Source organism: Phenylobacterium glaciei, from assembly GCF_016772415.1.
GTDB classification, from domain to species: Bacteria; Pseudomonadota; Alphaproteobacteria; order Caulobacterales; family Caulobacteraceae; genus Phenylobacterium; species Phenylobacterium glaciei.
The window spans coordinates 1057529-1172172 of the sequence record NZ_JAGSGD010000001.1 but is presented as its reverse complement, the minus strand read 5'-3'; the positions used below and the strand labels follow the sequence as shown (position 1 = coordinate 1172172).

Annotated in this window: 101 protein-coding genes, 1 tRNA gene and 1 pseudogene (1 of these 103 cut by a window edge); 64 read left to right on the top strand and 39 right to left on the bottom strand. The window is 66.6% G+C overall.

The window, feature by feature from the left end; genetic code table 11:
- The 5 genes from JKL49_RS05600 to JKL49_RS05580 form a co-directional block, all read left to right on the top strand.
- Positions 1–322 carry the 3' portion of a 2-hydroxychromene-2-carboxylate isomerase gene (locus tag JKL49_RS05600; protein WP_215338849.1) on the top strand. It extends 290 nt beyond the left edge of the window, so the window shows 322 of its 612 coding nt (coding positions 291–612); the start codon falls outside the window, past its left edge; its stop codon occupies positions 320–322.
- Positions 322–1560, top strand: coding sequence for a serine hydrolase domain-containing protein (locus JKL49_RS05595; RefSeq protein ID WP_215338847.1), 1239 nt, complete (start codon positions 322–324; stop codon positions 1558–1560). Before JKL49_RS05600 ends, JKL49_RS05595 begins: the two co-directional genes overlap by 1 nt.
- A complete protein-coding gene (locus JKL49_RS05590) occupies positions 1557–2597 on the top strand; it encodes an amidohydrolase family protein (RefSeq protein ID WP_215338846.1) in 1041 nt (346 codons plus the stop codon). The genes JKL49_RS05595 and JKL49_RS05590 overlap by 4 nt, the downstream gene beginning before the upstream one ends.
- Positions 2594–5767, top strand: coding sequence for a glycoside hydrolase family 2 TIM barrel-domain containing protein (locus JKL49_RS05585; protein WP_215338845.1), 3174 nt, complete (start codon positions 2594–2596; stop codon positions 5765–5767). The genes JKL49_RS05590 and JKL49_RS05585 overlap by 4 nt, the downstream gene beginning before the upstream one ends.
- 308 nt (positions 5768–6075) lie before the next feature.
- Positions 6076–7545, top strand: coding sequence for a DEAD/DEAH box helicase (locus JKL49_RS05580; protein WP_215338844.1), 1470 nt, complete (start codon positions 6076–6078; stop codon positions 7543–7545).
- A 70-nt stretch (positions 7546–7615) separates the two neighbouring features.
- Here JKL49_RS05580 and JKL49_RS05575 read toward each other — a convergent pair whose 3' ends face one another.
- Positions 7616–9166 carry a ShlB/FhaC/HecB family hemolysin secretion/activation protein gene (locus tag JKL49_RS05575; RefSeq protein ID WP_215338843.1) on the bottom strand — a complete coding sequence of 517 codons (1551 nt, stop codon included), beginning with the start codon at positions 9164–9166 and terminating at the stop codon, positions 7616–7618.
- 218 nt (positions 9167–9384) lie between these two features.
- On the opposite strand from JKL49_RS05575, the gene JKL49_RS05570 reads away from it, so the two are divergent.
- Both JKL49_RS05570 and JKL49_RS05565 read left to right on the top strand, forming a co-directional pair.
- Positions 9385–10896, top strand: a complete 1512-nt coding sequence (locus JKL49_RS05570; RefSeq protein ID WP_215338841.1) for a FecR domain-containing protein — start codon at positions 9385–9387, stop codon at positions 10894–10896.
- Positions 10893–13283: a putative bifunctional diguanylate cyclase/phosphodiesterase gene (locus JKL49_RS05565; RefSeq protein ID WP_215338839.1), complete on the top strand. Its 2391-nt coding sequence runs from the start codon at positions 10893–10895 to the stop codon at positions 13281–13283. The genes JKL49_RS05570 and JKL49_RS05565 overlap by 4 nt, the downstream gene beginning before the upstream one ends.
- Here JKL49_RS05565 and argJ read toward each other — a convergent pair.
- A complete protein-coding gene (gene argJ / locus JKL49_RS05560; RefSeq protein ID WP_215338837.1) occupies positions 13280–14758 on the bottom strand; it encodes a bifunctional glutamate N-acetyltransferase/amino-acid acetyltransferase ArgJ in 1479 nt (492 codons plus the stop codon). The two genes, JKL49_RS05565 and argJ, sit on opposite strands and share 4 nt — an antisense overlap.
- Positions 14755–15804 carry a peptidylprolyl isomerase gene (locus JKL49_RS05555; RefSeq protein WP_215338835.1) on the bottom strand — a complete coding sequence of 350 codons (1050 nt, stop codon included), beginning with the start codon at positions 15802–15804 and terminating at the stop codon, positions 14755–14757. The genes argJ and JKL49_RS05555 overlap by 4 nt, the downstream gene beginning before the upstream one ends.
- A 149-nt stretch (positions 15805–15953) precedes the next feature.
- Here JKL49_RS05555 and JKL49_RS05550 point away from each other — a divergent pair, with 149 nt between their 5' ends.
- The 3 genes from JKL49_RS05550 to JKL49_RS05540 all read left to right on the top strand — a co-directional run bounded on the left by JKL49_RS05550 (position 15954) and on the right by JKL49_RS05540 (position 20912).
- Positions 15954–17129, top strand: a complete 1176-nt coding sequence (locus JKL49_RS05550) for an acetyl-CoA C-acyltransferase (RefSeq protein WP_215338833.1) — start codon at positions 15954–15956, stop codon at positions 17127–17129.
- Between the two features lie 222 nt (positions 17130–17351).
- Positions 17352–20114, top strand: a complete 2763-nt coding sequence (gene secA, locus JKL49_RS05545; protein ID WP_215338831.1) for a preprotein translocase subunit SecA — start codon at positions 17352–17354, stop codon at positions 20112–20114.
- Complete coding sequence (locus JKL49_RS05540; RefSeq protein WP_215338829.1) at positions 20115–20912, top strand: class I SAM-dependent methyltransferase; 798 nt, start codon at positions 20115–20117, stop codon at positions 20910–20912.
- 337 nt (positions 20913–21249) lie between these two features.
- Here JKL49_RS05540 and JKL49_RS05535 read toward each other — a convergent pair whose 3' ends face one another.
- From JKL49_RS05535 to JKL49_RS05515, 5 genes are read right to left on the bottom strand one after another with little or no spacing between them, the layout of a single operon-like run.
- Entirely contained in the window at positions 21250–21639 is a 390-nt protein-coding gene (locus JKL49_RS05535; RefSeq protein WP_215338827.1) for a nuclear transport factor 2 family protein, read from the bottom strand.
- Positions 21636–22616 (bottom strand): NADPH:quinone reductase, encoded by a 981-nt coding sequence (locus tag JKL49_RS05530; protein ID WP_215338826.1) that lies wholly within the window; start codon positions 22614–22616, stop codon positions 21636–21638. Before JKL49_RS05530 ends, JKL49_RS05535 begins: the two co-directional genes overlap by 4 nt.
- The gene (locus JKL49_RS05525) at positions 22613–23047 is read right to left on the bottom strand and encodes a DoxX family protein (RefSeq protein WP_215338824.1); all 435 of its coding nucleotides are present in this window, start codon (positions 23045–23047) and stop codon (positions 22613–22615) included. The genes JKL49_RS05530 and JKL49_RS05525 overlap by 4 nt, the downstream gene beginning before the upstream one ends.
- A 53-nt stretch (positions 23048–23100) precedes the next feature.
- A complete protein-coding gene (locus JKL49_RS05520; protein ID WP_215338822.1) occupies positions 23101–24489 on the bottom strand; it encodes a carotenoid oxygenase family protein in 1389 nt (462 codons plus the stop codon).
- Positions 24490–24514: 25 nt separating this feature from the next.
- The gene (locus JKL49_RS05515; protein WP_249778032.1) at positions 24515–25570 is read right to left on the bottom strand and encodes a DUF2855 family protein; all 1056 of its coding nucleotides are present in this window, start codon (positions 25568–25570) and stop codon (positions 24515–24517) included.
- 79 nt (positions 25571–25649) lie between these two features.
- On the opposite strand from JKL49_RS05515, the gene JKL49_RS05510 reads away from it, so the two are divergent.
- The 4 genes from JKL49_RS05510 (at position 25650) to JKL49_RS05495 (ending at position 31873) form a co-directional block, all read left to right on the top strand.
- Positions 25650–26243 carry a TetR/AcrR family transcriptional regulator gene (locus tag JKL49_RS05510; protein WP_215338821.1) on the top strand — a complete coding sequence of 198 codons (594 nt, stop codon included), beginning with the start codon at positions 25650–25652 and terminating at the stop codon, positions 26241–26243.
- A gap of 203 nt (positions 26244–26446) precedes the next feature.
- Positions 26447–27595, top strand: coding sequence for an epoxide hydrolase family protein (locus JKL49_RS05505; protein ID WP_347340357.1), 1149 nt, complete (start codon positions 26447–26449; stop codon positions 27593–27595).
- A 37-nt stretch (positions 27596–27632) separates the two neighbouring features.
- The gene (locus tag JKL49_RS05500; RefSeq protein WP_215338820.1) at positions 27633–28640 is read left to right on the top strand and encodes a threonine aldolase family protein; all 1008 of its coding nucleotides are present in this window, start codon (positions 27633–27635) and stop codon (positions 28638–28640) included.
- 290 nt (positions 28641–28930) lie between these two features.
- Entirely contained in the window at positions 28931–31873 is a 2943-nt protein-coding gene (locus JKL49_RS05495; protein ID WP_215338819.1) for a TonB-dependent receptor plug domain-containing protein, read from the top strand.
- Positions 31874–31950: 77 nt separating this feature from the next.
- On the opposite strand, the gene JKL49_RS05490 is transcribed toward JKL49_RS05495, so the two are convergent.
- The 4 genes from JKL49_RS05490 to JKL49_RS05475 form a co-directional block, all read right to left on the bottom strand.
- Complete coding sequence (locus JKL49_RS05490; RefSeq protein WP_215338818.1) at positions 31951–33645, bottom strand: bifunctional helix-turn-helix transcriptional regulator/alpha/beta hydrolase; 1695 nt, start codon at positions 33643–33645, stop codon at positions 31951–31953.
- A 74-nt stretch (positions 33646–33719) separates the two neighbouring features.
- The gene (locus tag JKL49_RS05485) at positions 33720–34748 is read right to left on the bottom strand and encodes an NAD(P)H-dependent flavin oxidoreductase (RefSeq protein WP_283816663.1); all 1029 of its coding nucleotides are present in this window, start codon (positions 34746–34748) and stop codon (positions 33720–33722) included.
- A gap of 40 nt (positions 34749–34788) precedes the next feature.
- Complete coding sequence (locus JKL49_RS05480; protein WP_215338816.1) at positions 34789–35178, bottom strand: lysozyme inhibitor LprI family protein; 390 nt, start codon at positions 35176–35178, stop codon at positions 34789–34791.
- Entirely contained in the window at positions 35175–36137 is a 963-nt protein-coding gene (locus JKL49_RS05475; protein WP_215338814.1) for an acetyl-CoA carboxylase carboxyltransferase subunit alpha, read from the bottom strand. The genes JKL49_RS05480 and JKL49_RS05475 overlap by 4 nt, the downstream gene beginning before the upstream one ends.
- 139 nt (positions 36138–36276) lie before the next feature.
- Here JKL49_RS05475 and JKL49_RS05470 point away from each other — a divergent pair, with 139 nt between their 5' ends.
- The 4 genes from JKL49_RS05470 (at position 36277) to JKL49_RS05455 (ending at position 39677) form a co-directional block, all read left to right on the top strand.
- On the top strand, positions 36277–36831 hold the full coding sequence (locus tag JKL49_RS05470) for an SRPBCC family protein (protein ID WP_215338812.1): 555 nt from the start codon (positions 36277–36279) through the stop codon (positions 36829–36831).
- Complete coding sequence (locus tag JKL49_RS05465) at positions 36828–37763, top strand: methyltransferase (protein ID WP_215338810.1); 936 nt, start codon at positions 36828–36830, stop codon at positions 37761–37763. Before JKL49_RS05470 ends, JKL49_RS05465 begins: the two co-directional genes overlap by 4 nt.
- Before the next feature lie 62 nt (positions 37764–37825).
- Positions 37826–38803 (top strand): ATP-grasp domain-containing protein, encoded by a 978-nt coding sequence (locus JKL49_RS05460; RefSeq protein WP_249778031.1) that lies wholly within the window; start codon positions 37826–37828, stop codon positions 38801–38803.
- Between the two features lie 133 nt (positions 38804–38936).
- The gene (locus JKL49_RS05455; RefSeq protein ID WP_215338802.1) at positions 38937–39677 is read left to right on the top strand and encodes a glycine zipper 2TM domain-containing protein; all 741 of its coding nucleotides are present in this window, start codon (positions 38937–38939) and stop codon (positions 39675–39677) included.
- A gap of 65 nt (positions 39678–39742) precedes the next feature.
- Here JKL49_RS05455 and JKL49_RS05450 read toward each other — a convergent pair whose 3' ends face one another.
- Both JKL49_RS05450 and JKL49_RS05445 read right to left on the bottom strand, forming a co-directional pair.
- The gene (locus JKL49_RS05450; protein WP_215338800.1) at positions 39743–40657 is read right to left on the bottom strand and encodes a site-specific tyrosine recombinase XerD; all 915 of its coding nucleotides are present in this window, start codon (positions 40655–40657) and stop codon (positions 39743–39745) included.
- On the bottom strand, positions 40654–41964 hold the full coding sequence (locus tag JKL49_RS05445; RefSeq protein WP_215906451.1) for a hypothetical protein: 1311 nt from the start codon (positions 41962–41964) through the stop codon (positions 40654–40656). The genes JKL49_RS05450 and JKL49_RS05445 overlap by 4 nt, the downstream gene beginning before the upstream one ends.
- 68 nt (positions 41965–42032) lie before the next feature.
- On the opposite strand from JKL49_RS05445, the gene JKL49_RS05440 reads away from it, so the two are divergent.
- From JKL49_RS05440 to JKL49_RS05420, 5 genes are all read left to right on the top strand, one after another.
- Positions 42033–42587 (top strand): shikimate kinase, encoded by a 555-nt coding sequence (locus JKL49_RS05440; RefSeq protein WP_215338798.1) that lies wholly within the window; start codon positions 42033–42035, stop codon positions 42585–42587.
- Entirely contained in the window at positions 42584–43699 is a 1116-nt protein-coding gene (gene aroB, locus JKL49_RS05435) for a 3-dehydroquinate synthase (RefSeq protein WP_215338796.1), read from the top strand. The genes JKL49_RS05440 and aroB overlap by 4 nt, the downstream gene beginning before the upstream one ends.
- Positions 43696–44997 carry an HlyC/CorC family transporter gene (locus JKL49_RS05430; RefSeq protein WP_347340356.1) on the top strand — a complete coding sequence of 434 codons (1302 nt, stop codon included), beginning with the start codon at positions 43696–43698 and terminating at the stop codon, positions 44995–44997. Before aroB ends, JKL49_RS05430 begins: the two co-directional genes overlap by 4 nt.
- Positions 44998–45167: 170 nt before the next feature.
- Positions 45168–45542, top strand: a complete 375-nt coding sequence (locus tag JKL49_RS05425; protein ID WP_215338795.1) for a response regulator — start codon at positions 45168–45170, stop codon at positions 45540–45542.
- Positions 45543–45546: 4 nt separating this feature from the next.
- Positions 45547–45696, top strand: a complete 150-nt coding sequence (locus JKL49_RS05420) for a hypothetical protein (RefSeq protein ID WP_215338793.1) — start codon at positions 45547–45549, stop codon at positions 45694–45696.
- A 272-nt stretch (positions 45697–45968) separates the two neighbouring features.
- Here the strand turns inward: JKL49_RS05420 and JKL49_RS05415 are convergent, their stop codons facing one another.
- The 4 genes from JKL49_RS05415 to JKL49_RS05400 are packed head-to-tail and all read right to left on the bottom strand — an operon-like array spanning position 45969 to position 50015.
- Entirely contained in the window at positions 45969–48233 is a 2265-nt protein-coding gene (locus JKL49_RS05415; protein ID WP_215338791.1) for a xanthine dehydrogenase family protein molybdopterin-binding subunit, read from the bottom strand.
- Positions 48230–49183: an FAD binding domain-containing protein gene (locus JKL49_RS05410; RefSeq protein WP_215338789.1), complete on the bottom strand. Its 954-nt coding sequence runs from the start codon at positions 49181–49183 to the stop codon at positions 48230–48232. Before JKL49_RS05410 ends, JKL49_RS05415 begins: the two co-directional genes overlap by 4 nt.
- On the bottom strand, positions 49180–49686 hold the full coding sequence (locus tag JKL49_RS05405) for a 2Fe-2S iron-sulfur cluster-binding protein (RefSeq protein ID WP_215338787.1): 507 nt from the start codon (positions 49684–49686) through the stop codon (positions 49180–49182). Before JKL49_RS05405 ends, JKL49_RS05410 begins: the two co-directional genes overlap by 4 nt.
- 56 nt (positions 49687–49742) lie before the next feature.
- Positions 49743–50015: a BolA family protein gene (locus JKL49_RS05400; RefSeq protein WP_215338785.1), complete on the bottom strand. Its 273-nt coding sequence runs from the start codon at positions 50013–50015 to the stop codon at positions 49743–49745.
- Between the two features lie 52 nt (positions 50016–50067).
- On the opposite strand from JKL49_RS05400, the gene JKL49_RS05395 reads away from it, so the two are divergent.
- Positions 50068–50727 carry a J domain-containing protein gene (locus tag JKL49_RS05395; RefSeq protein WP_215338783.1) on the top strand — a complete coding sequence of 220 codons (660 nt, stop codon included), beginning with the start codon at positions 50068–50070 and terminating at the stop codon, positions 50725–50727.
- Between the two features lie 10 nt (positions 50728–50737).
- On the opposite strand, the gene JKL49_RS05390 is transcribed toward JKL49_RS05395, so the two are convergent.
- Positions 50738–51610 (bottom strand): TauD/TfdA dioxygenase family protein, encoded by an 873-nt coding sequence (locus JKL49_RS05390; protein WP_215338781.1) that lies wholly within the window; start codon positions 51608–51610, stop codon positions 50738–50740.
- 100 nt (positions 51611–51710) lie between these two features.
- Between JKL49_RS05390 and cobS the strand changes: the two genes are divergently transcribed.
- The 3 genes from cobS to JKL49_RS05375 all read left to right on the top strand — a co-directional run bounded on the left by cobS (position 51711) and on the right by JKL49_RS05375 (position 55655).
- The gene (cobS, locus tag JKL49_RS05385) at positions 51711–52715 is read left to right on the top strand and encodes a cobaltochelatase subunit CobS (protein ID WP_215338779.1); all 1005 of its coding nucleotides are present in this window, start codon (positions 51711–51713) and stop codon (positions 52713–52715) included.
- A 285-nt stretch (positions 52716–53000) separates the two neighbouring features.
- Complete coding sequence (locus JKL49_RS05380; protein WP_215338777.1) at positions 53001–55034, top strand: ATP-binding protein; 2034 nt, start codon at positions 53001–53003, stop codon at positions 55032–55034.
- A gap of 42 nt (positions 55035–55076) precedes the next feature.
- The gene (locus JKL49_RS05375) at positions 55077–55655 is read left to right on the top strand and encodes a methyltransferase family protein (RefSeq protein ID WP_215338775.1); all 579 of its coding nucleotides are present in this window, start codon (positions 55077–55079) and stop codon (positions 55653–55655) included.
- Positions 55656–55720: 65 nt separating this feature from the next.
- Here the strand turns inward: JKL49_RS05375 and JKL49_RS05370 are convergent, their stop codons facing one another.
- Positions 55721–55900, bottom strand: coding sequence for a DUF1328 domain-containing protein (locus JKL49_RS05370; protein ID WP_215338773.1), 180 nt, complete (start codon positions 55898–55900; stop codon positions 55721–55723).
- 159 nt (positions 55901–56059) lie between these two features.
- Here JKL49_RS05370 and cobT point away from each other — a divergent pair, with 159 nt between their 5' ends.
- The 3 genes from cobT to JKL49_RS05355 are packed head-to-tail and all read left to right on the top strand — an operon-like array spanning position 56060 to position 59730.
- Positions 56060–58012, top strand: a complete 1953-nt coding sequence (gene cobT / locus JKL49_RS05365) for a cobaltochelatase subunit CobT (RefSeq protein ID WP_215338771.1) — start codon at positions 56060–56062, stop codon at positions 58010–58012.
- On the top strand, positions 58009–58971 hold the full coding sequence (locus tag JKL49_RS05360; protein WP_347340355.1) for an esterase-like activity of phytase family protein: 963 nt from the start codon (positions 58009–58011) through the stop codon (positions 58969–58971). Before cobT ends, JKL49_RS05360 begins: the two co-directional genes overlap by 4 nt.
- Before the next feature lie 12 nt (positions 58972–58983).
- Positions 58984–59730, top strand: a complete 747-nt coding sequence (locus JKL49_RS05355; protein WP_215338769.1) for a dienelactone hydrolase family protein — start codon at positions 58984–58986, stop codon at positions 59728–59730.
- 62 nt (positions 59731–59792) lie between these two features.
- Here JKL49_RS05355 and rpmB read toward each other — a convergent pair whose 3' ends face one another.
- Entirely contained in the window at positions 59793–60101 is a 309-nt protein-coding gene (rpmB, locus tag JKL49_RS05350) for a 50S ribosomal protein L28 (protein ID WP_215338761.1), read from the bottom strand.
- Between the two features lie 386 nt (positions 60102–60487).
- On the opposite strand from rpmB, the gene JKL49_RS05345 reads away from it, so the two are divergent.
- Positions 60488–63442, top strand: coding sequence for a TonB-dependent receptor plug domain-containing protein (locus JKL49_RS05345; RefSeq protein ID WP_249778030.1), 2955 nt, complete (start codon positions 60488–60490; stop codon positions 63440–63442).
- Here the strand turns inward: JKL49_RS05345 and JKL49_RS05340 are convergent.
- Positions 63426–65252, bottom strand: a complete 1827-nt coding sequence (locus JKL49_RS05340) for a DUF4153 domain-containing protein (protein ID WP_215338759.1) — start codon at positions 65250–65252, stop codon at positions 63426–63428. The two genes, JKL49_RS05345 and JKL49_RS05340, sit on opposite strands and share 17 nt — an antisense overlap.
- A 60-nt stretch (positions 65253–65312) precedes the next feature.
- Positions 65313–65531, bottom strand: a complete 219-nt coding sequence (locus JKL49_RS05335; protein ID WP_215338757.1) for a hypothetical protein — start codon at positions 65529–65531, stop codon at positions 65313–65315.
- A 54-nt stretch (positions 65532–65585) separates the two neighbouring features.
- Between JKL49_RS05335 and JKL49_RS05330 the strand changes: the two genes are divergently transcribed.
- The 6 genes from JKL49_RS05330 (at position 65586) to JKL49_RS05305 (ending at position 72222) form a co-directional block, all read left to right on the top strand.
- Positions 65586–66212 carry a TetR/AcrR family transcriptional regulator gene (locus tag JKL49_RS05330; protein ID WP_215338756.1) on the top strand — a complete coding sequence of 209 codons (627 nt, stop codon included), beginning with the start codon at positions 65586–65588 and terminating at the stop codon, positions 66210–66212.
- Positions 66209–67180, top strand: a complete 972-nt coding sequence (locus JKL49_RS05325; protein ID WP_215338754.1) for an HlyD family secretion protein — start codon at positions 66209–66211, stop codon at positions 67178–67180. The genes JKL49_RS05330 and JKL49_RS05325 overlap by 4 nt, the downstream gene beginning before the upstream one ends.
- On the top strand, positions 67177–68094 hold the full coding sequence (locus JKL49_RS05320; protein WP_215338752.1) for an ABC transporter ATP-binding protein: 918 nt from the start codon (positions 67177–67179) through the stop codon (positions 68092–68094). The genes JKL49_RS05325 and JKL49_RS05320 overlap by 4 nt, the downstream gene beginning before the upstream one ends.
- Positions 68091–69224: an ABC transporter permease gene (locus JKL49_RS05315; protein WP_215338750.1), complete on the top strand. Its 1134-nt coding sequence runs from the start codon at positions 68091–68093 to the stop codon at positions 69222–69224. Before JKL49_RS05320 ends, JKL49_RS05315 begins: the two co-directional genes overlap by 4 nt.
- Before the next feature lie 200 nt (positions 69225–69424).
- On the top strand, positions 69425–71950 hold the full coding sequence (locus JKL49_RS05310; protein ID WP_215338748.1) for a helicase-related protein: 2526 nt from the start codon (positions 69425–69427) through the stop codon (positions 71948–71950).
- Entirely contained in the window at positions 71947–72222 is a 276-nt protein-coding gene (locus JKL49_RS05305) for a S4 domain-containing protein (protein ID WP_215338746.1), read from the top strand. Before JKL49_RS05310 ends, JKL49_RS05305 begins: the two co-directional genes overlap by 4 nt.
- Here JKL49_RS05305 and JKL49_RS05300 read toward each other — a convergent pair.
- On the bottom strand, positions 72219–72905 hold the full coding sequence (locus JKL49_RS05300; protein WP_215338744.1) for a hypothetical protein: 687 nt from the start codon (positions 72903–72905) through the stop codon (positions 72219–72221). The genes JKL49_RS05305 and JKL49_RS05300 overlap by 4 nt on opposite strands.
- 99 nt (positions 72906–73004) lie before the next feature.
- On the opposite strand from JKL49_RS05300, the gene JKL49_RS05295 reads away from it, so the two are divergent.
- The 5 genes from JKL49_RS05295 to JKL49_RS05275 all read left to right on the top strand — a co-directional run bounded on the left by JKL49_RS05295 (position 73005) and on the right by JKL49_RS05275 (position 77336).
- Complete coding sequence (locus JKL49_RS05295; RefSeq protein WP_215338742.1) at positions 73005–75365, top strand: penicillin acylase family protein; 2361 nt, start codon at positions 73005–73007, stop codon at positions 75363–75365.
- A 103-nt stretch (positions 75366–75468) separates the two neighbouring features.
- Positions 75469–75810 (top strand): ferredoxin FdxA, encoded by a 342-nt coding sequence (fdxA, locus tag JKL49_RS05290; protein WP_215338740.1) that lies wholly within the window; start codon positions 75469–75471, stop codon positions 75808–75810.
- 279 nt (positions 75811–76089) lie between these two features.
- Positions 76090–76599: a CarD family transcriptional regulator gene (locus JKL49_RS05285; protein WP_215338738.1), complete on the top strand. Its 510-nt coding sequence runs from the start codon at positions 76090–76092 to the stop codon at positions 76597–76599.
- 101 nt (positions 76600–76700) lie between these two features.
- Entirely contained in the window at positions 76701–76952 is a 252-nt protein-coding gene (locus tag JKL49_RS05280; protein WP_283816620.1) for a type II toxin-antitoxin system RelE family toxin, read from the top strand.
- Positions 76953–76961: 9 nt separating this feature from the next.
- On the top strand, positions 76962–77336 hold the full coding sequence (locus JKL49_RS05275; RefSeq protein ID WP_215338734.1) for a helix-turn-helix domain-containing protein: 375 nt from the start codon (positions 76962–76964) through the stop codon (positions 77334–77336).
- Here the strand turns inward: JKL49_RS05275 and JKL49_RS05270 are convergent.
- Positions 77333–78160: an enoyl-CoA hydratase-related protein gene (locus JKL49_RS05270; protein WP_215338732.1), complete on the bottom strand. Its 828-nt coding sequence runs from the start codon at positions 78158–78160 to the stop codon at positions 77333–77335. The genes JKL49_RS05275 and JKL49_RS05270 overlap by 4 nt on opposite strands.
- Positions 78161–78231: 71 nt before the next feature.
- Here JKL49_RS05270 and JKL49_RS05265 point away from each other — a divergent pair, with 71 nt between their 5' ends.
- Positions 78232–79101: an alpha/beta hydrolase family protein gene (locus JKL49_RS05265; RefSeq protein WP_215338730.1), complete on the top strand. Its 870-nt coding sequence runs from the start codon at positions 78232–78234 to the stop codon at positions 79099–79101.
- 73 nt (positions 79102–79174) lie between these two features.
- Positions 79175–79789 (top strand): glutathione S-transferase family protein, encoded by a 615-nt coding sequence (locus JKL49_RS05260; RefSeq protein WP_215338728.1) that lies wholly within the window; start codon positions 79175–79177, stop codon positions 79787–79789.
- Positions 79790–79793: 4 nt separating this feature from the next.
- Here JKL49_RS05260 and JKL49_RS05255 read toward each other — a convergent pair whose 3' ends face one another.
- On the bottom strand, positions 79794–81290 hold the full coding sequence (locus JKL49_RS05255) for a methyl-accepting chemotaxis protein (RefSeq protein WP_215338727.1): 1497 nt from the start codon (positions 81288–81290) through the stop codon (positions 79794–79796).
- 372 nt (positions 81291–81662) lie between these two features.
- A complete protein-coding gene (gene dctA, locus JKL49_RS05250) occupies positions 81663–82964 on the bottom strand; it encodes a C4-dicarboxylate transporter DctA (RefSeq protein ID WP_215338726.1) in 1302 nt (433 codons plus the stop codon).
- A gap of 53 nt (positions 82965–83017) precedes the next feature.
- Between dctA and JKL49_RS05245 the strand changes: the two genes are divergently transcribed.
- A tRNA-Arg gene (locus JKL49_RS05245) sits at positions 83018–83094 on the top strand.
- Positions 83095–83486: 392 nt separating this feature from the next.
- Here the strand turns inward: JKL49_RS05245 and JKL49_RS05240 are convergent.
- The 3 genes from JKL49_RS05240 to JKL49_RS05230 are packed head-to-tail and all read right to left on the bottom strand — an operon-like array spanning position 83487 to position 85995.
- Positions 83487–85118, bottom strand: coding sequence for a recombinase family protein (locus tag JKL49_RS05240; protein WP_215338725.1), 1632 nt, complete (start codon positions 85116–85118; stop codon positions 83487–83489).
- Positions 85118–85534 (bottom strand): DUF2924 domain-containing protein, encoded by a 417-nt coding sequence (locus JKL49_RS05235; RefSeq protein ID WP_215338724.1) that lies wholly within the window; start codon positions 85532–85534, stop codon positions 85118–85120. Before JKL49_RS05235 ends, JKL49_RS05240 begins: the two co-directional genes overlap by 1 nt.
- On the bottom strand, positions 85531–85995 hold the full coding sequence (locus tag JKL49_RS05230) for a DUF3489 domain-containing protein (RefSeq protein WP_215338722.1): 465 nt from the start codon (positions 85993–85995) through the stop codon (positions 85531–85533). The genes JKL49_RS05235 and JKL49_RS05230 overlap by 4 nt, the downstream gene beginning before the upstream one ends.
- Before the next feature lie 400 nt (positions 85996–86395).
- Between JKL49_RS05230 and JKL49_RS05225 the strand changes: the two genes are divergently transcribed.
- Positions 86396–87745: a site-specific DNA-methyltransferase gene (locus JKL49_RS05225; protein ID WP_215338720.1), complete on the top strand. Its 1350-nt coding sequence runs from the start codon at positions 86396–86398 to the stop codon at positions 87743–87745.
- Entirely contained in the window at positions 87729–88199 is a 471-nt protein-coding gene (locus JKL49_RS05220) for a DUF5681 domain-containing protein (protein WP_215338719.1), read from the top strand. Before JKL49_RS05225 ends, JKL49_RS05220 begins: the two co-directional genes overlap by 17 nt.
- A 270-nt stretch (positions 88200–88469) precedes the next feature.
- On the opposite strand, the gene JKL49_RS05215 is transcribed toward JKL49_RS05220, so the two are convergent.
- The gene (locus JKL49_RS05215; protein ID WP_249778173.1) at positions 88470–88715 is read right to left on the bottom strand and encodes a helix-turn-helix transcriptional regulator; all 246 of its coding nucleotides are present in this window, start codon (positions 88713–88715) and stop codon (positions 88470–88472) included.
- Positions 88716–88894: 179 nt separating this feature from the next.
- On the opposite strand from JKL49_RS05215, the gene JKL49_RS05210 reads away from it, so the two are divergent.
- Entirely contained in the window at positions 88895–89662 is a 768-nt protein-coding gene (locus tag JKL49_RS05210; RefSeq protein ID WP_215338717.1) for a GIY-YIG nuclease family protein, read from the top strand.
- A 338-nt stretch (positions 89663–90000) separates the two neighbouring features.
- Here JKL49_RS05210 and JKL49_RS05205 read toward each other — a convergent pair whose 3' ends face one another.
- Genes JKL49_RS05205 through JKL49_RS05190 form a run of 4 tightly spaced genes read right to left on the bottom strand, consistent with a single transcriptional unit; the run spans position 90001 to position 95685 of the window.
- Complete coding sequence (locus tag JKL49_RS05205) at positions 90001–90867, bottom strand: DUF6671 family protein (RefSeq protein WP_215338715.1); 867 nt, start codon at positions 90865–90867, stop codon at positions 90001–90003.
- Positions 90868–90869: 2 nt separating this feature from the next.
- On the bottom strand, positions 90870–91775 hold the full coding sequence (gene cysD / locus JKL49_RS05200; protein WP_215338713.1) for a sulfate adenylyltransferase subunit CysD: 906 nt from the start codon (positions 91773–91775) through the stop codon (positions 90870–90872).
- Between the two features lie 3 nt (positions 91776–91778).
- Positions 91779–94196, bottom strand: a complete 2418-nt coding sequence (locus tag JKL49_RS05195; RefSeq protein WP_215338711.1) for a YbcC family protein — start codon at positions 94194–94196, stop codon at positions 91779–91781.
- A gap of 19 nt (positions 94197–94215) precedes the next feature.
- Complete coding sequence (locus JKL49_RS05190) at positions 94216–95685, bottom strand: proton-conducting transporter transmembrane domain-containing protein (RefSeq protein ID WP_215338709.1); 1470 nt, start codon at positions 95683–95685, stop codon at positions 94216–94218.
- A gap of 197 nt (positions 95686–95882) precedes the next feature.
- Here JKL49_RS05190 and JKL49_RS05185 point away from each other — a divergent pair, with 197 nt between their 5' ends.
- The 7 genes from JKL49_RS05185 to JKL49_RS05155 all read left to right on the top strand — a co-directional run bounded on the left by JKL49_RS05185 (position 95883) and on the right by JKL49_RS05155 (position 103152).
- Positions 95883–96788: a LysR family transcriptional regulator gene (locus JKL49_RS05185; RefSeq protein WP_215338707.1), complete on the top strand. Its 906-nt coding sequence runs from the start codon at positions 95883–95885 to the stop codon at positions 96786–96788.
- 171 nt (positions 96789–96959) lie between these two features.
- Positions 96960–97169 carry a helix-turn-helix domain-containing protein gene (locus tag JKL49_RS05180; protein WP_215338706.1) on the top strand — a complete coding sequence of 70 codons (210 nt, stop codon included), beginning with the start codon at positions 96960–96962 and terminating at the stop codon, positions 97167–97169.
- A complete protein-coding gene (ilvD, locus tag JKL49_RS05175) occupies positions 97166–98929 on the top strand; it encodes a dihydroxy-acid dehydratase (RefSeq protein WP_215338705.1) in 1764 nt (587 codons plus the stop codon). Before JKL49_RS05180 ends, ilvD begins: the two co-directional genes overlap by 4 nt.
- Positions 98916–100010: a dihydroorotase gene (gene pyrC / locus JKL49_RS05170; protein ID WP_215338704.1), complete on the top strand. Its 1095-nt coding sequence runs from the start codon at positions 98916–98918 to the stop codon at positions 100008–100010. The genes ilvD and pyrC overlap by 14 nt, the downstream gene beginning before the upstream one ends.
- 169 nt (positions 100011–100179) lie before the next feature.
- The gene (locus tag JKL49_RS05165) at positions 100180–100806 is read left to right on the top strand and encodes a tyrosine-type recombinase/integrase (protein WP_215338703.1); all 627 of its coding nucleotides are present in this window, start codon (positions 100180–100182) and stop codon (positions 100804–100806) included.
- A 647-nt stretch (positions 100807–101453) separates the two neighbouring features.
- Positions 101454–102185, top strand: coding sequence for an alpha/beta fold hydrolase (locus JKL49_RS05160; RefSeq protein WP_249778029.1), 732 nt, complete (start codon positions 101454–101456; stop codon positions 102183–102185).
- 313 nt (positions 102186–102498) lie between these two features.
- The gene (locus JKL49_RS05155; RefSeq protein ID WP_215338701.1) at positions 102499–103152 is read left to right on the top strand and encodes a sigma-70 family RNA polymerase sigma factor; all 654 of its coding nucleotides are present in this window, start codon (positions 102499–102501) and stop codon (positions 103150–103152) included.
- 253 nt (positions 103153–103405) lie between these two features.
- Here the strand turns inward: JKL49_RS05155 and copC are convergent, their stop codons facing one another.
- Complete coding sequence (gene copC, locus JKL49_RS05150; RefSeq protein ID WP_215338699.1) at positions 103406–103777, bottom strand: copper homeostasis periplasmic binding protein CopC; 372 nt, start codon at positions 103775–103777, stop codon at positions 103406–103408.
- 193 nt (positions 103778–103970) lie between these two features.
- On the opposite strand from copC, the gene JKL49_RS05145 reads away from it, so the two are divergent.
- The gene (locus JKL49_RS05145; RefSeq protein ID WP_215338697.1) at positions 103971–104405 is read left to right on the top strand and encodes a hypothetical protein; all 435 of its coding nucleotides are present in this window, start codon (positions 103971–103973) and stop codon (positions 104403–104405) included.
- Between the two features lie 287 nt (positions 104406–104692).
- On the opposite strand, the gene JKL49_RS05140 is transcribed toward JKL49_RS05145, so the two are convergent.
- From JKL49_RS05140 to JKL49_RS21380, 3 genes and pseudogenes are all read right to left on the bottom strand, one after another.
- On the bottom strand, positions 104693–104845 hold the full coding sequence (locus tag JKL49_RS05140) for a hypothetical protein (RefSeq protein WP_215338696.1): 153 nt from the start codon (positions 104843–104845) through the stop codon (positions 104693–104695).
- A gap of 304 nt (positions 104846–105149) precedes the next feature.
- Complete coding sequence (locus tag JKL49_RS05135; RefSeq protein WP_215338694.1) at positions 105150–105563, bottom strand: BLUF domain-containing protein; 414 nt, start codon at positions 105561–105563, stop codon at positions 105150–105152.
- Positions 105564–106090: 527 nt separating this feature from the next.
- A pseudogene (locus JKL49_RS21380) lies at positions 106091–106210 on the bottom strand (hypothetical protein); the annotation flags it as partial.
- A 37-nt stretch (positions 106211–106247) separates the two neighbouring features.
- Between JKL49_RS21380 and JKL49_RS05130 the strand changes: the two are divergent.
- From JKL49_RS05130 to JKL49_RS05095, 8 genes are all read left to right on the top strand, one after another.
- Positions 106248–106661: a BLUF domain-containing protein gene (locus JKL49_RS05130; protein WP_215338692.1), complete on the top strand. Its 414-nt coding sequence runs from the start codon at positions 106248–106250 to the stop codon at positions 106659–106661.
- 267 nt (positions 106662–106928) lie between these two features.
- The gene (locus tag JKL49_RS05125) at positions 106929–107372 is read left to right on the top strand and encodes a GNAT family N-acetyltransferase (RefSeq protein ID WP_215338690.1); all 444 of its coding nucleotides are present in this window, start codon (positions 106929–106931) and stop codon (positions 107370–107372) included.
- 66 nt (positions 107373–107438) lie between these two features.
- Positions 107439–107972, top strand: a complete 534-nt coding sequence (locus JKL49_RS21375) for a GNAT family N-acetyltransferase (protein WP_430700666.1) — start codon at positions 107439–107441, stop codon at positions 107970–107972.
- A gap of 368 nt (positions 107973–108340) precedes the next feature.
- Positions 108341–110101, top strand: a complete 1761-nt coding sequence (locus JKL49_RS05115; RefSeq protein ID WP_215338686.1) for a KAP family P-loop NTPase fold protein — start codon at positions 108341–108343, stop codon at positions 110099–110101.
- Between the two features lie 194 nt (positions 110102–110295).
- A complete protein-coding gene (locus JKL49_RS05110) occupies positions 110296–110925 on the top strand; it encodes a hypothetical protein (protein WP_215338685.1) in 630 nt (209 codons plus the stop codon).
- Positions 110916–112175 (top strand): Qat anti-phage system QueC-like protein QatC, encoded by a 1260-nt coding sequence (gene qatC / locus JKL49_RS05105; protein WP_215338683.1) that lies wholly within the window; start codon positions 110916–110918, stop codon positions 112173–112175. The genes JKL49_RS05110 and qatC overlap by 10 nt, the downstream gene beginning before the upstream one ends.
- Positions 112166–112924 carry a Qat anti-phage system TatD family nuclease QatD gene (gene qatD, locus JKL49_RS05100; RefSeq protein ID WP_215338681.1) on the top strand — a complete coding sequence of 253 codons (759 nt, stop codon included), beginning with the start codon at positions 112166–112168 and terminating at the stop codon, positions 112922–112924. Before qatC ends, qatD begins: the two co-directional genes overlap by 10 nt.
- A 468-nt stretch (positions 112925–113392) precedes the next feature.
- Positions 113393–114412 (top strand): SIR2 family protein, encoded by a 1020-nt coding sequence (locus JKL49_RS05095; protein WP_215338679.1) that lies wholly within the window; start codon positions 113393–113395, stop codon positions 114410–114412.
- Positions 114413–114644: the final 232 nt, after the last annotated feature.

The window sequence follows — 114644 nt, the reverse complement described above, 5'->3', positions numbered from 1 at the left end:
TATCTGGCTGGCGCCGCAGGGCAAACTCCTCGCCTTCGCCGACGCGGTGTTCAGGGCCTATTGGACCGACAACCTGGACATCTCCCAGGACGCGGTGCTGGCGGCGGTGTGCGAGAGCGTCGGGGTCGACCCGGCCGCCCTGCTGGCCGGGATCGCCGAGCCGGCGGTGAAGGACCAGTTGCGCCTTAACACCGAGGAGGTGGTCGCCCGCGGCGGCTTCGGCTCGCCGACCATCTTCGTGAACCGCACTGACATGTACTTCGGCAACGACCGCCTGCCCCTGATCCGCGATGCGGTCCTGGCCGCCCAGGAGACCGCCTGATGCCCAACCGCGACCTGACCCCATCGACCCCCGCAGAGGCCAGCCTCTCCAGCGCTGGCCTCGCGGCCATCGACGCCTATCTGCAGGGGCTGGTGGATAAGGGGGTGGCCGCCGGCTACGTCACCCTGACCGCGCGGCACGGCAAGCTGGCGCATCGCAGCAGCATAGGAATGAAGGACATCGCCAGGGGCGAGCCGATGGCGGCCGACACGATGTTCCGCATCTTCTCCATGACCAAGCCGGTGACAGCGGTCGCCATGATGATCCTTCATGACCAGGGCCTGTGGTCGCCGGATGACCCCATCGAGAAACACCTGCCGGCCTTCTCGGGCGCCAAGGTGTTCGGCGGCCTGGACGAGGACGGAAAGCCGATCCTGATCCCCGCCGATCACCCCCCGACCCTGCGCGAACTGCTGACCCATACGGCGGGCCTGACCTACGGCCGCGAACCGATGGGCGGGCTGGAGAAACTGTACGAGGCCGCCGACGTCTGGCGCTCGGCCGACCTGGCCGAGATGGGCGCCAAGCTGGGCAAGCTGCCCCTGGCATATCAGCCCGGAACCAAGTGGGTCTATTCCCTGGCCATGGACGTCCAGGGGGCGATCATCGAGACGCTGTCGGGCCAGACCCTGCCGGCCTTCATGCAGGAAAAGATCTTCGGCCCGCTGGGCATGGTGGACACCGCCTTCCACACCCCGCCGGAGAAGAAGGGGCGCCTGGCCACCCTCTACCGCACCAGCAAGAGCCGGGGCCTGGTGGCCCTGGAGGGCAACCCGCTGCTGCGCGACTACGACGCGCCGCCGGCCCTCGCGTCCGGCGGCGGCGGCCTGGTGTCAACGGCCGGCGACTATGCCCGCTTCGCCCAGATGCTGGCCAATGGCGGCGAGTTCGCGGGCAAGCGGATCGTCAGCCAGGCGGCAGTGAAGCAGATGATGACCAACCAGCTCTCCGACGAGATGCTGGAGGCGCGCTACGGCATCGGCCTGCAGCAGATCCGGCCGGGCTTCGGCTTCGGCTACAACGGTGTGGTGTTCACCGATCCGGAGAAGGCCGGGGTGCCTGCGGGGCTAGGCACCTATCACTGGGACGGGGCGGCGGGGACCTGGTTCTGGGTTGATCCTACCAACGACCTGATCTTCGTGGGCATGGTGCAACTTTTCTCTGAGACCGCGCCGGCCTGCCAGGCCAAGACCCAGACCCTGATGGCCGACGCCATCCTGCAGGAGGTGCATTCGTGAGCCGCGAGACCATCCTCGAGCCCGACCTGCCGATCGTCGATCCGCACCATCACCTGTGGGACCGGCCGGCCGCCCTGATAGCCGCCCTGCCACCGCCCAAGCACGGGTTCGAGCATGTGACGCGGCGCGTGCCGCGCTATCTGCTGGACGAGCTAATGGCGGACATGAAGCGCGGCCATAACGTGATCGCCACCGTCTACATGGAGTGCGGCTCCATGTACCGGCGCAGCGCCTCACCGGCCATGCGGCCGGTCGGTGAGACCGAGTTCGTCAATGGCGTGGCGGCCATGTCGGCCAGCGGCCTCTATGGCGATGTCCTGGCCTGCGCCGGGATCGTCGGCCACGCCGACTGCAATCTGGGCGCGGGCGTCCGCGAGGTGCTGGAGGCCCATATTGCCGCCGGCGGCGGGCGCTTCCGCGGCATCCGCCAGAGCGCGTCGTCCGATCCCGACAAGGACGTCCTGGGGCCGCTGGCCCGGCAGGAGGGGGGCCTCTACATGTCGGCCAAGTTCCGCGAGGGGTTCGCACAGTTGGCGCCGCTCGGCCTCTCCTTCGACGCCTGGATGCTGGAGCCGCAACTGCCCGACCTGATCGACCTGGCCAAGGCCTTCCCCGACACCCAGATCGTGCTGGATCACGTCGGCACGCCCCTGGGGATCGCCAGCTACGCCGGCAAGCGGGAGGAACGCTTCCCGATCTGGAAGGCGAACATCCTGAAGCTGGCCGAACTGCCCAATGTGGCGGTGAAGCTGGGGGGCCTGGCCATGGTGTTCCCCGGCTTTGACTCCTTCATGTCCGATCCGCCGACCTCGTCGGAGGCGCTGGCGGCGGAGTGGAAGCCCTATATCGAGACCTGCATCGAGGCCTTCGGGCCGGAGCGCGGCATGTTCGAGAGCAACTTCCCCGTCGATATCGGCAGCTGCGACTACGACGTGCTGTGGAACGCCTTCAAGGTGCTGACCAAGGGCGCCTCGGCGGCGGAGAAGACCGCGCTGTATTCCGGCACGGCCACCAAGATCTATCGCCTCGACCTATGAGAGAGCTTCTGTTCCAGGGGACCACTCGGACCTGGGTGCATCCCGAGACCGTGTCCGTCGGCCGCCTGCCCGCGCGCGCCAGTTTCATGCCCTATGGCGATGGGCGGAGCGCCCTGGCGCGGGGCCCCTCCCCCTTCGTCCGCTCGCTGAACGGCGACTGGAGGTTCACGCTGGTGGACCGGCCCGAGGCCATCCCTCGAGACTTTGCCCGCGCAGAGTTCGATGACGGCGATTGGGGCCGGCTGCCCGTGCCGTCCAACTGGACGATGCATGGCCACGACAAGCCGCACTACACCAACGTCCAGATGCCCTTCCCCCTGGCCGCGCCCAATGTGCCCGACGAGAACCCGACGGGTCTGTACCGCACAGCCTTCGAGGTTCCCGCCGACTGGGACGGGCGGCGCATCGTGCTGCGGATTGGGGCGGCCGAGAGCGTGCTCTATGTCTGGGTGAACGGCCTTGCAGTGGGGATGGGCAAGGACAGCCGGCTGCCGCAGGACTTCGACGTCACCAGCTTCGTCACGCCGGGCGGGAAAAACCTGCTGGCCTGCGCCGTCGTGAAGTGGTCGGACGCCTCCTATATCGAGGACCAGGACCAGTGGTGGATGGGGGGCATCCACCGCGACGTCGAGCTGATCGCGTCGGCCCCCACCCACATCGCCGACGTCTTCGCCCGCGCCGGGTTGGAGGACGATTTCGTCTCCGGGACCCTGGGCGTCACCGTGAAGCTGGGCTTCCCGGGCGACCCCGACAACGGCTGGGAGGTGGAGGCGCAGCTCTATGACGGGGAAGTGCCCGTTCTGGACGCGCCGCTCCGCAAGAAGGTCTGGTCGGCGGTGAAAGGACACAGTCCCTACCGCCCGGCTCTCGGCCAAGTGACGCTGGAAGCCGCCGTGCCCGCGCCGCGCCGGTGGTCGTCGGAGACGCCGAACCTCTACACCCTGGTGGTCACCCTGCATCGCGGCGACGGGCCGGCGGTGGAGGCCACGAGCGTCCGCGTCGGCTTCCGCCGCGTGGAGCTGGGCGACCGCGAGCTGCTGATCAACGGCAAGCCCGTGCTGATCGCCGGCATGAACCGCCACGAGCACCATCCCACGCGGGGTAAGGCCATCACCCGCGAGGACATGCTGGCCGACGTGTTGTTGATGAAGTCGTTCAACGTCAACGCGGTGCGCACCAGCCACTATCCGAACCATCCCGCCTGGTACGAGCTCTGCGACGAATACGGCCTCTACCTGGTGGACGAGGCCGACATCGAGAGCCACGACTTCCTGCACGGTCTCTGCCGCGATCCCCGCTACGCCAGCCAGTTCCTGGAGCGCGGCCTGCGCATGGTGGAGCGCGACAAGAACCATCCCAGCATCATCCTCTGGTCGCTGGGCAACGAGAGCGGCTATGGCCCCAACCACGACGCCATGGCCGGCTGGATCCGCCAGTACGACCCCTCGCGGCCCCTGCACTATGAGGGCGCCATCTGGGGCTGGGACCCGAGCGCGGCCCTGCAGCACATTGCGGCGGTGGGCGGGCTGAAGGCGGGCGGCGCGCCGGGGGCCGTGGCCAGCGACATCGTCTGTCCCATGTATCCTCCCATCGAGAACATTGTGGCCTGGGCCAAGGCCGACGACCCGGCCGACCGGCGGCCGATGATCCTGTGTGAATATTCCCACGCCATGGGCAATTCGAACGGCAGCCTGTCGGACTATTGGGAGGCCTTCGAAAACCACCGCGGCCTGCAGGGCGGCTTCATCTGGGAGTGGGTCGATCACGGCATCGCCCAGGTGACGCCCGACGGCCAGCCGTTCATGGCCTATGGCGGCGACTTCGGGGATGCGCCCAACGACCTCAACTTCTGCTGCGACGGCATCGTCGGCGCCGACCGGGCGCCACACCCGGCGCTGTGGGAGTTCAAGACACTGGCCCAGCCTGTGGGTGTAGCCTGGGACGGCGAGCGGCTGGCGGTCACCAACAAGCGGGACTTCACGACGCTCGAGGATTTGACTGGAGCGTGGACGCTGGAGGTCGATGGGCGAGTGGTGGCGGAGGGTTCGCTGCTCCGGCTGCCGACCGCACCCGGGGCGACAGAGAGCGTGGCGCTCGATCTGCCGAGGCCAGAGATTGAGGCGGGGCAGGAAGCCTTCCTGATGGTCCGCTTCGCCCTGGCGCAGGCGACCGCCTGGGCTCAGGCCGGTCACGAATTGGCCTGGGCGCTACTGCCGGTCAGCTTGCCGGTAAAGGCCAGCCCGCCGCCGGAACGCCTGACCGGAACCCTGGTGCTGGCGGAGACCGACGAGACGGTGCGGGTCAGCGGCGATGGGTTCGAGGTGGTGTTCTCCAAGGCCACTGGAACTCTGGAGCGCTACCTCTGGCGCAACCATCCGCTGGTGCTGGAGGGACCGCGCTTGCAGGTCTGGCGCGGGGCCACCGACAACGACGGCATCAAGGGCTGGAGCAACCAGGACACCAAGCCGCTCGGCCGCTGGCTGGCGGCGGGGCTGGACGCCCTTGTGCCCGGCGCGGCGAAGATCGAGGTCGCCGAGGCGGCGGGCAGCGTCGTGGTCACCGTTCAGCAGACCTGGGCCAGCGCTCACCTCGCCGAGGCCATCACCCATCGCCAGGACTACAGGGTCACCCCCGATGGCCGGGTGGCCGTGACCAACCGCTTCGAGGTGGCCCCCGAACTGACCGACCTGCCGCGCCTGGGCGTCACCCTCGCCCTGCCCGAGGGCTTCGAGCAGTTGGCCTGGTTCGGACGCGGCCCGGGCGACACCTATGTCGACCGCAAGGCCGCCGGTTGGATCGGACGGTTCGAGGGGACGGTGAGCGGCCAGTACGTGCCCTATGTCCTGCCGCAGGAACACGGCAACCGGACGGACGTGCGCTGGCTGGCGGTGGAAGGACCGGAGGCGGGGCTGGTGTTCGTGGCTGCGTGCGAAGGCTCGGCCAGCCACTTCACCCCGGCCGACCTGTTCGCCGCCAAGCACACCACAGACCTGACGCCGCGCGCCGAGACCTGGATCAATCTCGACATCCGCCAACGCGGCCTGGGCACCGCGAGCTGCGGCCCCGACACGCTGGATCGCTACAAGATCGGCGGCGGCGTCCACGTCCTGAACTACGAGATCCGGCCTTATGCGGCGGGTGACGATCCGGGCGTGGTGGCGCGGAGCTGATCCCTCCTCTCCCACTTTTGGGAGGGGAGAGAGCGCTCCCGGCGCCGCACCTGCGAAGGAGCTGAGCCGTATTCGGTTGACTTCCGAGCCTTCGCGGCCCATATAAGCCCCGCGCTGCAGCAATTCGCGGCGCTATGGCGCTCCAGCCGCGTGATGGGATCGACGAAGGTCCCAGCCTGTCGAGCGCCGAAAGAGATCGCATAGATCGCCCCGCCACGCGGGGGCTTTCCACAAATCACCCGCGTCTTCGCGACCCTCGCCCCCGGCGAGCGGCCGCATTCGGCGCATATGTGAAAGATACACACGTTTTGACCAAGTTCACCGACTTCGGCCTCGCTCAACCCTTGCTGAAGGCCCTGGCCGACGAAGGCTACGTCACCCCCACCCCCATCCAGACCCAGGCCATTCCCGGCGTCATGACCGGCAAGGACCTGCTGGGCATCGCCCAGACCGGCACCGGCAAGACCGCCGCCTTCGCCCTGCCGATCCTGCATCGCCTGGCCGCCGACCGTAAGCCGGCGCCGCGCCGCGGCTGCCGCGTCCTGGTGCTCTCCCCCACCCGCGAACTCGCCACCCAGATCGGCGAGAGCTTCAAGACCTACGGCAAGCACCTGGGCGTCTCCGTCGCCGTCGTGTTCGGCGGCGTGAAGTACGGCGGCCAGATGCGTGCGCTCGCCGGCGGCGTCGACGTGCTGGTGGCCACCCCCGGCCGCCTGATCGACCACTTGGGCGAAAAGACCATCACCCTGGGCGGCGTCGAGATCTTCGTTCTCGATGAAGCCGACCAGATGCTGGACATGGGCTTCATCCTGCCCATCCGCCGCATCGTGAAGTACCTGCCCAAGGAACGGCAGAACCTGTTCTTCTCCGCCACCATGCCCACCGAGATCGGCAAGCTGGCCGGCGAACTGCTCAACCCCAACCCCCTGAAGGTCTCGGTCACCCCGCAGGCCACCACCGTGGAACGGGTCGACCAGAAGGTGATCTTCGTAGAGACGGCCCGCAAGCGCGCCCTGCTCTGCGAACTGTTCGCCGAAAAGAACTTCAAGCGCGTCATCGTCTTCACCCGCACCAAGCGCGGCGCCGACCGGGTGGCCAAGTCCCTGGAAGCCGCTGGCGTCGAAGCCGCGGCCATCCACGGCGACAAGAGCCAGGGCCAGCGGGAACGCGCGCTCGCCGCCTTCAAGGCCGGTGACGTCCGCGCCCTGGTGGCCACCGACATCGCCGCCCGCGGCATCGACGTCGACGCCGTGACCCACGTCGTGCAGTACGAACTGCCCAACGTGCCGGAGAGCTACGTCCACCGGATCGGCCGTACGGCCCGCGCCGGGGCCGGCGGTTCGGCCGTGGCCTTCTGCGCCGACGACGAACGCAACCTGCTGCGCGACATCCAGAAGGTGACGCGCCAGAACATCCCCACCGAGGAACGCCGCGGCGATCGCGCCCTGATGGTCATGACGCAAGCCATGCCGGAAGTGGCCGCCGAGCGGGCCGAGGCCGGCCGCAAGAACCACGGCGGCGACCGCAACGGCGCCGGCGGCACCCGCAAGCCGCAGAACCGCAGCGACCTGCCGGGCGGCCTGCGCGCCCAGCGCAACCGTCCCGCCAAGGGTCACGGCGGCGGCAATGGCGGCGGCGGCGGCGATCGCCACCCCCACGGCGCCCGCACCGGCGGCGAGCGGGCCTCCACCACCCCCATCAGCCAGGCGGCCTTCAAAGGCCCCAAGCGCGAAGCTGGCGCCGCGGCCCCGGCCAAGCGCTGGAGCCCCATCGACTAGGGGGCGGGCTGACCTGATCTGAGATTACGAAACGCCCCGTGGCTTCGCCGCGGGGCGTTTTGCTGCCTGCCTAGAACCGCGTCGAAAGCGAGAAGAACGGACGCCAGGTCTTCTTGCGGCGGTCATAGGGGGTGCGGGTCAGGGGGCGGGCGGCCTCGACCGTGAAGGTGGCGCGATCGCCCACCCGGGCGCGGACACCGGCGCCGGTGGAGGCGAGGTCCGCGTCACCGCCCGAACGCTTCAGATTCCACACCTTGCCCACATCGAAGAAGCCGTAGCCCTGCAGGAAGCTGAAGGGGCCGCGCTTGGGGCTGAAGCCGGCGCGCAGCTCAGCCGACCCGGCCACCCCCTGGTCGCCGCCGATCTCGGCATAGTTATAGCCCCGTCCGTACGGCGCGCCGCCGACCACGAACTCCTCCGACGACAGCAGGCGGTTCGGAGACCACTGGCCGTCGGCGCTCAGGAACAGGCCTGCCCAGGGGCCGAGGTCGCGATAGTGCGCGCCGTGGACATTGAGCTTCACGAACTGGCGCGACGCGTCGGCGCGCGAGAGCCCCTCCCCGGGCTGGCTGCCGGGCTTGCCGCGCTGGCCGGCCGAGACCTGGGCGAAGACGTTGCTGGAGCGCCCCGGCGCGCTGACGTCGGCGTTGAGCGCGCCGCGCAGCACCACGACGTTGTCGGCATAGCCGCCGGTGTCGGTCCAGTCCTGCTCGATGTGCCGCGCCTGCAGGGTGGCCTGGGTCCAGGCGTTGACCCGGCGGTCGCGCTTCAAGGGCTTCAGGTAGCTGACGCTGGCGGCGAGGCTGTCGCTGCCCACATCGTTGGATATCGGGTTTGCCCCGTCCCGGGCCTTGGCGACGCCGATGGAGCCGCGCAGGCGCGACCCGCCGCCGAGCGGGGTAGAATAGCTCACCTCGCCATAGGTGTAAGCGCGCGGATCGTTGGGCACGCTGAGAACCGCCAGGGCGAGTTGGTCGCCGGGACGGATCACGGAGTTCTTCGCCGCGCGGCCATAGGCCTGCCAAGGCCCGCTAGTCTTGGGGCCGCGGTTGTCGACATAGGCGGAGACGGCGAGGGGTTTGAGACTGGCCACCGCCACCAGCCGGTGGCGGGCGGGATCGTCCAGCACCGGCTCCAGCGAGGTCTTGATCTGAACGCCAGGCTCGTCGCCGGCCAGGCTCAGCCGGCGCTCAAGCTCCGCCAGCCGCAGGGGGCGGAGTTCGGCAAGCCCCTTGAGATAGGGCGACGCGGCCGGGGCGCCGATGCCCGTCAGGTCCACGGCGCTGATATAGCCCTCATAGATCCGGATCCGCGCGACCCCGGTCCCAGGCGCCTGAGACGGAACCACGGCGCGGGACAGGAAATAGCCATCCGCGCGGTACTTGTCGGTGATAGCGGTCGCTATGGTCACCAGGTCGGCGGTGCTGACCTCGCGGGTGAGATAGGCCTGGTACAGCGGGGCGAGATCGCCGGGTTTGTAGACGGTGAGGCCTTCGAGGCTGACGGCATTGAGCTGGAAGCAGCCACTGTCGGGCTTTCCGCAGGCCGCCTCCGGAGTCGCTTCGTCCTGGGGCCAGGCGAAGACTGGAAGCGACAGGAACATGCCCGCGGCGATGAGCATGGCGATACGGACAGGCCAGTCCGCCGAGCGCCACGCTGCTGCACCTGACCACCCCAACGCCTTGCCACTCCCCGAAACACCAACCTCGTTCGTGACGGAACATGGTGAACGAGACCCTAATGGTCGGAATTTTTCTCCCGCCTTAGCAAAGACTTAGCCACAGCCGCGCCATTTGTGACGGGAAGGCCAATTTTTCGCTCCACAAATTGGGGGTACCCATGCGTTGCACATCCCTGCTCCTCGCCTGTTCGGTCTTCGCGTTTTCCGCGGCTTCCGCCCAGGCCGCAGAGTGGCGACTGGTGGAGCTCAACGGCACGGTCCGCATCGCCGTCCCCGGGGCCGAGGTCGCGCCGGCGAGGCTGAACCAGGCGGTTCCCACGGGCTCCAGCATCACCACCACGCTCGGCGCGCGCGCGGCCCTCGACAACGGACTGCAGCATATCGTCGTGGGGCCTAACAGCCGCATGACCGTGGCGCCGGATTCCGGGGGGTTCACCCGGGTGATGCAGGATCTCGGCGCCGTGATGTTCAAGGTCGACAAGCAGAAGGCGCCCCACTTCCGCGTGGACACCCCCCTGCTGGCCGCCATCGTCAAGGGCACCACCTTCACCGTGGTGGTGAGCCCGCAGGCAGACTCGGTCAACGTGGCCGAAGGGTTGGTGGAAGTTCGCTCCAACGCCACCGACATGGCCGGCGATGTGCCGGCCGGCTCCACGGGCGCGGTGTCGCGCGACGCGCCCCAATCGGTGCAGGTAAGCGGCACGATGACCCCCACCAGCGGAGAAGCGCCGGCCGTAAAGATTGAGCCGCTGGACTACAAAATCGTATCTGGCGGGTTGGTGGACTCCGGCGCCCCCGCGATGCCTTCGAGCGCAACCCTCGCCGTGGCCTCAGGCAATGCCTCAGCCGCAGCCTCACCAGCCGCGGAGACCGGATCGCCCGCCACGCCCGCGCTCGACGTCGCCCAGAACGACCGCACCCCTCAGGCGGCGTTCATTGGTGCGGTCAATGTGGGGAGCACTCCGGAATCCGCCGGAGGTAGCGCGAACTCCAGCGGGAGCGAACACACCGGCGGCAATGGGAACAACGGAAACGGCAACAGCGGCGGCTCGACCGAGACCGGGACCACCACGGCCAACGGCAATGGGAACAACGGCAACGGGAACGGAAGCGGCGGCGGCTCCACCGAGACCGGGACCACCACGGCCAACGGCAACGGCAATGGGAACAGTGGCAACGGGAACGGCAACGGCGGCGGCTCCACCGAGACCGGGACCATCACGGCCAACGGCAACGGCAATGGGAACAACGGCAACGGGAACGGCAACGGCGGCGGCTCCACCGAGCCCGGGACCACCACGGCCAACGGCAACGGCAATGGGAACAACGGCAACGGGAACGGAAACGGCGGCGGCTCCACCGAGACCGGGACCACCACGGCCAACGGCAACGGCAATGGGAACAACGGCAACGGGAACGGAAACGGCGGCGGCTCCACCGAGACCGGGACCACCACGGCCAACGGCAACGGCAATGGGAACAATGGCAACGGGAACGGAAACGGCGGCGGCTCCACCGAGACCGGGACCATCACGGCCAACGGCAACGGCAGTGGGAACAACGGCAACGGGAACGGCAACGGCAACGGTGGATCGAACAGTGTCATCACGACCGTCGACGGCCTGACCGAGGCACTTTCGGGCAACGGCAAGGGGCGCGGCCCGAAGTGACTCTATGGGGTGATCTGATCGGTCGGCTGCGACCACAAGTCGGCCTGGCGGCCGTCGCCGCCGGCGTCGCGCTCGCCATGCTGAGTGGAATGCTGACGCCTGTCGACGACGGCCTGGCCACTCTGCGGTTTCAGGCTCTGCAGCGGGCGCCAAGCCATCAGATCACGGTCGTCGAGATTGACGTTCCCAGCCTGCGGGCCGCGGGGCACTGGCCCTGGGGGCGAGATCGCTTCGCCACCGCCATCGGCAACCTGCAGGCGGCGGGCGCCAAGGTGGTGGCCTTCGATGTCGACTTCAGCGCCACCTCCACCTCGGCCAGGGACGCGGCTCTGGCCGACGCTATCGCGGCTCGGCCGGGCTCCGTCATCCTGCCGACCTTCGTCCAGCCGGTGCGCGGGACCGATGGCGGCTCCAGCCTGGTCGAAACCTCGCCGCTGCGTGGCCTCTCGACTGAGGCCCTGCTGGCCAGCGTGAACATCCCTGTGGACGCCGATGGCCGCGTGCGCCGCTACACCTATGGCTTTGGCGCAGAGGACACCTATCGCCCCTCCATGGGCGCCTCGTTGGCCCAGACACCTCTGCAGCGGCGGGACAGCTTCCTGATCGACTATGGCGCAAGGGTGCGCGAGATCGATCACCTGAGCTTTGACGACGTTTACAGCAACCGTTTCGATCCGAAGCTGGTGCGGGGACGGTCCATCCTCATCGGAGCCACGGCCCTCGAACTGGGCGACGAGTTCGCGACACCACAGGCTGGCACGGTGAACGGGGTCTATATCCACGCCCTGGCCTTCGAGAACCTGACCAGCGGTCGAGCCCTCATGGCGCCGCCGGCCTGGATGACCTTCGCCCTCGCCTGCCTGCTGATCCTGCTCCTGCGCGCCGACCGTGAGCTATCCCTCGGAGCCCTGACGCGTCGGCACATCGCGGCCGGCGTCGGGCTGCTGACCCTGCCGGTCTTTTTACAGAACCTGGCCCCGGTCAGCCCCTCGGTGGCGCCGCTCGTGGCCGCCCAGCTCCTTTGCCTTCTATGGGCGACGCGCGCCGAGCTCGCCCGGCGGGCCCGGTCGATTGTCGCCGAGCGCGAAGCGGGCCTTTTGCATCAGGCCCTGCACGAACCAGAAACCGGACTACCAAATCGCAGAGCTCTGCTGACCGAGATCGGGATGCGGATGCAGCAGGGGGACGGCGGCGCCCTGGCCGTGGTCGCCATCGGCATCGACCGCTACCCCACCATGCGGGGCGCCGTCGGCTACAGCCTTTCCAACCTGATCGTACGCGGGGTGGCTGCCCGGCTGGAAGCGGTCTGTGGCGACAGCCAGGTCGCCCACCTCTCCACGTCGGTTCTGGGACTGGTCCTGCAACGCGCCGACGTCGCCACGCTGCTGACCGACCTGAGACGGCTCGAAGACCTGGATCCCGGGCACGAGGTGGCGGGCCACCCGGTGGACGCCTTCATCAAGCTGGGCGTCTCCCGCCAGCTCAGCCCCCAGGACGACGCCGAAAGGCTGCTGGAGAACGCCGCGCTGGCCCTCGACGAGGCTCGACGCCAGAACAGCCGTGTCGTCACCTACCAAGCCGACGCCTATGCCGATCCGTCTCTTAACCTGGCCCTGATGAGCGAGATGCGCCGAGGCCTGCACGCCGGTGATCTGAGCCTCCACTACCAATCGAAGGTGAGCACGGCCGACGGCGAGGTGCATGGCGTCGAGGCCTTGATCCGCTGGAAGCACCCTTCAAGAGGGAACATCCCACCCGACAGTTTCATCGGCATCGCCGAGGAAACCGGCAATATCCGCGAGCTGACCGAGTGGACCCTGGCGCGCGCCCTTGAAGACCGGGCGACCCTAAGCGCGGCGGGCCACGATGTGATCGTCTCGGTGAACATCTCTGGGCGACTGCTGGCTGATCGCAGCTTCTGCGACCACGTCCAGGCGATGGTGGCGAGCCGAGACCATGGCCTCTGCCTGGAGATCACTGAAACCGCGGTGATCGAGAACCCGACGGCGGCGACGGCCTCCATCGCGGCGTTCCGCGCCGCCGGCCTGAAGGTGTCCATCGACGACTACGGCGTGGGCCTGTCGTCGCTGTCCTATCTGAAGATGCTGCACGCCGACGAACTGAAGATCGATAAGTCCCTGGTGGTGGCGGTGGCCGAAAGCCAGCGCGACCGGCTGATCCTGAAATCCACCATCGACCTGGCCCACAGCCTGGGCATGAGCGTCGTCGCAGAGGGGGTCGAGACCGCCGAGGTCCAGGCCGCACTCGCCCTGCTGGGCTGCGACGCCATCCAGGGCTACCTGATCTCCCGTCCGGTCCCGCTGACCGATCTCACCGATTTCCTGACGGGCTGGGGACAGAATCCCCGGCGCGCCGCGGTCGGCTAGCTCCGGTAGTCGCCATTGATGGCGACGTATTGCTTGGTGAGGTCGCAGGTCCAGACGCTGGCGGCGCCCTTGCCGACGCCGACGTCGACGCTGACCTCCAGCTCCTGGTTCTTCATGTAGGCGCTCATCTTGTCCTCGTCGTAGGTGGGTGAGACGAGGCCGTCCTGGGCGGCGATCAGCGGGCCGAACTGGATCTTCACGCGGTCGCGGTCGATGGGCTCGTCGGCGCGGCCGATGGCCATGGCGATGCGGCCCCAGTTGGCGTCCTCGCCGGCGAAGGCGGTCTTCACCAGCGGGCTCTCGGCGATGGTGCGGGCGATCTTGCGGGCCGAGGCCGGGCTCTCGGCGCCGGTGACGTTAATCTTGACGAACTTGCTGGCGCCCTCGCCGTCGCGGACCAACTGAAGGGCCAGGTCCAGCAGCACGGCCTCCAGCTTCACCCGGAAGTCGGCCAGACGTTTGTCGCCGGCGCGGCTGATGAGCGGGGCTGAGGACTGGCCGGTGGCGAACAGCAGCAGGGTGTCGTTGGTGGAGCGGTCGCCGTCCACGGTCACGCAGTTGAAGGTGGTCCGCGTGTAGAGGCTGGCGAGGGTCTGCAGAGCGGCCGGCGAGATGGCCGCATCGGTAGCCACGAAGGCCAGCATGGTGGCCATGTCGGGGGCGATCATCCCCGAGCCCTTGCAGATGCCGGCGATCTTGACCTTCTCGCCATCGATCATCGCCTCGGCGTAAGCGCCCTTGGCGAAGGTGTCGGTGGTCATGATGGCCCGCGCGGCGCCGGCCCAGTTGTCGTCGGTGAGCCTGGCCTCGATGTCGGGCAGGCGCTGAGTGATCTTGGCATCGTCCAGCAGCACGCCGATGACGCCGGTGGAGGCCACCATCACGTCGCGCTGGCGGCAGTCGAAGCGCTTGGCCACGGCCGAGGCCACCCGGCGCACGGCGTCGGCGCCGGGCTTGCCGGTGAAGGAGTTGGCGCAGCCGGCGTTGACCACCAGGGCCTGGGCGTCGGCGCCCTTGGACATCTCCAGATGCTTCTTGCACCAGTCGACCGGCGCCGAGCCGATGCCGTGGCGGGTGAAGACACCCGCCGCCGAGGTGCCCTTGGCGAAACGCATCACCAGCAGGTCGTCGCGCTCATGCTTGTAGAAGCCGGCGCGGCTGGTGGCGATCTGCACCCCGGCGATGGGCGGGATCTTCGGGAACGGCACGGCCAGGGGCGAGACCGGCAGGGCGCCCTTGGCGGGCGCCGGGGTCGCAGGCGCGGCAGGCTCGGCCTGCTTGTCGGCGCGCTTCTGGGTCGCGCGCTTCAGGGCGGTGTTCAGCGGTTCCAGGGCGCGTTCGATGGTGTGGCCCACCGCCTCCACCGGCTTGGAGGCGACCTCCAGGGCGATGGCGGCCGGGGTCTTTCCAGCGGCTTTGGGCTTGGCGGCGGCGGCCTTCTTCTCAGGCGTCGTCTTGACGGGCGGACGGGTCATGGCTTGGCCGCCTTGGTCGCGGGTTGGGCGGGGGCCTTGGCGACGGGTGCGGCGGGCTTGGCCGCGGCAGGCTTGGCGACCGGGGCCGCGGCCTCCGGCGGGGTTGCGGGGACCGTGGCGGCGCCAGGCTTCACGGGCGGGGCGCTGGCTGGCTCCTTGGGCTGGCCGGGGACGTCCTGCGGCGCGCGGATCAGGGTCTGGATCTTGGAGCGGGCCCGGAGCTTTTCCAGCAGGTCGCGGACCTGGTCATAGGTCAGGAAGCGCACGATCTGCGGCCGGGCGGCCTCCAGGGTGATGGGCTGCTCCAGGCGCCGGTCCTCGACCTTCACCAGAGCCCAGCCGCCGTCCACCTCGAAGGGCCCGACGATCTGGCCGGCCTTGGCGATCTTGAGGTTGGCGTCATAGGCCTCGGGCATGACATCGGTGGTGAAGTAGCCGAGGTCGCCGCCGTTGAAGCGGGTGGCGGCGTCGGTGGAGCGCTCCATGGCGAGCGCCTCGAAGGAGGCGCCGGTGGCCAGCAGCTTCTTGACCGCGTCGGCCTCGGCCAGGCTGGCCAGCACGATCTGGCGGGCCTTCAATTCCTCGGACTGTTTCGCGAGCTTGAGCTGCTCCTGGTAGAGGCCCCGGATGGCGTTCTCGTTGACGGCGTCAGAGACGGTGCTCTCCACCAGCATGTCGCCCAGGATGCGTTCGCGGGCGGCGGCAAGGCGGCGCTGAGCGGCGGGGTCCTTGTCCAGCTTGCGCTTCAGCGCCTCGCTGGCCAGCAGTTTCTGGTCCACCACCTCGTCCATCACCCGGCGGAACAGGTCCGATGAGACGTCGAGGGGCTCACCCTCGCCGATCAACCCTTGGGCCACGGCCTCGCGTTTGACGTCGGAGGACCAGACGGTGCGGCCGTCGACCTTGGCTACGGCGGTGTCGCCCGGCTCGGGAGGATGTTCCGCGCCAGTCCCCTTCCCGCAGGAGGCCAGCATCAGGGTCGCGGCCAGCACGACAATCATCGTGCGGACCGGGCGCGAAATGCGGGTGAAACTTCCCTGCGACATCGCCCATACCTCTAAGTCTAAAATGGCGCCAACCCGGCGTCCGTCCCTAGCCATTTACGCCACGGGATGCAAAGGTTGCCGCCGATCAAAACCTGCGCGGCCCCAACATTCCGGCTGACGTGGTCCATTTTCCGGGAGGATATATTTTCATGACGCGCGAAGCCGTAATCGTTTCCTATGCCCGCACGGGCCTGGCCAAGTCGGGTCGCGGGGGCTTCAACATGACCCCGACGATGACCATGGGCGCCCACGCCGTGAAGCACGCCGTGGCCAAGTCGGGTCTCGACGCCTCGGCCATCGAAGACTGCATCATCGGCAACGTGGCGCACGGCGCCGGCAACCTGGGCCGCCAGGTGGCCCTGCTGGCCGGCATGCCCATCACCACCTCGGGCGTGACCGTCAACCGCTTCTGCTCCTCCGGACTGAACACCATCGCGACGGCCGCCAACTACGTGCGCAACGACGGCGCCGACGCGGTTGTGGCCGGTGGCGTGGAGAGCCTCTCCTTCCCCGGCGGCGGCGGTTCGCGTGAGAACAACGACCCGGCCCTGTTCCAACAGTATCCCGGCGTCTTCATGCCGATGATCGACACCGCCGACATCGTGGCCGAGCGCTACAAGGTCAGCCGCGAAGCCCAGGACGAGTACAGCCTGGAATCGCAGCGCCGCATGGCCGCGGCCCAGCAAGCCAATAAGTTCAAGGACGAGATCGTCCCGCTGAAGACCAAGATGAAGGTCGTCAACAAGGAGACCAAGGAAGAGTCGATCGTCGACTTCGTGGTCGACAAGGACGAGTGCAACCGTCCCGACACCACCCTGGAAGGCCTGGCCAAGCTGAAGCCGGTCCGTGAAGGCGACAACAAGTTCATCACCGCCGGCAACGCCAGCCAGCTGTCGGACGGCGCCGCCGCCGTGGTGATCATGGATAGCAAGGCCGCCGAAAAGGCCGGCCTGTCGCCCATGGGCGCCTTCAAGGGCTGGGCCGTCGCCGGCTGCGAGCCTGACGAAATGGGCATCGGCCCGGTCTTCGCGATCCCGCGCCTGCTGGAACGCCACGGCCTGAAGATCGACGACATCGACCTTTGGGAACTGAACGAGGCCTTCGCCTCTCAGTGCCTCTATTCCCGCGACAAGCTCGGCATTGATCCCGAGAAGTACAACGTCAACGGCGGCTCCATCGCCATCGGCCACCCCTATGGCATGACCGGCGCCCGTCTGGCCGGCCACGTCCTGCAGGAAGGCAAGCGCCGGAACGCCAAGTGGGCCGTCGTGTCCATGTGCATCGGCGGCGGTATGGGCGCCGCCGGCCTGTTCGAAGTCTACTGACTTCGAATCAAACGATAAGATCGGCCCTCCCCTCACCGGGAGGGCCTTTTCTTTGGGCGAATCCGGAGCTTGAGCGTTAAGCTCACTCACCCTAGCCGCGTTGACACTTGGTGGGGCGCTGCTTAAGTCTCGCGCGCCCTGAAAAGAGCGGAATTTCCGGGCAGGCGAAGGGTCCCCAAGCGGCCCCGCCGCCGCCCCGCATCATCCGGACGTCCCCCTCGCATGCTCTTCCAACGGTTCTTCGGCTCTTCCAACGACCGCAAGGTCAAGGCCATGACGGCCCGCGTCGCGAAGATCAACGCGCTCGAACCCCAGATCCAGGCCCTGTCCGACGAGGCGCTGCGCGCCAAGACGACCGAGTTCAAGGAACGCCTGGCCAAGGGCGAAACCCTGGACCAACTCCTGGAGGAAGCCTTCGCCGTGGTGCGCGAGGCCGCGCGCCGGGTGCTGGGCCAACGCCACTTCGACGTCCAGCTGGTGGGGGGCATGGTCCTGCACCAGGGCGGCATCGCCGAGATGCGCACGGGTGAAGGCAAGACCCTCGTCGCCACCGCGCCGGTCTATTTGAACGCGCTGGCCGGCAAGGGCGTCCACGTCATCACCGTCAACGACTACCTCGCCCAACTGCACGGCGACTGGATGGGTCAGGTCTATTCCTTCCTGGGTCTGACCAGCGGCAACATCGTGCACGGCCTGTCCCAGGGCCAGCGCCAGGCGGCTTACAACGCCGACATCACCTACGGCACCAACAACGAATTCGGCTTCGACTACCTGCGCGACAACCTGGTCTATGACGCGGGCGAGATGGTGCAGCGTGGCCACCACTTCGTGATCGTCGACGAGGTGGACTCCATCCTGATCGACGAGGCGCGCACGCCTCTGATCATTTCGGGTCCCACCGACGACCGTAGCGAGCTCTACAAGACCATCGACCTGCTGGTGAAGGATCTGATCACCGACCCCACCACCTTCGACCACGACGAGAAGCAGAAGCAGGTCATCCTGACCGAATGGGGCGCGGAGAAGATCGAGGACATCCTGATGTCCGGTGGTCACCTGGCTGAGGATTCGGCCGGCCTCTATGACGCGGCCAACGTCTCCATCGTCCACCACGTGAACCAGGCCCTGCGGGCCAACGTCCTCTACACCCGCGAGAAGGACTACATCGTCCGCTCGGGCGAGGTGATCCTGATCGACGAGTTCACCGGCCGCATGATGCAGGGCCGCCGCCTGTCCGAGGGCCTGCACCAGGCCATCGAGGCCAAGGAAGGCGCCCACGTCCAGCCCGAGAACCAGACCCTGGCCTCGGTCACCATCCAGAACTACTTCCGCCTCTATTCGAAGCTGTCGGGCATGACCGGCACGGCCACCACCGAGGCCCAGGAATTCGGCGACATCTACAAGATGGACGTCATGGAGATCCCGACGAACCGCCCGGTGGCGCGGATCGACGACGACGACGAGGTCTACCGCACCGAGGCCGAGAAGAACCTGGCCATCCTCAAGCAGATCGAAGACTGCCACCTGCGCGGCCAGCCGATCCTGGTGGGCACCGTCTCCATCGAGAAGTCGGAGACCCTGTCGGAGCTGCTGAAAGAGCACAAGTTCACCGACGCCAAGGGCAAGACCGTCAAGGGTGTGCCGCACAACGTGCTGAACGCCCGCTACCACGAACAGGAAGCCCTGATCGTGGCCGACGCCGGCATCCCCGGCGCGGTGACCATTGCCACCAACATGGCCGGCCGCGGCACCGACATCCAGCTGGGCGGCAACGTCGACATGCGGGTGCTGAAGTGGCGTGACGAGCAGCTGGGTCTGGGCATCGAGGTCACGCCCGAGATGGCCATCAAGCGCAAGGCCGAGATCGAGACCGAGATCGCCGACCTGAAGGTCCAGGCCCTGGCCGCCGGCGGCCTGTTCGTGCTGGGCACCGAGCGCCACGAGAGCCGCCGGATCGACAATCAGCTGCGCGGCCGTACCGGCCGTCAGGGTGACCCCGGCCACTCGAAGTTCTTCCTGTCCTGCGAGGACGACCTGCTGCGCATCTTCGCCGGTGAGCGTCTCGACGGGATCATGCGCACCTTCGGCGTTCAGGAAGGCGAGGCCATCACCCACAAGTGGCTGAACGGCGCCATCGCCACGGCCCAGAAGCGCGTCGAGCAGCGCAACTACGAAATCCGCAAGAACCTGCTGAAATACGACGACGTCGTGAACGACCAGCGCAAGGCGGTGTTCGAGCAGCGCGCCGAGTTCATGGACGCCACAGACCTGTCCGACGTCATCACCGAGATGCGCCAGGACACCATCGAGGACCTGGTCACCCGCCACCTGCCGCCCAAGGCCTATGCTGAGCAGTGGGACGTCGAGGGCCTGCATGAGCACGTGGTGGCCATGCTGGGCATGGACCTGCCGATCGCCCAGTGGGCCGGCGAAGAAGGTATCGCCAACGAAGAAATCCAGGACCGAATCCAGAAGGCCTCCGATGCGCGGGCCATCGAGCGCGAGGCCGCCGTCGGCCCCGAGCAGATGCGCAATATCGAGAAGAGCTTCCTGCTGCAGATGGTCGATCTGCAGTGGCGCGAGCACCTGATGCACCTGGACCACCTGCGCAACGTCATCGGCCTGCGCGGCTACGCCCAGCGCGATCCGCTGAACGAGTACAAGACCGAGGCCTTCTCCCTGTTCGAGAAGCTACTGGTGGACCTGCGCCAGAACGTGACCCGCTGGCTGATGACGGTGGAGTTCAGCTACGCCGAGCCGGAAGAGCCCGCGCCTCTGAGCAACTACACCGAGGTCCACATGGACCCCCTGACCGGCGAGAACGCCGTGCAGATGGGCGCCCTGCCTGACGGGCTGTCGGTGGAGCAGCGCCAAGCCCTGCCGCTGTCAGCTCTGCCGGACGGCTGGCAGCAGACCGGCCGCAACTCGGCCTGCCCCTGCGGCTCGGGCAAGAAGTTCAAGCACTGCCACGGGACGCTGATCTAGGTGAGCGACTACCTGCTCGAAGTCCAAGGCGTCTGCCCGGTCTGTGAGCAGGCGGTGACCTTCACCGCCAAGGACGAATGGTTGCGCGACCACTTCCTGTGCGGCGCCTGCGGCAGCCAGCCGCGCGAGCGGGCGCTGATGAAGATCCTGGCCGACCTGCGCCCTGACTGGCGCGGCCTGGATATCCATGAGAGCTCGCCCGGCACCGCGGCCAGCCGCCGGATCGCCGCCGAGGCGCCGGGCTACCGCTCAAGCCACTATGGCCCCGACGTGCCGCTCGGGACCGCCCACCCGCAATGGGGCTGGCGCTGCGAGGACCTTGAGAACCAGACCTTCGCCGACGCCAGCTTCGACATCGTGGTGACCCAGGATGTGTTCGAGCACCTGTTCGCACCCAACCGCGCCATCGCCGAGGTGGCCAGAACGCTTAAGCCCGGCGGCTTCCACATCTGCACGGTGCCCATCGTCAACAAGGCCCGCGCTTCCGTGCGCCGCGCCCGGCGCAACCGCCTGGGCCAGGTCGAGCACCTGATGGAGCCGATGTACCACGCCAACCCCATCGACCCGCAGGGGTCGCTGGTGACCGTGGACTGGGGCTACGACATCGCCGACTACCTGGACGCCGCCAGCGGGCTGTCCACCACCATCTGGACCATCGACGACATGAGCCGCGGCATCCGGGCGGAGTACATCGAGGTGCTGGTCTCCCGCAAAGGTCCCAAGTCGGAGGTCAGCCCCGACGGCCTGGCGCCGCCCTGGAAGGGCATTCGCGAGACGATCCGCCGTCTGCTGACCTAGGCCTGCAGACGTGCGCGCCCGAGCGCCGCGAGGCGCTGGAGGCGACCGCCGGGGAATAGGGGAAAGAATATCGCCGGCTTCGACCGCGAGGCGCTTAACAGCCGCGCCTCGCTGGTCCCGGCAGGGGTTAGGGTCTAGCTGAAGGCGTGACCTGACCAGGTCGTCATCGCCATGCTGATCGTCACGCCCAGCGTGAGCAGCGGCCACAGGATTTTCACGGTCGTCTCCAAGGGTGGAATGCGTCGCCGGGGGAGCGGCGACAGCCCGTATATGGGGCGAGCTTGGCCATTGCGGGAGGGGTCAATGTCGCAGACCCGCTCTGCAGGACTGCATGGGGTCAGGCAGGCGTTTCAGTCAGGGTGACGTAGAGCTCGCTCTCGATCACCCACTGGCCGGTGACCTTCTTCCAGGCCGCCAAGTAGGTCCCCGTCAGGGTCGGCGATCCGCGCCAGGTGGCGACCCAGGTCCCGGTCTCGGCGGCGCGCGCCTCGTCCTGGTCGGGGCGGACGCTCTCGGTGGTTCGCAGGTAGGTGACGAAGCTCGGATCGCGGAACTGGCTGTCGAAGGCGCCTAGCACCGACTCGACCCCCACCATCAGGCTGCCGTCCCCGGCGATCAGGTTGATGTCAGGGGCGAGGAAGGGCCGCAGGCGCGCGGCCTCGTGGGACGCGATCAGCTTGTTGGTCAGCTTGCGCCGGGCGCGGATGGCGGTCTCGGCCGGCGTCACGGTTCGACGACCACCGTGCCCACCTTGGAGCCCGCCTCCACCAGCTCGTGGGCCCCGGCGCAGTCGGCCAGCGGGAAACGGCCGGCGACGGAGAGGATCCGCTCCCCGGTCCCGATCCAGCGGGTGATGTCCTGTTGCGCCCGCTTGCGGGCCTCGGGCGGCGTGATCGGCAGGTAGACGCCGTGGACGCCCAGGTTCAGGCCCATCAGGGCGCCGGCCGGGAGCACCGGCTCGCGGGCCCCCTTGGTGGCGTAGAAGGCCACCGAGCCGTTGACCCGGACCACCTGCAGTGTGGTGGCGATATTGCCGCCGAAGTCGACGTCGACCACGTGGTGTACGCCCTCGCCGTTCGTCAGCTCGCGGACCCGCTTGGCGACCTTCTCCTGGCGGTAGTCGATGACGTGGTCGGCGCCGCCGGCCTGGGCGCGGTCGGCCTTCTCGTCGGAGCTGACCGTGGCGATCACCGTGGCCCCCGCCCACTTGGCCAGCTGTACGGCGTAGTGGCCCACGGCGCCCGCCCCGCCGGTCACCAGCACCGTGCGACCCTGGACGGGTCCCGCCACGAACAGGCTGCGGTGGGCGGTCATGCAGGGGATGCCCAGGGTTGCGCCCTGCGCGAAGGAGACGCTGTCGGGCAGTTCCATCAAGAGGTCGGTGTCGAGCTCGATATATTCCGCGGCGGACCCGAAGGCGCGGCCGTTGCGCTGGCCGTTGTAGAACCAGACCCGCTTGCCCACCCAGGTGGCCGCGACGCCCGGGCCGACCGCCTCGACGATCCCGGCGCCATCGCTGTTGGGGGTGATGCGGGGATAGGCCATGGCCGCCGGGCCGGCGCGCATGCCGGCGTCCGAGGGGTTCACGCCGGACGCCTTCACCCGGATCAGGGCCTGGCCGTGGCCGGGCTCCGGGGTCGGGCGGTCGCCATGTTGCAGCACCTCGCGGGCGGGGCCGGTGGCGTCGTACCAGATGGCTTTCATGCGGGGACCTTTCGGAACGGCCAGTTGATCACGCCGCCGGCGAACAGGGCCCACCAGACGAACACCGGCTGAAAGGCCAGCCTGGGCCCGTGATACCACCAGCTGGACGGCAGGCTGCTGACCGTCACGTGGCCAAAGGCGTGATGCAGGTTGGCCGGATAGACGCAGACCGCATAGAGCGCCAGCATGACGCCGGAGATCCACCTCAGGCGCGGGATCAGCAGGCCGGCGCTGCCCAGGATCTCGCAGACCCCGGTGAACAGCACCACCTCCAGCGGATACGGGACCCAGGGCGGCATGATGGCCAGGAAGCCGTGGGCGCCGCGCAGGTGGACGATCCCGAAGGCGATGTAGATCGCCGCCAGCAGCCAGCGCAGGGCGGCGCGCAGGCGGGGACGCGGCAGGGACGGATCAGGGATCGCGAAGGTCATGGCGAGACCATCGCGGCGAGCCGGCCGAGGGGCAAGCCCTCGGCCGCTCTAAGTCAGTCGGCCACCCAGTTGCCGTGGAAGCCGAAGGGCACGCGGCGGGGCATGTGGGCCATGCCGATAGGACCCTTGGCGACGTCGAGGGCGTCGAAGACCACGAAGTCGCTGCGGTCCTCGGCGGCACGGTAGACCACCGCCGTCAGCCAGCCGTCGCCCTCCGGCGCATCGGCCGAGCGCGGGGTGAACACCGGTTCCGAGGTCATGTCGCCGCCGGTGAAGGCGTGGACCTGGCGCTTGCCGGTGGCGAGGTCCAGGTGGGCGATGGCGTTCAGCTTCACCGACTTCGCATTGGTGGTGTCGCCGGCATAGAAGCCGTGGCGATAGGCGCCGCCCGCCAGCCGCTCGTCGAAGCGCGGGAACTCGCAGTCGAGATCGTCGATCGCCTCTTCCTTGATGGCGTCGCTGTTGGCGCCCAGATCGAAGGTCCAGCGGGTCAGGCGCGCGGCGGTGCGCAGGCCCGGCGATCCGTCGGCCATGGGGAACAGCGGGGCGGCGTCATAGCGGGCCACCTCGGCGACGATCTTGCCGTCCACCTCATGGGCGTTCATCGGGTGGAAGACGTAGCAGGCCGGCACGTTGAACCAGCGGATGGTGGAGACATCGGCGTCGCGGCGCATGACGCCCACATGGCCGCCCTTTTCGGGCTCCCAGGCATAGGCCGGCAGGCCCTTCATGGCGCGTTCGAGGCTGCCGGTCAGCGGGAGGACCGGGAACAGCACGTAGTTCTCCGTCACCAGGAAGTCGTGGATCATCGCCGAATAGGGCGCCTGGAAATCCGAGCGGCGGGTAACCACGCCCTTGGCGTCGGTGACCCCGTAGCTCATGCCCGCCGACAGCGGCATGTCGCCGACGCCGTAACCGAACCAGACCATCTCGCCGGTCTTGGGATCGATCTTCGGGTGGGCGGTGACCTTACCCTTGTACTGCTCGGCGTAGCCCTTGGGAGCCATGGTCCCGGCGGCGACCTCGAAGGGCATGTGGCCCTCTTCCAAGGCCAGCAGGCGCCCGGCGTGCCAGAGGATATTGGTGTTGGCCACGCCGCCGTCCTTGCCGGCGGTCAGCGGGTCGCTCAGCATCGGGTTGAAGCCCGCGAACAGCGAGCGGCCGTGCTCGTGCTCCAGCTCCCATTTCGGCGTGCGGACATAGCGGTTGCGGTAGCTCACCTTGCCGTCCGCCACGCGGAAGCCGTGCAGCATGCCGTCACCGGTGAACCAGTGATAGTTCGGGTCGATGGGCTGGAACTGCGGGTTGGGCCCGGTGCGGTAGAGGGTGCCGCGCAGGCCCGCCGGGATCTCCCCGGTGACCGGCAGATCGAAGTCGTCCTCCGACCGCACGGGGGCGAAGTTGCCCGACAGGTAGGGATTGATGCGAACCTCGCCGTCCATGACGTGTCTCCCTTGATTGACCGGTTCAAGCCGGCCGGATGATGTGGCCGTCCTGGGGCCGCACGCGACCTTCCAGGACCATGTGATAGGCGTCGGTCAGGCCCTGCTGACCCTGGTGCTGGATCAGGTTCAGCCAGGGGCTGTCGGCGACGAAGGCGCGCAGGCCCTTGTCGAAGCGGGTCTCGACCTCGCCCGGTCCCCAGTCGCCCATGCGCTTGCGGATCTGGTCGGGGGCGAAGAACAGGGTCGGCGTCGGGCCGGGAATGGCGCGGTCCTCGCGTCCGGCCTCCCAGTGGGTGGCGCCGACAATGATGCTGCGGGTCAGGGCCTCGCCCAGGGCCACATGGATCTTGGCGGTGGTGGCGCGGTCGCCGGCGAAATCGACGAAGGCGGTGGGGCCCTTGGTCTTCAGCGAGGCGACCTCGTCGTAGGTCAGGACCTTGTCGTACAGGTCGAGGCCTTCGATCGACTTGGCATTGGCGGGCGAGGTCAGGCCGATGACTTCGCGGCCGCGGGCCTTGGCGAACCAGGCCAGACCCAGGGCGGTCTTGCTGGAGGCGCTGGAGAGCACAAGCGAGGTTAGAGCCGCGTCCTCGCCCAGGAAGTCGTCCAGCAGGAAACTGGTCATCAGCAGGGGCCGCAGCAGGGCCCGATGGTCGTCCAGGGGGTCGGCGGGCGCCTGCGCATAGGCGTTGTAGGTGGGGGGCAGTTCGGCGCGGTGCGGCGCGCGATCAACAAAGCCGGTGCGGCCCTTTTCCAGCTGCATGACGAAACTGGTGGACATCGGCAGGTAGCCGAACAGGCGCAGGCCGACGGGGGCATCGGCCGCCTTCGACTCCGTCACCGTGGCGAAACCCCAGACCGGAATGCGGCCCAGGCCTTCCGGGGCCGGGAAGAATTTCCAGTAGCCGAAGGCGTCGCCCATCAGGCCGTAGGTGACGTTGTTGGCGGTGAAGGAGAAGCGCTCGACCGAGAGGCGGACTTCGCCATCGGCCAGGGGCGGCGCCTCGGAGGGGACAATCTGCGCCTTGCGCAGGTCCTTGCGGTCCACCAGCAGGTCCCAGGCCGCCATCGTTTCCATCCCTTTTGTTTCTTACGTTGTAAATTTATTGCGTAAGAGGTAACGCCTTGCAAGCAGTTTGTTTGCTAGAGTTCCCGGTATGCCCCGCGTCCTGTCTGAAACCGATGTCGCCGACTTCCGCGAACGCCTGTGCGAGGCGGCCGAGAAGCTGTTCGCCGAGCGCGGCCCTGAGGCGGTGACCATGCGCCAGCTGGCCTCCGAGCTCGGGGTCAGCCCCATGACCCCCTACCGCTACTTCGCCGACAAGGAGGACATCCTGGCGGCGGTGCGCACCAACGGCTTCAACCGCTTCGCCCAGGCCCTGGAAGACGCTTACGCCAGCGCCCAGGGCGCGCGGGCCAAGGGGGCGGCGGTGGGCGAGGCCTATCTGAACTTCGCCTTCGAACACCCGCAGACCTACAAGCTGATGTTCGACCTGGATCAGCCCCACGCCGAAAACTATCCCGACCTGGTGACTGCGGGGCGCCGCGCCCATCAGACTCAGACTCAGTACGTGAAGACCCTGGTGGCCGAGGGCGTGCTGCAGGGCGACCCCGAAGAAATCGGCAAGATGTTCTGGGCCGCCGCCCACGGGGCGGTGGGCCTGGAACTGGCCGGCAAGCTGCCGCCCGGCGCGGCCCGCGACCTGCACCGCCACCTGAACGGCGCCCTGGCGCGGGGCCTGCGTCCTTAGAAGTGATCGTCATCCCCGGGCTTGTCCCGGGGACCCATGATCACCGCCGGTCCGCAGGTCGCGCGGCCGGCGCCACGCCCGTTTGCTGAACCTCGGAGATCATGGGTGGCCGGGACAAGCCCGGCCATGACGATCAGAAGGGTTGAGCTTGACCGCCCCTGCGTCAGCGGTCGACCCTCCCGCCAACAACCGGGGAAACGCACGTGGCCGAGATCCAACCCTTTGAAGTCGCCTGGAGCGAAACCGACGTCCAGGCCGTGCTGGACCAGGTGCGGGCCTATCCCTGGCCGCCGATCCCGGATGTCCCGGACGGCTGGGCCTATGGCTGTGACGCGGGCTATCTGAAGAGCCTCTGCGAGCACTGGACCGAGCGCTACGACTGGCGCTCGGCCATGGCCGATCTCAACCGCTTCCCGCAATTCACGGCGCGGGTCGAGGACTACGACCTGCACTTCCTGCATGTGGTGGGCGAGGCGGGCGGCAAGCGGCCCCTGCTGCTGACCCACGGCTGGCCGGGTTCGCACTACGAGTTCTGGGGCGCCATCGAGAAGCTGGCCTTTCCCTCGCGGTTCGGCGGCGATCCGAAGGACGCTTTCGACCTGGTGATCCCGTCTCTGCCCGGCTTCGGCTTCTCGTCCAAGCCCACCAAGCCCATCGGCCAGCGGACCACGGCGCGGCTGTTCAACACCCTGATGACGCAGGTTCTCGACTATCCCAGCTACATTGCCCAGGGCGGCGACTGGGGGGCGATGGTGACCTCCTGGCTCGGCCACGACCACGGCCAGACGGTGCGCGCCATCCACCTGAACATGATGGCCTTCCGGCCCTTCGGCGGACCGCAGACCCCCGACGAGATCGCCTGGCTCACCCGCCAGGGCGCGATGATGGATGTCATGGGCGCCTATTTCCGCCTGCAGGCCTCCAAGCCCCAGTCCCTGGCCTGGATGGGCGCGGGCAATCCGGTAGGCCAGGCCGCCTGGATCGCCGAGCGCTTCCATGACTGGTCGGACCTCCGGGAGAAGCCACTCGACCAGGTCCACCCCAAGGACCGGATGCTCACCAACATCATGATCTATGTGATGACCGGCAGCTTCGCGACCGGGGCCTGGTACTATCGTGGCCTGCTGGAGGAAGGCGGGATCGCCTTCAAGGAGGGCGAGCGCTGCGAGACCCCCACCAGCTTCGCCAACTTCCCCGGCGAGCCGCTCTACACCGCCCCGCCCCGCAGCTGGGCCGACCGCGCCTACAACATCACTCGCTGGACCGAGATGCCCCGCGGCGGGCACTTCGCGGCCATGGAGGAGCCCGACCTCTTCGTCGCTGACGTGCGGGACTGGGGAAAGGGCGTCTAGCTCTTCCCAACTCCGGGGGATCGGTTCTATTCGGCGGATGGCCCGATACGACTTCGCATCCGACAACACCGCCCCCGCCACGCCCGAGGCGATGAACGCCCTGGTGGCCGCCAATAGCGGGGTCACCTCCGGGTACGGCTCAGATCATATCACCAAGGCAGGCGCCGACGCGGTGCGCGCCCTGCTGGACGCCGACGCCACGGTGCGGTTCGTGGCCTCGGGCACGGCGGCAAACGCCATCTCGCTGGCGACCCTGTGCCTGCCCTTCGAGGGCGTGCTCTGTCACGAGCACTCCCACGTCGCCACCGACGAGACCGGGGCCCCGGCTTTCTTTGGCCACGGTTTGGGGATGATCCCCCTGCCCGGCGCCTCCGGTCGCATCGATCCGGCGAGCCTCTTGGCGCCCCTGGCGGCGCCTGACCAGCCGCACTGGCAGGCCCCCGCCGTCCTGTCGGTCACCAACGCCACCGAGTACGGCACGGTCTATTCGGTCGAGGCCCTGAAGGCCCTGATCGATCCGGTGAAGGCCAAAGGTTATCGCGTCCACTTCGACGGCGCGCGCCTGGCCAACGCCGCGGCGGCCGGCTTCGACCTGACGGCCATCAAGGACCTGGGCGTCGACATTCTGGTGGTGGGCGGCACCAAGTCCGGGATGACGCCTTCGGAGGCGGTGGTGATCTTCGATCCCGCCCTGGCCCGCCGCCTGGACGCCCGGCTGAAGCAGTCAGGGCAGCTCCCCTCCAAGGGCCGGTTCTACGCGGCGCCGTTCATCGGCATGCTGGCGGACGGCGCCTTCGTCCGCCACGCCGCCCACGCCAACGCCATGGCTCGGCGCCTGGCGGCCCTCATGCCCTTCCCCCTGGCCCACCCGGTGGAGGCCAACGCCGTCTTCGTGACCATGGATGAGCCCACCCTGAAGCGACTCCATGACGCCGGTTGGTTCGTCTACCGGTTCATCGACGGCTCGGTGCGGTTCATGTGCTCGTGGGCCACCACGCCCGAGGCCGTGGACGAGCTGGGCCACGCGCTGACCAGCCTGGCCTGATGTAACATAAGGTAACGCGCGTCCTAACTATTAGATTCTTTTGCCCATTTTCGATGTCCGAGCTGTGGCATTTCCGACACTCATTGTAACATTTGACATGATTTTGTCGTAATTTGGGCCCCGCGGCGGGCGGACCGTTGTCGAGCCTTCGCCCTAATGGCAACCCTTCGCCATCAACCGCATCGCTGGATGGATGAAGGCGGCTCCCATGGAGGAGACGCCCGAGACCGCGCCGGTGGTCGGGCAGCACGCCGCACGCCATCCGGGCCGCGGCCGAAACGAGAGTCTTCATGAACAGCATGCTCCGCACCGCCCTGTTGGGCACCGTGGCCGCCGCCAGCCTGGCCGCGCCGCACTTCGCCTTCGCCCAGACCGCCGGCCAAGCGGTCGACGTCGAGGAAGTGGTGGTCACCGGATCGCGCATCCGCCGCGACACCTTCAACGCCCCGGTGCCGCTGTCGGTGATAAGCGGCGAACAGATTCGCCAGTCGGGGAACGTTTCCCTCGCCGAGACCCTGCTCGACATTCCGACCATCAACGCCGCCACCAATGCTCAGAATTCTGCCGGCACCCTCTTCCTGGCCGGCCAAGCCCGCGCCGATATCCGGGGCCTGGGCCCCAGCCGAACGCTCGTGCTGATGGACGGCCGCCGCATCGTCTTCTCCGATGCCTCCTCACCTGCCGTCGACCTGAATCTGATCCCCTCGCTGATGGTCGACCGGATCGAAACCGTCGCCGGCGGCGCCTCGGCGGTCTACGGCTCGGAAGCCATCGCCGGCGTCGTCAATATTCTGATGAAGAAGTCCTTTGACGGTGTCGAACTCGACGCCCAGGCCGGGATCTCCCAGGAAAGCGACGGACAAGAATTCCGCCTTGCCGGCCTCTATGGCGGCAAGTTCATGGACGATCGCCTGAACATCCTGATCGGCGGCGAATTCTCGCGTCAGGAACCGATCATGCAGGTCGACCGCGACTGGGCTTTCCCGGGTATCCGCCGCAACACCCTGGCCACCCCCCAGACGATCATCCCGCAGAGCAAGTCCAACACCTCGCCCTACGCCACCTTCCAGCTCATCGGCGGCGCCCTGGGCACGGCGCGCTCGGTGACCCTGGACGTGCGCAACCCGACCCAGGTGACCCGAACCTCAGCGGCCTGCTCGACCGCCACCGTCCAGCCGACCTGCCAGGACGACGCCCTGTTCTATTCGCAGATCTACAATTCGCTGCAGGCGAAGTCCTCGCGCGGGATCGTCCGGTCCTATGTCGACTATCAGCTGACGGACAACATCAAGGCCTTCGCCGACCTCAGCTACGCCGCCGTCGACGGCTACACCCTCTCGCAACCGCCGTTCTCGAGCGCCGTCGGCGGCGGCACCATGCCCGTGACCCTCAAGGGCGATAACGCCTATCTCAACGGCGCCGGCGCGACGGCCGCAGCCCTGCGCGCCGAATGGCTCGCCGCCGGCAAGACCCTCACCCAGGGCTCCACGGCCCAGGTCGGCAAGTTCTGGCGGGAGTTCGGCGGTCGCGACGTGAAGTCCGAGCGCACCACCCTGCGTCTGGTGGGGGGCATGGAGGGCAAGTTCGCCGCCTTCGATCGCGACTTCAACTGGGATTGGTACGCCCAGTATGGCAAGACCACGGGCAAGACGACCTCGTACGCCCAGCCCATTCTCGCCCGGGTCCAGGGCGCCACGGACGCGGTCCTGGTCGGAGGTGCGATCGTCTGCCGCGACGTGACCCTGCGCGCCGCCGGCTGCGTGCCGTGGGATCTGATCAACGGCGCCTCGCAAGAGGCGATCAACTATGCCGCGGCTCAGTCGGTCACCGATCAAGAAGTCAAGCAGACCGTGGTGGCGGCCAACATCACCACCAACCTGTTCGAACTGCCGGCCGGCCCCCTGGGCTTCGCCATGGGCGGCGAATACCGCAAGGAAGAGAGCCGCTTCGTCCAGGACGCCCTGGGCGCGAGCGGCGCTCTGTTCATCAACCCCATCGGCACCCGCGCTGGCGAGTATGACACCCGTGAAGGGTATGCGGAGCTTCGCGTTCCGATCCTGAAGGACGTGTTCCTGGCCAAGGAACTGACCGTCGAAGTCGCCGGCCGCGTCGCCGACTATTCCACCATCGGCAAGACCGACCAGTACCGCGTCGCCGCCGAATGGGCGCCGATCCAGGACATCCGCTTCCGCGCCTCGCAAGGCACGGCGGTCCGGGCGCCGAACATCGTCGAACTGTTCTCGCCGCAGAGCCGCAACTTCACCTCTACGGCCATCGACCCCTGCGACAAGGACTCCTACGCCGTCGCCACGGCCGCCCAGAAGTCGGCCCGGAACGTGACCTGCGCCGCGGCGATCTCGGGCTACAACCCGGCGACCTTTGTGTCGAACTTCGGCACCGGCCGCTCGTCCCTGCCGTTGCTGCAGGGCGGCAACCCGAAGCTGGGCCCGGAAACCGCGAACACCTACCAAGTGGGCGTGGTGGTCGAGCCCCGCTTCATCCCCAACCTTTCGATGTCCTTGGACTTCTTCAAGTACAATATCGAGAATCAGGTCGGGTCGGTTCCGTTGGCCACCCTGCTAGGCGCGCTCTGCTACGACTCGACGGCCCCTTATGTCGGCAACAACTTCTGCGCCCAGATCCGTCGTGACCCGACCGGGACTGGCGGCGGCGGCGTGCCCGGTGGCGTCATCGAGGTCACCTCGGTCAATGAGAACGTCGCCAAGGTGAAGGTCGAAGGCTATGACGCCTCGGTGCAGTACGCGTTCCACACTGCAGACCTCCTGGACAAGGACTACGGCAGCTTCTCCTTCCGTGTCGACGCGACCTGGATGTACCGCTGGGCCCTGCAAGGCCTGCCGGGCCAAGCCTATACCCAACTCGCCAACACCATCACCAACGCCACCCCGGAGTGGAAGGCGCAGGGGACGGTGCAGTGGACCTATCAAGACCTCGGTGTCACCTGGACCACTCACTATATCGGGTCCATGGCCTCGACGACCTCGTTCACCCCGACGGCTCTGTCGCCGTACTACACCGGCGACTACTACAGCCATGATCTGCGGGCCCGCTACGCGTTCAACGACAAGATCGACCTGCGCGCCGGTGTTCTGAACATCACGAACGAGGCCCCGCCCTACCTGCCGGAGACCTTCACCGGCACAGGTGTCGGTTCGTCGACCTTCGACAACCGTGGCCGCTACTACTTCGTGGGGGCGACCTTCCGCTACTAGGTCTGAAAGCCGCGGGCTTCGCCCGCGAGACATGAACCGAGAACCCGCCGGCGCTCCACGCCGGCGGGTTTTTCATGTCAGGCCGCCAGCCAGGCCAGCACCTCGGCCCAGTGTTTATGGGGCAGGAAGTGGCCCGAGCCCGGGAAGGTGCGGACGCTCTGTTCCCGGCCGTTCAGCCAGGCGGTGACGTCGCCGACGCTGGCCATGGGGTCTTCGTCGCCGTGCCACACGGTGATCGGGGCGGTCAGGCGGGTGAGATCGAGGGTGGGGCTGCGGGCCGAGCACTTGATCTCGTCGGCGATGCCCCGGCTGGTGAGCGCCAGCGACTCCGAGATGTAGTCGACGATGAATTCCAGCACGCCAGGGTTGGTGCGCAGATAGGCCGCGTCGCCCGGGGCCGAGGCCGCCGCGCGCACGAACTTCTCCAGCTGCCGGCGGGTGAGCTGCAGCCGCATCACCGCGAAGACCATGTCGGCCAGCCACGCGTTGCGCAGGATGCGGCGGCGGAACAGCACCACGGCGTGGCCCTTGTCGCGCTCGGTCTCCAGGGTCTGGCCGGAGGGCCGGGCCGACGCCAGCAGCACCCGGCTGGCGATGGGGCCCAGCTCGCGGGCCGCCATCAGGGCGAAGGGCGCGCCGGACATGAAGGCCGCCACCTGAACCTGCGCCAGGCCTTGGTCGCGGCAGAGGTCGGCGAAGTCGCGGCCCACCCCCTCATAGCTGAAGTCCGGGCATACGTCGGAGCGGCCCACCCCTGGACGCTCCGGACAGAGCAGGCGTAGGCCGAGGTCGCGGGCCAGTGCGTCGGTGCCGCGGGGCATGACGCTGCAGCCCAGGCCCTGGTGGACCATCAGCACCGCCCGGCCCGCAGGATCGCCGTAGGACCGCCAGGCGAGGCGGCGTCCGTCCGGCAGATGAAGGAGGCGGATCGGCGGCGCGGTCTCCACCGCGCCCCGCTCAGTGGCGGCGATGGGAGGGCCCAGCAGGCCGCGGCCCGAGCTTTCCTGGAACGAGGTGGCCAACGACCCCAGTTGGGTCAGGGTGCGGATCAGTTCGCTCTGCCGCGACAGGCCGACCTTCTCGAATATCCCGCGCAGCTGGTTGCGGACGGTGTTGAAGCTGACGCTGAGCTCAACCGCCGCCTCCTTCAGCGTCAGCCCGTCCTTGAGGCGCGCCGCCAGCCGGGTCTCGGCCGGCGTCAGACCGAAGCTCTCACGCAGATTGGCCCACAGCCGGTCGGTGGCCTCGACGGCCGGAAAGACCACCGCGCAGGCCCCCTCCCCCGTGGTCGCGGCGCCGCCCAGGCCGGCGGCGAGCGCGGGCGGCAGGCCGCTGGCGGGGACCACATAGGCGAAGTGCGGCGCCTCGTCGTCGGCCTGGCTGAACTTGACGATGACCTGCCGGCCCTGCGTGCCGCGCAGGCGGTGGCGGGCCTGGTCCAGGGCCTCGTGGTTGGCGGGATTGAAGAACCGCAAGCCTTGGGCCTCGATGACCCCAAGGCGCTGGTGGAAGACCGCCTCGCCCGCCGCGTTCCAGGCGCTGGCCCCGCCGGCGGCGTTGATCAGCACCACGCCGACCTGCGCGGCCTCGCCCCGGTCGGCGGCGAGTGCAGCCAGCCGCGCGGCGCCCGCAGCCTCGGGCGGCGCATCGCTGGCTTCCACGTCCAGGGCCTGGACGATCTGCTCCCACTTATCGGGCTCAGCGGCGATGGCGTACATCGTCTCGATCACCATCGAGACATTGGCCTTGGCCTTCGGCGTCAGGGTCGGCACGGGCGGGGGTAATCTCGCAGGCTCGGGGGGACCCCTAGCTTACACAACCTCCGCCCTTCACAACCCGTGTTATCTCAGGCGCTGGCCATCTGCTTGCCGGACACGAAGCGCGCCAGGCGACCCGTGATGATTTCCTCGGCCTCGCGGACCATGCGGCTGATCAGCCCCTGGCAGGTGGGGATATCGTGGATCAGGCCCTGGATCTGGCCGGCCGACCAGATTCCGGCGTCGTTGTCGCCCACTTCATAGACGCTCTTGCCGCGGATGCCCGCCACCAGTTCGCGGACGTCCTCGAACTTCGCGCCCTGCTTCTCCAGCGCCACCACCTGCTGGCTGATGGCGTTGCGGGCCACGCGGCTGGTGTTGTGCATGGTGCGGAAGATCAGGTCGGTAGAGCGCTCGTCATTGGCGACGATCTGCTCCTTGATAGCCTGGTGGATGGGGCTTTCCTTGGTGGCCATGAAGCGGGTGCCCATGTTGACGCCCTCGGCGCCCAGGGCCAGAGCCGCCACCAGACCACGGGCGTCGCCGAAGCCGCCCGAGGCGATCATCGGGATCTTGATCTTGTCGGCGGCGGCGGGGATCAGGATCAGGCCGGGGACATCGTCCTCGCCCGGGTGACCAGCGCACTCGAAGCCGTCGATGGAGATGGCGTCCACCCCCATGCGCTCGGCCGACAGGCCATGGCGCACGCTGGTGCACTTATGGACCACGATGATGCCGTGCTTCTTGAACTCGTCGACATGTTCCTGCGGCTTGTTGCCGGCGGTCTCGACGATCTTCACGCCGCTATCGATGATCGCCTGACGATACTCGGCATACGGCGGCGGGTTGATGGCCGGCAGGATGGTCAGGTTGACGCCGAAGGGCTTCTTGGTCAGAGACCGGCAGCGCTCGATCTCCTCGCGCAGGGCGGCCGGCGTGGGCTGGGTCAGGGCGGTGATAAAGCCCAGGCCGCCGGCGTTGGCCACGGCGGCCACCAGCTCGGCGCGGCCGACCCACTGCATGCCGCCCTGGACGATCGGATGTTCAACGCCGACGAGCTCGGTGAAACGGGTCTTCAGGGCCATGACGTCCTCCCAAACGGATGTTTGAGCCGACAGTGAAACCCCCGACGCAGGGTCAAGCAAGCCGCCTATTTCGTCAGCGGTCGGGATAGTCGGCCAGTTCGTCGGCGCGCTCGGTGGTGCGATCAAGGACGCACATGTTGGCGGTCACCCGGGACATCGTGCCCCAGTCGTCGTCTTGGAGGGACACACAATCGGCCTGCTTGAAGGCCAGCCAGGCGCGCTGGGCGGCGCGCAGCTTGTCCTTCTGCTCGCGTGTCAGCTGGGCCATGGCCTTGGCGTAGTTCTTGTTCAGGCGCGCGTCCTGCACTGCGACGGCGTCGCCGATGCACTGGATCTGGCCCATGGTGCTGGCGCCGTCTGGCGAGGCCAGGCAGCGGTCGAGGGCCGAGACGGGCTTGGGCGCCGCCTGCGCGGCCGCCGGCATACCGGACGCGAGCATCGCGGCGATCAGCAGGGCTCTCATTGCAGGCCGCTCCGGCCGATGGCGTAGAAGCGCTCGGCCCGCTGCTTCTTCAGTTCCGGGGCGGTCATCTTGGTGAGGATCGCCAGTTCTTCCTCCACCGCGTCGCCCACCGAGGCGATGGTGGCTTCGGGATCGGAATGGGCGCCGCCGGGGGGCTCGGGGATGATCCGGTCGACGATCTTCATGCCGATCAGGTCCTGGGCGGTGATCTTCAGCGCCTTGGCGGCCTCCTCGGCCGTGCGCGCGCCGCGCCACAGAATGGAGTTGGCGCCCTCAGGCGGGATCACGGTGTAGATCGCATGCTCCAGCATCAGCACGCGGTTGCCGCAGGCCGTGCCGATGGCGCCGCCGGAGCCGCCCTCGCCGGTGATGATGGCCACCATGGGCACCGCCAGCATCAGGGACTTCTCGGCGGCCCGGGCGATGGCCTCGGCCACGCCGCGTTCTTCCGAGCCGACACCCGGATAGGCCGCGGCGGTGTCGACGAAGCTGATCACCGGCAGGTGGAAGCGCTCGGCCATCTCCAGCAGGCGGACGGCCTTGCGGTAGCCCTCAGGCCGGGCATAGCCGAAGTTGTGCTTCACGCGGGTGACGGTGTCGCGGCCCTTCTCGTTGCCCAGCACCACGACGGGCTGACCCCGGAAGCGGCCGAGACCGCCCATGATCGCCTGGTCGTCGGCGAACTTGCGGTCGCCGCGCAGTTCCACGAACTCCTCGATGAGGCCCGCGCAATAGTCGACGAAGTGCGGCCGGTCGGGGTGGCGCGCCACCAGGGTCTTCTGCCAGGCGTCCAGCTTGGAATAGGCTTCGCGCCGCAGGGTCTGGGCGCGGGTCCGCAGGGCCTCGATCTCAGTCTCCATGGCGCCGGACCCGGTGGTCTCCGACAGCTTGGAGAGTTCTTCGATCTTGGCTTCGAGGTCGGCGATGGGACGCTCGAACTCGAGATAGTGCGCGACCATGCGGGGACTCTTCCTTCCGTGGGCGGAAGCGCCGGAAACTAGGCGGGAACCTTCAGCCTAACAAGTGCGGGGCGTCGCGCCAGTTCCTTCGAAAGGCTATTTCAGGGGAACGAAATCGCCCGCCGGGACCTCACCCCGCATGAAATCCATCCTCGCCCTCGCCTTCGCCGCCATGGCCGCCCCCGCCCTCGCCGCGGGTGGGTTCGACGCCACCCCCACCGTCTCGGCCCAGGCGGAGGGCGGATCGGCGGGCGTGATCCATGCGGCCATGGACGTGGCGGCCCCGCCCGCCGTGGTCTGGAAGGTGCTGAGCGACTGCGCGGGCGCCTCGCGCTACATGCCCAAGCTCTTGAGCTGCAAGACCCTGGAGCGCGATCCCGCGGGTAAGTGGGACGTGCGGGAGCACCGCCTTTCTGGCAACGCCTTCAAGCCGGTGATGCGTAACGTCTTCCGCACCACCCTGGAGCCCCCGCGCCGCCTGGCCTTCCACCGCACCGGCGGCGATTGGAAGCGGTCGGACGGCGAATGGCGGCTCTCGCCCATCCCCGGTGGGACCCACGTGACCTATGAGCTGCACGTCGCCATCGACGCGCCGGTCCCCGCCGGCATGGTGCGCGGCGCGGTGGCCAAGGGCATGCCCGCCTCGATGCTGGCCCTACGCAAGGAAGCTCTGACGCAGGCGCACCGCTCGTGACCTTTGAGGACGAGGCCCTGGTCGCCCTGCTCGCGGCGCTCAAGGCGCGCGACTACCGGTTCATCACCCCCACAAACGACACCCACCGCCTGGTGTCGTGGCGGCTGTTCCAGGGCTCGCGCCACACCCTGCGCGACATCTTCGGCTGGAGCCGGCCATTCCGCGACGGTGACGTTGAACCCGAAGTCCTGGCCCTGATGCGGGAGGCCGGGATTCTCGTGCAGCGCGGCCAGCGGCTGTTGTCCGCCCTGCGGGTGGCCAGCGTGGGGGACGACCTGTTCCTGCATTCCGCCTATCCGCCCAAGGCCAAGGACGCGGTGTTCTTCGGCCCCGACAGCTACCGCTTCGCCGACTTCATCCGCGCCGAGCTCGGCCACGCCAACCGGGTGGTGGATATCGGGGCGGGCGCGGGCGTCGGCGGGATCGTGGCGGCGCGGGCGTGTCCGCAGGCCGCCATCGTGCTGGCCGACATCAATCCCCAGGCGCTGCGGCTGGCGCGGATCAATGCCGCCGCCGCCGTGGTCAGCGCCGAGGTGATAGAGAGCGACGGCCTGTCCAAGGTCACCGGCGCCATCGACGTGGCCATCGCCAACCCGCCCTACCTGCTGGGCTCGGGCGGGCGGGCCTATCGCGATGGCGGCGACCTGCTGGGGGCGCGGCTGTCCCTGGACTGGGCCAAGGCGGCCATGGCGCGCCTGCCGGCCGGGGGCCGCCTGCTGCTCTACACCGGCAGCGCCATCGTCGAGGGCCGCGACAGGCTCAAGTCCGAGTTGGAGACCCTGGCCGCAGGCGCCGGCGCCGGACTGCGCTATCGCGAGATCGACCCCGACGTGTTCGGCGGCATGCTGCTGCATCCGGCCTATCGCCGGGCCGACCGCATCGCCGCGGTGGGCGCTGTGCTGGAGACGGCCGGGAACGCTCAAGCAGCTTGAGCGTATTGCCAGGCGGGTTCACTCTGAGGTCGCCCGGTCTCCTTCAAGGTTTTGAGGCTCCGATGAGCGAACTGCAATCACCCGCGCCCGACGGCTTCCTGCCCGGCCTCTCCCCGAAGGGCGGCTGGTTCAGCGATTTCGAATTCCACGAGGGCGGGCTGACGGTCCACAAGACCGGGACCAAGATCCGGCTGGACGGCGCCCTGATCGGCGAATGCCTCAACTGGTTCGGCTATCACTTGATCGTCCGCGCCCGGTCGTGGGCGCTGGCGGCGACGCGGGCGCCCGGGCCCGCCATCTGGTTCACGCCAGACAAGCCCCGTCCCTGGTATCTGATCTGGGCGGCCATGGCCTGGAGCGGCTGCCGCATGGCGCGCTCACCCGAAGCGGCCGACGCCTGCTTCTGTTTCGAGGACGCCACCTGGGGCCTGCGGGCCCTCCCCACCCACGAACGCGCCTTTAACTTCGGCTGCCTGGACGTCTCCAAGAGCCATGTGTCGGCGGTGTTCGAGGAGGTGTTCGGCTATCCCCTGGCCATCGACCCCGAGACCTTCGTCGGCGAGGCCGTGGAGAAGGGCGAACTGAACGGCGTGCACGACGGGCGCATCGTCACCTGTCCGCACCCGCGCCTGCCGGGGAAGACTTATCAGCGGCTGGTGGACACCGCCGTCGGGCCCTTCATCCATGACCTGCGCACCCCCTGCATCGGCGGCAAGCCGGCCGTCGTCTGGATCAAGCGCAAGCCGGCCGACAACCGCTTCTCCATCCACAACCTGGCGGTCACCCGCGCCGACCCCTCCGAGATCTACAGCCCCGAGGAGCTGGAGCTGATCGCGCGGTTCGCCGCGCGGATGGGTCTGGATTGGGGCGGGTTGGACATCCTGCGCGACCAGCCGAGCGGCCGCATCTATATCGTCGACGTCAACAAGACCGACGTCGGACCGGTGATCGCGTTGAGCCTGCGGGACAAGCTTGCCTCCACCGAGGCCCTGGCTAAGGCGCTGATCGCGTTGCTGAAAGGCGACACCCAAACGGCCTGAGCGTAATCGAACAATGTTCGTGCAACCGGGGCCGGGACTCCACGTTTGGTATCCGGAGGGTCGAAAGACCCCGCTGTTCACGAGACCGCCGGGACGGGAGCGGTCCGTCGTTAGTTCCAGGAGAACGCACACCATGAAGACGCTCAAGACCGCCTTGGTGGCGACGGCGATGCTGGCCATGGCCGCCCCCGCCTTCGCTCAATATCAACCCACCCAGCAGTACCAGCGCGACATGCGCAACTACCAGCAGGACCAGGCCGACTATCAGGTCACGCGGGCCGAGTACGACCGTGCGCGCGCCGAGTACGACGCCAAGCGCGACCGCTACGAACGCGACCGCGCCCGCTATGACGCCCGCTACGGCTACGGCGCCTATGCCCGCAGCTACGGCGCGGCCCCGACCTGGGATTCGGAGCGCTACGACGCCAATGGCTATGGCCGGGACACCTCCTATTCCGGCTCGTCCTACGCCGATCCCTGCCGCTCCGCCTCGACCAACAACAGTCAGGTGGCCGGCGGTCTGATCGGCGCCCTGGCCGGCGCCGCCATCGGCTCCAACGTCGCCGCCCGCAATGCGCGGACCGAGGGCGCGGTGCTGGGCGCGGTGGTCGGCGGTTTCGCCGGCTCGCAGATCGGCAAGCAGTCGGCCAAGGCCAAGTGCGACCAGGCCGGCTACTACTACAACTATGCTGAGACCATGCCCTACCGCGAGAGCCGTTATGACCGTGGCCAGCGCACCGGCCAGTACGACTACGCCTACTACAACCGCAGCCGCTGCCGCCTGGCCACCGCGCCGGTGGACAACTATGGCGACGATGTTCGCTACGTCCGCGTCTGTCCCGACAGCCGGGGCCGCTATCGGATCACCGGCTAAACCAGCCTGATCTAAAGCCCTGAGGGAAGCCGTCCGCCAACGCGGGCGGCTTTTCTCGTTCAGGCCTAACTCTTGCGCGACAGCGGATGCTTGGTGGCCACCACCTGGGCCAGGCGGTCGCCGGCCACGTGGGTGTAGATCTGGGTGGTGGCGATGTCGGCGTGTCCCAGAAGTTTCTGAACGACCCGCAGGTCGGCCCCGCCCTCCAGCAGGTGGGTGGCGAAGGCGTGACGCAGGACGTGGGGGCTGACCCGGGCCGGGTCGATCCCGGCGTCGGCGGCAGCCTCGTCCAGCAGCTGGGCGAAGCGGCGGGGCGTCATGCGGCCGGCCTTGCCGCGCGAGGGGAACAGCCAGGGATTGGCCAGGTCGCCTTTGGGCAGGAAGGTCTTGCGGACCTCAAGATAGGCCTTCACCGCCTTGCGGGCGGCGTCGTTCAAGGGCGCGAGGCGATCCTTGCCCCCCTTGCCGGTGACCATCAGATAGGCGGGGTCGCGGGCCAGGGCCGCCAGCGGCAGGGCGGTGAGTTCGGAGATCCGCAGGCCCGAGGCGTAGATCAGCTCCACCACGCAGCCGATCCGCAAGCCTTGCGCGCCATCCTTGGCCGAGGCGGCGGCGATGATACGGTCCACCTCGTCACGGCTCAGCACCTTGGGCAGGGGTCGCCCGCGCTTGGGGGCGTCCACGCGGCGGGAGGGATCGTCGGTTCGCCAGCCCTCCCCCAGGACGAAGCGATAGAACTGGCGGACAGCCGCGCGGCGTCGTGAGGCCGTCGCCGGCGACAGGCCCCGCGCGCCGAGCGCCGCGAAATAGGCTTCGATGTCCTCGGGGGAAGCGTCCCCCAGGTCGCGGCCACGACCGGCCAGGAAACCCGAGGCGTCGGTGAGGTCCTTGCCATAGGCGGTGATGGTGTTCTTCGCCGCCGCCCGCTCGACGGCCATCATCTCCAGGAAGGCCTCGGCCCAGCCGGACGAGGCGCTCATCGGACCGCCAGCAGGCCTTCGAGGGCGAAGGCGCGCGCGTCCGCCTCCAGGCCGGCGGCCTTTAAGGCGCGGATGATGCGCGCGCGGTCGCCGGCGGCGGGGCCCACGACGCCCGCGTCGGCGGAGATCCACAGGGCCAGCAGTGCGGTCTCGCCCTGGAGCTTCTCGGCCCCGGCGATGTCGAGGGCGAAGGCGCGGGCGGCGGGCGCCTTGGCCTCTCCGGCCGTGAAGCCCGCGAACTGCCCCCGGGCCTGGACGCTCATCGGCGCGCCGAGGGCGGCCAGGATGATGGCCGCCTGCTGGGCGCGCGCCCAGGTCTTGGGATCAGCGGTGGCGCCGCGCTCGATCAGGCGGTCCAGGGTCTGGGGATCGGCCTTGCCTGCCGCCGCCGCCAGCAGGGCGTCCAGCAGGGCCAGGTCGGTGATCGTGGCGCCGGGGATGGCGTCGGAGATCAGGCCGGCGCGCATCGTCTGGGCCGTCTTGAGGTCACCCGCGGCCAGCGCGGCCATGGCGGCCTTCACCGGACCGGGGCCGCCCTCGATGGTCCATGTGGCTTCGACGGCGGGACTGGCGGCCAGGGCCGCGGCGACAGCAGGGGCCGCCGGACCTGTGGTCGGCAGGCCGAGGTCGCGGGTCAGGGCATAGTCGAGGCCGCTCCGCAGGGACGGCGCGCCGGGATCGCCGGCCCCGGCCAGCTTGGCGCCCATCAGCCGGCCATAGACGGCGTCGCGGGCCTGGCTCTGGGCCAGGTCGAAGGTAAGCTGGGCGGCGCCCGCATTCCCGGCCTTGAGCTGGCAATAGGCCCGCAGGCGCAGCCAATAGACCGCCTCGCGGCCCGCCACGAGCCGATCGGAGATGGCGCAGGCGCCCTCAGCGTCCCCCGAAAGCAGGGCTGCCTCCGCCCCGGCCTGGGCCAGGACCGGGTCCTGCTCAAGCCCCGTGGTGCGCGACAGGATGACGGCGGCGTCCTTGACCCCGCCCTGGGCGATCAGGGCGCTGATCCGGGCGCCGGCCACGCCCGCGTCCCGGCCGGCGTCCTCCGGACCCGAGCCGCCGGTGGCCAGGATGCGCCGCGCCAGGGCCTGAGCGGCCGGCGACAAGGGCTTGGCGGCCAGCAGCGGCAGCACGGTACGGGCCGTCTGACCCGAGGCGCCGCGCCATAGATCGGTGGTGACGCCGGTGTCGCGGGCTCCAGTGGAGAACAAGTCGGGGGCCGCCAGAGGCGCGACCTGAACGTCCTGCGCCATGGCAGGCGCCGAGACGGCAAGGGCGGTCAGGGCCGCCAGAAAAATGCTTCGACCAGTCATGGCCTCATCCTAACGCACAGCGCGGGCATTGGCGCGCGGGCTCGCCCTGATGTAGACCTTCGCCGTTCATGGACCGTTACACACCGCTACGCGCCCGCACCATCACCCTCGTCGGCCTGATGGGGGTCGGCAAATCCAGCGTGGGCCGCCGTCTGGCCAACGCTCTGGAACTGCCGTTCCGTGACGCCGATTCCGAGGTGGAGGCCGCCGCCGGCCGCTCCATCCCCGACATCTTCGCCGACCTGGGAGAGCCCGCCTTCCGCGAGGGCGAGCGCCGGGTGATCGCCCGCCTGCTGGACGAGCCGCCCCACGTGCTGGCCACCGGCGGCGGCGCCTTCATGAACGATGAGACCCGCGCCCTGATCAAGGCGCGCTCACTCTCGGTCTGGCTGAAGGCCGACCTCGACGTCCTGGCCCGCCGGGTGTCGCGCAAGGACAACCGGCCCCTGATCGCCGGCCGCGATCCGATCGACGTCCTGCGGGAGCAGGCCGCCCAGCGCTACCCGATCTACGAGCTTGCCGACGTCATGGTGGAGACCGGCGACGCCGCCCACCACGTCACCGTCGACCAGGTGATCCAGGCCCTTTCGGCCCACATCGCCAAGACCGGGGAATCCCAGTGAGCCCGCGCATCGTCGCCGTCGGCCTGGGGGACCGCTCCTACGAAGTGGTGATAGGGCGCGGCCTGCTGGACGAGGCCGGCGCGCGGATCGCGCCCTTCCTGAAGAACCGGCGCGTCGCCGTCGTCAGCGACGAGACCGTCTGGGCCCTGCACGGCGCCCGGCTGACAGCGTCCCTGGAGGCCGCCGGCATAGCCTGCCCGGCCATCGTGGTGCCGCCCGGAGAACAGACCAAGAGCTTCGAGGGCCTGGCCGATCTCTCCGACCGGCTGCTGGCCCTGGAACTGGATCGCGGCGACCTGATCGTGGCTTTCGGCGGCGGCGTGGTGGGCGACCTCGCGGGGTTTGCAGCCGCCATCTACAAGCGCGGCATCGACTTCGTGCAGATCCCCACCACCCTGCTGGCCCAGGTCGATAGCTCGGTGGGCGGCAAGACCGCCATCGACACCCCGCGCGGCAAGAACCTGGTGGGCGCCTTCCACCAGCCGCGTCTGGTGCTGGCTGATCTGGACGTTCTCTCAACCCTCACCGACCGCGACATGCGCGCGGGCTATGCCGAGGTGATCAAGTACGGCCTGCTGGGCGACTTTTCCTTCTTCGAATGGCTGGAGGCCAACGCGGCGAGCGTGTTGGCCCGCGAACCGCAGGCCCTTTCCCACGCCGTCGCGCGTTCCGTGGAGATGAAGTCGCAGATCGTCATCGAGGACGAGAAGGAGGCGGGCCGCCGCGCCCTGCTCAATCTCGGCCACACCTTCGGCCACGCCCTGGAGGCCGAGACCGGCTATGGCGATGCCCTGCTGCACGGCGAGGCCGTGGCCGCCGGCTCGGCCATCGCCTTCCGTTTCTCCGCCGCCCAAGGCCTGTGCTCGGCCCAGGACGCGGTCCGCGCCGAGGCCGCCATCGCCGCCGCCGGCCTGCCCACCCGCATGGACGCCGTGGCGTCGACCGCCTTCAGCGCGCAGGCCCTGGTCCGCCACATGGGGCAGGACAAGAAGGCGCAGGGCGGCAAGCTGACCTTCATCCTTGCGCGCGCGCTGGGCGACGCCTTCGTGGCCAAGGACGTGAGCGCCCAGGCCGTCCATGATTTCCTCGTCTCCGAAGGAGCCAAGCCGTGAGCGTCATCGCGATCCTCGCGGGTCTCGCCCCCATCCTGATCGCTCTGTTGAGTCTGTCGGGCCTGATCTCGGCGGCGGAGACCTCGATGACGGCGGCCAGCCGCGGCCGGATGCACCAGCTGGAGCGTGAAGGCGATCGCGCCGCTCGCCGCATCAATCTGATGATGGCCGATCAGGAGAAGATGATCGGCGCCATCCTGCTCTCTAACAATGTCATCAATATCGGCGCCTCGGCGCTGACGACGCTCGCGCTCTCGACGGCCTTCCCGGGGCCCTTGGGGGCCCTGATCGCCACCGGCATCATGACGGTGCTGATCGTGATCTTCAGCGAGATCCTGCCCAAGTCCATCGCCATCGCCCGCGCCGACGATGTCGCCCGGACGCTGTCGATTCCCACCTTTTGGGTGGTGCGCATCTTCGGGCCCCTGGCCAACGGCGCCCAGTGGGTGGTGCGCCAGACCCTGCGGCCGTTCGGCGTCAATCTGTCCATGGAGACCGACGTCCTGGCGGCCCACGAGGAAATCCGTGGCGCGGTGGAGTACCACCACTCCGAAGGCCTGGTGGAGGAGCGCGACCGGCGCATGCTGGGCGGGGTGCTCGACCTCTCCGACATGGATGTCAGCGAGGTGATGGTCCACCGCATGTCGATCTCGATGATCGACGCCGACCTGGGGCCGGCCGAGGTGGTCACCGCCATGCTGGCCAGCGCCCATACCCGTGTGCCGCTCTACCGCGGCGACGCCGAGAACATCGTCGGCGTGCTGCATGCCAAGGACCTGCTGCAGGCCATCGCCGACTCCGGCGGCAAGATGGACAAGCTGGCCATCGACGACATCCTGCGCGAGCCCTGGTTCATCCCGGAGACCACCAACCTCAAGGACCAGCTCAACGCCTTCCTGAAGCGCCAGAGCCACTTCGCCTTGGTGGTGGACGAATATGGCGCGTTGCAAGGCCTGGTGACCCTTGAGGATATCCTGGAAGAGATCGTCGGCGAGATCGACGACGAGCACGACAGCGCCATCCAGGGCGTGCGCCGCCAGCCCGACGGCTCGGTGGTGGTGGACGGCTCGGTGACCATTCGCGACCTGAACCGCGCCATGGACTGGGACCTGCCCGATGACGACGCCGTCACCGTGGCCGGACTGGTGATCCATGAGGCCCAGACCATCCCCAAGATCGGCCAGACCTTCATCTTCCACCGCCACCGGTTCCAGGTGGTCAAACGGGTCCGCAACCAGATCACCACCCTGCGGGTCTCCGCGCCCCTCGACGCCCACGCGCTGACGTCGGAGTCATAAGTCAACATTGGAACCATCTGACCCGACAGTTGTTTTGGGGAATCGCGGTTTCGAGGGGTTGGGCGAAGCATGATCGGCATAGGCGCGGTGGTTCGCGTGCGACTTGGCTATAGTCAGCAGAGTCCGCGGTGGCCTATGGATAGGGCCATGATCCTGATGGAGCCTTGGCAATGAGCGCCCCCGATCTCGCCGGCCTGCGCGTCCTCGTTGTCGAAGACGAGATGATGGTCTCGATGCTGATCGAGGACATGCTCACCGACCTCGGCTGCATCGTCGTCGGACCGGCCGCCCGGCTGGACGAGGCCATTACGCTCACCGAAAGCGAACAGATCGATTGCGCGGTGCTGGACGTGAACCTCGGCGGCCAGCCGATCTTCCCGCTCGCCGACATCCTGCGGGCCAAGGGCGCCCCCTTCGCCTTCGCCACCGGCTATGGCGACGCGGGTCTTCGCGACGTCGACAAGGGGTCACTGGTTCTGCAGAAGCCGTTCCGCGAGAGCGACCTCGCCCGCATCCTGGGCGAATTGCGCGCCAAGGTCGGCTGACGCCATGGCGCGCTGGGCCGGCATCTTCCTCGCCATCATGGTGGCCGCGGCGATCGCGGGCTTCCTGATCGACGCCATCCGCGTGATCGCCAGCATCCTATTCCTGGGCTGCGCCGCGGCCCTGGCGGTCACCTACCTGAATCGGGCGAAATAGCACCGCCCGCCCTTCAGGGAGAAGGTGGCCCTGCGGAGCAGGGTCGGATGAGGGGTCGAAAGCCCCAAACAGCAAAACTCACCACGTCATCCCGGCCGCAGTGAAGCGGAGAGCCGGGACCCAGGGGCGGAGCGTTCGGCCCCGGGGTCCCGGATCGGCCTAGCGGCCGTCCGGGATGACGGGAGTTGTCACTCTTAGAGGTCAGCGTGCCCCCTCCTCCGACCAGTCTCCGACCGGCCACATTCTCTCCGCAGGGGAGCAGGAAGCTTAGATTAGAGCCCCTTGGCCATCAGGCCTTCCAGCACCTTGTCCGGGGTCATCGGGAAGTCGCGCAGACGCACCCCGCAGGCGTTGTAGATGGCGTTGGCCACCGCCGCGCCCGCCCCACAGATGCCGAGCTCGCCCACGCCCTTGATCCCCATCGGATTGGCCTTGTCGTCGGCCTCGTCGAGGAAGATGGCGTCCAGGTCGACGATGTCGGCGTGGGTCGGCACCAAGTAGCCGGCCATGTCCTGGTTGATGAAGGAGCCGTAGCGGTTGTCGACGACGTTGCCCTCGGTCAGCGCCGTGCCGACGCCCCAGATCATCCCGCCCGTCACCTGGCTCTTGGCGGTCTTGGCGTTGAGGATGCGGCCGGCGGCGAACACCCCGAACATCTTGCGCATCCGCACCTCGCCGGTGACCGTGTCCACACCGACCTCGGCGAAGTGGCCGCCATAGGTGTGCTGGGAATAGTCGCGGGCGTCGGCGGCGGGGCTGATGGAGCCCTCCACATAGACGCCCTCGGGGGCGGCGCGGCTGACCAGGGTCGCCAGGCTTTCCGAGCGGTTCTCGATGGCGATATTGCCGTTGCCGAAGGTGACGTAGGTGGGGTCACCGCCGTAGAGCGGCGAGTTGGGATCGCCGATGGCCAACTCGGCCAGGGCCTTGCGCAGGTTCATATTGGCCTCGAAGGCCGCCGAACCGGCCGTGGCCGCCCCGAACTGGCCGCCGGAGCCGGGAGCTGGCGGGAATTCGGAGTCGCCCAGCTCGATCTTCACCTGCTCCATGGTCACGCCCATGGTCTCGGCGGTGATCTGGGCCAGGATGGTGTAGGTGCCGGTGCCGATATCGGTCATGCCCTGGCGCAGGGTGACGATCCCGGTTCCGTCAATACGCACGCCCGCCTTGGCCGGTAGCAGGAAGTTGCCGCGGATGGCGGCCGCCATGCCCATGCCCACCAGCCAGCGGCCGTCGCGGACCTGGCCCGGCTTGGGATTGCGGCGGTTCCAACCGAAGCGCTGGGCGCCGGTGTTCAGGCACTCGGTCAGCTGGCGGATGGAGAACGGCTTGCCGGTCTCCGGATCCACGTCGGGCTCGTTGCGAAGGCGCAGCTCGATGGGATCGATCCCCAGCTTCTCGGCCAGTTCGTCCATGGCGCATTCCAGGCTGAGCATGCCCGAGGCCTCGCCCGGCGCCCGCATGGGGCCGGCGTGGGGAATGTCCATCTTCACCAGCCGGTGGCCGGTGAGGCGGTTGGGGGCGGCGTAGAGGTTGCGGGAGAAGTTGGCCGCGTGCTCCACGAAGGGCGCGGACCGCGCGCAATGGGTGATGGCTTCGACGGCGAAGGCGTTCAGGCGTCCGTCGGGCTCGGCCCCCAGCCGCACGCGCATGCTGACCGCGGGCCGGTGGATGGTGGCCTGGAACATCTGCTGTCGGGTGTAGGCGACCTTCACCGGCTGACCCAGCGCCTGGGCGCCGAGCGCCGCCAGCACCAGGTCGTCATAGGCCTGGCCCTTGCCGCCGAAACCACCGCCGATATAGCGAGTCAGCAGGTGAACCTTGTCCGAGGGGATGGCGAGCGTCTCGGCCAGGGAATGCTGGCCGCCCTTCACCATCTGGATCGAGGTGTGGACGGTGACCTTGTCGCCGTCCCACCAGGCGGTGGTGGCGCAGGGCTCCATCTGCACGTGGTTCTGAAGCGGGCTGAAATAGGTCTCGTCGACCTGCACGGGAGCCTTGGCATAGGCGCCGTCGAAGTCGCCGATGCGGACGTCTTCCTCGCCGTGCGGCATCTCGGCCTGATCGAGGCTGGCGCGGAAGTCGAGGACGGCGGGCTCAGCGGCGTAGGTAACCGCGATCAGATTGGCGGCTTCGCGCGCGGTCTCCCAGGTGTCGGCGGCGACAAAGGCCACCGGCTGGCCGAAGAACTCGATGCGGTCGGAGGCGAGCGCCGGGTTGGAGGGCCGCTGGCTGCGCGGATTGATCCGCTCACCGCGACGGGCCTGGGCCGGCACATTGAGGTGGGTCCAGACCAGCTTCACGCCGGGGACCGCCTCGGCGGCGCTGATGTCGATGGCGGTGATGCGGCCCTTGGCGATGGTGGCGGCCAGCAGGTAGCCATAGGCCGGCGCCGAGGGCGGCTCGACCTCATAGGCATAGGCCGCCGTACCGGTGACCTTCAGCTTGCCTTCGTAGCGGTCGACGCCCTTGCCGATGATGCCGCTGCGGTTTTCCGTGACGGGGTTCGGGGCCGCCCAATCCTTGACCGAGCTCATGCGCCTCTCCCTTCGCTGGCCTGCCCCAGGGCGTCCGCGGTCATGCGGGCCACCAGGGCGATCTTGAAGCCGTTCCTGCCGTTGTCCTGTGCGCCCGCCAGTTCGGCGTGGGCGGCCTCGACCGCGCTTGCGCCAGACTTCAGAGCAGCCTCCGTCTTCTCCGCGCGCCAGGGCTTGTGGGCCACGGCGCCGAAGGCGACCTGGGTCCCCACCACCGCGACGCTGGCCAGGCCGCCGGCATAGGAGGCCCGGTCGCGGGCCTTGCGATAGACCTGACCGCCGGCCGGGGCCGGGGGCAGGACGACGGCGGTGATCAGCTCACCGGCCGCCAGGTTGGTCTCCAGGTGCGGGGTGTCGCCCGGCAGGCGGTGCAGGTCGGCGACGGCCAGGATGCGCGCGGCGCCGTCGGCCGTCATCGTCTCAAGCTGGGCCCCGAGCGCGGTGAGCGCCACGGCCATGTCGGAGGGGTGGGTGGCGATGCAGGCGTCGCTGGCGCCGAAGATGGCGCTGTTGCGGTTCAGGCCGTCGATGGCGCTGCAGCCCGAGCCGGGGTGGCGTTTGTTGCAGGGCTTGGAGGGGTCATAGAAATAGGCGCAGCGGGTCCGTTGCAGCAGGTTGCCGCCGGTGGTGGCCTTGTTGCGCAGCTGACCCGAGCCGCCCGAGACGATGGCCTGGGTCAGGACCGAATAGCGCGAGCGCACGCGGGCGTCGGCGGCCAGGTGGCTGTTGGTCACCATCGATCCGATGCGCAGGCCGCCCTCGGCGGTGTCCTCGATGCCGGCCAGCGGCAGCCGGTTGACGTCCACCAAGTGGGTCGGCTGCTCGATGTCGAGCTTCATCAGGTCCAGCAGGTTGGTGCCGCCGGCCAGGAACTTGGCGCCCGGGGTGGCGGCCACTGCCTTCACGGCGGCGGCGACATCGGCGGGACGTTCGTAGGTGAAGGGCCTCATGCCACGTCTCCCGCCACGTCGCGGATCGCCGCGATGATCTGGGGATAGGCCGAGCAGCGGCAGATGTTCCCGCTCATCCGCTCGCGAATCTCAGCGTCGGTGAGCGCGATGGCGCCGGTCAGGTCCTCGCTGGCCTGGCTAGGCCAGTTCTGCGCGGCTTCCTTCAGCATGCCGACGGCCGAGCAGATCTGGCCGGGCGTGCAGTAGCCGCACTGGAACGCGTCCTGCGTCAGGAAGGCCTGCTGCATCGGGTGCAGGTTCTCCTCGCCGCCGATGCCCTCGATGGTGGTGACCTCGTCGCCGTCGTGCATGACGGCCAGGCTGAGGCACGAATTGATGCGGACCCCGTTCACCAGGACGGTGCAGGCGCCGCACTGTCCGTGGTCGCAGCCCTTCTTGGAGCCCTTGAGGTTCAAATGCTCACGCAGGGCGTCGAGCAGACTGGTGCGGGTGTCGAGGTCAAGCGTGCTGGCTTGCCCATTTACGGTGATGGTCGTCTTCAAGCACGCCTCCCCAGCGCGGGGCCGCCTTGTGCAGCGGCGCCTATTCGAAAGTCAGATTAGTCCTCGCCGGGGGCGAGGGCTTTCACCGAAAGCGCATGCAGGGGACCTGCCAGCTCCTCGGCCAATGTCCGGTAGACCATCCGCTGCCGCGCCACCTTTGGGGCGCCCTCGAAGGCCTGGGCTTGAATAACTACATTAAAATGGCTCTCACCGGAGGCGCTGGCGCCCGCATGTCCCGCGTGACGGGCGGAATCATCTTCGATTTCCAGGCGGGTGGGCGAGAACGCTTCGGTGAGCTTGTTTTGGATGGCCTCAAATATGGCGCCCATTTGGATAATCTTCAATTCTTGAAAGGGTCTCAGACCGCTTCATACTTGGGTCATGGCCGGCGCGTTTCAATATAAGCCTAAGTTTGTCGATATCCGGGTGCGCCCGCCGACCCCTGGGGAGGCGGCGCAGACCGACGACGTCTATGCGCTGAAGCCCGGGGAACGGGCTTGCGACCATCCGGGGTGCCGGCTGGCCGGCAGCGCGCGCGCGCCGAAATCCCGCGACATGCTCAACGAGCACTACTGGTTCTGCCAGCCGCATGCCGCGGAATATAACCGCAACTGGAACTTCTTCGCCGGCATGAGCGAGGGCGAGATCAAGCAGCGCCAGGCCCAGAGCGCCCAGGGCGACCGCCCGACCTGGGACTTCAAGGCCGGCCGATTCTCCCGCGAGGCCGCCGCGGCCGCCCAGGGCTTCGGCCAGGGCAAGGGCTATCGCGACCCGTTCAACCTGTTCGGCAGCGGCAATGGCGGCGCGGCGGGCGTCCGCACGCCCAAGCCCGAGAGCCGACGCCTGGGGAAACTTGAGCGCAACGCGCTCGCCGACCTGGATCTCGACGAGAACGCCGACGCGCCGACGATCCGCGCCCGCTATATCGAGTTGGTGAAGCGCACCCACCCGGACTCCAACGGCGGCGACCGCTCGGCCGAGCACAAGCTGCAGCGGGTCATCAAGGCCTACCAGCAGCTCCGCAAGGCGAAGATGGCCTAGGGCCGCCGGTTCAGACCGGCTTGTCGCCCGCCACCGTCGTGCGGTGCATCAGCCGCAGGTGACCGTCATAGCCGCCCTCGGCCAGATGGACCGTGCAGCGGTTGTCCCACATCAGCAGCATGTTGGGCCGCCACTTGTGGCGATAGACGAACCGGTCCTGGGTGATGTGGCCAAACAGGAAGCCGAGGATCGCCTGGGCCTCCTTGGCCTCGAACCCCTCGATGCCGACCGTGTAGACCGGGCTGACGAACAGCGCCTTGCGGCCGGTGACCGGGTGGGTGCGCACCAGGGGATGGGTCAGGCTCTGGTCGGCGTCCTCGGAGACGATGATCTCCATGGTCCGTTTCTCGGTCTCGCGGGCGAAGACCCCCTTGGTCCCGTAGGCGCGGCCGGCGGAATGGGTCGCCTGCAGCGGCGCCAGCAGGGTCTTCATGGCCGGCGACAGGGCGTCATAGGCGCTGGCGCAGTCGGCGAAGAGGGTGTCGCCCCCCACCGGCGGCGTGACCTTGGAGTGCAGCAGGGTGGCGGCGGGCGGCTGGGGCTGGAAGCTCCAGTCGGAATGCCAGCCGGCGCCGAAATTGGTGGCCTTCTCGTCGGGCTCGCGCCGCAGCTCCAGGACGTTGGGGTGGCCGGGCATGGGGGCGATGAAGGGGTCGACCCCGAACTTTCCCATCTGCAGGGTGAAGGCCTCCAGCTCGTCCAGGCTGAGCGGCTGGTCGGGGAAGCTGACCACCGAATGGCGGGCCCAGGCGGCGCGGATTTCCTCGCGGGCCTCTGGGGAAAGCGGGCGCGAAAGGTCCACGCCGACGATCTCGGCGCCGAAGCCCTCCTCGGAGGCGAAGACCTGGATTGCGCGATATGACCGCGTGGCTTGCTTCAACATGGGTGGACGCTCCCTTCGTCATTCCGGTATGGGTCGCAGGGACTGCCCCCATCAAACACACGTTTGCTTCGCATGCGTAAGCCTGTAATCGATCCGGACCATGACCTCGTTCGCTGAAAACCAAGACGACAAGCTCCTCACCCTGGTCCCGGACAAGAAGGCTTCTGTCCGCGACACCTTCGGTGTGGATATCGACATGACCGTGCCCGCCTTCAGCGAGCGCGACAGTCACGTGCCGGACCTCGATCCGTCCTACAAGTTCGATCCCGAGACCACCCGGGCGATCTGCGCGGGCTTCGCCTTCGACCGTCGCGTCATGGTCCAGGGCTATCACGGCACCGGCAAGTCGACCCACATCGAGCAGGTGGCCGCGCGCCTCAACTGGCCGCTGATCCGGGTGAACCTGGACAGCCACGTCAGCCGCATCGACCTGGTGGGCAAGGACGCCATCGTCCTGAAGGACGGCAAGCAGATCACCGAATTCCGCGAGGGCATCCTGCCCTGGGCGATCCAGCGGCCCGTGGCCCTGGTGTTCGACGAATACGACGCCGGCCGCCCCGACGTGATGTTCGTGATTCAGCGCATCCTGGAGGCCCAGGGCAAGCTGACCCTGCTGGACCAGAACCGCGTGATCCGGCCCAATCCGTTCTTCCGGCTGTTCTCCACGACCAACACCATCGGTCTGGGCGACACCACGGGCCTCTATCACGGCACCCAGCAGATCAACCAAGGTCAGATGGACCGCTGGTCGATCGTCACCACGCTGAACTATCTGGCCCACGACGTGGAAGCCGAGATCGTGCTGTCCAAGGCGCCGCACTACAACAACACCGAGGGCAAGCGCACGATCAGCGCCATGGTCCGCGTCGCCGACATGACGCGCAACGCCTTCATGAACGGCGACATCTCGACGGTCATGAGCCCGCGGACGGTGATCACCTGGGCCCAGAACACCGAGATCTTCGGTGGCGACATCGCGCTCGGCTTCCGGATGACCTTCCTGAACAAGTGCGACGAGCTGGAGCGCGGCACCGTCGCCGAGTTCTTCCAGCGCGCCTTCGGCCAGGACCTGCCGGAATCCACGGCCCGGGTGCGGGTGGCCTAGACTCCCTACCCTGGATCGGGGCCGCCGCGAGGCAAGACTTCGCGCGCGGCGCCTATTCCGTGAGCATAGAAACTTCAGGTTCTGAAGCCTGAGCAAGACTATGCCTGGATACCGATTTTGAGTTGCGCGAACTTGCCGCGCACACCTTTACAGTTTGATGACGCCCGTCTGCGACTAATCCACGATCAGTTGTGGGTGCGAGCGCTTATGGCCACCAAGCTTCCTCATAGTCAGCGAGCCGCCCGTCGGATCATTCAGCTGGCGTCTCTGATTCTCGCCGTTGTCGTGGCCGGGGGCGTAAGCCTGCTGGCCTATACCAGCATCTCGGTGGACCGCGTTCAGGTGGCCGAGGAACGGGAGCTTGTCGCCCAGGGGATCGACCGAACCCTGATGCGCCTGGTGAGCGGCATCACCACGGTCAGCGTTCGCGACGAGGCCTATGCCCGGCTGGGCCCGAACCTCGACGCGCGCTGGGCTGACCGCAATCTAGGCGGCTTCTACGCCGATCACATGGGTCACGACCTGACGCTGGTGTTCAACGCCAAGGACCAGCCGGTCTACGCTTGGCGCAAGGACCGGAGGCTGCCGGCCGACGAGGCGGGCGTGTTAGCCCCTGCGGTGGCCCCGCTGCTGGCGCGCCTGCGTTCCGAGGAGCAGATCGGACCCGACCGCCGGGGCAAGACCTATGGCCTCGACGCCGAACTCACCACCAGCGGCATCGTCGTGGCCGGCGGCCAGTACTTCATGGTCGGCGCCGCCACCGTCACACCTGAGACCCCGGCGGCCCGCCTGCGCCCTGGCCGGGCCGCCGTCGTGGTCTCGGCCCGCCGGCTGGACGGCGGGTTCCTGCACGAAGTGGACGACAACCTGCACGTCACCCAGTCCCGCATTTCGCCGCCGGGCGTCCTGCGCATCCCGTCCCGCGTGCCCGTGGTGGACGTGAACGGCTTTGTGGTGGGCGACCTGGCCTGGAGCCCCAAGCGGCCAGGCGTCACGGTGCTGAAGAGCGCCGCCCCGGTCTTCCTCCTAGCCTTCCTGGTGCTGATGGGCGCGGCCCTGGCCATGGCCTTGCGGATCAAGACCATCTTCCGCGACCTGACGCTGGGCGAGGACGCCCTGGAGCGCACCATGGGCCAGCTGGTCCGCGCCCGCGACCAGGCCGATACCGCCAACGTCGCCAAGTCCCAGTTCCTGGCCAATATGAGCCACGAGATCCGCACGCCCCTGAACGGGGTGCTGGGGATGGCCCAGGTCATGGCCCGCGACGAACTGAGCCCGATCCAGTCGGGCCGCCTCAGCGTCATCCGGGCGTCGGGCCAGACCCTGCTGTCGGTGCTCAACGACGTGCTGGACATCTCCAAGATCGAGGCCGGCCGGCTGGAGGTGGACAACCACGAGTTCGACGTCGCCGAGGCGGTCAGCGAGGCCTGCGCCACCTTCACCAACCTGGCGGCCCAAAAGGACGTCACCCTCGATCTCTACATCGCCGCCGAGGCGAACGGTATCTGGTGGGGCGACGGCGCGCGCCTGCGTCAGGTGATTTCCAACCTGGTCTCCAACGCGGTGAAGTTCACCGCCGACGGCGTGGTGTCGGTCACCGTGACACCGTCGGCCGAGGGTCTGACCTTCGCCGTCCGCGACTCCGGCATCGGCATCCCGCCGTCACGGCTGGGGGACCTGTTCCAGAAGTTCAGCCAGGTGGACGCCTCCACCAATCGCCGGTTCGGCGGCACGGGCCTGGGTCTGGCCATCTGCCGCGAGCTCGTCGAACTGATGGGCGGCCGGATCGGCGTCACCAGCATCGTGGGCGAGGGCTCGACCTTCAGCTTCACCCTGCCGATGGAGAAGCGCGCCGAGGCCCGCGCGCGTCGGACGGTCGAGATCGATACCCCCAACACCGAGGGCTTCACCGCCAAGATCCTGGCGGCCGAGGACAACCCCACCAACCAGCTGATCCTGAAGTCGCTGCTGGAGCCCTTCGGCATAGACCTGACCGTGGTCGCCAATGGCCTTGAGGCCGTGGAGGCGGTGAAGACCCAGGCTTTCGACCTGGTGCTGATGGACATCCAGATGCCGGAGATGAGCGGCGTGGAGGCCACCCAGGCGATCCGCGCGTTCGAGGCGCAGACCGGCCGACCGGCGCTGCCGATCCTGGCCCTGTCGGCCAATGTCATGCGCCACCAGATCAACGAGTACCTGGACGCGGGCATGAGCGGCTTCGTGCCCAAGCCCATCGAGGCGGTGAAGCTGTTCGCGGCCATCGACGAGGCCCTGGCGCCTGCCGACGAAGAGATCGAGGCCGAGACCGTCGCCGCCTGAGGCTTTCCGGCCCCAAGGAGATCGGGGTAGGCTGACCAGCCCATGCGCCAACTCGTGATCCTCGAAAATTCCGAACTCGCGGTCTACGGCCTCTGGGCGCTGTGGGGCGCGACATGGCTGCTCGCGGGGCTGTGGGCGGCAAAGGCGGAGAGCCGCCCGCAGAACCTCGGCGAACGGTCGGCGGTCCTGCTGGTTTTCCTGGGCTTTGGCCTGCTGTTCAAACCGCCCAACGTCGCGGAGCGGCTGTGGGTCTGGTTTCCCGCTGCACAGTGGGGCCTGGTCACCCTCACCGCCGCAAGCATGGCCTTCTGCTGGTGGGCGCGGCGACATCTGGGTGCGCTGTGGTCGTTCCGCACCACCGCCAAGGCGGGCCACCACGTGGTCGACACCGGGCCCTACGCCCTGGTCCGCCATCCGATCTATACGGGCATCCTGGCCGCGGCTCTCGCCAAGGCCCTGCTGACGCCCAGCCTGCTGGGTTTTGCCGGGCTCGGCGTCCTGGCCCTGGCCTTCTGGTTGAAGGCCCGCGTCGAGGAGCGCTTCCTGGCCCAAGCCCTGGGAGGGGACGAGTACGCGGCCTACGCCCGCCGCGTCCGAAGACTGATCCCCTACGTTCTGTAAGCCGACAGCAGAAAGGGCGCGGAGTGTCCTCTGCGCCCTTGTCCGTCTCAGCCTATGAGGCGGGCTCAGCCGCCGCTGATCTTCTTGCCCACGAAGGCGCCCAGCGCCAGGAACAGCACAAAGCCGATCACGGCGACGAAGAACAGCAGCTTGGCGATACCCGCCGCCGCACCGGCCATACCGGTGAAGCCAAGCGCGCCGGCGATCAGGGCGACCACCGCGAAAATCAGGGCCCATTTCAACATGTCGAACTCCAGCCAAAAACATCCAGGTGTTGGCTCTTGAACGCGGGGCCAGGCTTGACGTTCCTGCGGCCGGCCGGCGACGAATTCCAGGGTCGTTGCGGGCCTGACACCAAGCAGCGCTTTCCTCACCGAGCGGCAACGCGCTAAGACGAAAAGACCATGGCCAAGAACCCGGAAAGCCCGCTCGAGCCCTTTAAGCGCGCCCTCGCCAACGCGGCGCGGTCGCTCGCTGAAAGCCCTGACCTGGAGATCGTCTATTCCGGGGAAGGCCCCCTGCTGTCGGGCAATCGCGCGGTCCTGCCGCACCCGCCCCGGGACCTGACGCCAATGGACGCCGCGCGCATCCGCGGCCTGGCCGACCAGATGGCCCTGCGCATCTCCCACCACGACGCGCAAATCCACGCCAAGACCCGTCCGGCCTCGGCGCTGGGCGCCCCGGCCTATGACGCCCTGGAGCAGGTGCGTATCGAGGCCATCGGCTCCAATGCGCTGGGCGGCGTGCGCGAAAACCTGAAGGTCGTGCACGAGCAGGCCTGGCTCAAGCGCCCCTTCAATCCCGTGGACGCCCAGGCCAATCCGCCGATGGCCGAGATCGTCTCCCTGATGGCTCGCGAGCGGCTGACAGGCGTCGAACTGCCGCCGAACGCCAAGCTGCTGGTGGACATGTTCCGCGACGAGATCGAGGCCCGGGCGGGCCAGGATCTCGACAAGCTGATCGACAAGCTCGACGACCAGAAGGCCTATGCCCGGATGGCGCGCACCATCCTGCGCGACCTCTCCATGGGCGATGATCTGAGCGACGCGCCCGACCAGGCCGATCAGGACGAGGAAGACGGCGACGAAGGCGAGGCCGAGTCGGCCGAGGACGGCGACGAGGGCGATGGCGAGGGCCAGTCCCCGCAGCAGGCCTCCATGGACGACAGCGAGGCGACCCACAGCGAAAGCGAGGACGCCGACAGCCAGATGATGCAGGCGGAGGATGATCCCAACGCCGAGGATTCGGACGAGCCGCCGGAGCTGGGCGAGGGCGAGCAGCCCGCCCGACCCGATCCCAAGGGCGACGCCAAGACGCCGACCTACAAGGTCTTCACCACCGCCAACGACGAGATCGTGGCGGCCGAGGAACTCTGCGACCTTGAGGAGCTGACCCGGCTGCGGGCCTATCTCGACCAGCAGCTGGCCAGCCTTTCCAGCGTGGTCTCGCGCCTGGCCAACAAGCTGCAGCGCAAGCTGATGGCGCAGCAGAACCGCTCGTGGAAATTCGACCTGGAGGAAGGGCTTCTCGACGTGGCGCGCCTGACCCGGGTGATCACCGATCCCACGGCGTCGCTGGCCTTCAAGGAAGAGGAAGACACCGAGTTCCGCGACACGGTGGTGACCATCCTGATCGACAATTCCGGCTCCATGCGCGGCCGCCCGATCATGGTGGCCGCCGTCTGCGCCGACATCCTGGCCCGCACCCTGGAACGCTGCGGCGTGAAGACCGAGATCCTCGGCTTCACCACCCGGGCGTGGAAGGGCGGCACGAGCCGCGAGGACTGGCTGAAGGCCGGCAAGCCGGCCCAGCCCGGCCGCCTGAACGACCTGCGCCATATCATCTACAAGTCCGCCGACGCCCCCTGGCGCCGCGCCAAGCGCAACCTCGGCCTGATGATGCGCGAGGGGCTGCTGAAGGAGAACATCGACGGCGAAGCCCTGATGTGGGCCCACCAGCGGCTGATCGGCCGCACGGAAGCCCGCCGCATCCTGATGGTGATCTCCGACGGCGCGCCGGTGGACGATTCGACCCTGTCTGTGAACTCCGGCCACTATCTGGAGCGCCACCTGCGCGAGGTGATCGCCGAGATCCAGGACAAGAGCCCGGTGCAGCTGATCGCCATCGGCATCGGCCACGACGTCACCCGCTACTATCGCCGGGCTGTCACGATCGTCGATGTGGAACAGTTGGCCGGCGCCATCGTCGACCAGCTGGCCGAGCTGTTCCAGGAGGAGCCGCGCAAGGCCAACCGCAAGACCGTGGGCCTGCTGGCCCCGCCGCCCAACACGCAAGGCCCCCAGGGCGGCGGAGCCCGGCGGTCCACCTTCAAGGAAGTCCGGAGAGCCGTGGCGTGAAACGATTGATCCTGGGTGTTGCGCTCGCGGCCCTCACCGCCTGCGCCCAACCGGCCGCCCTGCCCAAGCGCCCGATGGCCGCCGGCCCCGGGATCACCATCACCGCCACCCCCGTCGCGCTCAATCCGGCCGACCCGGCCCAGGACCGCATCGGCGACTTCGTCTATGCCGGCGGCCTGTTGCTGTCGTCGGACCAGACTTCGCGCCTGCACGGCCTGTCGGACCTGCGGATCACGCCGGACGGCAGGCTGGTTTCCATCAGCGATGAAGGCGACCTCCTGGAGAGCCGCGTCCTGTTGGACAAGACCGGTCGTCTGGCGGGCCTTGGTCCCGGCAAGCTCACCGTCCTGACCGGTCCTGACGGCAAGCCGCTGCAGGGCAAGGCGCAGGCCGACGCCGAGGGCATGGCGATCCTGGCCAATGGCGACATGCTGATCAGCTTCGAGCGCATCAACCGCATCCTGGTCTATCCGGCCAAGGGCGCCCCCCCCCGTGAGGCTCCTTTTCCTGTCGCCACCTTCCAGGAAAACAGCGGCCTGGAGGCTTTGAGCGCCGATCCCGCCGCCGGCCCCGACGCCTATGTCACGGCTGGCGAGGATTCCGGCGAGACCTGGACCTGCCGGCTGAGCGCCGCCTGCGTAAAGGGCCCGACCCTGGACAAGCCCGCCGAGTTTGGCGTGGTCGCGGTCAACCGGCTGGCCGGCGGGAACACCGCCTGGCTGTTCCGCGCCTGGGACCCGGTGCGCGGCAGCCGCATCACCCTGAAGATTCTGGGCCCCGCCGGCGAGATCGCCCGCATGGACATCACCAAGCCCCTGACGGTCGACAATATCGAGGGCGTTTCCGCCGTGCCCAACAAGGACGGCTCGACCCGATTTTACCTGATTTCCGACGACAACTTTTCCAATTCCCAGAAGACCATCCTGGTGGCTTTCGACTGGAAGCCCACCAAGCCTTAGGAAGACGCCATTATGAGCCGCACCGAGATCGCGCTGCCCACCCCCGAGGGCGACGCGCGCGCCTTCGTCTTCAAGCCCGACTCAGGCTCCGGCCCCTGGCCAGCCGCCATCATCGCCATGGACGCGCCGGCCATCCGCCCGGCCCTGTTCGAGATGGGCGAGCGCCTGGCCGCCGCCGGCTACTACGTCCTGCTGCCGGATCTGTTCTGGCGCGCCGGCCCCTATCCGCCCCTGGACATCGCCGCGGCCCGCGCGGGCGACAAGGCGGCCGGGGAGCTGTTCGCCAAGCTGCGCGCCAGCACCGGCGCCGGGCGCCAGATGACCGACGTGAAGGCCTGCCTGGACTACATCGACGCCGATCCGGCCGCCAAGCCGGGCAAGGTGGGAATCACCGGCTACTGCATGGGCGGCTCGATCGCCCTGCGCGCGGCCGGGACCTATCCCGACCGCATCGGCGCGGCGGCCTCGTTCCACGGCGGCGGCATGGCCACCGACGACGAACGCAGCCCCCACCTGCTGGCCCCTGCGATCAAGGCCAAGGTGCTGGTGGCCGGCGCCATCGAGGACCGCAGCTATGACGAGGCCCAGAACACCCTGCTGACAAAGTCCCTGAGCGAGGCCGGCGTCGATGCCGAGGTGTCCATCTGGGAAGGCTGCAAGCACGGCTGGGTGCCCACCGACATGCCGGTCCACAACCCCGAGGGCGCCGAGCGCCACTGGCGCGAACTGATCGCCCTGTTCGACAGCACGCTGAAGTAGGCGCGCAAAGAAAAAGGCCGGCGTCACCGCCGGCCTTTCTCAAGTCTGGAAGCTGCTGCGCCTTAGGCGGCGACGGCGGCCGGCGCTTGCGCGGCGAGCTTGGCCTTCAGCTGGCGCTTGATCTTCAGGGCGCGGGGCGAGAGCTGCTCGTCCTTGGCCTTGACCAGGAAGACGTCCAGGCCGCCACGGAAGTCCAGGGTGCGGCGGGCCGCGTTGGAGATGCGCAGCTTGAAGGTCTGACCCAGCGCGTCCGACTGCAGGCTGGCGGGCGCCAGGGCCGGCAGGAAGCGGCGCTTGGTCTTGATATTCGAGTGGCTCACATTGTTGCCGACCATGGGGCCGATACCGGTGAGTTCGCAACGACGCGACATGGCTTAAGACCTAAGCGAGAAAGAGTGACGGCGGGCGGACCCGCGCGAGAGCGGGCGATATAGTCGAAGGTAAGCGGCGGCGTCAAGGCGGAGCCGCCTTTCAGAGCGCGTCATCGCACATTCCGGCACCCGGGTCACAGGGCCGCTGTTCCGACCGTCTTGTGTCCCCAAGCCCTTGGGATACAATACCTTGTAGGGAACAAATCCCGAATCATGCCGAGTCACTGATTCGGTCCTGATTCGTTGCGGCCACGTTCCGGCGCTGCTCTCTCCTCATTAATCTCGCCCATTCTGCGCCAGTGGCGGGGGCGCTCGCCTTCCCCTAGCCTGGGCTGCAAATCACCCGCGTGGGTGGATCAGGCTTGGGCAGGGATGGGGATTCCAACATGAAGACGATGCGATCGGGCCTGCTGTGCGCCAGCGCCCTGGCGAGTCTCGTGGCTTTCGGCGCCACGCCGGTCCTGGCCCAAGACGCCGAGGTCTCCGAGATCGTGGTCACCGGCAGCCGGATCGCCCGGAAGGACTACGTGTCGGAAAGCCCCATCGTCACGGTGGGCGCCGACCAGATCGCCGCCGTCGGCATGGTGACGATCGAGAACACCCTGAACCAGTTGCCGCAGTTCACGCCGTCAAACGGCTCGGGCACCAACACCACCAACTTCGTCACCACGCCGGGCCAGGCCTACGCCAACCTGCGCGGCCTGGGACCCACCCGCACCCTGGTGCTGATCGACGGCAGGCGGGTGGTGGCGGGCAATCCCAATGCGGTGGTCGACCTCAACACCGTGCCGACCTTCCTGGTGGACACTGTCGAGACCATCACCGGCGGCGCCTCGGCGGTCTATGGCTCCGACGCCATCGCCGGCGTGGTGAACTTCAAGCTGAAGCGGAACTTCGAGGGCCTGCAGGTGGACGCCCAGTTCGGCGCCACCGAGCAGAACGACGCCGGCCAGCTCACCGCCTCGGTAGGCTGGGGCCATAACTTCGACCGCGGCAACATCGCCGCCGCCGTCACCTACGACAAGCGCGAGGGCCTGACGGCCGCTGATCGTGACTGGTCGGCGGTGGGATATTCGATCCTGACCACCGGCCTGACGCCCTCCGGCGCGGCCACCATTCCCGACGGGCGGTTCGATCCGGCCTCCAACGCCGGCGGCGCGGCCAACCTCCCCAGCCAGGCGGCGATGAACGCGGTGTTCGGCGCCTATGGCTTCGCACCCGGCACGGTGGCGCGAGGCGCGAGCCTGTCCTTCAACGCCGACGGCAGCCTGTTCTCCACCGCCCCGGTGAACAACTACAAAGGGGTCCAGGGCCCGGGCTTCTCGGCGGCCAGCTACACCTTCAACAGCGCCGCCTACCGCTACCTGAACCTGCCCCTGGAGCGCTGGAGCCTCTATGCCACCGGCCGCTACGACCTGACTGACGCGGTGGAGGCCTACGGCACCGCCAGCTACACCACCTATGATGTCTCGCGGCAGCTGGGCCCGGCCTCGGCCAGCGACGGCGCCTTCCCCGGCCCCGACATCGTGGTCCCGGTGACCAACCCCTTCATTCCCGCCGACCTGCGCACCCTGCTGGCCTCGCGCGCCGATCCAACAGCGGCCTTCTATCCCCGCCGCGCCTTCACCGAGGTCGGCGGGCGGCTCTCCAACAACACCTATGAGACGACCCAGCTGTTGGCGGGCCTCCGTGGAGTCCTCCCCATCAGAGATTGGAAATGGGACCTCTACGCCAGCTACGGCCAGATGGACCACACCGAGCACCAGTTCGGGAATGTCAGCCGGGCGGCGATGCGCACTCTGACCTTCGCCCCGGACGGCGGGGTGGCCATCTGCGGTGGCTTCAACATCTTCGGGGCCGGCAAGGTCAGCCCCGGCTGCGCGGCCTATATCGCCCGCGACGTTACAAATGCCACGACCATCAAGCAGACCGTGGTGGAGGGCTACACCACCGGCAGCCTGATCGACCTGCCGGCCGGCGCGCTGAAGTTCTCGGCCGGCGGCCAGTACCGCAAGGACGACTTCGACTATGCCCCAGACCTGTTGCTGCGGGGCCCGGACATCGTCGGCTTCAACCCGGCGGTGCCGGTCAGCGGCGACATCACCTCGAAGGAGGTCTACGCCGAGCTGCTGGTCCCGGTGCTGGCCGACCTGCCGCTGATCGAGAGCCTGGACCTGGCCTTGGGCGGCCGGGTCGCCGACTATTCCACCACCGGCCGGGTCAGCGCCTACAAGGCCGATCTGACCTGGAAACCGGTGTCAGGCCTGCTGATCCGCGGCGGCTATCAGCGCGCCGTTCGCGCGCCCAACATCGCCGAGTTGTTCTCGCCCCAGTCCCTTGGCTTCGTCGGCATCGGTTCGCCCGGGACCGGCACCACGGCGGGGGATCCCTGCGACGTGCGCTCCTCCTACCGAACCGGCGCCAGCGGCGCGGCGGTTCGCAGCCTGTGCCTGTCCCAGGGCGTGCCGACGGCGATCATCGACACCTTCAACCAAGCCTCTACTCAGGTGGAGATCACCGGCGGCGGCAATCCTGACCTCACCGAGGAGACCGCCGACAGCTTCACGGCCGGGGCGGTCTGGTCGCCGGCCGTCGACAGGCCGTTCCTGCGCCGGTTCAGCATCAGCCTGGACTACTACAAGATCGAGGTGGCCGACGTGGTGGGGACCATCGGGGTCCCGACGATCCTGGCCTCCTGCTTCAACGCCGATGGGTCCAACCCCGGGCTCTCCAACGCCAACTTCTACTGCGAGCAGTTCACCCGCCTGGGCTCGGGCCAGATCACCGGCGTCGCCCAGACCCAGGTGAACCTCGCCTCGGTGAAGACCTACGGGCTCGACGGCCAGGTGGACTGGGGTTTTGATCTCGCCGACCTCGGCCTGCCGGAGACCGCAGGGGCGCTCGCCTTCAACCTGGTGATCTCCAAGCTCGACAGCTTCGAGCGCCAGACGCGGCCCAACGCCACCTTCGTCGACTATGCCGGGACCATCGGGGCCGATCTGTCGGGTGGCGCCCTGCCGGAATGGAAGTCGGTGCTGTCGGCCACCTGGGTCGTCGGACCCGTACGGACCACCCTGCGCTGGCGCCATATCGCCGCCATGACCGACGCCCGCAGCGTGCCCACCTTCAGCCCCACAGCGGTCAACACGCCGGACTATGACGTCTACGACCTGTCGGGCTCCTGGAAGATCGACGATCGGGTCACTCTGCGGGCGGGGATCAACAACCTGGAAGACAAGGACCCGCCCCACTTCACCAGCTATCCCAACTCCAACACCGATCCCTCCAGCTTCGACATCCTGGGCCGGCGGTTCTTCGTGGGCGTCAACGCGAAGTTCTGACCGCTCGGTCCGTCTTCGTCGGCGCCTGTCTGATTTCGGGGGGCTGGATCTCAGCGGCGGAGCCGTCCGGGCATTTGTCGTCGTTGGGAAGCACCTTCAGGCGGCGTCCGGCGACCACCAGGTCGGACATCGGCTTGGGATCAGCGTTCACAACGAACTGCCCGGCCTTCAGAGCCGCGCCCTCGTTCTGGCAGTAGGCGCCCGACAAGGTCCCGATCCGCGACCAGACGCCGCCCGCCTGCCGATAGACCCTGCGGTCGCCGAGGGCGAAGACCACCACCTCGGGCACGGCGTCCCCGTCGAGATCGGCCACGACGGCGTGGCAGGTTTGGCCGCTCTGGCAGTTTTGTAGCGGGTCTTCGAAGGTCTTCCACTTCTGCTCCAGGAAGCCGGTTGGCAGCACGCCACCGCCCGCCACGCTCACCAGTTCCTTGCGCTCCAACACCGAGGTCGTGGCCTCGCCGTAGCGAGCCTTGCGGGCCAGGGCGGAAGCGGCGCGCCGGGCGATCTGCGCAGCGTTGGCTCCGGTCTTGCGGGCGGCGAGCGCCTTGAGCGCGTCGATCCCCGGCTTGCCGGCCTCGAAGCGCAGGAACAGGTAGTCGAACTTGTCGGGCGTCACGGCGCCGCGATCCAGGCGCGCCACCTGGTCGTTCACCGCTAGCCGGCTCGGATTGGCCAGGGGCGAGAACAGAGCCAGCAGCACCACCACCACCACATGGGCGGCGATGACATTGGTCACCTCCAGCCGCTTCAGCCAAAGGCCGGGCAGGAAGACACTGGCCGCGTAACCCACCGCATAGACCACCGCCACCACCGTGCAGGCCGCGCCATAGATGCGGTCAGGGGTCAGTCCGTACTGGCCGATGCGCAAGGCCAGGCCATAGGCGGCGATGGCCACCAGCGGCGCGATGATGACGCCGGTGACCCGGCCGGCCCACTTCAGGGCTACGGGCGGATGGCCGTCGCCCTCGCCTTCCTGATAGGCGGCGTTCAGCAGGACGATCAGGGCCGCAGCGGCCGAGAGCAGGATGCCGGCCGCGCTCTTGGTGTCCCATAGCAGGGTCAGGCCCGTGAACGGCAGGGCGATCAGGAACCCGGAACCGATCACCGCCATCACCGGCAGCAACCACGACAGCAGGGTCAGGGCCACGGTGCGGATGCCGCGCACCAGACTGGCGCGCACGTCGGTCAGGTGGATGGCCAGCGCGAAGAAGGTGGTGGTGGCGGGGAAGGCGAACCAGGGCTTGCTGATCGTCTTGCCCACCCACTTGATACCGATCAGATCAAACAGCGCTCCGCCCAGGAAGAGCAGCAGCCACAGGGCGCCGACGAACAGAACGGCCAGGGCCAGCCGGACCCCGTCTTTCCAGGTCTGATCGAAATAGTGGTCGTAGCTCGCGACCCATCGGCGGCTGGCGTCCGCGCCGGTCACCAGGTGGTGGGCGATGAACAGACCCACGGCGGTGAAAATCACCAGGGGCGGCCCGGGCCAGTGCTGGAATTCACTGTCGGGGATAGCGATCGTCCCGTGATAGGCCCCGAGCGCCGCCACAATGACCGCGGCGATGCCCCCCCAGACGATCAGGGTGCGGGTCCGCAGGGTGCGCAGGCCGCCCAGCAGCACCACCGGCAGGAACAGGATCAGCATCGCGCAGGCGCAGAACAGCGGCGAGGCGACGCCGCCCGTCAGGCCGTGCTTCTCCCACTCGTTCAGGCCGTAGAGGGCCAGGCCCTGCGCGAAGCCGATGGCGACGCGGGCGATGGCGATCGGACGCGACGCCTGGTCCGGGTCGCTCTGTCCTGCGAACATGATGTTAGTCCCTCCCCCACTCACCTTACGGTCGCATGGGACGGCGGAACGGCCAACGTCTCAGAAATAGGGTCCGATGGGTTCGCCGTCCTCGGCTGAGAGGATCAGGTTGGCCATTTCCGGCGTCATGTCAGGAACCTGTTCGGCGCTGACCCAGGCCATGAAGCGGGAATTGGCCACCGGGCCGGTGTCGAAGCCAGGGCCGCCACCCCCTATCCCGCGCCGGTTGATCATTTCACAGACAGTGCGGCTTGGATGCGACAGGGCCAGGCTTGCCATGCTTCCGATTGAGGCATATTGATAACTGACCAGTCAGTTATTAATGATCTCCGAATGCTTCCCGCAGGCCAGCCCAAGTTTCGGCGTCGCAAGGCCGACCGTCCCGACGAGATCGTCGCGGCGGCCTTTGAAGTGTTCGGGGAAAAGGGCTTCGCCGCCGCGCGGCTGGACGACATCGCCGCCCGGGCCGGGGTCTCGAAGGGGGCGATCTATCTCTACTTCGCCACCAAGGAGGACATCTTCCAGGCGGTGGTGGAACAGGGCGTCGCCCCCAACTTGCAGAACCTGGCTGCCCTCGCCGCCGCCAACCCGCAGAATTTCCCCGACCTGTTGCGCGGCGTCGCGAGGATGATGGCGCACATGGCCAGCACGACGCCCCTGGGCGGCATCATCAAGATGGTGGTGGGCGAGGCGCGCAATTTCCCGGAACTGGCGCGGGTCTGGCACGACCGGCTGATCGTGCCCGCCCTGGGGACGCTGACGGCCGTCATCGCCGCGGCCCAGGCGCGCGGCGAGGTCCAGCCCGGCGACCCACGCCTCTATGCCGTGAGCCTGATCTCGCCCCTGCTGGTGGGGGTGATCTGGCGCGAGACCTTCACCCCCATCGGCGCCGAGCCCTTCGATCTGGCGGGCCTGATGGAACAACACGTCGAGACCCTGCTGCGGGGGATGGTCCCATGAAACAACGCCTGCTCGTCATCGTCCTGCTGCTGCTGACCGCTTCCCTGATCGCCGCCCTGGTCCTGGTTCCTCGCCTGAACCGCTCCCATGCGCTCACCGGCTATGTCGAGGGCGAAGCGCTCTATCTTGCCGCACCCGTCTCCGGCGCCGTAGCTCAGATCTATGTGCAGCGCGGCGACCGGGTGAAGGCCGGCGACCGGCTGTTCGTGGTCGATCCCAAGCAGCTCGCCGCCCAGCGCCAGCAGGCCCAGGCCGAGGTGGGCGCCGCGCAGGCCCAGGCGCAGGACGCCCGCAAGGGTCTGCGCCCCCTCGAGCTGGCGGTCTATGACGCCAATATCGCCGCCGCCCAGGCCCGTGCCCAGGACGCGGCGGCCGACATGCGCCGGGTCGCGCCCCTGGTCCGCAAGGGCATCTATGCGCCCGCCCGCCTGGACGACGCCCGCGCCGCCCTGCAGACCGCCAACGCCCAACTCGCCGCCGCCCGCCGGCAGCGGGACGCCGCGACCCTGGGCGCCCGCGAAGGTCAGGTCCAGGCCGCCGACAGCCGGGTGGCCCAGGCGCAGGCGGGCTTGTCGGCTGCCGACGCCCGGCTCTCCGACCTCGCCCCCGTCGCCCCCTCCGATGGACGGGTGGAGGACGTGTTCTTCCAGCAAGGGGAGTGGTCCATCGCCAACCAGCCCGTCCTGTCCCTGCTGCCCGACGACCGCATCAAGCTGCGGTTCTTCATTCCGGAACAAAGCCTTTCGGCCTACCGGATCGGACGGGTCGTGCGCTTCGCCTGCGACGGCTGCGCCAAGGGTCTGAGCGCCAAGATCACCTTCGTCAGCCCGCGCCCGGAGTTCACCCCGCCGATAATCTACAGCCGCGAGGCCCGCGACCGGCTGGTCTACCTGGTGGAAGCCCGGCCCTCCGCCCGGCTCAATCCCGGCCAGCCGGTGGACGTGACGCCCCTGGAGCCGGTCCGGTGACACTGGCCATCGACGTCCATGGCCTGAACAAGAGCTTTGGCGACAAGCACGTGGTGCAAGACGTCTCCCTGCAGGTCGAGGCGGGCCGCATCTGCGGCTTCCTCGGCCCCAACGGCTCAGGCAAGACCACCACCCTGCGGATGCTGTGCGGCCTGCTGACCCCAGATAGCGGCGACGGGACCTGCCTGGGACTGGACATCATCAGTCAGGCGGGCGCCATCAAACGCCAGGCCGGCTACATGACCCAGAAGTTCTCGCTCTACGAGGATCTGACCCTGGAGGAGAACCTGATGTTCTCCGCCCGCGTCCACGACCTGGATCGCCGCAAGGAAAGGGTGGCTCACGCCCTGGAGCGCCTGGGCCTGATCGAGCGGCGAAACCAGTTGGCCGGCACGCTGTCGGGCGGCTGGAAGCAGCGCCTGGCCCTGGCCACCGCCACCCTGCACGAGCCCAAGCTGCTGCTGCTGGACGAGCCCACCGCGGGCGTCGATCCGAAGGCCCGCCGCACCTTCTGGGACGAGATCCACGCACTCAGCGCCGAGGGCCTGACCGTCCTGGTTTCCACCCACTACATGGACGAGGCCGAGCGGTGCCATGAGATCGCTTACATCGCCTACGGCAAGCTGATCGCGCGCGGCACGGCGGGCGAGGTGATCGCGGGCTCGCACCTGGTGACCTTCAACGGCGAGGGGCCGGGGATCGACCGGCTGTCGGCTGAGATCGCAGGGCGGCCCGGCGTCGAGATGGCCGCCCCCTTCGGCGCCTCCCTGCATGTCAGCGGCACTGACCGCGCCGCCATCGAGGCCGCTATCGCCCCGTACCGCCGCGAACCCTTCCGCTGGACGCAGGTTGAGCCGACCCTGGAGGACGTCTTCATCCAGCTGATGGACGGCGCCGAGGACAATTTCCGATGAATGGGTTTTCCGCGACGCGGGTCTGGGCGGTCCTGATCAAGGAGTTCAAGCAGCTCACCCGCGACCGCCTGACCTACGCCATGATCCTGGCCCTGCCGGTGATCCAGCTGCTGCTGTTCGGCTACGCCATCAATTCCGAGCCCCGGCACCTGCCCACCGCCTTGCTGGTGCAGGAGGACAGCGTCTTCGCCCGCTCGATCCTGTCGGGTCTGAGGAACAGCGCCTACTTCGACCTCGTGGCCCAGGCTCGCAGTCCATCCGAGCTGGACGAACTGATCCGGCGCGGCGAGGTGCAGTTCGCCATCACCATTCCCGGCGACTTCACCCGGCGGGTGGCGCGCGGCGACAAGGCCCAGATCCTGGTGGAGGCCGACGCCACCGATCCCTCGGCGACCGGCCCGGCCGTCGCGGCCCTGGCCGCCCTGCCGACCCAGGCCCTGGCGGGCGACCTGAAGGGCGCCCTGGCCCCCAGGCTGCAGGCCAAGCCCGCCTTCGAGGTGGTGGTCCACCGCCGCTACAACCCGGAGGCCGTCACCGCCTACAACATCGTGCCGGGCCTGCTGGGCGTCATCCTCTCCATGACGCTGGTCATGATGACCTCGCTCAGCGTCACCCGCGAGACTGAGCGCGGCACCATGGAAAGCCTGCTGGCCACGCCTGTGGAACCGATCGAGGTGATGATCGGCAAGCTCGCGCCCTACGTCCTGGTGGGCCTCGCCCAGACCGTCATCATCCTGACCATCGCCAAGCTGCTGTTCCATGTGCCGATGCTGGGGGGCTGGATCGGTCTCGCCTTGGGGATCGGCCTGTTCATCGTGGGGTCGCTCGCCCTCGGCTTCCTGATTTCCACGGCGGCGCAGTCGCAGCTTCAGGCCATGCAGATGAGCTTCTTCTACATCCTGCCCTCGATCCTGCTCTCGGGCTTCATGTTCCCCTTCCGCGGCATGCCGGGCTGGGCCCAGGCGCTGGGGGAGGTGATCCCGGTCACCCATTTTCTGCGGGTGGTGCGCGGCGCCCTGCTGAAGGGGCAGAGCCTGGGCGACATGTGGCGCGAACTGCTGGCCCTGCTGGCCTTCGTCTGCGTGGTCACGGCGCTGGCCATGGCCCGCTATCGGCGGACATTGGATTAGGGTCGCGTTCCTCCTCTCCCCTTTCAAGGGGAGAGGGCAGGGTGAGGGGATCGCGCCGCCCCTCACCACCTGGCCGGAACGCCCCCCTCACCCTACCCTCTCCCCCCGAAAAGCCCGGGGGAGAGGCGGAATGCGGCTTTCATGTCGCAGACGCACCGGCGCCGCTTGCCCCGTCATGATTCCCACCCCAACTTGGGATCATGAGTCACCGCCCGACCGGCGCGCCTCCGCCAAGGTTAGTGGCGGTGTTGGGGCCGACAAACACCGGCAAGACCCACCTCGCCGTCGAGCGGATGCTGGGGCACGCCTCGGGCATGATCGGTCTGCCGCTGCGGCTGCTGGCCCGGGAGATCTACGACCGTATCGTCAAGGCGCGCGGCGCCCGCTGCGTGGCCCTGATCACCGGCGAGGAGAAGATCGTCCCGCCGCGGGCCGTCTATTTCGTCTGCACCGTCGAGGCCATGCCGCTGTCGCGCGAGGTGGAGTTCCTGGCGGTGGACGAGATCCAGCTCTGCGCCGACCCGGAGCGCGGCCACGTCTTCACCCACCGCCTGCTGCACGCGCGGGGAACCTACGAGACCATGCTGATGGGCGCCGGCACCATGGCGCCGCTGATCCGCCGCCTGCTGCCAAGCGCCGAGATCGTCACCCGCGAGCGGTTCTCCAGCCTGACCTATGCGGGGCCGAAGAAGCTGACCCGCCTGCCGCGCCGCTCGGCCGTCGTCGCCTTCTCCGCCGACCAAGTCTACGCCATCGCCGAGCTGATCCGCCGCCAGCGCGGCGGGGCCGCCGTGGTCATGGGGTCGCTGAGCCCCCGCACCCGCAACGCCCAGGTGGCCCTCTATCAGTCGGGCGAGGTCGACTTCCTGGTGGCCACCGACGCCATTGGCATGGGCCTGAACATGGACGTCGACCATGTGGCCTTCGCCGGCCTGCGCAAGTTCGACGGCAAGCGGACACGGTTCCTGCACCCGCAGGAGGTGGGCCAGATCGCCGGCCGGGCCGGGCGCTTCCGCACCGACGGCACCTTCGGCGTCACCGGCGAGTGCGAGGACATGGACGCCGATCTGGTGGACGCCGTGCAGGAGCACCTGTTCCAGCCGGTGGCGGCCGCTGAATGGCGCAACGCCAAGCTCGACTTCTCATCCCTGGCCAACCTGATGACGTCGCTGGCCGCGCCGCCGACCTTCGACGTGCTGAAGGCCTCGGCCGAGAGCCTGGACGAGGTGACCCTGCGCCAGCTGGCCGCAGATCCCGACATCGCCGACCGGGCCCGCGACAAGCCCTCGCTGGCGCGGCTGTGGGACGTCTGCCAGACCCCGGATTTCCGCAAGGTGGGCCACGAAGAGCACCTGCGGCTGACGCGGGACTTCTTCGAATATCTCACCAGCCGCAACCGGCGGATTCCGGAGGACTGGATCGCCGGCCAGTACCGGCACCTGGACCGCAACGACGGGGAGATCGACACCCTGTCGGCCCGTCTGGCCAGCGTGCGAACCCTGGCCTATGTCGCCAACCGCCCCGATTGGCTGACAGACGCTGGCGCCTGGCAGGCCAAGACCCGGTTGCTGGAGGACAAGCTCTCCGACACCCTGCACGAGAAGCTGATGGCCCGCTTCGTGGACCGCCGGACCAGCGCCCTGATGCGGGGTCTGCGGGTGCGCGAGGACATGCTGGCGGGCGTCGCAGAGGACGGCACGGTCACCGTCGAGGGCCACTATGTCGGCAAGCTGCGGGGCGTGACCTTCGAGGCCGAGCACGGCGCCTCGATCCTGGAAGAAAAGGCCCTGCGTGCCGCGGCCACGATGGCGGTCGGACCGGAGATCAACAAGCGGCTGGGCCAATTGGCCGGTGAGGCGGACGGCGCCTTCAGCCTGACGCCGGACGGTATGGTCCTGTGGCGCGGCCAGGCGGCGGGCGCCATTTCCGGCGGCTCGCCCTTCGCGCCGCGCGTACGGCTACTGGGAGAGCTGGGCAATCCCGCCGCCCGCGAGCGCGCCACCCGGCGGCTGGAGGCCTTCCTCGCCGCCGAGGCCGTTCGCCGGCTGGGGGCGTTGCGAAAACTCGAGACCGGCATGGCGGAGGGAAAGATCAAGGGCCTGGCCCGCGGCCTCGCCTATCGGCTGATCGAAGCCGGCGGGGTCCTGGACCGCACGCCGGTCCGCGCGGAGGCCAAGGCGCTGAGCCAGGTGGAGCGCCGGGCGCTGAAGGGGCTGGGCATCCGGCTGGGCCATTTCAGCCTTTACCTGCCGGCCATGCTGCGGCCTGACGCGCTGAGCTTCGTCCAGGGCTTCGCCGACCGCGCCTGGCGCCCGCCGACCCAGGCCATCAGCCGCCTGCCCGATCCCGCCCCTGCCGCCACCGCGCTCGCCGCCTTCGGGCTGCGCGCCGTCGGTCGCCTGGCAGTACCGGTCGAGGCCCTGGAGCGGATGGACGACCTGATGCGGGCCGGAAAGCCTGGCCAGCTCACCGATGCCGACCGCGAGGGGCTGGGCTGGAGTGCGCAGGAGACCAAAGAGATTCTGCGGGCGCTGGGCTTCGCGCCGACCACCAAGGAAAAGCCCGGCGAGGACATGGTCTGGCGTCGGCGCGGCGAGGCGCCCACGGTCAAGCCCAGCGCGCCCTCCCCGAGCTCGCCCTTCTCGGCGCTGGCCGCCCTGAAGGACAAGCCTGTCCCCGCCCGCCGGCCCCGCCGCCGCCGTAAAGCGAAGGCCGCCAATCCATGAGCGAGACGGGCTGCCGCGCCGATGTCTGGCTGTGGCGGGCGAGGTTCTTCAAGACCCGCTCTCTGGCCGCCAAGTTCCTGGACGAGGGCAAGGTCCGCCTGACCCGCGCCGGCGCCGAGACCCGCATCGACAAGTGCGCGCGGCCCCTGAAGGTGGGGGATCAGCTGGTCTTCGCTGTCAGCGGCAAGCTGATCGCCGTGGCGGTGGAAGAGCTCGGCGAACGCCGGGGACCGCCGGCCGAGGCGCGGGGGCTGTATGCGACCCTGGGTTAGCTCCTCCGCACCAGATCGCGCGCCGCCGCCAGCAGGACCGGCGTCCAGCTCAGGATCAGGGCGAAGGTCATCAGGTTGGCGCGGCTGTTGTCGATGGCCGCAAAGGCCGTACCCACCATCGGCAACAGCAGCAGCAGGGCCAGGATCGGCCGGCGGGTATCTGAGGCTATGCAGATGCGCGACAGTAGGAACGCGTTGAGCGCCAGCCCGGCGAACTTGATCCAGGCGCCGGCGGTGGACCAGGCGAGCAGCTGGACTGAGCCCTCGGGGTTCTGGGTGATCCGCAGCAGGGTGACGGTTTCCAGGTAGTCGCCAGCCAGGGCCGCCAAGGCCACGCCGATGGCGGCCAGCACCAGGGGCTTGCGGAAGCTCAAGCCCAGGAACATCGCCGCGCAGATCTCGAAGGCTGTGTAGCTGGGGATATAGGCCTTCACGTCGAAGTGGTTCACCGCATCCATGGCGATGACGATCGGCGCGCGACAGGTGTCGCCCGGCGCGCCGAACACCTTCAGCAGGTCGGCCAGGGTGCGGGCCAGCTCGAAGTCCACCACCTTGCCCGGCGCCCAGCACGCCCCGGCGGTGGCCACCTCCGGCAGCCGTTGGAAGGCGACGGTGATGGCCACGGTGGCGAGACCGGTCACGACTGTGAGGCCCGCCCAGACGCGGTGCGATCGGCTTTCCATGGCTTCCCCCTCAGGATAGGCGCGAGCTTAGCCCGCAGGCTTCCATTGTCGATGCAGCCCATATTGCCCTAGCCTGGTAATCCGGCCCCGGAGAACCCCATGCCCAAGATCGTCGCCCCGCTTCTGGGAGCGCTGCTCAGCCTCGCCAGCCTGAGCGCGCTCGCCGCCCCTGCCCAGGAAAGCCGCAGCGTCGTGGGCCTGGCCGCGCCGGCGGAGATCCGGGTCGACACCTGGGGCATCGCGCACATCTATGCCGGCAGCGTCCGCGACGCCTTCTTCCTGCAGGGCTACAACGTCGCCCGCGACCGGCTCTGGCAGATCGACCTGTGGCGCAAGCGAGGTCTGGGCCTGCTCTCCAAGGACTTCGGACCGACCTATGTGGCCCAGGACCGCGCGGCGCGGCTATTCCTCTATCGCGGCGACATGGCCAAGGAGTGGGCGGCCTATGGGCCAGGCGCGCAGGACAACACCACCGCCTGGGTGGCTGGGGTCAACGCCTTCGTCGGCGAAATCGCATCCGGCAAGCGGCCCCTGCCCCTGGAGTTCAGGATCGCCGGCTCGACCCCCGACCGCTGGAGCGCCGAAGACGTGGTGCGCATCCGCAGCCACGGCCTGACCCGCAACGTCCCCAACGAGGTCGGCCGCGCCCAGATCGCCTGCAAGGCTGGCCTGCCCGCCGCCCGCCTCTACCGCTTCATCGAGCCGAAGTGGACGACGAAGGTCCCCGACGGCCTGGATCCCTGTTCTATCCCCGCCGACGTCCTGGCCGACTACCAGTTGGCCGGGGCCGGGGTGAAGTTCTCGGGCCCGCCCGAGCAGCGCGCCGCCCTGGAGGTTCCGCCCGAGGCGATCGGGTCGAACAACTGGACGGTCTCGGGATCCCGCACCGCCACGGGGCGACCGATCCTGGCCAACGATCCGCACCGCGAGCATGGCGCGCCGGGCCTGCGTTACATCGTGCACCTGAACGCCCCGGGCTTCTCGGTGATCGGAGCCGGCGAGCCCGCCCTGCCCGGGGTCTCCATCGGCCACAACGACAAGATCGCCTTTGGCCTGACCATCTTCCCGGTCGATCAGGAAGACCTCTACGTTTACGAGACCAAGCCCAGCGATCCCGACCAGTACCGCTATGGCGACGGCTGGGAGCCCATGACCGTGGTCAAGGACGTCATCCCCGTAAAGGGGGAGGCGGTCCCCCGCCCTGTGGAGCTGCGCTTCACCCGCCATGGCCCGGTGCTGAAGACGGAGGGCGGCAAGGCCTTCGCCATCCGCACGGTCTGGAGCCAGCCGGGGACCTCGGCCTATTTCGGCTCCACCGGCTACATGCAGGCCCAGGATTGGGCGGGCTTCAAGGCGGCCTTGGCCGGCTGGGGGGCGCCCTCCGAGAATCAGGCCTATGCCGACACCTCTGGCCACATCGGCTGGGTGGCGGCCGGCATGGTCCCGGCGCGGCCCAACTGGGACGGGCTGATGCCGGTGCCGGGCGACGGGCGCTATGAGTGGAAGGGCTTCCTGACGCCTGACCAGCTGCCCAGCGAGGCTGATCCCAGGCAGGGCTGGTTCGCCTCGGCCAACCAGATGAACCTGCCGGCGGACTATCCGGTGGCCGAGCGCAAGGTGGGGTTCGAGTGGTCGAACCCCGCCCGGTTCCTGCGGGTGGACGAGGTGCTGGCCGCCAAGCCCAAGCTGACCGTGGCCGACGCCATGGCTCTGCAGACCGATCCCTACGACATCACCTCGCGCCGGTTGATCGCCGTGCTGGCTCCGCTGAAGACCGATGATCCGAAGCTGACCCGTGCGCTCGCCCTGCTGCGGGGCTGGGATCACCGCACCTCCGAGGGCAGCGCCGGCGCGGCCCTGTTCGAGGTCTGGACCGGCAAGCATCTGGGCCGCGCCGTGGTGGCCGCCACGACGCCCAAGGACGTCCAGGGCGTCATCGGCAATGGCGACCTGGCCGCGGTCATGGAGCTGCTGGAAAACCCCGACGCCACCCTGCCGGCCGAGGCCCGCGACGCGGTGTTGAAGGCGAGCCTGACGGCGGCCTATGACGAGGTCTCCGCACGGCTGGGCCCTGACCCCAAGACCTGGGCCTGGGGCAAGCTCCACCACGCGCGCCTGGAGCACGCCCTGACCCCGCTGGCCGATGCAGCGACCCAGCCGTTGCTGGCGGCCGGCCCGACCCCGATGGGCGGGACCAGCCTGTCGCCCATGGCGGCGACCTGGCGGCCCGACGACTTCCGGGTCGTGGCGGGGGCCTCCTTCCGCATGGTCCTCGACGTCGGCGCCTGGGACAACAGCATGACCATCAACACCCCGGGCCAGTCGGGCAATCCGGAGAGCCCGCACTATCGCGACCTGTTTCCCAAGTGGGTGAAGGGGCAGTACGTGCCGCTGGTCTATTCGCGACAGGCGGTGGAGGCCGCGACGGAAACGGTCATCACGCTGACGCCTGCGCCATGAGCCTATCGGCGTCCTCAGATATCCTGCGGGCCGGCGGCATTGACAATTGGGGTCGCGACCGGGAAAACCCGCCGCCTAGACCTGCCGGAGTTCCAGTTCCGCGATGACCTACATCGTCACCGACGCCTGCATCAAATGTAAGTTCATGGACTGCGTGGAGGTGTGTCCGGTGGACTGCTTCTACGAGGGCGAGAACTTCCTGGCGATCAATCCGGACGAATGCATCGACTGCGGCGTCTGCGAACCCGAGTGCCCGGTGGACGCCATCAAGCCCGACACCGAGGACACGCCCGACTCCAAGTGGCTGAAGATCAACACCGACTACGCCAAGATCTGGCCCAACATCACAGTCAAGGGCGAGCCGCCCGCTGACGCCGAAGCCTTCGAGCGCGAGACCGACAAGTTCGAGAAGTATTTCAGCGAAAAGCCCGGCCGCGGCTCCTGAGCCCCGCCTCGCGCCAGGGGTGCAAGCCTTTCTTTCGGCTGATTTTTATGCTAGGGTGACAATGACGTGGCGAGAAGCGTTTCGCGCCCGCCACGTCTTTTCTGCAGAAGAGCCGTCCCCGGCCGCATACGCCTTGAACAGGCGAAGGGTGTCCTAGAGGTCTATTCCGTTCTCAAGAATGTTGTCCGCCGCACTTTTGCGGAGGGACATCTTTCGCCCTGAGCTTCGGAAAACCTGGATGCGTCGACGGGATCGGACGAGGTCGAAGGGACTTAGCTGATGAGCAAGACTGGTCTGGATTTCTCGGTTGGCGATCATGTCGTCTATCCCGCCCACGGGGTGGGTCAGGTACAGGGGATCGAAACTCAGGAAGTGGCCGGCTACTCGCTCGAAGTTTATGTCATCACCTTCGACCACGAGAAAATGACCCTGCGCGTCCCGACCGCAAAGGCCCGCACCGCTGGCCTGCGTTCGCTGGCCGAGGGCAATGTCGTCACCCAGGCGCTCACCACCCTGAAGGGCCGCGCCCGCGTGAAGCGCACCATGTGGTCGCGTCGCGCCCAGGAATACGAAGCCAAGATCAATTCCGGCGACCTGATCTCCATCGCCGAGGTCGTCCGTGACCTGCACCGCGCCGAAAACCAGCCGGAACAGTCCTATTCCGAACGCCAGCTCTATGAGTCGGCCCTGGACCGCATGGCCCGTGAAGTCGCCGCGATCGAACAGATCGACCGCGACGCCGCCATCGGCATCCTCAACAAGAACCTGATCAAGGCCGTCGCCGCCTAAGGGCGCCGATCACCGCTGATCTTCGAGACGCCCGGCCCCCAACGGCCGGGCGTCTTCGTTTGCGCGATTGAGATCTTGTAGCAATTTGCTATACTGACGTAATGAGAGAGGTTGCGTTTAGCAAGGCGGCTCTGCAGGCGCTTCGGCGTATGCCGGCCAATACCGCCGCGACGATACGCGCCAAGATCGACCAGTACGCTTCCCACCCGGAGTCCCTGGCCAACAACGTCACCCGACTGAAGGGCCGGACCGGATTTCGTCTGCGGGTTGGGGACTGGCGGGTGATCTTCGACGACGATGGCGTGGTCCTGGCCATTCTCGCCATCGGACCTCGCGGCGGCGTCTATGACTAGGAGTGAGCCATGAACCAGATCACCACCTTCACGACCCCCGGCGGCGAAGAGATGGTCGTCCTGCCGCGCGAAGATTTCGACCGGCTGGTCGCCGCGGCGGAAGATCACGCCGATGTCGCAATCTATGACCAAGCCAAGGCGCGGCTGGCCACGGGCGAGGATGAACTGGTGCCCGCCGCCGTGGTGGATCGCATCCTGCAGGGCGAGAGCCCGATCCGGGTGTGGCGCCAGCATCGCGGCCTGACGTTGAGCGACCTCGCGGACACCACATCGCTGTCCCAGGCCTACCTCTCTCAGATCGAGACCGGCAAACGGGTCGGTCAGGCCGAGACCCTCCGGGTCATCGCCACGGCGCTGGGCGTAACGATCGACGACCTGATCTAGCTCTCCCCACCGGTACGATAGTCGCCGAAGGTTTGGTCCCGGGCGGTGAGCGCCTGGGTCACCCCCTGGCGCATCTGGGCCATGTAGTCGCGGCTGGCGGGCGTGTGCCAACCCAGGGCGTGGAGGTCGGTGCCGGCCCGCAGACCCGCGCGCAGGCCCATGGCCTCCATCTGCCGGTGGACCAGGCGCTTGTTGAGCTGGGCCAGTTCTGGGTCGACCTTGGCGATCCGCTGCGCCATGGCCAGCACCTCGGCTTCCAGCTCGCCGACTGGATGGGCGCGGTTGGCGAAGCCCAGGCGGACGGCCTCTAGCCCACTCACCGAATCGCCGGTCAGCATCAGCTCCATGGCCGCGCGCATGCCCATGAACCAGGCGTGGTACTGGTTGTCGGGCGGGCTCATGGTGCGCACCGCCGGGTAGCCGATCTGGGCGTCCTCGGCGACGTAGACCAGGTCGCAGGCCACCGCGAGCTCCGAGCCGCCGGCCAGGCACCAGCCATGGACCTGGGCGATCACCGGCTTGGCGAGGTCCCAGATGCGGAAGCAGCCCTCCACTACGTGCCTGGCCCACTGTCCCTGGCCACCGGCGGTGTAGTAGGGAAGCTCGCCAAGACCGGCGAGATCGTAGCCTGAAGAGAAGCAGGTCCCGGCGCCGCGGAGGATCATCACCCGCACCTCGGGGTCCCGGTCGCCCGCCTCAAGGGCGGCGAAGATCTCCCCTCGCAGGGCGTTGGAAAGCGCGTTGCGCTTGGCCGGGCGGTTGAGGGTGATGCGCCGGACATGGGGTGCGGGATCGTCGGTGAGCAGGATGGGGTCGTCGGCCATGATCTCTCTCCCTAAAGTCTTGTTTTCAGGCATCCTCACCCCCTGACGTGGCGGCGGGCAAGGAGTGCGAGATGAAACCTGTTCTGGGCCTGGTCCTGGCCGCCACGGTCGCCGGATGCGCCCACGCCGGTCCCATCAGTTACAGCGACCTGCTGGGCCGCGAGCGGCCCCATGCGGACGTCCGGATCGCCTACGGCGCCCTGCCGCTGCAGTACGGCGAGCTGTGGCTGCCGAAGGGCAAGGGCCCCTACCCCCTGGTGGTGATGATCCATGGCGGCTGCTGGCTGGCCGACCTGCCGGGGACCGAGCTGATGGACTACGTGTCTGACGACCTGCGCAAGGACGGCGTCGCGGTCTGGAACCTGGAATACCGCCGCATCGGCCACGATGGCGGCGGCTGGCCCGGCACCTTCACCGACGTGGCGGCCGGCGCCGACCATGTCCGCGAACTAGCCAAGACCTATCGGCTCGACCTGAACAACGTGGTCTTCGCCGGTCACTCGGCGGGCGGTCATCTGGCGCTGTGGGCCAGCAAGGCCAGCCCCCTGCGCGGGGAAAACCCCTTCCTGCCGAAGGGCGCCGTGAGCCTGGCCGGGATCATCGACCTGGCCGCCTATCGCGAGACCGGCCCCGACGCGTGCGGCGGACCGGGCACCATCGACGCCCTGACCGGAGCGCTGTTCCGCAAGACCAAGGATCTCTATGGCGGGCTCTCGCCGGCCGCCATGCTGCCGCTGGGCGTGCCCCAGGCGGTGATCTCCGGGGAGCTCGACCCCATCGTCCCGCCCCGCTTCGGCGCGGCCTATGCGGCGTCTGCCAAGGCCGCGGGCGACCCGGTCACCGCGCTGAACCTGAAGGGCGCCGGCCACTTCGAACTGATAGATCCCAAGGCGCCGGCCTGGGCCGTCATCAAGGCGCAGATCAAATCCCTGCTGGATTGACGCAGGGTCGCGCTTGACGCCGGACCCTGCCCCCGAAAAGGTCGCGCCAACGACTTCAGGGAGGCGACACGCCATGAAACTCTACGACTCGATTGGCCCCAATCCGCACGTGGTGCGCATCTTCATCGCCGAGAAGGGCATGACCATCCCGACCCAGAAGGTCGATCTGATGGCCGGCGAGAACCGCAAGCCCCCCTATAACGAGAGCATCAATACCGCCGGCCAGATCCCCGCCCTGGAGCTGGATAATGGCCACAAGGTCTGCGAAATCCTGCCGATCTGCGAGTATCTGGAAGAGGTCCACCCCTCCCCCCCGCTGATCGGCGCCAATGCCGAGGAGCGAGCCGAGACCCGCATGTGGACGCGGCGCATCGACCTCAACATCTGCGAGCCCATGGCCAACGGCTTCCGCGCCGCCGAGGGCCGACCGCTGTTCGAGAGCCGCATGAAGCTGGTGGGCGCCGAGGGCGCGAGCGACCTGAAGGCCATCGCCAAGGACCGCCTGCTCTGGCTCGATGGCCAGATGAGCGGCGACTATGTCTGCGGCGGCCGCTTCACCCTGGCCGACATCCTGCTCTACGGCTTCCTGACCTTCGGCGCGACCGTGGGCCAGCCGGTCCCCGAAGAGGCCAAGTGGGTCAAGGGTTGGATGGAGCGGGTCAAGGCCCGCCCCAGCAGCGCCGCCTAGACTTCTAGAACTCTTCCCAGCTATCGGCGGCCGCGGCGCGGCCGCCGCCGAAGGCCTTGGCCAGCCGGACCTGCCCCTGGGCGACCGGATTGCGGGCCGGGGTGTGACGATCGGCGCGGGCCAGTTCCGGCCGCGCGGCCTGCCCGCCGATCTGGAAGCCCTCGACGAGCCGGGCCAGTTCGACGGCCTCGCCGCGCAGGTTGGAGGCCGCCGCGGTGGCTTCCTCCACCATGGCGGCGTTCTGTTGGGTCACCTGGTCCATCTGGTTGACGGCGGTGTTGACCTGGGCGAGGCCGGTGGCCTGCTCCTGCGACGACAGGGCAATCTCGGCGATCAGGCCGTCGATCTCGGTGACCCGCGCGACGATCCCTACCAGGGCCTCGCCGGTCTCGCCCACTAGGCGCACGCCCGCCCCCACCTGGGCCGACGAGGCGCTGATCAGGGTCTTGATCTCCTTGGCCGCGTCGGCCGAGCGTTGCGCCAGGGCGCGCACTTCCGAGGCGACAACGGCGAAGCCACGGCCCGCCTCCCCGGCCCGCGCCGCCTCGACGCCGGCGTTGAGCGCCAGCAGATTGGTCTGGAAGGCGATCTCGTCGATCACCCCGATGATCTGGCTGATCTTGCCCGAGCTCTGCTCGATCTCTCCCATGGCGGCGACGGCCTCGCGGACAACTTCCCCCGAGCGCTCGGCGTCGGCCTTGGCGGTGGTGGCGGCGCCAGAGGCCTGCTTGGCCCCCTCGGCGCTGCGCCTCACCGTGGCGGTGATCTCATCCAGGGCGGCGGCCGTCTCCTCCAGGCTGGCGGCCTGCTGTTCGGTGCGCCGGGAGAGGTCATCCGAGGCGCTGGCGATCTCGTCGGCGCCGCCGCGGATGCCGCCGGTAGAGGCGGCGATGGAGACCATGGCCTCGCGCAGGCTCTCGATGGCCTGGTTGAAGTCGTCCTTGATCTGCTGGTAGCGGCCCTCGAACCCGGCGTCGATGTGGGCGGTCAGGTCGCCGGCGGCCACCCGTTTGAGGCGGTCGGCCAGGGCGGTGACCACGGTGTTCTGCTCAACCTCGTTTTGGGCGCGCGCCTCGTTGCGGGATCGCTCCAGCTCGACCTCGGTCACGTCGGTGGCGAACTTGATGATCTTGTAGGGACGTCCGGCCTCGTCCAGCACCGGATTGTAGGAGGCTTGGATCCAGCAGGGCTTGCCGCCCTTGCCGACCCGCTCGAACTTGGCGGAGATGAACTCGCCCTTGTTCAGATCCCGCCAGAAGTCGCGGTAGGCCGCGCTGTCCTTCTGATCGGCCGGCACGAACATGCTGTGATGCCGACCCTCGACCTCGGCCGCCGTATAGCCGAGAGCCTTGAGGAAGTTGGCGTTCGCCCGGAGAATGGTGCCGTCCAGCTTGAACTCGATCACCGCCTGCGACCGGTCCATGGCATTGATCTGGGCCTCAAGCTCCCGGACCCGCTGCGCGTCAACCGCCTTGGCTTGCGCACGACCACCAAACAGCATCCGAATATGCTCCGCTTCAGCACCCAAACCAGGTGCGACATCCCTCGCACCCAAATCTCTAACGCATCGCTAATTGCGGCGTCTGGCCGAGGCGCCGCGACGCCGAGGATCGCCCCTAGCCCGTCGGGTCGGGCTCCTGCGCACTTTGACGCGGTTAACCAAAGCCTAATTGCGCCATGCGAGAAGCACGCTTTAGGCGAGCACCGTGCGATCGACAGGCGACGCACGCCTTCAGGACTGCCGGCCTCATGCCCCTGATCCGACTGATTTCCGCCTTGGCAGGCGACACCGAGCTTGCGGTCTTGGTGACGAACGGAAAGTTGACGCCGCCCTGGACGGCGATCGGCAAGATAGCAGCTTAGGGGGCCGCGCTCAGTCGGCCGGCGCGGGGACAGGTTGGGCGATTACGGTTCGCGGACCGCGCGCCAGTTCCGCCGCCAGAACCTCGCGATCCAGGTCTCCGTCCCATCGCGCCACGACCAGGGTCGCCACGCCATTGCCCACCAGATTGGTCAGCGCCCGGCACTCGCTCATGAACCGGTCGACCCCCACCAGCAGGGCCAACGCGGCGATTGGAATATCCGGGATCACCGCCAGGGTGGCGGCCAGCGTGATGAAGCCGGCCCCCGTGACGCCACTGGCCCCCTTCGAGGTCAGCATGGCGACGCCCAGCAGGGTCAGCTCCTGGGTCAGGGTGATGGGGGTGTTGGTGGCCTGGGCCAGGAACAGGGTGGCCAGGGTCATGTAGATGTTGGTGCCGTCGAGATTGAAGCTGTAGCCCGCCGGTATCACCAGGCCCGCCGTGGTCTTGCCGGCCCCCAGCCGCTGCATCTTGTCGATCATCTGCGGCAGCACCGACTCCGAGGACGAGGTCCCCAGCACGATCAGCAGTTCCTCGCGGATATAGGCCAGGAACTTCAGGATCGAGAACCCGGACATCCAGGCGATCAGGCCCAGCACCACCAGCACGAACAGCAGGCTGGTGAGGTAGAAGGTCCCCACCAGGGCGGCCAGCTTCACCAGGGCCGCGATCCCGTACTTGCCGATGGTGAAGCCCATGGCTCCGAAGGCGCCGATCGGCGCCAGGCGCACCACCACCGCGATGATGGAGAAGAACACCTTGGAGATATCCTCCAGGGCGCCGGCCACCTTGTCGCCGAACGGCCCCAGCCGGGTGCAGGCCAGGCCGGTGATCACCGCGATCACCAGCACCTGCAGCAGTTGACCCTCGGCGAAGGCCCCGAAGAAGGTGTCAGGGATCAGGTTGAGCAGATAGGTGACGAGGTCAGGGCTGTGGTGGGCCTTCTCCAGATAGTCGGCGGCGATCTTGGGATCGAGGCTGGCTGGGTCGACATTGAAGCCCGCGCCAGGATGCACCAGCTTGCCCACCACCAGGCCGATCACCAGAGCGACCGTCGAGACCACTTCAAAATAGATGAGCGTCTTGGCGCCCAGCCGGCCGAAGGCCTTGATGTCGCTCATGCGGGCCATGCCGGCGGCGATGGTGCAGAAGATCACCGGGGCGATGGCCATCTTGATCAGCTTGATGAAACCGTCGCCCAGCGGCTTCAGCGCCACGCCGATCTCGGGCCACAGCCAGCCCACCAGCACGCCCAGGGCGATGCCGATTAGGACCTGCACATACAGCACCCGAAAATAGCGTAGAGCCCCCATCCGCATCTTCCCTTTCGCCGCCATGCGCCCTTGCGCTATCACCCCACCGGTCAGGCCCGGTAGCTCAGCAGGATAGAGCAGCGCTTTCCTAAAGCGAAGGTCGGGGGTTCGAGTCCCTCCCGGGCCGCCAGACAGTCTCCGCTACCAGTCTCTTTCGGACGGAGCAGTCCCCTGTCGTTTGAATTCCCCCAGCTATTCAGGCCTCAATCCGTCACGGGCGAGCGAGTTTCGGAGCCGGCACTAGGCCAAATTGGCCGCAATTCGAGGCCTCGTCTCCGGGCCTCAAAAAGCGCGACGGTTTCCCTGCTAACAGGGAAATTAACAGGGAGTCTCACGGGTGGTGGCGAAGCCCGATATGGCAAACCTACGGCAAGTGGCTGTTTGCGTGGGGATATTCCGCGTGGGCGCTTTGCGACCATAAAATCGGGCAGGGAATTCGAAGCGACCTGATCAGGGAATTTAGTTCTCAGGATCAGGGACCTTACCAGTTGCGCTTCAGGACTGAGAAGACCCTCTCTACCGCTATCGGTACGACTCAAACCAAGCACGCTGATCGGCCCATGCGAGCGGGACCCTGGACTTCAGAATGATGCGCAGGTTGAGCCGCTCGGGCTGGGCGCCGCACAGAATCCTCTGCTGAAGATCTGGGGCCAGAAAGGCCAGCCGGCTGAGTTGGCGCTGGTGCAGATTCGCTGGCGCCGCGGCCTCGATCAATTGGTCCTTAGCGGTCAATGGCGAGGCCTTTAGGCTGGCAAGTTCTGCGTGCGCCGCCTTCAAGCCGTTCACAAGACCCAGACTTGACTGGGCAGGTGCGGCACCCTGCGATCCGTTGATCCACGTCCGGCCCCCCCGCAGTTGCAGCCGCTGAGCGAGAACAAGACGGAAGGAGTTTGGGAAGCCGGGCTCAGAGAGCAGTTGCTCGTCCGGCTGCAGCAGCCGCTCCAAGGCCTGCTGCGCAAGCGCCGGATGCTGCCCAACGAACAGCTGATCGGCATCGAGGACGAGGTGGGTCTCGGTGGCTCGAAGTTCGACCCGCCGGATCAGGGATTTCAGATCCACGGGCGTGACATCATCGCGCGCCATTAACCGGCCGAGCTGAGCGACAAGGTAGCTCTCGACGGCAGGCGCCGAGACTCGGCGGATCACCTCGTCGGAGGGCTTGGTCTTCCCGAGCTGAAGTGGCATCGAGATGTAGTATCGATAGCGCCCACCATGCCGGCCATAGCCAAAGCTGGGGCTCATGGGCTGGCCGGACGCGTCAAAGATCCGGCCGGTGAGTACGGACGTCCCAGCGCGCGTCGGCCGCTCGCGATGCTGGCGGTGGTTCTGGTCCAGCATCGCGCCCACCGCGTCGAACAGTTCGGCAGGCACGATCGGGGGATGAAGGCCGGGGAATACCTTGTCCTTGTGAACGATCTCACCGCGATAGAGGCGGTTGCGCAGCAGGTGAAATAGCGAGCCGCGGCTGATGGCTCGACCGCCCATCGGCTTGCCTTCCAATGAAACCCAGGCCTTTGACCGGACACCCTGCTGCTCAAGCTCCCGTGCCAGAGTATTCACCGATCCGAGTTCAAGGTAGCGTTCGAATATCTGCCGAACGATTGTGGCCTCTGGCTGGTTGATTTTCAGGGTCCGCTCGGCGGCGTCATAGCCCAACGTCAGCATGCCCCCCATCCACATCCCCTTGGCCTTGGATGCGGCGATTTTGTCCCTGATCCGCTCCCCCGTGACCTCACGCTCGAACTGAGCGAAAGACAGCAGCACATTGAGGGTCAGCCTGCCCATGCTGCTCGTGGTGTTGAAGGCCTGGGTCACCGAGACGAACGAGACGCTTTTGGCGTCGAAACGGTCGACGATCTTGGCAAAGTCGGTCAGCGACCGGGTCAGCCTATCAACCTTATAGACCACCACCACGTCGATCCTGCCGGCCTCGATGTCGGCCAACAAAGCCTTCAGGCCCGGCCGATCAATCGAGCCGCCCGAGAAGCCGCCGTCGTCATAGTTGGTCTTGATGGGAAGCCAGCCTTCGCCGGCCTGCGAGAGCACATAGGCCTCGCACGCCTCACGCTGAGCATGGAGGGAATTGAAGCCCTGCTCCAGGCCTTCCTCGGAAGATTTTCGAGTGTAGATGGCGCATCGCAGCGTCTTGACCATCAGGTGGGGCTTCCCGCCCGCAGGCCAAAGAACCGGGGCCCGTTCCACTTAACCCCGGTGATGGCCTGGGCGACGGCCGAGAGACTTTGGTAGGTCTGGCCCTCATACTGGTAGGCGCACTCGCCCACGGTCACCTCATGCCGTCGGCCTTGCCATTCGCGCACTATCAGCGAGCCGGCAGACAGTTGCCGGTCTCGCGGCGAAGCCGACGCGCGCCGAAGATTGCGGCGGGTCTCGGCATCCAGCCCGCCGAAAGCTTCAGCTTGGATGCGCCAAGCCAGCAGCCTGGCCAGGAGGTCCACTGAGCGGAGCTTTGGCGGCGCGCCATAGCGGCGGCGCCAGGCGTGCCTGAGGCCATCGAGGTCCAGGTGCTCCAGCGCCCGAACCTCTTCAGTTATCGCAAGGGGATTGGTCACGTCGTGGCGTCCACGAGGACACGGTAGACACGCTGGCCATCGATTTTCTGCGAGACGACGTCGAGGCCCCTCCCGCTTTTGATCGATCCGGAGATTGCCCCCCGGACTGAGTGGGCCTGCCATCCGGTCGCCCGCATGAGGTCCTCTATGGTCACGCCTTCAGGGCGTGAAAGCAGCGTGACAACCAAGTCAGTCTTAGTCTGGGCCTTTACTATGGGCACAGTAGCTGGCTCGTCAGCGTCCGCGTTGGCTGATTGCGCCGCGGCGCCTCCAATCGCGGCGCGGGCCGCCTGAGTGATGATCAAACGGCTTGGCCCGTCTGCTCCCGGCAAGGAGATCAGCATGCCCCGTCGGATGAGGGAGGTGATCGTCGTCTGTGCCGTATCTGCGGGAGGGATAAAGCCTTCCGTCGCCGCGGCTTGGGTGAGTAGCTGGGCCTGAATCCTAGTAAATTTGGTCATGTCAGAATCTCGCTTTCCGGGCGGGGATGGTCCCGGCACTGCCGCGAGCCCGGAGTACCCGGGCATATTCGTCGCGCGATCTTTTGCCTGTAGCTTCAAGGTGATGAGCGCTCTGGTCGCGACTGAAGTCCAGTGCTTATCCCCGCTTTACAGCCTTCGGCCTCCGTTCTGTGACCGCGGATAGATGGTTAGAAAGATCGGTCCGCCCGACTATTCCGCTTTACAGATTGACCGCGGTCCGCTCATCTTCGTTTGAACCACGGGCACAGAATCTGAGGGGTCTCCGTTCCAATTGTGGATCGGAAGACCAAGCCCACCGAAACTGGAAATTGGTGTGCCTCAGATTCGAAATGCGCGTCGCGCTGGCGATGCCGCGCGTCGGAAGGACTCTAGTCAGTCCTTGGCTGCGTCGCTGCTTCCCGAGAGCCTGGATCTCAAGATCGATCTCGTCGAGACGGGATTGCTTAAGCTCTATCCGGGCAACCCACACACACACTCCGCCAAAAAGCGCGCGAAGATGCGCGCCTCTATCCTGAGCCGTGGCTTTGTAGACGCCATCACGGTCGATCCCGACAACACTATCATCGATGGGCAATGTCGGTTTGAAATCGCGCAAGAGCTCGGACTTGCAAAGATCCCGGTTATCCGCATTGCGCATCTCAGCCCTGCTGAAATCCGTGTCTACCGACTAGCGGCCAACAAGCTCGCCATGGAGTCTGGTTGGCATGAGGATTTGCTCCCGGCTGAGCTTCAATCCCTCGAGAATCTACAGCTCAACACTCCTCTCGAGCTAACGGGCTTTGATGGGGCAGAACTGGACAGCCTTCTCGAACACAAGCCGGCGCCGAAGGACGAACAAGACAACCGCATCCCTGAAGGCCAGGGCCCAATCGTCACCCGCTCCGGTGACGTCTTCCTGTTGGGAGTCCACAAGCTGCACTGCGGAGATGCCTGTGACGTCTCAAGCTACGAGATGCTCATGGGCGACGAGCGCGCCCGAATGGTGTTCGCGGATCCTCCCTACAACACTCCCATCGACGGCTACGTAGGGGGCCATGGGAAGATCAAGCGCCGTGAATTCGTAGCGGCGGCTGGGGAACTCAGCGACGAAGAATTCCAAGAATTCCTTCGTAAGGCCATGGCCGCCGCGGCCGCTTATAGCTTGGATGGCGCCATCCATTTTCAGTGCATGGATTGGAAGGGCTACCCGACCTTGGTTGCGGCCGCCGCTGCGGTCTACTCCGAGCAGAAGAACTTGATCGTCTGGGCGAAGTCCAACGCCGGGATGGGAACATTCTACCGAAGTCGCCACGAACTGATCGGTGTCTTCAAAGTTGGTACAGCTCCGCACCGAAACAATTTCGGCTTAGGCGAGACGGGCCGCTGGCGCTCGAACGTTTGGGAATACCCGGGCATGAACGCCTTCGGGCGTGGCCGGGACGCGACACTTGCGCTCCACAGCACCTGCAAGCCCGTCGCCATGGTTGCTGACGCCATCAAAGACGTCAGCGCACGAAATGAGATCGTCCTGGACCCCTTCGGGGGATCCGGGACGACCCTCATCGCCGCCCAGAAAACTGGCCGGCGCGCCCGTCTCCTCGAACTGGACCCTTGGTTCTGTGACGTTATTTGCCGCCGCTGGCAGGCCTACACCGGAAAGCCCGCGGTGCTCGGGGCCACGGGGGAGACTTTCGATGAACTAGCAACATCCCGCGAAGGAGCTCTTGAAGACAATGTCCCAACCAACTGATCAGCCTGTCGGCTACGGCAACCCGCCCGTCCATAGCCGCTACAAGCCGCTACAATCCGGAAACCCCAGCGGCAGACCTCGAGGCCGCAAAGGTTTCAAGCAACGCATGCAGGAACACCTGGATAGGGTGGTCACTGTTGTCGAAAACGGGAAACTAGTGAACCTCACCGTTCTCGACCTTATCTTCAAAGGGCTCGCGAACTCTGGAGCCAAGGGAAACGTCCCTGCCGCAAAGCAGGTCTTCAGCCTGATTAAAAATTTTGGCCTGGAGACTGAGCCGCCCGTGCCCCTGTTTGATGCCAGTGATGAAGTCTTGGCGGGCATCATCTACGGCGCCCAGAAGATCCTGGATCGGAGAGGGAAATCACACCTCTACCAAAAGGTTCAAACCGAGGACGAGAGCAAAGCCACAGATAAGGCCCTTGAGGCCTCCCGGCGCCGAAAAGTTCGGTGAGGTTACGGCCCGTGGCGCCTTCAACGCCACGGGCTGCTCAAGTCGAGCCGGCCGTCTGAAATCCGGGCCCGGGAAGCGAGCCCGATCCTATTCCACCTTGGGCGTGAAGCGAGCTAGCCAGGCTCAGTGGCAGCTTGACCCGTGCGGCGTCCCAGGTGCCCTCTCCACGACTTTGTGGGACAGGGTCACCGACTGCAGCCCCCGTTCGCGCCACTCCGGACCAGCCCTGCTCAGCTAGAAATAGTCTAAGACGGCATCCGCCCTAGGCGTTCAAAATTTCCTCACTGCTGGTGGCGATTCACGCTCGGCCTCTTGGTCGGGGCTCACCAGATCAACCGGGGTTACGCCGAGTGCGAGGCCAATCTCATAGAGCGTCAGAACCGTCGGGTTTCCATGCCCCCGCTCGATCTCGCTTATGTGCTGTTGCGGAAACCCAGTACGCGCGGACAACTGTTCCTGGGTAAGACCCGCCGCAGCGCGAAATCGGCGCAAGTTACGCCCCACCAGCCTCCGCATATCCATGGGCAGAGCGTTGACTGGCGCTTGAAGCCGAGTTTATCAGTTATACCATGTACGAGGGGGATCAGGCGGCGGCTGGGTTGGAGTTGAATTTCCTCCTTTCCAGCTCTGGAATGGATCCCGGCTCAGTCGTTGTACTTCGGCACAGGCCCCGCGAGGCCGCAGTCCGCCGGGTCTTGCCGTCGCTCATTTCGGAGCGCCCGGATCTCTTCCACCTCTACCAAAGCCTCCAGGATGGCATGGCTGTCCGCGCGATCAGCCGAGCACGACACGTGGCGGCCTTCGCGGGCCTGGAGGCCGGCTCGGCCGTCTTTGCAGGCCTCTTTGCGGTCAACGGCACTTCACTCATACCAGGTCCGGAATTCTGGGCTCGCCCTGATCTCCAGGAGCTGGCCACCATGGGCGTCAAGGGCCTGGAGGCGGGGACGGACCTCGTTGCGATGGACCTGGAGCCTCTGGACACTTGGCGCGCTTGGGGGGGGAAGCTCACGATAGATTGGCCGGCGCCTGAGCGCTCATGGTTTCGGCGAGCGGAGCGCAATCGGCTGCCGGTTAGCGCGATTACCCTGGAAAGCCAATTTGTGACGTCCATGCCGCCGGCTGACGAGCTGGTGCTGACCTGGGATCAGTTGCGGGTCATCCCCGCCAGCTGGCGGGCCAAACTGGCCGAATGGCGAGGCGTCTACTACGTCTTCGATGTCCGCCGCCGGAGCGGGTATGTGGGTTCCGCGGCAGGGCACGAGAACCTCCTTGGGCGCTGGATGAGCTATAGCGACAGCGGTCATGGCGGCAATGCTGGGCTTAAGGCTAGCCAGCCCTCGGATCTGCGGTTCAGCATCCTTCAGCGCACATCACCAGATCTGCTGAGGCCCGAGGTTGAGCATATTGAGGCTCTGTGGAAACGGCGCCTCCACACACGGGATTTCGGCCTTAATGAAAACTGATGCTGACGCGATCTGAAGTCCGCGTAGCGCCAACAGCGGAAGTTAAGACGCCGCCGGAAACTTGCCGTTCAAACCTGCCGGGCCACGGCCGCGACGGAGAGTTTCGGCCCAGAACCCGACGGTGAGAATCGACCCGAAGCGGACCTAAGCAGTCACCAGATTATCTCCACGCCCATAGGCAGGGAGCCGCCCCGAAGCTGCATGAGTTTCCGTGTGGTCGGGTGAAAAATTGAAGCAAGTCTTGATCGGTTGGGAATTCGCCAGAACCCGCTCACCGCTGACCGCAAGGTGATATTTGACCCGAAGGTCGACCGTCCCGCTTAGGCTCCGCTTCAAGGTCAAGGATTGCAGCTCTCGCAGCGCCCCGGGTCCGCCGTCGTGGCGCAAGTCGCCTGGCGCTCCTGTCGGTAGTCGCAAGCCTGGCAGGTCAAGACCTCCGCGCGGATCACATGCGTCGGCTCCCCGCACCATTCGCAAGGCAGACCCGTAATGCGTTCGGTGACATCAAATCCGGGGTGTTTGCAGGCAGGGCATTCACTGCGAAACCGGCGAACCAGGTCGCTTGCCGCGCGCTCGATCGCGCGCATCCGCGTTGGATTGCGGTGGGCGCGCATATCCGCCTCGACGAAGGCCGCGCCGCATGTGGCGACGACCTGGCCAACAGCTATTTCCAGAGCAGCGTGGTCGATGACGTCCTTGAACAGGGCGAGATCAGGCGCGGGCTTCTCGTCGACACAGCCCATGACGATCAACCCATGTTCGGGAAATCTAGACCGTTCAGCAAAAGCGACCGCTGTTTCCATGTCCGAGACGACCGCATGGCCATAGTTGGTCTCGAGGCTCGCAAAGTGGCCCGTCAGTTCGAGGCCGCGCTCACGATCGATCAGCAGGACCAGCTCGCGGCCCAAAGCAAGGAAGGGGATATAGGGGTGCGGGCCAAAGCTGCCTTCGCTGGCGATACCCACTCGAGCATAGGGCGCGTACTCGAACCCCGCGGCGATCTTGGCCCTGGCCGCATCAAGTTGGGAGCCGGTCCGCTCGACATCACGGCTGAATGTGCCGAACCGGTCTGTATTCAGGCCGAGCGCCAGAGCGACCCGCAACCCCAGCCCTTCCTTTAGGACTGGCGCGACCACGCGCTCCTTGTCGTGCATCGTAGCGAGCACGGCGATCGTGTCTTTGTAGGGACGATCGTCAGCTGTCATGTTCAGAAATAGCCCTCTCGCTTTTTCTGTTCGAGCGAGCCGCCATCCTCCCCGTCGCTGATCCGCCCCTGCCGCTCGGAGGACGACGCCCGCAGAGTTTCATCGACGACCGCGGCGAGATCGGTCGCTTCAGACTCAACCGCACCGGTGACCGGCCAGCAGCCGAGCGTCCGGAAGCGCACGGTCCTGGTCTGGATTTCGTCGCCGGGCTGGAACCGCATGCGGCTCTCCTCGTCGACCACGACGAAGGCCCCGCCGCGTTGAACGACCGGCCGTGGCGCGGCGTAGTACAGCGGCGCCAGTTCAATCTTGTGGAGCATCGCGTAGGCCCAGATATCCGTCTCGGTCCAGTTGGAGAGCGGAAAGACCCGGGCCGTCTGATCCTTGCCCAAGCGGGTATTGTAGAGCCGCCAGAGCTCTGGTCGCTGCTGGCGCGGCTCCCAGGCGTGGCCCGCGCCGCGAACCGACATGATGCGTTCCTTGGCACGCGACTTCTCCTCATCGCGACGGGCTCCGCCGAAGATAATGTCGTAGCCGCCAAGGTCGAGGGCGGTCTTGAGCGGCTCAGTCCGCATGATCAGGGTATAGCGGTCCCCATGGTCGAAGGGATTGATGCCCGCCGCGCGCCCTTCCTCATTTGAATGGGCGATGAGCTCGAAGCCATGCTTGGCGGCGAAGTCGTCACGGAACGCGATCAGCGACCTGAAATCCCAGGTCGAGTCCACATGCAGCAGTGGGAACGGCGGCTTGGACGGATAGAAGGCGCGCATCGCCAGGTGCGCCATCACGGTCGAGTCCTTGCCCGCAGAGAACAACATGACGGGGTTGCTGGCTTCGGCGACCGCTTCGCGCAGGATGTGGATGGCCTCCGATTCCAGCCATGACAGGTGGGAGATGGCGCGTTTCATAGGTCAGACCGCCATCTTCAGAGACATGCCGGGATCGGCCGCGACGCTCATGGCGGTCCATTGGAGATCGCCGGCGTAGCGCCAGACCATCCTGCCGGCCTCATCGAGGGCGAAGAGATGCAGCCAGCGATTGTCGAATAGCGCGCGAACGCCGTCGTGACGCCTGAGGATCTCGGTCATCGCTTCGCGGGGCGCTTCGATGCAGACAGACAGGCGAAGCGGCTCGTGGACGTAGCGCTCGCCGTCATGGACCGATTGCCAAGGGAGACCGGCCCGCATTACGCCGCCGTTGCCCTCAACGACGCCGATGCCGCCGGTCACGTTGTGCAGGAGCTTGTTGCCGGCGCCGAAGACCTCGGGCGCTACGGTCGATCCGTAATACTGCAAGCTGATCCAGCTCGCGACGACCACAGGCGCGGTCAGGATCAACTCCAAAACGCCGGAGTCATTGTCAGCCTTCCAGTCATAGTCATGAAGGAAGGCGCGACCTTCTAGGGATTTGCCCGTCGTGCGCCGACGTGGGGCTGCGATAAACGCCTTGCAGCCTGCCAGCCCCCATTCCGGTCGCACCTCAGCCCAGTCGCGGCTGCGCCTGGCAAGGCTCTCCCCCGCCCCCCGAGGCAAACGCAAGGCCCGCTCGCCCCGCGCGACATCGCCCGCGGCCGCGAGCCAGGCCCTCGCGGCGCTTAGGTCAGGCCCATGGGAAATGGACGGGAGGTCCTCGGCATAGAGCGTGACCGCGTCCGTCGTCGTGTCGTGCAAGGCGCCGACGAAAAGGGCGTCGTCCGGAATCTTGATTCCCTCAAGAACCAGACCTCTGCGCACCTCCGCGTCGTTCAGCAGTGCAGCCAGCAGCCGCGCATTTACGTCACCCGGATATCCGCCACATGCGCCGCAATGCAGTCCGCTTGCATGGGGGTTGTTGACGACGTTTGCGCCGTGCCCGGCCAGCAGCACGAGCCTTGCAAAGTTGGTCGTCAGCGACATGGCCCGCAGCACCGTTGCGGCCGCTTTAGTTCGAGAGTCGCGGTCGAGAGCGGGATCAAGACGTGGCGCAGGATCGTTGGGCGCCCGATTGCTATGCAATCCTAAAGCATCGCCCACAAGCTTGCCGACATAGATTGGTCCCGTCGCCTCGACGAAGGCGAAGGACGACACGGCGGCCAGCTTGAACCGACCCCAGGCCCGCTTGGCGCGGGCCTTGAACCGCGCAGACTGATCTGCTGCAGCGTTCTCCGACCTGCCCGAGCAGGAGGTAAGGCCGGGATTCAGCAAGACAGGCAGCCGCAGTTCCTGAACGTCGGAGGCAAAGCGCCGATGTGAGGCTGTCAGGCCGAAGAAGCCGGCGAACCCCAGCGTCTGAATATTTGGATTGACCGATTCCAGCGCCCGCCGGAACACCTCGGATCGGACATCGATACAGAACGCGGCCTGGAGCAGAGGTCGCCCCCCCGTCGCGACACTTCCCGGCGCTGCGAGCGTGTCGGCCAAGGCCCGTTGCGCCGCGCGTTCAGACGCTTCCTGCAGGATGGCGTCCACGACATGGTCAGCTGTCGGTGTGACCGGGGTCGAATGCGAGGCGATGACAGCCTTCCATCGGGCTGCGATCTTGTCCTCATAACGGTCGAGCAGAGCAGCTTCCCAGATCAGGCGGATGGCCAGAAAGTCGGTGATCGTCGCGTCCGCGCCGCGGCCGAGTTCTGCCTGCCAAAGTCGATATCGGGCATATTGCGCCCAGCCGCCCAGCGTCATCAGCATCTGGTGGAAGTAGGTTTCCAGAGCCTCGGCTGGGAGCGCGATCCGGCTCACCGCGCCTGCAACTGCGTCTGGCGCACTTTCCGGGGCATCCGAGACGCGGGTCGCAAAACCTCCAAGGCCGACAATCTCGGGCGTCAGATCGTGGGTGGCGACGGCGCGCCAGGCAGCGTAGGCGCCTCGTCCGCGTGGGGCGGCCCAGAGCGCCTGGCCCTCGTCGAAGTATCCGGCCGCCCAGGCCCCGAAGCGCTCCGCAATCAACCCCGGCCAGTCGATCCCCGACACCTCGGCGGCGAGATCCGCGATCGTTGGCAGCGCGCGGGCTGTGGGTTTCAACACATGGGCGGCGGACTTGAGCGCGGCGAGGCTCGCAGGACGCGGCGCCTCCAGCGCGCCGGCCAAAGCCTCCGACAGATCGCCGTCAGTGATGACGCCGCTTGCGATCCGCTCCTGGTACCAGTTTCGGGGCATGGTGACCGCGACACCCGCCACCCGCGCCAAGCGCGCGCCGACGGTGGCGAGGTTCTCATCGGCCTGGCCGAGGAACGGATTGACTGCGACGCTCGACGCTAGCGGCCAGACCGGAGGGATCGCGCGGGCGGCGCGATCGGCGGCGGCGTCCAGTTCCAGGGCGGCACGCAGGATGAGAGTCTCTGAAGTCGTCATCTGTCGGGCTCCGGACAGTTCAGGTTGCGTCGCGCAGACGCCAGCCGCGGAGCAGCCGGTCGAACACCGCGTTGGCGTAGAAGCCGTTGGAGAGATGCACGCGCAGGCCTGCGGCGGCGGGGTGATAGGCCCAGAGCGGGAACATCGCCTGGACCACGGCCACAAGCCCGAAACTGATGACCGCGAGCACGATCAGCGCCCATTGCAGCGGCCCCGGCGCCGGAGCTGCGGGGAGGACGCCGGCGGTCAGCCAGACGGCGAAGACCTGCAGCCCGAAGTAGCTGACCGAGGTGGCGACCGCGTAGCCGATCGTCCGCTGGGTCAACGCTCTGGGCGCCGCGTCCGCCAATCCTTGGGCCAGCATGTAGGCGACTCCGAAGATCAGAATGGCGCCCAGCGCGATCTCCTGCGGCGACTTGTGCTGGAAGCCGAACCCGAACCCGACGACGGCATAGATCACCAGCGCCAGGAGGAAGGCCCGCCCGACCGCGCCGGCCTTGGGAATGGCCACGGGACCGGGCCTGCGGTTGGCGGCTATCAAGTCAACCGCACCGCCGGAGGCCAGGAACGAATGGGCCTTGTAGAGCGAGTGGGCCACGATATGCAGCAAGGCCAGCGGGAAGAGCCCAAGCCCGCACTCTAGGATCATGAAACCCATCTGAGCGACCGTCGACCAAGCCAGCGAGGTCTTCACCGCAGGCTGGGTCAGCATCACCAATCCGGCGAAGAGCGCGGTGAACCCGCCGACCATCACCAGGACCGCCAGGACGCCCGGCGCCAGAAACATCACGTCAGCGAAGCGGATCAGCAGAAACCCCCCGGCGTTGATGACGCCCGCGTGCAGGAGCGCGGACACCGGCGTTGGCGTTTCCATCGCCTCGGTCAACCAGCCGTGCATCGGGAACTGCGCTGATTTCAAGAGGGCCGCCGCCGCCAGGAATCCGGCCGCGGTGATCGCCAGTCCGCCGCCGTTTCCGGCGCGCGCACTGCTCAGGATTTGCGCGATGTCGGCCGTGCCGTAAGCCAGCGCCAGCAACACCGCCGCTGAGATCAGCGCCGCGTCGCCAAGACGAGCGGCGACGAACTTCTTCGCGGCTGCGCGCTGGGCGGCGAGGCGGTCCGGATAGAACAACAGAAGCCGGTGCAGAAAGAGGCTCGTCGCAACCCACGCCAGAACGAGCTGGACCAAGTTACCCGACAGCACAAGGAGGAGCACCGAGGCCAGGGTCATGCAGAGCCAGCCAGTGAACGCGCCCTGTCGCGCCTCGCCGTCCAGATAGGTTGCGGCGTACCGCACCACGACCCAGCCGATGAACGAGACCAGAAGGAACATCACGGCGCTGACGGCATCCAACCGGATTGCCAGACCGACGCCATGCAGCCCGAGCAGCCGGCTGTTCCCCGATCCGTGCAGGATGAGCAATCCGGCCGCGACCGCCGCGACGACAAGAGCGACAAGGGCCGAGGCTTCTGCCAGCCGAGGTAGCATGCGAGGCCTACGGCCAGGGATCGCGAAACCGACGGCGGCGCTTATCAACAGCGCTAAGGGTGCGACAAAGGGTAGGAGATCGATTGGCAAAGGTTTCCCCTTCAGCGCATCCAGCGGCTAGGGGGACGAGGTAGCCGTGCTGCCAAACGGAGGAAAATTCATTGTTGCGGCCTAATCGTTCTGTTTTATAGAACGATATGAAGAGCCTGAACTTCAACCATCTCCGCTATTTCTGGGCGGTCGCGCATGAGGGCAGCCTGACGCGAGCGGCCGAGCAACTGAACCTGTCGCAGTCGTCGCTATCGGTGCAGATCCAGAAACTCGAACACCAGATGGGCCACCCGCTGTTCGAACGGGTCGGCAAGCGGCTCGTCCTGACCGAGGCGGGTCAGATCTCGCTGGACTATGCCGACACTGTGTTCCAGGCCGGCGACGAGTTGATGAGCACCCTGGACGGGCGGCCGCAGGCCAGCCGTCAGGTCCTGAGGGTCGGCGCGCTGACGACCCTGTCGCGCAACTTCCAGCTTGAGTTCCTGCGCCCATTGGTCGGTCGCGCGGATGTGGAGCTGATCGTGCGTTCCGGCACGACACGCGACCTTTTCGCGCAGCTCGAAGCCCATGCCATAGACGTGGTTCTTTCCAATAGCGCCGCTCAACGCGACGCCCGCGCGCCGTTTCGCAATCACCTGCTCAACCAACAGCCCGTCAGTCTCGTCGGCCGGCCGAGGCCCGACAAGCTTCCGTTCCGCTTCCCGGAGGATCTTCGCAGCGAGCCGATTCTGCTTCCGAGCCTCGACAGCGACATTCGGGTCGGGTTCGATCGTCTGCTAGATTTGGCAGGCATCCGGCCCATCATCCTGGCCGAAGTCGACGACATGGCGATGCTGCGCCTGCTCGCCCGCGAGCGCGAAGGCGTGACGCTTGCGCCACCGATCATCGTGCGCGACGAACTGGAGTCCGGAGTGCTGGTCGAGCACTGCCGGATCCCGCAGCTTACGGAAAGCTTCTACGCCATTATTCAGAACCGCCGGTTCCCCAATCAGCTTCTTGGCGAATTGCTGGCCAGGTATGAGCGGCCTGATCCCTCTCCTTCCGTCGATTGACCAGACCCGTGGCCGCTGTTCCCGCACGCTGATCGTCGCACAAAGCCCAGCAACCGCAGGCTATTGGCGTCTAGTGATGGAATATTTTGTCTCTTGACGCCTATTGATGCTAAATGACGCCTATCCGGTCGCACTCGCGGTTGGACACTTGGGATTGAGGCTCGCCTGGCCATGCTCCGCAAACCGCTCCTTACCCTGCAGGAGACCGCCGACCTTCTGAAGCTGAGCGAAGCCACTTTGAGGGGGCTGATCAAGGCGGGCGACGTGCGCGCTATTCGGATCGGGCGGGAGTGGCGGATCGCCGTGCGTGATCTCGAAGAATTCCTCGACGCCCACGCCAATCGAGCGCCTTCAGCGCACCTGTCTGAACCGCGCCCATGAACGATAAATCCAACGACCTTGTCCCGAACTTTGACGGGGAACCAGATCGGCTCGACAAGTCCCGGCTGCCAAGCCGGCACACAACGGTCGGCCCCGAACGCGCGCCCCACCGGTCATTCCTCTACGCCATGGGACTCTCGAGCCAGGAGATCGCCCAGCCTTTCGTCGGCGTGGTGACGACCTGGAACGAGGCCGCTCCCTGTAACATGACGCTCTCGCGTCAGGCCCAGGCCGCGAAGCGCGGCGTGACCGCTGCCGGCGGCACACCAAGGGAATTCACGACCATCACCGTCACTGACGGCATCGCCATGGGCCACGCCGGTATGAAGGCGTCTCTGGTCAGTCGGGAGGTCATCGCGGACTCGGTGGAACTTTCGGTCCGCGGCCACTGCTATGACGCGCTTGTCGGGCTTGCGGGCTGCGACAAGACTCTGCCGGGGCTCATGATGGCGATGCTTCGCCTCAATGTGCCGTCGGTCTTCCTCTATGGCGGATCGATCCTGCCGGGCCGGTTTCGCGGTAAGGATGTCACGGTGCTCGACGTCTTCGAGGCCGTCGGCGCCCACGCGGCCGGAACAATCTCCGATGCGGATCTCGCCGAACTGGAAACGGTCGCGTGCCCGTCAGCAGGGTCTTGCGGTGGACAATATACCGCCAACAGCATGGCCTATGTCTCCGAGGCGATCGGTCTTGCCCTACCAGGCTCGGCCGGAACGCCGGCCCCCTATGAATCCCGCGACCGATACGCAGAAGCCGCAGGCCGCGCGGTCATGGAGCTCCTGAAGAGCGGCATTCGGCCGCGAGACATCGTCACCCGAAAGTCTCTGGAAAACGCCGCCGCCGTGGTCGCCGCCACGGGAGGGTCGACCAATGCCGCCTTGCACCTTCCCGCCATGGCGCACGAGGCCGGGCTCGAATTCGATCTGTTCGACGTCGCGGAGGTCTTCAAGAGAACGCCGTTGATCGCCGATTTGAAGCCGGGCGGGCGTTACCTCGCAAAGGACGTCTACGATATCGGCGGCGTTCCAGTGGTTCTGAAGGCCCTGCTCGATGGAGGTTTTCTGCACGGCGACTGCCTGACCGTGACCGGTCGGACTCTGGCGGAAAACCTTGCAGAGGTTCGCGTCCCCGACGATCAGACCGTGGTCTTTCCAACCGACCGCGCCCTTTCGCCCACGGGCGGGTTGACTGGACTGAGGGGCAACCTCGCGCCGGACGGCGCAATTGTGAAGGTCGCTGGGCTTCACAGGTTAACCTTCAGCGGACCGGCCCGTGTGTTCGATCGCGAGGAAGACGCCTTTGCCGCGGTCATGGCCCGCCGCTATGCCGCCGGCGAGGTGATCGTGATTCGCTACGAAGGTCCGCGCGGCGGACCTGGAATGCGGGAAATGCTCGCCACCACCTCCGCCATCTATGGGCAGGGCATGGGCGAGCAGGTGGCGATGATCACCGATGGTCGCTTTTCGGGCGCAACAAGAGGCCTTTGCATCGGCCATGTCGGGCCGGAAGCCGCGACCGGCGGCCCGATCGCCCTGATCGAAGATGGCGACATCATCGATATCGACGCAGACGCCGGTATCCTGTCGATCCGGCTCGACGAGGCGACCCTGGCGGCGCGACGGGCCAACTGGTCACCACGCAGGCATGGCTTCCAGTCCGGCTCAATCTGGAAGTACGCGCAGACCGTGGGCACCGCCCGGCATGGTGCGGTCACCCATCCCGGCGCCGCAGCCGAGGACCACGTCTATGCTGACATCTGACATCGACGCCGTGCCCGGTGAGGCCCGTAATTCGGCGACCCGCCTGACCCTTCGGCGACCCGACGACTGGCATGTCCATCTTCGCGATGGGCCGATGCTCGCCTCCGTCGTCAACTACACGGCCCGACAGTTTGCACGGGCCATCGTCATGCCTAACCTCAGTCCGCCGATCACCACGATCGCAGCGGCGAAAGCCTATCGTGATCGAATCCTGGCCGCGCTTGAACCAGGACGGGTCTTCCAACCGCTGATGACCTGCTATCTGACCGACACGATCGAGGCCTCTGAAGTCGAGCGTGGTTTTGTCGAAGGCGTGTTCACCGCCTGCAAGCTCTATCCCGCGCACGCCACGACGAATTCGGATCATGGCGTCACCGACGTGCGGAAAATCTATCCTGTGCTTGAGGTCATGCAGAACATCGGGATGCCGCTGCTTCTACATGGCGAGGTGACGGACCGCCATGTCGACATCTTTGACCGGGAAGCGGTCTTTATCGAACGCATCCTCGGCAAGCTGATCCGGGACTTTCCGGGCCTGAAGGTTGTTTTCGAGCACATTACGACGGTCGACGCGGTGGCCTTCGTCGAAGCCGGAGGCCCAAATCTGGCAGCGACCATTACGCCCCACCATCTGGCAATCAACCGAAACGCCATGTTCGAAGGCGGGATTAGACCGCACTTCTATTGCCTGCCGGTCGCCAAGCGAGAGACGCACAGGCTCGCCTTGCGCCGGGCGGCGACCTCTGGCTCCGCCAAGTTCTTCCTGGGCACGGACTCCGCCCCCCATGCGGTCGGCGACAAGGAGTCGGCGTGCGGGTGCGCGGGAATCTTCAACGCTCCCTTCGCGCTGGAAAGCTATGCGACGGTGTTCGATGAAGAGGATGCGCTCGGGTCTCTCGAAGCCTTTTCGTCAGAAAATGGTCCTCGCTTCTACGGCCTGGCACCCAATGAGAGCATGGTCATTCTGGAGCGATCTCCCAGTCTAGTCCCCCTGACCATTGCAGCAGCCGCCACTGCGATCGTGCCGTTCGGCGCCGGCGAAACTCTTGCTTGGCGCTTTGTCGAACCATCGGTGATTTAGACCGACCTGAGTGTGCCGCGGGTCAGGCTGGAAAGGTCCGCTATTGAGGTCACCGTCAGGACTGCTTTCCACCCGCTGGCGACATGCGGAACGTCTGCCTGCGGACGCATTCCCAATGAAACTGTATGATTCAGCCGGCTGGGTGGGCGCTGCCAGTCGGAGGTGAGCCATGGCTCAAATCGACCTCTTTCGCATGCCCAAACGGCCCTGGAATTCAGGGCGCATCATTGGGGCGAAGCCCCCGCTCAAGCCCAAGCACATATGGGGAATTCGCCAGCAGTTGAGGACCGCGGGTAAGGTCCGGGACCTGGCTCTCTTCAACTGCGCTCTGGACGCGAAGCTTCGTGGGTGCGACCTCGTAAAGCTCAGGGTCAGTGATGTTGCGCCCGGCGGGATAATGCGGGACCGAGTCACGGTCATCCAGCAGAAGACGGGCCGGCCCGTACCGTTCGAGATCACTGACGCCAGCCGGGACGCGCTATCTGCGTGGCTGGCGTTGCGCGGAACGCGCGCGGATGACTGGCTCTTTCCTAGCCGTTCGCGTCCCGGCGACCACCTGACGACACGTCAGTACGCCAGGCTTGTCGGTGAGTGGGTGACCATGATCGAGCTGGAGCCCCGCGCCTACGGCACGCACAGCCTGCGCCGAACCAAGGTGGCCCTGCTTTACAAGAAGACCGGCAATCTCCGCGCCTGCCAGCTCCTCCTAGGTCATCGAAAGCTAGAGAGCACGGTTCGGTACCTGGGAATCGAGGTGGATGACGCCCTTGCCTTGTCAGAGCAGATCGAAATCTGACCGTACCGGCGTGCCGCTTGGTGGTCGCCTCGGTCCACCAAGCGGACGTTGTGCACGACCTAGATGGGTGGCGAGCGGACCTTGGGTGCCGACGACCAGGCACCCCCGCCGACCTCATCAAGTCCTCCACCGATCTCCCTCCGATCCGACACCCGGCCACCACCCCGTCATGGCTGAGGTGTTGCGCATTGCAGACGGCGCGCTTACCGCCGTGATGCGCTCCAGGGCCGCCTTCGCCTGGGCGCCACCGGGCGCGCGCAGGTCAGGCGCATGGAAGTCCGCCACCCGGACCTCCACCCAGTTCTGGTTACCCTGGCCGACCGCCATGCTGTCCCCGTCCCCGACGTAGGCCACAGGGCCGCTGAAGGTGGAGCCGGGTGCCAGGTAGGGGGCAGCTGGTCGCGCCGGACACCGGGGCCGCTCATAGGTGAGCAGGGGCGGCTTTACGGGCTTCGCAGCTCTGCTGGTAGGGTGTGGAACCGGAGACGCTTGCGGCCGCAGAGTGCGGCGGCTGAGTCCTTGCTACGTACAGCGGAAATCGGCCACTTGGCACACCCGAGGAGGCTCGATGAACTGGAGCCTGCGGCCGCCGTTATGTGGCTATGACCATTCACTCTGAACGCCTCGGGCAGGGGCGACCGCTCCTGATGGTGCATGGACTGGGAGGCAGCGTCCGCTCGTGGGACATGATAGCCCCGGTGCTCAGCCAGTCGCGCCAGCTCGTGCTCATCGATCTGCCGGGGCATGGCATGTCACCCTCCATCCCTGGACGCCAAACAGTCGCCGCCTATGCCGACGCGATTTCCGCCTTCATCGAAGAGCAGGGACTGAGCGGGATCGACTTGGTTGGTAGTTCAGTTGGGGCGCGGCTGGTGTTGGAGTTGTCGCGGCGAGGCGTGGGCGGCAACTGCGTCGCGCTCGATCCCGGCGGCTTCTGGCAGGGCTGGGAGACGAAGTTCTTCCAGACCACCATCGCGGCCTCGATAAAACTCGTGCGATGGCTTCAGCCGGTTATGCCCTTCCTCGCGCGCCACGCCGCAACACGGACGCTGCTGCTCGCCCAGCTGTCGGCGAAGCCCTGGAAGCTCCCTCCGGACGTGGTCCTGACGGAGATGCGGACCTTCGCGGCAACCTCGGTCTTCGATGACGTGGTGCGCGAACTGGCCAGTGGGCCTTTGCAACATGGGACATCGTCCCCTCCGGGCCGCGTAGCAATAGGCTGGGGTTGCAACGACCGTCTTCTCCTACCGCGCCAAGCCAAGCGCGCCCAAGCCGCCTTCCCTGGCGCGCGGCTGCAATGGTTTCGAGACTGCGGTCACTTCCCGCAATGGGACCAGCCGGACGAGACGGTTCGATTGATCCTGGAGACGACTGGCTGACGCATCAGAGCCTCTGAAGGGGTGCTGTCAGTTTAAGGTCAACATGTCTCCGGTATTGGCGTGACGCCAGTCGAAGGAGCCACCCCGTGACACCGATTTCCTACAAGCGTCACCGATTTCCGCCGGATAAGCTTGCCGTGGCAGCACAGCAGGCGGGGGCGCACCCTGCGGTGCTAGTTCAGGAACCCAGGGGCGAGCTTCGCCGTTTGACGATGTGAGGGCTGAAGACACCGGACCGCGTTCGTAAGCTGTCGGCGTTGCGTAGCGGCTGTCTCAATCAACGGCGCTGACGCCCTGCTTGGAGCTTCCGGTGATGAATCCTGGCAACTTGGGCAATCTCCAGGCGTCTCCTTCGAATGAGCAATCGACAGAATATGCCCGCCTGATTTCGGCCGTCGCCTTAGGGCGTGACCGGGACGCGTTCGCGCAGTTGTTCAATAGCCTCGCGCCCAAAGTGAAGAGCTACATGATGCGAAAGGGCGTCGCTCCGGATTTGGCCGAGGATCTTGCGGTCGAAACTTTCGTCAAGCTCTGGACCAGGGCCGCCACATTCGATCCGGACCAAGGAAGCGCCTCGGCGTGGATTTACACGATCGACCGCAACACCTACGTGGACGGGTATCGGCGAGATCGCCCTGCTGCCAACTTCATCCACCTGATGGGCGATGCGTTGGGGCCGGTGACGCCTGAGGACGCGTACCTCAGCGCCGAGCGCGAGCAGCGCCTACGATCAGCTCTGCACCAGTTGCCGACGACGGAGGCCCAGTTGCTTCGGATGTCCTATTTTCATGACAGCCCTCACGGCGAGATCGCCCGGGTTTTGGGCCTTCCCCTCGGAACAGTGAAATCCCGGCTACGGCGTGCGCTCAAGCGCCTGCGCGCTGTTCTCGTCAGCGCGACGGAGCCGTCAGCGAACATGACCTCGGATCTTCCCTGCAACAACCGGACGTTCCGAACGTCGGCCTAGGGTCGTGAGCCGCCCTGACCGCAATAGGTCTGCAATTGAAGCTGTGGATGGCTCTCTACCATCCGCGGGAGCATGAGCTCCTGCAGAACAGGAGGAGAGCCGCCCACAGCTTCAATAGCGAGCACACGCCTCCACGGCTAAGGTATGAGCAGACGGTGGGGGACGCCATGAGCACTACCCCCCGTTAAAGACCGTCGGTTAGCGCTCTCTGAAGTTGGGCTGGCAAGACCCGAGCGCGGCTTCCAGCATCTCGTCACTTTACCTTGAAGGGGACTACGCCGGTCATCCGGTGGCCGTCGCCCGAGGCGGCATGCCAGTTGATTTTGTAGCTGCCCTTCATGAACGCGCCCTTGGGCTTACCGGTGATGGTTTTCCCATCCTTGGAGACGGTCGTCTTCACCGGGATCTTCATGCTGTTGTGTTCGACCATCACGAGCTCGAATCCTGAGAAGGCCGGCGCAAGCTTCTCGGTGAAAACCAGGGTGATGACTTTCGGAGCGGCCACTAAGGCGTCTGCCGCCGGATTCGATTTCACGAGCTTTGCATGCGCTGCGGCCTGACTGCCCGCGAAGAGGGTGGCCAGAGCCAAGGCGATCGCCGGCGCGAGGTGCGGTCTATTGTTCATCTTAAGATCCTCATGGGTGGTCGGTCAGTTGGTAAAGGCGCCGCACGGCGGACCCCTCGCGTGCCCAAGTGCTTTGCGAGTCTTAGGCGTAGGCGAGTCGGGGCGGTGCGCCCGGAAGCGCTCCGCCCGCATCCTAGCGACGATAACCGTAGCCGCCGTCACGGGGGCGATCGTTCCAGTCGTCCTGGGCGACGTGGCCGTCTTCGTGGGCTTCGTGCATCACCGCGTGAAGTTGCTCCAGCCGACGCTGGATGTCCTGGCCTTCGCGGGGATCAAGATAACCGTCGCGCGAGCGAAAATAGAGTTCACGCTGCCGGATCTGCCGCAGCTGCGCCATGAAATATCGGGCTTCCTGGCGGGTGTACGACCCGTCTCGAAGACCATGCTGGATGCCACCAAGATCATGCTGATAGAGGGCGTCGAAGCTCTGATATCCGCCGAAGTACTGGCCGTATTGACGCTGGTTTTGATCCTCGTGCTCGTGTTCGCGCGGTTGCGCCATGGCTGGAGCCCCAACGGCCCCGATGGCCGCGGTTACGACAAGGATACCCAGAAGCTTTTTCATCGTGCCAATCCGTTGCTGAAGGGCCGAGACGGCCGTTCCTACAACACACCACACCGGGAATGAGCCTCACCTGAGCCCGGCCTTCATATGGCGTTCACGGGGAGACGCCTCACCCGAGGATCGGCACTTTAGGGTGAGCTCGGGGACCTGCGCCAGCCTGAGCTCCATGCGCGTCATGAGTCCGGTCACCGACGACCGGGCGGCGTCATCCATCATAGGCGCCGCCAGCATCGGGCCAAACCTCCGCTGTGAACAGGCTCCAGGGAATAGCCGTACCGGCTGGGTGGACCGGCAGATCCCCCCAGCCTCATGAATCAAAGCCAGACCTCGTCCCATGAGCGCGACATCGGCTAGGTTCGCTCGTGGTGCGCTTCGTCGAGCCACCGAAAGAGGATCAGCGTCCGCGCGCCCTCCGGCGTCTCGAAATCACGCCACAGGGCCCCGTCCGCGTTGGGGATCGCCGTGACCACCGCAACGCCAGCTGTTGGCAGATGAGCGAGCAAGGCTCCCTCATAGGCGCTGTTGGAGGGACCGCGCGCCCGGAGCCCCTTGGCATCCTACCGCTCAATTGGCACCACGCCTGCTAGCAGAAGTTCCGAAGGTCGCTGAAGGGTGGACGGCGGACTTTGGCGCACCCCCAATCGACCGCACGTCGTTCCACAGCGGAGGCGCGAACTTGCGCGATCTGATTCTAACACGTGACACGGCTTGGCGCGGGTTCCCGAATGTCTTCAGGGATTGCCCTAGGCGCGCCGGCCCGCCGATCAACGTGACCACTACAATCCGAACGGCGGACGCGCCCCGCCGTCAGCGAATCCAGGCGCGAAAGCTGGCGAGAAAGGGCTCGACAAGTTGGCGGTGAGCCGGGGTGGCGGCGAACTCCAGGGTGCGAAGGCCCCTGCAGAATGCTTGCTGCGCCGGGTCTATGGCCTCCACACGCGCTAGGGCCATTGACCATTCGTTGAACAGGCGCTCGTCGATGTCCTGGCGGTAGAGGGAGATGAGGCCTGTGTGGCGCGGATCGGCGGCGATGCGCGAGTAGGTCGCGTCGACATCGCCGCTCTCTCCCTCCAGGAACTGCAGGAAGCTGCCCTCATAGTGGCAGAGCATGCCAGTGACGCCGCAGCGGCGGTTGTTGCGGTGGGACGCGGCCAGAATGGCGTCCAGTTCCGACGGGGTGGGCACAAGCTGCGCCGTACTCAGATAAGCTATGCAAATCACGATACTGGTTCCGATCTTCCCGGCATCGTTACCAGCGAGGCGCTTTCAGATTGGTGAATCGCGCTGGCAGCGCCTTCCGCCCCGCCCAGTTTTTCCGATACGCTGACCCTGGCTAAGCGAGCGAAGACCGTTCGTGGTTCAAGGCTACGAGGGCGTCGCGGAGGAGGTGACTGCTGAGGCGAGCAGGGTTAGGGCCAAGGCGGTCATGCGAAGACGAAAGCTTAGCCCGCGAGAAGTGGCAGACCGAAAAGCCGGGAAGCCGACACTCGCAATGTTCGAGAGGGGATGTTTCTCCCCGGTAGCTCGGGGCCCGGAAGCAGACGTTCCGGCTCGGTGCCGCGTAGCAGACCCTCCCAAAAGGCTGTTCAGGGTGGTCAGCGGACCTGCGTTCGCTCAATGATTTTAGCGCCAATCTCGGCAACTCGCGCTTCCAAGTGCGCTAAGTAGGGTGCGCCGTGTTGCGCCATCTTGTCGGACGAATACACCCAACGTTCATCCTTTGTCCGTCACGTATATTTCTGCCCGTTCTATGGCGTCACCCTTCGCAGGCTTCGCAAAAACGCCGCCAAGATATCAACCCCAGACGAGGCCAACCCTCCAATAATTCCGCAACCCGGCGGTCCCAATACTTCTGACGACGTACAGTCAGATACGACCGGGTTCACGAAAAAATAGGATGAAAATATGTCGATTAACCAACTTGTTTATGTAAGCCAAGCAACACGTAAGATGTCTCCAGAAGACCTCTCTGCGATTCAGGAAACTGCAAAGAAAAACAATGCGCCACTCGACGTAACAGGTAGCCTATTTTATAATGGCGGTTGGTTTTTGCAAGTATTGGAAGGGCCATTATCAACGCTTGATAAGCTATATAAAAAAATAGAACTCGATCCTAGGCACAAAAACTCGCGAGTATTGTACAACGAGCCGGCAAGCTTCCGTACCTTCCCGCGCTGGAACATGAATATGACCAACTTAAACGACAGACAAGCCGACAAATATGATGAACTTGTCGAAGTCATCGAGGCGGCTCAAACAAACCGTAATATCGGATCGGCATCCCCAGCAGTGACATTACTGAAGATTTTTAGAGGCTGAGTCGAAGGGCCCGAGTCCATCGGGTTGAAGGTCGGCGCGTTCACCGTCGAGGCTCGCTCTATCCTAAGCGAGAACGATGACGCGTTAGACAGCCATCGTTCGCTACGAAGTCACCAAGCAGCGGCGTGAGTATCAAAGCCGGTAACGGTTGCGCGACCGGCGAGGCGAGCGTTCCGTGCCTCTGCCGACGGAACTGAGCCGAAGGTATAATGCTCAACGTCCGCTCAGGGTCGTGAACAGTCGATCACCCTGTCGCCGGGAGCAGACATGATGAGCCCCACCATCACCCGCGACTACCAGCCGTCCGACCTGGAAACCGTGGCGGACCTGTGGTTTGCAAGCTGGGCAACAACGGGCCTCGCGTTCGCGGACGGGATTTCGGTCGCTGGAAACGCCATCCGTATCGAAGCCGAGATCAGAAATGGTTGGGTTGTTCGCGTTGCGGTCCGGGACGGACAGATCGTTGGGTTCTTAGCCATCACCCCACGCGAAGGCAGGCTGAACCAGTTGTTCGTTGCGCCCCACGCAAAAGGAACGGGCGTTGGGACTATTTTGCTCGAAGACGCGAAGGCGAAGATGCCCGATGGCTTCTGGCTCTGGACGCCGCGCGCCAACATGAACGCCACCGCGTTCTACACTTCCCGGTCACTGCACCTCGTTCGTTATGAGCAGGACGGCGAGACGGAGATGGCGATCTTTAGCTGGCGGTAGCTCCGCCTAGAACAAGACAATTGGCCAAAGCTTGAGCGTCGGGCGAACATCGACCACCCTCGGCAAATGACAATGCTAATCGTGGCCAGAGACGAGCACTTCGCATGGCTTCTCGGAGAAGCTCCGCCCCCCGATCCTCTACGCGAAGCTCCCGGCGGCGTGGAACAACGACGCATACTCAGATGGCTTCGTGCGGCCTCAGCGCGATTGGAGGCAGCCGGGTGCCTCGGCTCCTGGCTGATCGTCGATGAAGGCGAGGTGGTTGGCCTGTGCTCGTTCAAAGGCCTTCCTGACGCCGCAGGCTCAGCCGAAATCGGATACGGGATAGCCGAAACCCGCCGACGAAATGGCCACGCCACGGAGGCCGTGAGACTCTTGTGTGAGGAGGTTGGTCGAGTGGGTGGCTTGAGGGCTCTGCGCGCGGAGACGGCCACCGACAACCCGTCGTCGCAACGGGTACTGGAGCACAACGGCTTCGTACAAGTAGGCGCACGCCACGACCCGGAAGACGGCGATCTTCTCCTCTGGTCCAAACCCTTAGGTGCGTGGGCTGGAGAGCCGCCAAGCGCACCGGAAGCAGACATCGCGAACGACCGCTGAGGGTCGATTTTCCCCGTTGGCTCCGCGTCGCGAAGTTGCCGTTGGCGAGCGCGCAGTCTCCAGCCCAAATCCGGACATTCCCAACGGCGACTAAGAGCCCAAAGCAGCCGTTGCCCGGACTGCTCCTAATGTTTTCTACGGGCTCTTAGCCGAAGTCCCCCAGGGCTGCTTCCGAACAGCGAGGGTTAGATAGCCAGTGATGACTGGCTTGGATTCTTTGCCGACGCTGGGAAGGTCGACACCAGCGTGCCCAAATTGCGCTGTGGACGGGTCGGCTCCGACAAGCCGAACACCGCTCCTCTACCTGAATATATCCCATAGCAAAAACAAACTCTTTAGTTGTAGGATCATTGCGGGGGAAAAACAGAATGTGGCGCGATAGCGAAAGCCAAGACGACTTTCTCAATTTTACAGAGCTTGCCGAGCAGGTGGCGACGTTAGCAACTAACGCGAGCCTACTGCCCATATCCATTGGTGTGTTCGGTACCTGGGGTACCGGAAAGTCCACGGTTTTAAGCCTGGTTGAGCAGACACTTAAGAATGCCGAACCTGCGCCGATAATCGTGAAATTTGATGCCTGGCTGTATCAGGGCTTCGATGATGCCAAGGCGGCCCTCATGGAAGTGGTCGCCGCACGGCTAGTCGATGAGAGCAAGGCGAACGAAGGTCTACTGCAAAAGGCCAAGGCGTTCGCCGGCCGCGTCAACTATTTCCGGGCTCTCGGAATGGCGGCAGACTTCGGCCTGGGAATGGCCTTCGGCGTGCCGCCGGGCCTCCTAACGAAGGCCGGTGGCGCGATTGGAGCAATGGTCGCGGGCAAGGCTGGCGGCGATGATGCGGATGCCCTCAAAGAGGGTGGTAAGGCGGCTGTGGACGCGTGGTCAAAACTGATCCGCCCGGCCGAGGAGAAAACGCCGCCCAAGGAAATCGCAGCGTTTAGAGAAGAGTTCGGGGAGATAATCGCCGGCCTCGGCCGGCCCCTTATCCTCTTCATAGACAATCTGGACCGCTGTCTTCCCGATGTCGCCATCGGCACGCTCGAGGCCGTCCGTCTGTTCCTGTTCATTGAGGGCACCGCCTTCGTCATTGCCGCAGACGAAGACATGATCCGGCACTCCGTAAGCAAGCACTTCGGTGACATCAACTCACGTCATGTGAAGGACTACCTCGACAAAGTAATCCAGGTGCCACTCAGGGTCCCGCAAGTCAGCTCCGAAGATGTCAGAGCCTATATGTATTCTCTGTTCACCAGCCTCCATGCACCGGAGAAGCTGCCAGAGGTGAAGGCCCATCTGCTGGAGGCTCTGCAGACCGGTTGGAAAGGATCTACGTTCACGAGGAAAGAAATATTCGAGCTGGCGGGGAGCCCGGCCCACCTTCTCGATGCGCTCGCTGTTTGTGACCGACTGGCACCTATCCTCACCAAGGCCCCGACCATCGGCGGTAATCCGCGCATCGTGAAGCGGTTGCTCAACGCCATCACGTTGCGGCAGACTCTCGCCGGTTCGCGGAAGATGAATGTGGATTTGGCCACGCTCGCCAAGCTGGCGGTTTTCGAGCGGAGCACCGACGCTCGCGCGGCACAGAAGCTCTACCAACTTGTGATGGATGAGAACGGAGCTGAGCCGTTCCTGAATGCGACAGGAAAACTGAAGGAGGATCGCCCGGATTGGCCGTTGGAGTGGAAGGGCCACGAGCCTTTCATCGAAGAGTGGCGCGAGATGGAGCCTCATTTCGATAATGCAGCCTCCCTTCGGCCAGCAGTGTTCCTAAGCCGCGACGTCATGGCACCTTCCGTCGCGCGTTCAGGCCTGAGCGACGCAGCCGTAGCCGCGGTCGCAGCGCTCAGTGCGGTCGATTCAGTGAATTCACCGGCAGGTACCAGCGTCGTTGGCGATCTCTCTGCAACCGATCGGCGAGCTGTCATGGGCGAATTGATTGAGCATCTGCGTAAGCAGGACTGGAAGAAGCTACCCAGCGGGATTCATGGGGCCGTCATCCTCGGCAAAGCTTCATCTGATGCTGCGGCGGAACTGAAGGCTTTCGTAGAGACGATTCCGGCCGGGGGGATGCACAAGCCCACCAGGTTTATTCTTGAAAACGGCGGGTATCTCGCCAAGGGCAGATAATGGGCACTTCGCAATCGAAGCCGTCGGCTAGAGGCGGCTCTCCCTTAGTTCCTTCGTGGGCAAATCAGGACCCTCCCCCCGCCGCGCCGGGCGCTGTAAACCCGCCCGCCGACGGTACCATTCCCAACCCGGCGGACGGTGCCGCTGCCCCCGACGTTTTTGAGCCCCGCCGGTTGGCAGGCATGCGTCGGTCCTTGAAGAAATTCATGAGTTCAGGTGATCGTGCCGACGCGCGTAGAGCGCTGGGACATTTCTCCCGGGGCTCGGCCGGCGGCGGCGCGCCTGGTGCCCAGCGTCTGGCGCGGGCGGCACGTGTGGGCGGGGGTGCCATAGCCGCATTTTCCCAAGCGGTGTCAGGTCAACAACCCGCGCCAAACGGCTTCGACCTCAGCACGCTTGCAGGGATGCCCGTTGCGCAGGCCGTGGACGCCATTGTCGACGCGTTTTGTCCGCCCGGGATCGTTGATGAAGACAACATTCGGGCAGCGGTTGGCGAAGCGCTTACGGAGGCGTTGGAGGGCGCTGATCTCTTCGATCCCACGGCAATCAACAATTATACCGTCGTCGTCGCGACAAGGGCATTTGTCGCCGAACTGGTTTTTACCGCTGTCATTGCTGAGCAAGGTCAGTCTGCTGAGAACGCCAGTCCGCAGCAGGCGATTGCGAGAGAAAATGACCTCCGCTCAATGGTCAGAGAAGTCACAGATGTCATCGCGACACCCATCATCCAATCAGCCGGGCCAGCCCTGACGCAAGACCGCGTAGCCCAGCTAGTGACCCAAATCGCCACTATTGTTTACGAGGAAATGTCAGGATGGGAGTGACCCGAGTCGTCGCAACGCCCGTCGTCGCAGACGCCCAGGCGGCTCTGCTGGCCGGAAATATTGGGGTGGCGCTGTATCATGCAGGCTCTCCTGCAATGCCCGGTCTTGGCGCTCACCTGCACGAGTCCGCGGTTAAACACCTGCCGCAAACGCCATCTGCTGCCTCATGGGATTTCCTCTCAATCGCTATCGCAGCGTTCGCCGCCGATCGCTTTGTCATGCGGAACGTTGCTGAGGATGGCTGGACACGCGTGATCGCCCTCGATGTTGCAGTCGGTAATCCCGCTCTCTGGACCCCACAACTCCCGCGTCTTGAGAGCGCCCTCCGGTTTCTGACCGGGGACATATGGCAACTGTCCGTGCGGGGCGGCGGATCTAGCCCTCCCCCGGTGGCGGTACGCCCAACTGATCGCGACGCAATCTGTCTTTTCTCCGGGGGCCTCGACAGCCTACTCGGCGCGTTGAAATTGCTTGAGCAAGGCCGAAGACCCTTCTTGGTCAGCCAAGGATCCACCAAAGAGGTGGGGCCGCAGCGCGAGCTGGCGGAAGCAATTGGACTCGCGAACCACCGCTTCGACGGCAATGTGAATGAACGTTGGCGCACCCCCTACGAAGGCTCGACGCGCGGAAGGTCGTTGATCTTCTTTGCCTATGGTGCAGTTGCGGCATCAGCCCACGGCTTGAATGAAGTCATCGTTCCTGAGAACGGCCTAATAGCGATTAATCCGCCATTCACTGCCCGGCGTATGGGCTCCCTGAGCACGCGCACGACCCATCCCTACTTCCTGAATCAGCTTGAAGAGGCGATGGCCGGCGTCGGACTCAACGTCCGTCTCACAAACATCTTCGAGGGACAGACGAAAGGAGAAATGATGGCGGCGTGCGCACATGCGAACCTCGCTACTCTTGCCGCGACATCCTACTCCTGTGGGAAGGGCAAGCGCATCAACGCCCAGTGTGGGCGGTGTGTCCCTTGCCTCATCCGTCAGGCAGCTTTTCATAGCTCGGGGACTCCTGACGGCACACACTACCGAGCCGATTTGCGGACATCCGCGAAGAACGACGACGTCATGGCCGCCAGGATCGCAACCGCGCGCGCGAGGCAGAGCACGCCTGAGCAATTCGGAAGGTGGGCGACGAAATCTGGACCTCTGCCTGCCGACCCGGCACGGAGGGGAGCAATCACCGGCGCTGTGACGCGCGGGCTGGTCGAAATGGCTGACTTCCTAGATGGAGTGGCATGGCGTTAATCGATTTCCATTGTCACCTCGACCTCTATCCAAATCCTCACGACGTTGCCCGCGAGGTGGCGAGACGCGGCGTTTACGTTCTTTCAGTCACCACTACACCTAGCGCCTTCCTCGGGACGCTAGCGCTCGCAGGCTCTGAGGGCCGCATTCGGACGGCACTCGGACTACATCCCGAGATCGCGGTCGCGCGCGAAGGCGAGCTTCCCCTTTTTGAAAAACTACTTCCCCAGACAGACTACGTTGGGGAGGTTGGGCTAGACGGCTCACGCCCCCATCGCGATACCCTGGACCGGCAAGGCGGGATCCTATCGGCAATCCTAGGCTTTTGTGCTCAAGCCGGTGGGAAGACCATTTCGCTACATAGTCGCGGAGCGACAAAACTCTTGCTCGATGTTCTGGAGAGCGAACCACGCGCTGGGACGACTGTGCTTCACTGGTTCAGCGGCACAGAGCGTGAGGTCCGGCGAGCGTCCGAAATGGGGTGTTGGTTTTCTGTGGGGCGACCGATGCTCACGTCTGAACGAGGCAGGAATAACGTGGCTGCGATGCCACTCGACCGCATCCTTCCGGAGACGGATGGCCCATTTGGGAAAATCAGCGGCCGGTCATCTTACCCATGGGAAGCGATGAGCGTTGTCGACGAGCTTGATGAATTATTAGGTCGCAGCACTTCAGAAATCGGATCAGTTCTGGTCGACAATTTCCGGCGCATCTCCACCATTACCAAAGATCGCGTCAAAATTAGATGAGCCGGATAAGTGCGAATTGCCTGAAGAGCATCGACGCGTCGACAGGACTGACTGGTTAGCCACAATGCTTCATACGCGAAAATCCGAGCGTTTCGGCCTAAGGACGCGAGTCGATAGGCGCTGATTTCCCTCGTTCGCTGCTGTGAGAAATTACCCCTTCCGCCGGAATACGGCCTTTGCGAGTAACCTGTCAGGGCCACGGAAGCGAACCCCAGCCGATTTGCTGTGCTTCTGGAATGCGTGAAGTGGGGAGATATCTAGAGGCATAGAAGCGGAATTGAACCTGCGGCCGCCTGCATCGAGCGCGTCGACAACGGCGGCCTGCTTAACAAGCAACTGATCCTCACCATGGTCGGCTCGGCGTTCTTCCTATCCGGCGGGTTTTCACCGCCTGTAGGTGAATCAAGGCATTCTGCCTCGCTGCCGCGGCCGACTTGATCAATTCCCCCCCGGCGCAAGGAAGCATGCATGTTGTCGGGCTCCACCGTTCTAGTGCTTGGAGCCGGCTCAAGCGTTGATTTCGGCATGCCCGTCGGGTCCGAGCTCGCAAAAGACATCCGCGACCGGCTCGCCTTTCACTTCGACTTCGGCACTGTGTTGAAGGGCGATGAAATCCTCGCCATGCAGTTTCAACGTGCCTTCGGAGACAGGAGTCCGTCCGCATTCGCGGCTGCCCAACGCCTAGCCTCGGTTATCGGCAGCTTCAAATCCATCGATGACTGCCTCTACACCCACGGCGCAGATGAGCTGATGATGACCGTTGGCAAGGCGGCGATCGTCCGGGCAATCGCGGCAAAAGAGCATTCCAGCTGGCTGAGAAAATTATGGTCGGGCCAAGCCGACGCGCGCGCCCAAGCCCTCGCCAAGCTCGATAGCGGCTGGGTCCATCAGATCGTCCAGATGCTCGTCACCGGACGTCGCGCGGCCGACCGCCGCGACCTTTTCAGCGACCTGTCCCTAGTGACATTCAACTACGACCGCTGCGCCGAGACCGCGCTCTTTCACTTGGTACGTCAGGCCTATGCCATCGAGGATGTCGAGGCGGTCCCGATCATGGAGGGCCTGAAGGTTTACCGACCCTACGGGGGGCTTGGCGCACTCCCGTGGATGCCGGCACCGCACTCGCCCTTCGGTCCAGAACACCCTGACACACTTAGAATGGCGTCGGGCATCTCGATCTACACTGAAGAGTTGGGCGAGCGCCCTGACCTCGTCGAAATGCAGGGCAAGCTGCAGGCCGCAAGCAACATCGTGTTTCTAGGGTTTGGCTTTCACAAACAGAATATGGAGCTGATCTCACCCGAAGCTGGCCCGAGCAACCCGCCGCGGGTCCTGGCGACGATGTACGGCGAGCCAGACCCAGTTGTGCAAGTTGTTACGGCGCGCATTCACAGCGCCTACGGGGTTCAGGCTAACATCCATCTTGGATATAAACCTGTCGATTCGACTCAGTTCATTCGCGAGCATGGCGTGCTGCTTTCCGCGTAACGCACGGATCGGATTTTGGCCTGAGGTCGATCATCGGGGGCGAGCGCCCTTCCACATAATGCTTCGGCTTAAACCGTATGAGCGCAATTCGGTCATCTCGACCAGCGGCGGGATGTTGCCTCAAAGCGGACATTCCAAGGCATTCAACGAGCCTGACCGGACTCCTAGCGCGCCGCGCAGATGCCCGCCCCTCCCCCCGATTTCCGATAACCTTAGAAAGCGGAAGGGGAAC

Bases quoted from the DNA above. Each gene is read 5' to 3' on its own strand.
- JKL49_RS05180 (WP_215338706.1), top strand. From the start codon at position 96,960: ATGCTCCGCAAACCGCTCCTTACCCTGCAGGAGACCGCCGACCTTCTG.
- JKL49_RS05095 (WP_215338679.1), top strand. From the start codon at position 113,393: ATGTTGTCGGGCTCCACCGTTCTAGTGCTTGGAGCCGGCTCAAGCGTT.
- JKL49_RS05470 (WP_215338812.1), top strand. From the start codon at position 36,277: ATGAAATCCATCCTCGCCCTCGCCTTCGCCGCCATGGCCGCCCCCGCC.
- copC (WP_215338699.1), bottom strand. From the start codon at position 103,777: ATGAACAATAGACCGCACCTCGCGCCGGCGATCGCCTTGGCTCTGGCC.
- JKL49_RS05195 (WP_215338711.1), bottom strand. From the start codon at position 94,196: ATGACGACTTCAGAGACTCTCATCCTGCGTGCCGCCCTGGAACTGGAC.
- JKL49_RS05595 (WP_215338847.1), top strand. From the start codon at position 322: ATGCCCAACCGCGACCTGACCCCATCGACCCCCGCAGAGGCCAGCCTC.
- JKL49_RS05205 (WP_215338715.1), bottom strand. From the start codon at position 90,867: ATGACAGCTGACGATCGTCCCTACAAAGACACGATCGCCGTGCTCGCT.
- JKL49_RS05275 (WP_215338734.1), top strand. From the start codon at position 76,962: ATGAACCAGATCACCACCTTCACGACCCCCGGCGGCGAAGAGATGGTC.
- rpmB (WP_215338761.1), bottom strand. From the start codon at position 60,101: ATGTCGCGTCGTTGCGAACTCACCGGTATCGGCCCCATGGTCGGCAAC.
- JKL49_RS05525 (WP_215338824.1), bottom strand. From the start codon at position 23,047: ATGACCTTCGCGATCCCTGATCCGTCCCTGCCGCGTCCCCGCCTGCGC.
- JKL49_RS05255 (WP_215338727.1), bottom strand. From the start codon at position 81,290: ATGCTGTTTGGTGGTCGTGCGCAAGCCAAGGCGGTTGACGCGCAGCGG.
- cysD (WP_215338713.1), bottom strand. From the start codon at position 91,775: ATGAAACGCGCCATCTCCCACCTGTCATGGCTGGAATCGGAGGCCATC.
- fdxA (WP_215338740.1), top strand. From the start codon at position 75,469: ATGACCTACATCGTCACCGACGCCTGCATCAAATGTAAGTTCATGGAC.
- JKL49_RS05370 (WP_215338773.1), bottom strand. From the start codon at position 55,900: ATGTTGAAATGGGCCCTGATTTTCGCGGTGGTCGCCCTGATCGCCGGC.
- JKL49_RS05330 (WP_215338756.1), top strand. From the start codon at position 65,586: ATGCTTCCCGCAGGCCAGCCCAAGTTTCGGCGTCGCAAGGCCGACCGT.
- JKL49_RS05415 (WP_215338791.1), bottom strand. From the start codon at position 48,233: ATGAGCTCGGTCAAGGATTGGGCGGCCCCGAACCCCGTCACGGAAAAC.
- JKL49_RS05340 (WP_215338759.1), bottom strand. From the start codon at position 65,252: ATGTTCGCAGGACAGAGCGACCCGGACCAGGCGTCGCGTCCGATCGCC.
- cobT (WP_215338771.1), top strand. From the start codon at position 56,060: ATGGCCAAGAACCCGGAAAGCCCGCTCGAGCCCTTTAAGCGCGCCCTC.
- pyrC (WP_215338704.1), top strand. From the start codon at position 98,916: ATGCTGACATCTGACATCGACGCCGTGCCCGGTGAGGCCCGTAATTCG.
- JKL49_RS05410 (WP_215338789.1), bottom strand. From the start codon at position 49,183: ATGAGGCCCTTCACCTACGAACGTCCCGCCGATGTCGCCGCCGCCGTG.
- JKL49_RS05220 (WP_215338719.1), top strand. From the start codon at position 87,729: ATGTCCCAACCAACTGATCAGCCTGTCGGCTACGGCAACCCGCCCGTC.
- JKL49_RS05345 (WP_249778030.1), top strand. From the start codon at position 60,488: ATGAAGACGATGCGATCGGGCCTGCTGTGCGCCAGCGCCCTGGCGAGT.
- secA (WP_215338831.1), top strand. From the start codon at position 17,352: ATGCTCTTCCAACGGTTCTTCGGCTCTTCCAACGACCGCAAGGTCAAG.
- JKL49_RS05530 (WP_215338826.1), bottom strand. From the start codon at position 22,616: ATGAAAGCCATCTGGTACGACGCCACCGGCCCCGCCCGCGAGGTGCTG.
- JKL49_RS05115 (WP_215338686.1), top strand. From the start codon at position 108,341: ATGTGGCGCGATAGCGAAAGCCAAGACGACTTTCTCAATTTTACAGAG.
- JKL49_RS05155 (WP_215338701.1), top strand. From the start codon at position 102,499: ATGAATCCTGGCAACTTGGGCAATCTCCAGGCGTCTCCTTCGAATGAG.
- ilvD (WP_215338705.1), top strand. From the start codon at position 97,166: ATGAACGATAAATCCAACGACCTTGTCCCGAACTTTGACGGGGAACCA.
- JKL49_RS05400 (WP_215338785.1), bottom strand. From the start codon at position 50,015: ATGGGCGCCATATTTGAGGCCATCCAAAACAAGCTCACCGAAGCGTTC.
- JKL49_RS05395 (WP_215338783.1), top strand. From the start codon at position 50,068: ATGGCCGGCGCGTTTCAATATAAGCCTAAGTTTGTCGATATCCGGGTG.
- JKL49_RS05460 (WP_249778031.1), top strand. From the start codon at position 37,826: ATGAGCGAACTGCAATCACCCGCGCCCGACGGCTTCCTGCCCGGCCTC.
- JKL49_RS05510 (WP_215338821.1), top strand. From the start codon at position 25,650: ATGCCCCGCGTCCTGTCTGAAACCGATGTCGCCGACTTCCGCGAACGC.
- JKL49_RS05520 (WP_215338822.1), bottom strand. From the start codon at position 24,489: ATGGACGGCGAGGTTCGCATCAATCCCTACCTGTCGGGCAACTTCGCC.
- qatC (WP_215338683.1), top strand. From the start codon at position 110,916: ATGGGAGTGACCCGAGTCGTCGCAACGCCCGTCGTCGCAGACGCCCAG.
- JKL49_RS05575 (WP_215338843.1), bottom strand. From the start codon at position 9,166: ATGCTCATCGCCGCGGGCATGTTCCTGTCGCTTCCAGTCTTCGCCTGG.
- JKL49_RS05450 (WP_215338800.1), bottom strand. From the start codon at position 40,657: ATGAGCGCCTCGTCCGGCTGGGCCGAGGCCTTCCTGGAGATGATGGCC.
- JKL49_RS05390 (WP_215338781.1), bottom strand. From the start codon at position 51,610: ATGTTGAAGCAAGCCACGCGGTCATATCGCGCAATCCAGGTCTTCGCC.
- JKL49_RS05495 (WP_215338819.1), top strand. From the start codon at position 28,931: ATGAACAGCATGCTCCGCACCGCCCTGTTGGGCACCGTGGCCGCCGCC.
- JKL49_RS05355 (WP_215338769.1), top strand. From the start codon at position 58,984: ATGAGCCGCACCGAGATCGCGCTGCCCACCCCCGAGGGCGACGCGCGC.
- JKL49_RS05280 (WP_283816620.1), top strand. From the start codon at position 76,701: ATGAGAGAGGTTGCGTTTAGCAAGGCGGCTCTGCAGGCGCTTCGGCGT.
- JKL49_RS05335 (WP_215338757.1), bottom strand. From the start codon at position 65,531: ATGGCAAGCCTGGCCCTGTCGCATCCAAGCCGCACTGTCTGTGAAATG.
- JKL49_RS05550 (WP_215338833.1), top strand. From the start codon at position 15,954: ATGACGCGCGAAGCCGTAATCGTTTCCTATGCCCGCACGGGCCTGGCC.
- JKL49_RS05165 (WP_215338703.1), top strand. From the start codon at position 100,180: ATGGCTCAAATCGACCTCTTTCGCATGCCCAAACGGCCCTGGAATTCA.
- JKL49_RS05315 (WP_215338750.1), top strand. From the start codon at position 68,091: ATGAATGGGTTTTCCGCGACGCGGGTCTGGGCGGTCCTGATCAAGGAG.
- JKL49_RS05440 (WP_215338798.1), top strand. From the start codon at position 42,033: ATGGACCGTTACACACCGCTACGCGCCCGCACCATCACCCTCGTCGGC.
- JKL49_RS05185 (WP_215338707.1), top strand. From the start codon at position 95,883: ATGAAGAGCCTGAACTTCAACCATCTCCGCTATTTCTGGGCGGTCGCG.
- JKL49_RS05420 (WP_215338793.1), top strand. From the start codon at position 45,547: ATGGCGCGCTGGGCCGGCATCTTCCTCGCCATCATGGTGGCCGCGGCG.
- JKL49_RS05555 (WP_215338835.1), bottom strand. From the start codon at position 15,804: ATGTCGCAGGGAAGTTTCACCCGCATTTCGCGCCCGGTCCGCACGATG.
- JKL49_RS05310 (WP_215338748.1), top strand. From the start codon at position 69,425: ATGAGTCACCGCCCGACCGGCGCGCCTCCGCCAAGGTTAGTGGCGGTG.
- JKL49_RS05585 (WP_215338845.1), top strand. From the start codon at position 2,594: ATGAGAGAGCTTCTGTTCCAGGGGACCACTCGGACCTGGGTGCATCCC.
- argJ (WP_215338837.1), bottom strand. From the start codon at position 14,758: ATGACCCGTCCGCCCGTCAAGACGACGCCTGAGAAGAAGGCCGCCGCC.
- JKL49_RS05230 (WP_215338722.1), bottom strand. From the start codon at position 85,995: ATGACCAAATTTACTAGGATTCAGGCCCAGCTACTCACCCAAGCCGCG.
- JKL49_RS05300 (WP_215338744.1), bottom strand. From the start codon at position 72,905: ATGGAAAGCCGATCGCACCGCGTCTGGGCGGGCCTCACAGTCGTGACC.
- JKL49_RS05295 (WP_215338742.1), top strand. From the start codon at position 73,005: ATGCCCAAGATCGTCGCCCCGCTTCTGGGAGCGCTGCTCAGCCTCGCC.
- JKL49_RS05285 (WP_215338738.1), top strand. From the start codon at position 76,090: ATGAGCAAGACTGGTCTGGATTTCTCGGTTGGCGATCATGTCGTCTAT.
- JKL49_RS05325 (WP_215338754.1), top strand. From the start codon at position 66,209: ATGAAACAACGCCTGCTCGTCATCGTCCTGCTGCTGCTGACCGCTTCC.
- JKL49_RS05515 (WP_249778032.1), bottom strand. From the start codon at position 25,570: ATGGAAACGATGGCGGCCTGGGACCTGCTGGTGGACCGCAAGGACCTG.
- JKL49_RS05130 (WP_215338692.1), top strand. From the start codon at position 106,248: ATGTCGATTAACCAACTTGTTTATGTAAGCCAAGCAACACGTAAGATG.
- JKL49_RS05475 (WP_215338814.1), bottom strand. From the start codon at position 36,137: ATGGTCGCGCACTATCTCGAGTTCGAGCGTCCCATCGCCGACCTCGAA.
- JKL49_RS05455 (WP_215338802.1), top strand. From the start codon at position 38,937: ATGAAGACGCTCAAGACCGCCTTGGTGGCGACGGCGATGCTGGCCATG.
- JKL49_RS05480 (WP_215338816.1), bottom strand. From the start codon at position 35,178: ATGAGAGCCCTGCTGATCGCCGCGATGCTCGCGTCCGGTATGCCGGCG.
- JKL49_RS05445 (WP_215906451.1), bottom strand. From the start codon at position 41,964: ATGACTGGTCGAAGCATTTTTCTGGCGGCCCTGACCGCCCTTGCCGTC.
- qatD (WP_215338681.1), top strand. From the start codon at position 112,166: ATGGCGTTAATCGATTTCCATTGTCACCTCGACCTCTATCCAAATCCT.
- JKL49_RS05305 (WP_215338746.1), top strand. From the start codon at position 71,947: ATGAGCGAGACGGGCTGCCGCGCCGATGTCTGGCTGTGGCGGGCGAGG.
- JKL49_RS05570 (WP_215338841.1), top strand. From the start codon at position 9,385: ATGCGTTGCACATCCCTGCTCCTCGCCTGTTCGGTCTTCGCGTTTTCC.
- JKL49_RS05375 (WP_215338775.1), top strand. From the start codon at position 55,077: ATGCGCCAACTCGTGATCCTCGAAAATTCCGAACTCGCGGTCTACGGC.
- JKL49_RS05160 (WP_249778029.1), top strand. From the start codon at position 101,454: ATGGTGCATGGACTGGGAGGCAGCGTCCGCTCGTGGGACATGATAGCC.
- cobS (WP_215338779.1), top strand. From the start codon at position 51,711: ATGACCTCGTTCGCTGAAAACCAAGACGACAAGCTCCTCACCCTGGTC.
- JKL49_RS05215 (WP_249778173.1), bottom strand. From the start codon at position 88,715: ATGCGGAGGCTGGTGGGGCGTAACTTGCGCCGATTTCGCGCTGCGGCG.
- JKL49_RS05265 (WP_215338730.1), top strand. From the start codon at position 78,232: ATGAAACCTGTTCTGGGCCTGGTCCTGGCCGCCACGGTCGCCGGATGC.
- JKL49_RS05125 (WP_215338690.1), top strand. From the start codon at position 106,929: ATGATGAGCCCCACCATCACCCGCGACTACCAGCCGTCCGACCTGGAA.
- JKL49_RS05190 (WP_215338709.1), bottom strand. From the start codon at position 95,685: ATGCTACCTCGGCTGGCAGAAGCCTCGGCCCTTGTCGCTCTTGTCGTC.
- JKL49_RS05270 (WP_215338732.1), bottom strand. From the start codon at position 78,160: ATGGCCGACGACCCCATCCTGCTCACCGACGATCCCGCACCCCATGTC.
- JKL49_RS05425 (WP_215338795.1), top strand. From the start codon at position 45,168: ATGAGCGCCCCCGATCTCGCCGGCCTGCGCGTCCTCGTTGTCGAAGAC.
- JKL49_RS21375 (WP_430700666.1), top strand. From the start codon at position 107,439: ATGACAATGCTAATCGTGGCCAGAGACGAGCACTTCGCATGGCTTCTC.
- JKL49_RS05500 (WP_215338820.1), top strand. From the start codon at position 27,633: ATGGCCCGATACGACTTCGCATCCGACAACACCGCCCCCGCCACGCCC.
- JKL49_RS05240 (WP_215338725.1), bottom strand. From the start codon at position 85,118: ATGGTCAAGACGCTGCGATGCGCCATCTACACTCGAAAATCTTCCGAG.
- dctA (WP_215338726.1), bottom strand. From the start codon at position 82,964: ATGGGGGCTCTACGCTATTTTCGGGTGCTGTATGTGCAGGTCCTAATC.
- JKL49_RS05260 (WP_215338728.1), top strand. From the start codon at position 79,175: ATGAAACTCTACGACTCGATTGGCCCCAATCCGCACGTGGTGCGCATC.